Genomic DNA, 89708 nt, shown 5'->3' with positions numbered 1-89708 from the left:
CGCGCCCGGCGCCCCCCCCCGCGCCGCGCCCCGCGGGCCCTCCCCCCCCCGCGCCCCCCCCCCGCCACGGTTGTCACCCCAGATCTGGGGAACGAAGCGTGGAGCTCGGCCGCGAAGGTCGCTCAGGAGCCGAGGGCCGCAGGCAGGGTCGCCTGCCAGGCGGCCTTCGCCTCCGCGACGGGCAGGTCGAAGACGTCCTCGACCACGAGGGTGTCGCCGCCGGTCCGCCCGAGGGGCGTGACCGGTACGCCGTGCTGCTGGGCGAGCGCGACCAGCGCGTCGGCCCGCTCGTCGGTCGCCGTCACCAGCACCCGGGCGGTCGACTCCGAGAAGAGCGCCACGAACGGATCGCCCGGCAGCGCGACCGAGGCACCGATGCCGCGCGGGAAGGTCGCCTCGATCAGGGCCTGCGCCAGTCCGCCCTCGGACAGGTCGTGGGCCGAGGTCACCACACCGTCGCGCGAGGCGTCCTGCAGCAGCGCTGCCAGCGCCTGCTCGGCGGCGAGGTCCAGGTGCGGCGGCAGGCCGCCGAGGTGGCCGTGGACGACGTGGGCCCACTCGGAGCCGGAGAGCTCGTCGCGGGTCTCACCGAGCAGGAAGACCCGCTCGCCGGCGGCCTGGAACCCGGTCGGCGTACGACGCGTGACGTCCTCGATCACGCCCAGCACCGCGACGACCGGGGTCGGCAGGATCGCGGTCTCGCCGGTCTGGTTGTAGAGGCTCACGTTGCCGCCGGTGACCGGGACGCCGAGCTCGAGGCAGGCGTCCTTGAGGCCGCGGCAGGCCTCGGCGAACTGCCACATCACGGCCGGGTCCTCCGGCGAGCCGAAGTTGAGGCAGTCGGAGACCGCGAGCGGGCGCGCGCCTCCGGTGGCGACGTTGCGGAAGGACTCGGCCAGCGCGAGCTGGGCACCGGTGTAGGGGTCGAGCTTGGCGAACCGGCCGTTGCAGTCGGTCGAGACCGAGACGCCGAGGTTGGTGTCGGCGTCGACGCGCACCATGCCGGAGTCGGCCGGCTGGGCGAGGACGGTGTTGCCCTGCACGTAGCGGTCGTACTGGTCGGTGATCCACGACTTGTCGCAGAGGTTGGGCGAGGCGACGAGGCGCAGCACCGTCGCGCGCAGCTCGGCGCCGGTCGACGGCCGCGCGAGCGAGTCCGCCGAGTCGGCCTGCAGGTCGTCCTGCCAGTCGGGCCGGGCGAAGGGACGCTGGTAGGTCGGGCCGTCGTGAGCCACCGACCTCGGGGGAACGTCGACCACGCGCTCGCCGTGCCAGTCGATGTGCAGCCGTCCGGTGTCGGTCACCTCGCCGACCACGACGGCCTCGACGTCCCACTTCCGGCAGATCGCCATGAAGGCGTCGACGTCGCCGGGCTCGACGACCGCCATCATCCGCTCCTGCGACTCGCTCATGAGGATCTCCTCGGGAGCGAGCGTGGAGTCGCGCAGCGGCACGCGGTCGAGCTCGACGTGCATGCCGCCGTCGCCGGCGGAGGCAAGCTCGGAGGTGGCGCACGAGAGGCCGGCGCCGCCGAGGTCCTGGATGCCCGCGATCACGCCGGCGGCGAAGAGCTCGAGCGTGCACTCGATGAGCAGCTTCTCCATGAAGGGGTCGCCGACCTGGACGCTCGGTCGCTTGGCCGGGCCGCCCTCGTCGAAGGTCTCGCTCGCCAGCACCGACACCCCGCCGATGCCGTCGCCGCCCGTGCGGGCGCCGTACAGCACCACCTGGTTGCCCGCGCCGGACGCCTTGGCGAGGTGGAGGTCCTCGTGGCGCAGCACGCCGACGCAGAGCGCATTGACGAGCGGGTTGCCGGCGTAGGTGTCGTCGAAGACTGCCTCGCCGCCGATGTTGGGCAGGCCGAGGCAGTTGCCGTAGCCGCCCACGCCGGCCACGATCCCGGGCAGCACCCGCGCGGTGTCGGGGGCGTCCAGCGGCCCGAATCGCAGCGGGTCCATCACGGCGACCGGTCGCGCGCCCATCGCGAGGATGTCGCGCACGATGCCACCGACACCGGTCGCGGCGCCCTGGTAGGGCTCGACGAACGACGGGTGGTTGTGGCTCTCGACCTTGAACGTCACGGCGTAGCCCTGGCCGATGTCGAGCACGCCCGCGTTCTCGCCGATGCCGGCGAGCATCTTGCCCACCGGCGTCTCCTGCGGGATCTCGCCGAACTGCTTGAGGTGCACCTTGGTCGACTTGTAGGAGCAGTGCTCGCTCCACATGACCGAGTACATCGCCAGCTCCGAGCTGGTCGGGCGCCGGCCGAGGATCTCGCGGATCCGGGCGTACTCGTCGGCCTTGAGCCCCAGCTCGGCCCACGGCTGCTCACGCTCGGCGTCGGCCGAGGCGATGGCGACCGTGTCGAGGGTGCCGGAGGCCCCTGAGGTGGTCGGCTGTGCGGTGGACGTGGACCGGGGGGCGCTCGTGTCGGGCACGGCAGCAATCTACCGGCGCGGGGGCCGACCTACTTCATCAGTCCGTCGGCGACGACCTCGAGCATCGGGCGCACCGCGGCGGGCTCGAGGCCGGACTGGTCGGCGACGGCCGCGATGCCACCGACGAGGCGCGCCACCTCGAGCGGCGTCACGTCGTCGCGTACGGCGTCCTCCTCACGCAGCCGGTCGAGGACCCGGCCGCCGGCCGACTGCAGCACCTGGCACTTCGAGCGGATCGGCGAGGCCTCGTCACCCATCGCGCCGGTGATCTTGGCGGGACCGCCCTTGTGCACGCTGATCAGCCGGACGTACTCCTCGAACCAGTTGAGGAGCACCTCGCGTGGGCCGCCCTCGTGCGTGAGCGCCTTGTCGGTCGTCTCCTCGACGTGGTCGACCCACGCCTTCATCACGGCGTCGATCAGGTCGTCGCGCGTCGGGAAGTGGCGGTAGAGCGTGCCGGGACCGACCCCGGCGTCCTTGGCGATCTGGTCGAGCGAGGTGTCGTAGCCGCGCTCACGGAACGCCATCCGTGCGACCTCGACGATGCGGTCGTAGTTGCGCTTGGCATCGGCACGCACGGGAAATCTCACCTCGGGGCTTGCTAAACGGAGATAGTCTCCGTATTGTCGCGGAGGAAGCGGAGTCATCCTCCGGATCTACTGTACCTCGGCCCACGAGGCCAGAACAGGACTCATCGCACATGTCATCCCTCACCACCTCGCGGGAGCTCCCGACCGAGCTCCCCGCCAACGCCGGACGCGCCGCGGCCGGTATTGCGATCGTGCTGGTCGCCCAGCTGATGATCGTGCTCGACGCGACCGTCGTGAACGTCGCGCTGCCCCGCATCGACGCCGACCTGTCCTTCGGACCGGCGGCCCTCTCGTGGGTGCTCAACGCATACACCCTCGCCTTCGGCGGCCTGCTGCTCCTCGGCGGACGCCTCGGTGACGTCTTCGGCCGCCTGCGTGCCTTCCAGGTCGGGCTCGCGATCTTCACGGTCGCGTCCGCCCTCGGTGGGCTCGCGCAGACGCCCGGCCAGCTCGTCGCCACCCGCGCCCTCCAGGGCGTCGGCGCCGCGCTCGCCGCACCGAGCGTCCTCGCCCTCCTCACCACGAGCGCGCCCGACGAGGCCGCCCGCAACCGGGCCTTCGCGCTCTTCGGTGCCGTCTCGTCCGGTGGCGCCTCGATCGGCCTGATCCTCGGCGGCCTGCTCACCGACGTCGGGTCGTGGCGCTGGACGCTCTTCATCAACGTCCCGCTCGGACTGGTCGTGCTGCTCCTCGTCGGACGCTTCGTCGACGAGACCCCGCGCCGCACCGGCCGGTTCGACCTCGTCGGCGCCGCGAGTGCGACCGTCGGCGCCGTCTCCATCGTGTGGGCGCTCATCGGCGCACCGGAGCACGGCTGGGGCTCGGTCCGCACGATCGGCGGCTTCGTCCTCGGCGCCGCGCTGCTCCTGCTGCTCGCCCGCACCGAGACGCGGCACCCGCACCCGATGGTGCAGCCGCACTTGGTGCGCAACCGCCGCCGGGTCGGCGCGCTGGCCACGATGGCGCTCCTCATCGGCGCGAACCTGTCGATGTTCTTCCTCGTCGTGCAGTACATGCAGGTCGTGCTCGGCTTCGGCCCGCTGGCGACCGGCTTCGCGTTCCTGCCCTTCAGCCTCGGCATCTTCGGCATGTCGCGGATCACGCCCCGGCTGATCACGCGGGTCGGACCGCGGGCGATGCTGCTGACCGCCACGACGGCCCTCGCGGTGGGCTACACCTGGCTCAGCACGGCGGGCATCGACGGCACCTACCTCGGCACGGTCTTCGGTCCGATGCTCATCGCCGGACTGGCGACGGGACTGGCCTTCATGCCGCTCACGGTCACGGTCCTCGCCGGCGTCGAGCCGGAGCACGCAGGGTCCGCGTCCGGCCTGCTGCAGACCACGCAGCAGCTCGGCAGCGCCGTCGGCGTCGCGGTGATCGTGTCGGTGTACGCCGCCGGCGCGGTGCCGGGCCAGTTCGTGCCTGGCCTCCAGGCGGCGCTCCTCACCTCGGCCGGCTTCGCCACCCTGGCGCTGCTCGTCACAGCCACCGTGCTCCGCACCCCGCGGGCGCAGGTCGAGGAGCTCGTCACCGAGCCGGACCCGGAGCTGGTCGCCGACGCGGCCTGACACCCACGCCACACCGGCCGGTCACGACCGGCGTACGTCCTCCACGCCCCCGGCGTCGGCCCCGTCCGGGCCGGCGGCGGGGGCGCCGTCCGTCGCGGGCTCCTCGCCGGGCTCGTAGGTGACGACGGTGATGGCCGCCGGGCGACCGCCGGAGTCGCCCGAGTCGCTGGAGTCGTCGGCGTCGTGGGACTCCTCCGTCTCGCGCGGCGCCCTCTCGTCGTCCTCGTCCTTCTTGCCCTTCGCGTCCTTCTTGCCCGTGCCCGGCGCGGTGTCGCTCCTGCCGTTGCGCTCCGCCTCCCGCTCGGCCTTGCGGGCGGCGCGGGCAGCGCGCTTCTCCTCGAGGGCCGCGCGCTTCGCGTCCTTCTCACCCTGCCTAGCCTGGGCGGCTGCGTCTGCGTCGTCCTCGCCCTCGAGCCGGGGCGCCGCGAGCCGGCGCGCCCCGGCGCGGCCACCGGCAGCGCCGCCGGACATGGTCCCGGCACGCGCGCCCATCGCCCCCATGCCCATCCCGCCGGCGGCGGGCGTCGTGGCGCCGGCCGCTCGTCGGGCACCGGCGCGGCCTGCCGCTCCTGCCGCCGCGGAGGCGACGAACGGCGCGAGCGCGGCGGCGGACAGCCCCGTCAGGTGGGGCATGTCGACGGAGATCGGAGCCACGGGCGGAAGCCCCGCAGCAGAGAGGCCCGACTGCGCGGCCCCGGGGACGGAGGTCACCGAGGTCGACGGGAGGACCGTGCCGACCCCGGACTCCTCCCCACCGGGCCCGAAGCCGGGACCGACGCCGGGACCGATGCGCCGGCCGAAGACGCCGCCGGTCAGGGTGCTGAGCTCGGTGCGGACCGTCACGAGCTCCGCGCACGCCGTACGCAGCCGCGCGCTCTCCTCGTCGAGTGAGAGCCTCAGCCGACCGCGGATCTCGTCGGTCTCGGCCTGGCTGCTGGTGACCTTGCCGCGACCGTCGTCGTCGTCGGGCTTGAAGACGAGGTGGCGGGACTCGCCCACGACCTCGTGCGGGACGAGCGCGACCTTCTCCCAGGACCGGTCGAGCTCTTCCTGCGACGTCGTGAGGACGGAGCTGATCGCCCGCAGCGAGGCCGAGACCTGCAGGGCGAGGGCCGTGAACCGGTCGAGGTTGACCAGCACCTGCCGGCGGTGCTGCTCGTAGCTCTCGGCGGCCTCCGCGTCCCAGCCCTCGGTGGCACGACGAGCGGCCTCCACGAGCTCGTCGCCACGGCGCGCCATCAGCTCGCCGATCTCGGCCCAGCGGGCCGCGGCGGCGTCCAGCGGGCGCACGTCGGCCCGCAGCTCGAACGGGTTGGCCGGCACGGTCAGCGACCTCCCCGACCGGGCATCGTGCCGAAGCCCTCGTCAGCGACCTGGTGCGCGGTGCGCTGCAGCTCGGCGGCGACGGTGTCGTCGGCCCGGGCGGCGTCCTGCGCTGCGTCGACGAGCCCGGTGACCCCGAGCCCGAGCGCCTGCGTCAGGGACGAGACCACCTCGTCGGCGTCGGCCAGCGCGTCGGCGTAGGACGCCGCGACGTTGAGGGTGCCGGTGGCGTCGCCGAGGGCGGCGCACGCCTCACCCAGCTCCCCGACGACCGCCCGCCAGTCCTGCGCCATCTCGGCCAGGATGACCTCGCACGACGCGGCGAGGTCGACCAGGCGGGCGGGGTCGACCTGCATCAGCGCTCGCTTGCCACCTTCGCTCACCCCAGCGGCATACCCGCGCATGCGAGGCCCAAACACGGCGCGTCTCCACGTGTGGACAACTGCCCGGTTTGGCCTCGGTCCGTTCGGGGAAGGTCGGTGGGCACCACCGGAACTTCTCAGGAGCCGCGATGAACGCCGTGATGACCGTCGACCTGTCCGAGCTCGATGCCTGGTCCGCCCAGGTGCAGCGCGCCAGCGACGACCTCAGCGGCATCGCGCGCAACGGCGGCAACGCCCTCGTGCAGACCGACTTCGGGCCGATCCTCGAGACGATGATGGGCGCCTACAACGCGCTGCTGCCGTCGATCCACCAGTCGCTCGAGGACAACGGCACCGGCATGCACGACCACGCTGAGGCGCTGAAGGCGACGGCCCGCGACTTCACGCTCACGGAGGACGGCGTCGTACGTCGCCACAACGCGCAGGGCGTCGACGGGCGCGACGGGTCGAGCCAGTTCTTCGACGTCGCGGACACGACGATCCGCCGCGCGGGGCCGACCGAGACGAGCCTGCCGCAGATCAGCTTCGGCTTCCCCTACGACACCGTGTGCGACCTCGTGCGGATGCTGACCGGCTTCGACATCCGCGCCGAGCTCGCCGAGAAGATCGGAGGCGACGTGGTGAGCGCGTCCTCGCAGGGGTCGTCGTTCGGTGCGCTCGGCCAGTCGATGGCAGGAGTCGCGAGCAACCTGCAGAGCGGCAGCCAGACCATCTCCCAGACGTGGCAGGGCGGCGCGTCGGACGCGGCGATCGCGCAGATCGGCACGTGGGTCGGCTCGCTGAGCACCCAGGCCGGCCAGCTCGTGCAGATGGGGCAGAACGTCGTCCAGATCTGCAAGGACGCCTGGCAGACCGCGCTCGCCGTGGTGCAGTGCGTGAAGTCGGCCGTGCAGACCGTGTCGTCCGCGCTCGCCACGATGAGCATCCCCGGCGTCGGCTGGGCCCGCGTCGTGCAGGCCGTGTGGCAGGCCTTCCAGGCCGTGATGAAGGCCTACAAGGCGATCATGAAGCTGATCAGCATCCTCAAGCAGGTGTCGTCCTTCATCGAGACCGTGAAGAGCTTCTTCGACGATGACTTGGCGCCGGTCTCGACGCCGACCGCGCCGACCTCGACCGGTACGCCGAGCAGCATCACGCGCGACCCGGGCTCGATCACCACGCCGACCATCGGCCAGAAGCCGGCCCAGGCCACCGTCGTCCCCGCGTAGCCTTCGCGCATGGACACCCGCCGCAGCCAGGAGGAGATCCTGGCCGCCATCAGCGAGGCCCGCGAGGAGCTGTCGACCAGCCTCGCCGACCTGAAGGAGACGGTCGAGGCGATGAACGCGCGGCCGCTCCTGACGGACGAGGAGCGCGAGGCGCTCGAGGAGCAGGCGGCCTCGGGCGAGCTCGGCGACGACATGAAGTCGCTGGTCGAGAAGATCCGTGGGGGCGAGGACACCTGGGAGCGGGTGTTCTCCGGGGAGTCGCCGAACGCCCCCCTCCTCCAGGGCCACCTGACGCGCCTGGTCGAGGAGCACCAGGACGACATCGCGCTGGCGTTCGAGGAGCTCGTGGAGGCCGAGGAGGCCAAGGGCAACTTCCTGCTCGACGAGGTGCCGCCGAGCGACTCCTGAACTACAGCCCTGTAGTTCCCTCGAAGGCCTGTGACAGGTGTGACTGGTGTGGTCAACTGCTCCCGCACCTTCCCCTGCCACGTCGTGGAGTCATCGCATGCGCCCGCTCGCCCCGGCCTCGCGCCGCCTCGTCGCCGCGCTGGCGCTCGTCGTCGCCGTACCCCTCGCCGGGATCGCGCCGGCGACCGCTGACGGGACGTCCCGGCCGACCGCGGCGCCGGCTCCGAAGCTGGCCTCCCAGCGGCAGATCGCGCTCGCGACCCCGGGTGACTTCACCGGTCACGGGTTCGACCAGTGCCTCGCGCCGACGCAGGCGGCGATGGACGCCTGGTGGAAGAAGTCGCCCTTCTCCGCGGTGGGGATCTACATCTCCGGCGACTCGCGCGCCTGCCGCTCGCAGCCCAACCTCAGCCCCACCTGGGTGGCCGCACAGGTCGCTCGCGGCTGGCGGCTGCTGCCGATCGCGCTCGGCCCGCAGGCGTCCTGCCAGCCGCGCTTCCCGCGCTACGAGGACGACTTCACGATCTCTCCCAAGCCGGCGGGTGGCTACGCCGCCGCGGCCGCGCAGGGCACCGCGGAGGCCGACAAGAACGCCGCCGACGCGATGGCGTACGGCATCGGGCCGGGCAGCACGCTCTGGTACGACCTCGAGGGCTTCGACCTCACCAACACGGCCTGCCGCGAGTCCGCGCTCGCCTTCACCTCGGCGTGGGTGACCCGCACCAAGGCCCTCGGCTACGTCGCCGGCTTCTACTCCAGCGCCAGCTCGGGCATCAAGATGCTCGACGACGCACGCACCCAGCGGCCCGGCCAGTTCGCGCTGCCGGACCGGATCTGGATCGCCCGGTGGGACGGCAGGGCCGACACCTCCACGACGTACATCCCCGAGGACGGGTGGCGTCCCGGCGGCCGGATGAAGCAGTACCGCGGCGGCCACAACGAGACCTGGGGCGGCGTCACGATCAACATCGACACCAACTTCATCGACCTCGGCGCCGGCTCGGTGCCCGTGCCCGAGGGCCGCTGCCCCGGCACGCGCCTGGGCTACTGGAAGTACCCCACCCTCTCGCCCACCTCGGCGCAGCCGACGCGCGTGAAGGTGCTGCAGTGCCTGCTGACCGAGCAGGGCACCTACAGCGGCCCGGTCAACGGGTCGTACGACGCCGCGACGATCGCGGCCGCCAGGGCGTGGCAGGCCGCGCGGAAGTTCACGCCGAGCGACACCTTCGAGAAGCGGCACTGGACGGCGCTGCTCTCGGCGGGGGCGCGCACCATCGTCAAGCGCGGCTCTGTCGACGAGTCGGTCCACCGCCTGCAGCGCGCGCTCAACGCCGCCGGAGCCGGCCGGTTCCGCGCGACCGGCGTGCTCGACGCCAAGACCGAGGCGGCGCTCCGGGTCTACCAGTCGCGGCTCAAGATCCCGGTCTCCGGCGTCGCGACCGTCCAGACCTGGAACAAGCTCCAGCGCGGCCTCTGATCCCCGCCCGTCAGACGGGCGGGCCGACGACGAGGGCGACCCCGGTCAGGCCCGCGACGGCGAGGAGGCCGACGAACAGGCCCTGGGCGGGACGGCGGAGGAGCCAGGCGGTCAGCCGCTCGACCAGGCCGCGGGGGTCCTCGGAGCGCAGCCGCCAGGTGTCGCCGAGCAGCCCGGCGCGCTCGGCGTACGACTCGAAGGGCACCGTCGCGAACGGCGGGACCGCGGCGCCGAGGCCGAGGACGACGCGGCCCAGCGGCCAGCGCTGGTCGACGCCGAGCAGGACCGTGGCGAGGCAGTAGGCGATGAAGACGACGCCGTGCACCATCCCAAAGACCTGCACGCCGAGCTCGGTGGTCTCGGTGACGTACTTGAGGAACATCCCGGTCAGCAGGAGCGCCCAGGTCACGGCCTCGGCGCGGGCGACGAGGCGGTAGAGGCGGGTCGGTGACAGACGGCTCATGCGAAGACGGAGGACGCGAGCGAGGTGAAGAAGCCGAGCCCGTCGGTGCCGGGACCGGTGAGGTCCTCGACCGCGTGCTCGGGGTGCGGCATCAGCCCGACGACGTTGCCGCGCTCGTTGGAGATGCCGGCGATGTCGCGCAGGGAGCCGTTGGGGTTGTCGTCGAGGTAGCGCGCGACCACGCGGCCCTCGCCCTCGAGCCGGTCGAGGGTGGGCTCGTCGGCGACGAAGCCGCCCTCGCCGTTCTTCAGCACGATCGTGACCTCGGCACCGGCGGCGTACGACGACGTCCACGGCGTGTCGACGCGCTCGATGCGCAGGCGCTGGTCGCGGCACACGAACTTGCGGTGGTCGTTGCGGATCAGCGCGCCGGGCAGGAGGTGGGACTCGCAGAGGATCTGGAAGCCGTTGCAGATGCCGAGGACCGGCATGCCCTTGCCGGCGGCCTCGACGACCGAGGTCATGACGGGCGCGAACCGGGAGATCGCGCCGCAGCGCAGGTAGTCGCCGTAGGAGAAGCCGCCCGGCAGCACGACCGCGTCGACGCCACGGAGGTCGTCGTCGCCGTGCCACAGCGCGACGGCCTCGTTGCCGCCGATCGTCACCGCGCGGCGGGCGTCGCCGTCGTCGAGCGAGCCGGGGAAGGTGACGACACCGACCTTCATGCGAACGTGCCCTCGGGCTCGCCCTGGAGGTGCACCTCGAAGTCCTCGATCACCGGGTTGGAGAGCAGCTTCTCGGCCATCGCGCGGACCTCGTCGAGCAGGGCGTCGCTCGGCTCGCCGTCGAGCTCGATCTCGAACCGCTTGCCCTGGCGTACGTCGCTCACGCCGGCGAAGCCGAGGCGCGGCAGCGAGCCGAGCACCGCCTTGCCCTGGGGGTCGAGGATCTCGGGCTTGGGCATGACATCGACGACGTAACGCGCCACGGGGTGCTCCCTGTCGGGCCGGTCTGGACGGTGCGCCCCCATCCTAGGGAGGTCCGCTCACCCCACCGGGGTCGGGTCCGAGCACAGGACGTGCTGGGCCGCCACCGCGGGGCTGCCGTGGTCGAGCACGACCACGTCACCCTCGGCCCCCGGCCCCCACGACGGCTGTGGGTCACCCGCGAGGACGCCCAGGCAGAACTGGACGGAGGTCACCGGGTCCGGCAGCTCGATCGGGCCGTCGCCGAGGTCGTTGCCCCACGGCGAGAGCCGCTCCAGGGGGAGCGGCACGGCGAGGTCGCGCTGCAGGGTCTCGCCCGGCCCGAGCTCGGTCGCGCCGGCCGTCGGCGGCTGGGCGAACGACATCGTCGTCTCCGGCTCGTCGTAGAGCCGCTGGGTGAGCTGGACGAGCCGGCCCTCGCCGCCCACGACGTAGGTCGCCTGCGGGTCCTGGACGAGCCCGGCGCCGGACGCCCGGGGCACGCGGTCGACGACCAGCATCCGCGCCTGGCTCGTGTTGGTCAGCGTCCACGAGACCGCGATCGCCTCGGCGCCCGGAGTGACCTCGGCGACGAAGTCGACGTCGGGACGCGGCGCGTCCTGCGACGGCGTCCCCGGGCCGCCCTCGGTCGACGTCTCCACCGGTTCACCCTCGTCGCCGCAGCCGGCCATCAGCACCACGCCCGCGACCAGGAGGACCAGGAAGGCCGCTGGCCGCACCCACCGGCGTACGGCGTCAGCGGTAGTGGTCACGGTTGGGCAGGCCCATCTCGTCGCGCAGCCCGTTCTCGGTCAGTCCGAAGTCGTGGTCGGGGTCGACGACCTCGGGCGTCGAGGGGTCGTCGTCGTGGTCGATGGGCAGCCCCGTCGCCTGCCGCTCGCCGGTCTTGATCCCGTGGTCGGTGGTGTCGTCCCCGTCGTAGGGGTCGGCCTCGAAGGTGTCGTTCATGTAGTCGTAGACGTGCGCGAACTCGTGGTAGAGCACCACGACGGGCGGCGCCCCGCGGAAGTCGTCGAGGCGGGTGTTGTAGTTGATCTCCGAGTTGGTGCCGTCGCTCGACGCGGTGCTGTTGTTCGGATCGGCCGGGTTGTAGTACTCCCTGATCGTCAGGGTGTCCGGTCCGTCGGCGATGTGCTGCTGGAGGTTCGCGATCATCCGCTGGCCCTCCGGCGAGCTCGCGAGCATCTGCAGGTCGGCCTGGACGCGCTCGACGAACTCGGGGCTCCCCTCGATCCTGATGCCGGCGAGACCGTCGGGGATCTCGATGGTGACGGTGGACTCGACGCCCTCGACGGTGTCGCCGGCCTCGCTGTTGGCGGTGTCGGAACCGGTGCCGCCCTGGGTGGTGTCGTTGCCGCGGCCGGCGTAGGACACGTCGTCCCCGCTGCCGCCCCGGATGGTGTCGTCGCCGTCGCCGCCGGAGAGCACGTCGTTGCCGTCGCCTCCCGACAGGGTGTCGTCGCCGGTGCCGCCCTCGAGGTGGTCCTGCTCGGCGCCGCCCACGAGGAGGTCGTCGCCGCTGAGGCCGTAGAGGGTGTCGCGACCCTCGCCGCCGAGGACGCGGTCGTTGCCGGCCTGGCCGTTGAGGTAGTCCTGGCCCGCGCCGCCCGTCACACGGTCGTCGCCCGCGCCGGCATCGATGTTGTCGTCCCCGTCGAGGCCGAGCAGCGTGTCGTTGCCGTCGCCACCGGTGACGTCGTCGTCGCCGCCGCTGCCGATCAACGTGAAGCTGATGCCACCACCCCGCGGGACGGTGATCGTGTCGTTGCCCTCGCCGCCGCGGATCACGACCTCCTGCCCCTTCGGGACCTCGTAGGAGACGCCGTTGACCGTCACGGTCTGGACGCCGGTCGCCGGGTCGACCGACACGGTGATCTCGTCGTCACCGTCGGTGCCGTTCACGATCACCTGGTTGCCGACGACGATGAAGCCCACGTCGTTGCTGCCGGGCGGGACGGTGAACCCGTCGGCGGTGCCGTCGGCGACCGAGGCCCACTCACCGGCGGCGGCGTTCCATGCCTGCGTGGCCTGCGTCAGGGCGGTGGCGTCCTCGGCCAGCTCGGCGTCGAGCCGGGAGCGGACCTCGTTGGCGCGGTCGATCGCCGCTTGCACCCGGGACGTCTCGGCGGCGTCGCGCGGCTGGAAGGTGAGCGAGCCCCCGCCGCCGGTCGACGGGATGTCGGAGACGCCCGCCCACGAGGCGTCGAGGTCGGCCTGCGCCTTGCGGAGGGAGCCGGCCGCTCGCTGCAGCGCGGTCGACACGCGAGCCGCGGAGTTGGTCGCCTCGTCGATCGACGTGACCAGCGTGCGGCGGTGGGCGTCGTACGACGTCGCGCTCTCGCCCTCCCACGTGCCCAGCACGCCGCTGGCCTTGTTGTTGACCGAGGTCGCGGCCTCGTCGACCTTCTCCCCCATGCCGAGCCACGCGTGGGCAGCGGCGTCGAGGGCGTCGGGGTGGGCCGCGAGGTCCCAGAGCCCGGCGCTCATCGCGCGGTCCTCCCGCCGCCGATGCCGGCCTCGCCCCTGCGGTAGGCGGCGGCCGTCGACTCGTCGGTCGTCGTCATGTCGAAGGCGACGGCGTAGAGGTCGTCCATGTCCTGCTCGAGCACCCCGACGAAGCGGCCCATCACCAGGTCGGCCGCCTCGCCAGCAGCGGCGTGGGCCGCCAGGAAGCTGCTCGCACCGGCGGTGTTGCCGGCGACCCCGCCGCTGATCGCGGCCAGTGGTCCGGCCGCACCGGTCCACGCGTCGAGGACGTCCTGCGACGCGGTCAGGCAGGTGCCGGCGAGCTCGGAGAGCTGTTCGGGAACGGTGTACATCGGACCCCCTCGTCGTGGTGAGGGAGGGATACCCGCCGTCGCCAGCGCCGAAACGCGGGCGTTGAGGGCGTGTGGATCGGGTACGGCGAGGACATGATCCGCGTCGGCATCTCGGGGTGGCGGTACGCCCGCTGGCGCGGCGTCTTCTACCCGCCCGGCCTCCCGCAGCGGCGCGAGCTCGAGCACGCCGCGTCCCGCCTGACGTCGGTGGAGGTCAACGGCTCGTTCTACTCGCTGCAGCGACCGTCGAGCTGGCACGCCTGGGCGGCACAGGTGCCCGACGACTTCCTCTTCGCGGTCAAGGGGCCGCGCTACCTCACCCACATGAAGAAGCTCGTCGACGTGGAGGCGCCGCTGGCGACGTTCCTCGCGACCGGCGTGCTGTCCCTCGGTGACAGGCTCGGGCCGGTGCTCTGGCAGCTGCCGCCGAACCTCGGCTTCCACCCGGACCGGCTGGCGGCGTTCTTCGACCTGCTCCCCCGCCGTACGACGGACGCGTCGGCGTACGCCGCCGCCCACCACGACCCGACCAAGCTCCGCGAGCCGGCCGACACCGACACCCCTGGGGACCGGCCGCTTCGGCACGTGCTGGAGGTCCGGCACGAGTCGTTCCGCACGCCGGAGTTCTGCGAGCTGCTGCGCGCCCACGACATCGGGATGGTGGTGGCCGACTCGGCCGGGACGTGGCCGATGTTCGACGAGGTGACCAGCGACCTCGCCTACGTTCGGCTCCACGGCGACGAGGAGCTCTACGCCAGCGGCTACAGCGACGAGGCCCTCGACCGCTGGGCCGACAAGGTGCGCGCCTGGGACGCCGACGGGCTCGACGTGCTCGTCTACTTCGACAACGACGCCCGCGTCCACGCACCCTTCGACGCGATCGCCCTCCAGGAGCGGCTCGGCATCGCGCCGTCGCCCGCGTGACCGTCCACCATGGGAGCAGCGCCTACTCCCGGCGCCGTACGGCGACCAGGACGAGGCCGACGCCGAGACCGGCGAGGATGGGGCCGAGGATCGCCCAGATGGTCTGGTCGGTCATCGGGCTGCCCTTCAGGTAGCCGAGGCCCTGGAGGGTCCAGATCGCGCCGACCACCACCATGATCGCGCCGAGCGCGATCGGGAGGGCGCGCATCAGCTGAGCTCGCGCTTGAGGATCTTGCCGGTCGCGGTCATGGGCAGGGCGTCGACGAACTCGACGATGCGCGGGTACTTGTAGCCCGCCATCTGCTCCTTGCCCCACGCGACGAGCTCGTCCTCGGTGACGGTCGCCCCCTCCTTGCGGATCACGACGGCCTTGATCTCCTCGCCGTGGCTCTCGTGCGGGACGCCGATCACGGCCGCGAGGGAGACGTCGGGGTGCGTGAGGAGGACTTCCTCGATCTCGCGCGGGTACACGTTGTAGCCGCCTCGGATGATCATGTCCTTGGACCGGTCGACGATGTAGTACCAGCCGTCCTCGTCCTGGCGGCCGAGGTCGCCCGAGCGGAACCAGCCGTCGACGATCGCCTCGGCGGTCGCGTCCGGGCGGCCGTAGTAGCCCTTCATGATGTTGGGGCCCTTGATCGCGATCTCACCGACCTCCGCGTCGTCCGCGAGGTCCTTGCGGACACCCGGCTCGGGGTCGATCAGCTTCATCTCGACGCCGGGGATCGGCTTGCCGATCGAGCCGACGCGGGCCGGCTCCCCCCACACCGAGAAGCTCGCGACGGGTGAGGTCTCGGACAGCCCGTAGCCCTCGAGGATGGTCACGCCGAAGCGGCGCTCGAACTCCTTGTGCACCTCGACGGGAAGCGCGGACCCGCCCGCGGCCGCGACGCGCAGGGTGTCGGCGAGCTTCTTGACGTCGACGCCCGAGTCGTCGAGCGCGCCGAGCAGCCCCCAGTACATCGTCGGGACACCGGCGAAGAAGGTGACGTCCTCGGAGTCCATCAGCGCCAGGGCGGGACTGGCCTCGAAGCGCGGCAGCAGCACGACCGTGCCGCCGTAGGCGAAGCCGGCGTTCATGATCACGGTCTGGCCGAAGGAGTGGAACAGCGGCAGCACGCACAGCAGCGTGTCCGGGTTGTCGGCGTCGGCGCCGAACAGCGCCTCGCTCGCGAGGGCGTTGCTGATCATGTTGCGGTGCATCAGCTCGGCGCCCTTGGGCTGACCGGTGGTGCCCGAGGTGTAGAGGATGACGGCCGTGTCGTCGTCATCCACCTCGACCGAGCTGAACTCCGGCGACTGTCCCTGCAGCGCCTGGCCGAGGGTCTGCGCCCCGTCGATCGGCGACGCCGCGGCCGGGTCGGCGGTGATCACGAAGAAGTGCTCGCACGAGTCCGTCTGCTCGAACCCGGTGTGACCCTCGGTGCCGATCGGCAGCTCGGCGGTGCCCTCGAAGCAGAAGTAGGCCTTCGCGTCCGAGTCGTCGAGGTGGTAGGCCACCTCGCGCCCCTTGAGCAGCACGTTGAGCGGCACGACCGTCGCCCCGGCCTTGAGGATCCCGTAGTAGACGATCGGGAAGTAGGGCAGGTTCGGGCAGCTCAGCGCCACCTTGTCGCCGGGCGCGATACCGCGCGAGACCAGCAGGTTCGCGACCTGGTTGGAGGCCGCGTCGACCTGGGCGTACGTCAGGCGCGTCCCGCCCAGCACGACCGCCGTCCGGTCCGGGTAGGCCTGTGCGGAGCGCTCGAGCAGCGAGGAGAGGTTCGACATGCCGACAACCTACTCAGGGGGAGGTGACCGGCGTCACCCTTCCCGCGAGGCGAGGATCCGGCCAGCCTTGCGGAGGTCGGCGGCGATGGCCTTCGAGGCCAGGAGCCCGGCTGCGCCTGCTGGCACCGCCCACGCGCCCTGCCCGCTGACCTCGCCGGTCGCGCGCACCCGGCAGCCGCCGGCGACGTCGGTGAACTGCAGGGCGAGGGTGGCGCTCACCCCACGCCAGTGGCCGGTCTCGGCCCACGCGCGGAACGGCTCGAACACCGTGGTCTCGAGGTGGGGACGTACGCCGACGGCGGTCGTCTCGCTCCACGTCTGCCCGAGGTGCGGCTCCTCGTCGGCGGGGACCGCCACCGAGAGCAGCGACGACTGCCACTCGGGCCGGTTGCGGGGGTCGGAGAGGTAGCGGAAGGCGGCCTCGGCGCTGACCGGCAGCTCGACGGTCGCCTCGATCGCCCGGGAGGTCAGAACGTCTCCCCGGTCAGGCGCTCGTAGGCCTCGACGTACCTCGCGCGCGTGCGCTCGACGACCTCAGGCGGCAGCGACGGCGGCGCCTCGCCCGAGTGGCGGTCCCAGCCGGACTCACCGGTCAGCCAGTCGCGGAGGAACTGCTTGTCGTACGCCGTCTGGGCGCGGCCGGGCTGCCACTCGTCGAGCGGCCAGAAGCGGCTCGAGTCCGGAGTGAGGACCTCGTCGGCCAGGATCGTCGTGCCGGTGCCGTCAGGACCGGGGCGGCGGCCGAACTCGAGCTTCGTGTCGGCCAGGATGATGCCCCGCTCGCGAGCCAGGGCGTGCGCCTTGCCGTAGACCTCCATCGTCAGCATCCGCAGCTCGGCGGCGGCGTCGTCGCCGACGGCCTCGCAGACGGCCTCGTAGTCGACGTTCTCGTCGTGCTCGCCGATCTCGGCCTTCGTGGCGGGCGTGAAGATCGGCTCCGGCAGCCGGCTGCCGTCCTGCAGGCCGGCCGGCAGCGCCACCCCGCATACCTCGCCGTCGCGGTGGTAGTCGACCAGCCCCGAGCCGGTGAGGTAGCCGCGTGCGACGCACTCGACCGGGAACATGTCGAGCCGCTCACAGATGACGGCGCGACCGGCCACCGAGGCCGGGACGTCGGAGGACACGACGTGGTTGCCGACGAGCCCGGACAGCTGGTCGAACCACCACAGCGACATCCGCGTGAGGATCTCGCCCTTGTCGGGGATGGTCGTGTCGAGGACGAAGTCGTAGGCAGAGATGCGGTCGCTCGCGACCATCAGCAACCGGCCCTCGTGCTCGCCCCCGTCGATCCGGTAGAGGTCACGGACCTTGCCGGAGTGGAGGTGCGTGGTGCCCTCGATGTCGGGCGCGGTGGGGATCATCGTCTCGGCCACGCGGCCAGCCTAGCCGCGGCGCGGGCCTGATCAGCGGTGCAGCCACCAGGACATGCGGCGGGTGACCCACGGCAGGAAGACGTAGGTCATCAGCGGGGTCATCACGGTCGTGACCAGGACGACCCGCGGGACCAGCGGCCAGTCGGCGATCGTGCGCGAGGCGATGAAGTTGGCGGTCAGGCTCAGCGGCAGGAAGACCATGAAGATGGTGACCATCTGCTTCCACCGCGGCGGCGGCGTCGGCGCGGCGCTGAGCGACTCGACGGAGGCGGGCTCGTCGAACCAGCCCTCGATGCCCGTACGACGTTCGCGACGCTTCTCCTCGACGCTGCCCTGCGCGGCCTCGAGCCACCAGGCGCGCTGCGGCGAGGCCTCCCAGGCGGCGAGGGCCTCGGCGTCGGCGAAGCGGTAGAGCATGTGCCAGTCGGGCGACTCCTCGCTCGGTCGCACCCACCCGGACCCCAGGAAGCCGTCGAACTTCTCCGCGAGCGACGTGCCGGCCTGCACCCACGCGAGCATCTCGCTCGTGCGCGAGGGGTCGACGTGACGCGTGACGGACACGGTGACGGGGGCGGACATGTGCACCAGTGTCGAGCGCGCGGGCTCGCCGGGTGAAGCCGGCGACGACGAGATCCGTGCCACGTCGGCCCTTCTCGGCCCCGCCGCGGCGCGGTATTGTCGAGCGGGTCACTAGACAATTGTCCTGGGAGGGACGCATGACCCGAGCCCCGCGCCCCGACTTCCTCGTCATCGGCGCACCGAAGGCCGGCACGACGGCGCTGCACGCCGCGCTGGCGCAGCATCCCGACGTCTTCGTCTCCGACCCGAAGGAGCCGAAGTACTGGCTCTGCGACGGCGCCCCTCCCCCGGCGTGGTCGGGTCCGGGCGACAAGCACTCGCAGCAGGAGTGGATCTGGCGGGCCGATCGCTACTTCCCGCTCTTCGAACCGGCGGCCGAGCACCAGGTCCGCGGCGAGAGCACGCCGTTCTACCTCTGGAGCAGGGGCGCCCACCGGCGGATCGCCGAGGCCCTGCCGGAAGTACGGCTGGTGGCGGTCGTGCGCGACCCGGTCGACCGGGCCTACAGCAACTGGATGCACCTGTGGTCCGACGGGCTCGAGCCCGAGTCGGACTTCGTCACCGCGTTCGAGCGTGAGGACGAGCGGGTGCGCGACGGCTGGGCACCGTTCTGGCGCTACCGCGAGCTCGGCCGATACGGCGAGCAGCTCGAGCACCTGCACTCCTACGTCGACCCGGAGCGGATCCTGGTGGTGCGCTACCGCGACCTCATCGACCAGCCGGGGCCGACCGTCGACCGGGTCAGCCGTTTCCTCGGGATCCGCGAGGGCCTCGTCGCCTCGATCCCCCGCGACAATTCGCGGGGCTTCGTCACGCCGGGCCTGCGGGCCAGCGTGTTCGGCCCCGTCGTGAGGGCCGGGGCGCGGCTCGGGCAGTTCGCGCCCCCCGAGGTCTGGCGCAGCATCCACCCGCTGTCGATCGCCCTCCTCGGCGACAGCAGGAAGGCGCACAGGCCGCGCCTCGACACGCTGAAGCGCCAGCGCCTGCTCGCGTCGTACGTCGAGGACATCGCGCTGCTCGGCCGGCTCACCGGCCAGGACTTCTCCGACTGGCTCTCGCCTGCCGACCGCGGGTCGTTCGCCCAGCGCTCGGGCGACGCCACCGTCACGGAGCTCAGCGCGCGGCGGTGACGGAGCCCAGCGCGCGGGCGAGGCTCAGCGCACGCAGGTGACCAGGTCGTGCGCGCCGTCGGGGCGCGCGGCCTCGACGTAGTAGCGGACGCGACCGTCGGGCAGCGGCACGGCGGAGGCGTAGCGGAACGCGCCGTCGGAGTGCGGCGAGCTGATCGGCGGCTGGTCGAGGCGGGTCAGCGCGGTGCCGTCCCACGTCGCCACCCCGGTCGTCTCGAACCAGTTGGACGCGGCGTCCGGGCGCCCGTCGTAGAGCACCGCGCCGTCGGGCAGCACCGCGGTGACGCGGGCCCCGCGGGCGTCCCACTGGCCCTCGCGCCCGGCCAGCACCTCGCCGTGGTCGGCCCACTCGAGCCCGTCGGGACTCGTGAGCCGACGCGTCGTCATCCGGTCCTCGTGGCCGGGCACGTCGAGCGGGTGACAGCACAGCCACATCTCGTAGCCGTCGTCGCCGACGGTGATCACCGGGTCCTTCACCCCGGTCGCCGAGTCGCCCTCGTGCACGCGTCGTCGTACGCCGTCGGGCAGGGTCTCGGGCGTGTCGGCGGTCAGGCTGTCGACCCACCAGTGCTTCGAGCCCGGGGTCGCGCAGGAGAGGTAGAGCCGCCAGCCGCCCTCGCGCAGCGGCACCAGCACCGGCCGCTCGAACGACTCGGCGCCGAACGACTCGCGCGACACCTCGGCCACCTGCTCGAAGGTGACGCCGTCGGCGGACCTCGCCACGACCACCGACACCCCGCGGCCATCCGTCAGCGGGCGTCGTACGCGCCAGGTGAGCCAGAACGTGCCGTCGACGAGCGCGGCGCTCGCGGCGCCCGCCCAGTTGCCCGCGCCTGGTCCGGGGGCGGGCACCACGACCTGCACGTCGTCGTAGGTCGGAGGGGCTGCGGTCGCCGTCGTCATGCCCCCACGATAGTCGACAAGATCACTGGAGAATCAGAAGCGCGTCTCGAACGACGTCGCGCCGCCCGCCGCGTCGTCGCGCACCGCCACGTCGCTCACCTGCGCCGCAGGGGGTCCGGTGCGGCACCAGTCGACGAGCGCATCCACAGCGTCGTCCTCGCCCTCGGCGTGGAGCAGCACCGAGCCGTCGGGCTCGTTGCGCACCCAGCCGGTGACTCCCAGCTCGCGTGCGCGCTGCTCGGTCCACCACCGGAACGAGACGCCCTGGACCCTGCCCGTCACGCGCGCCTGGACCGCCTTCATGACCCCGATGATGCACCGGGTGCAAGGCTGTCGGCGATGACGCAGAGCGAGGAGACCGAGCAAGCCCGCGGCGAGGAGTCGGCGTACGGGCCGGACCCGCGGCGCTGGCGCGTGCTCGCGGTGTCGCTGGTGGTCGGCTTCATGTCGCTGCTCGACGTCACGATCGTCAACGTCGCCGTCCCCTCGATCCGGGAGGGGCTCGACACCAGCGCGGCGACCATCCAGTGGGTCGTGTCCGGCTACGCGCTCGCCTTCGGCATGACGCTCGTCGCCGGTGGCCGGCTCGGTGACGCCCACGGCCGCCGCCGGCTGATGACGATCGGTCTGACCGGCTTCGTGGTCTCGAGCCTGGCCGTCGGGCTGGCGCCCAACGCGGCCGCGATCATCGTCGCCCGACTGGTGCAGGGGGCGAGCGCCGGCCTGCTGACGCCGCAGAACTCCGGCCTGATCCAGCAGCTGTTCCGCGGCGAGGAGCGCGGGCGCGCCTTCGGGATGTTCGGCTTCACCGTCGCGGTCGCCTCGGCAGCCGGCCCGCTGATCGGCGGGCTCCTCATCGGCCTGCTCGGCGAGGACAACGGCTGGCGCTCGCTCTTCCTCATCAACGTGCCGATCGGGCTCGTCGCGCTCGTGCTGATCCGGCGCATGGTGCCCGACAACGACACGGGCTCCGAGGCGGAGAAGGACCCGCGCGTCGACCTCGTCGGTGCGCTGCTGCTCGGACTGACCGTGCTCGCGGTGCTCTACCCGATGATCAGCATCGAGGGCGGCGCCGGGCTGCCGCTCGTCCTGCTGGTCCTCTTCCCGCCGCTGGCGTGGGCGTTCGTCCGCTGGGAGGTGCGGACCGTGGCCCGAGGCCGTCCGCCGCTGCTCGACGTGTCGCTGCTGCGCGGGCTCCCGGGCTACGCCAACGGCCTGCTCGTCGGCACCCTCTACTTCACCGGCTTCACCGGGATCTTCCTCGTCCTGTCGGTGCACCTGCAGGACGGGGAGGGCTTCTCCCCGCTGCGGGCGGCGCTGCTGATGACGCCGTTCGCGGTCGGGGCGGCGACGACCTCGCCGCTCGCCGGCCGCCTCGTGGGGCGGCTCGGCCGCAAGATCACCCTCGTCGCGCTGAGCGTGATGATGACCGGCACGGCGCTCGCGGCGCTGCTCGTGACCCAGCCGAGCGACCGGCTGTGGTGGACCCTCGCGCCGGCCATGTTCCTCGCCGGGGTCGGCGGCGGCGGGGTCATCTCGCCCAACTTCACGCTCTCCCTGGCCGAGGTGCCCCCGCAGATGGGCGGCGCGGCGGGCGGCGCCCTCCAGACCGGGCAGCGCATCGGGTCGGCGTTCGGCGCCGCGCTGCTGATGACCGTCTACCAGTCGGTCGACGCCGTGGCGTCCGCGCCCGTGGCGGCGCGCTCGGCCCTCCTCGCGGCGCTCGTCGTGCTCTCGGTCGCGCTCGCGGCCGCCGTACGGTCCTGGCGGCTCGGCGACTGACACCACGCAGGCAGTTCGTCTCCCTCAGCCCGTTCGCTGAGCGTGCCAGCCCGATCAGCCTCTGCGAACTGCCTTCACGGTGGTCGCCCGCGCCAGCGGTCAGAGGATCGCGCCGGGGACGTACGACGCCGCGTCGGGGTGGCGGGCCGCGAGGGCCTCGACCCGGGCGACGACGGCACGGGTCTGGGCGACCGCGGCGCCGGTGAACTCGATCGGGTCGGCGACGAGCGCCTCGATCTGCTCGCGGGTCAGGCCGAGGCGGGCGTCGGCGGCGAGCTTGGCGAAGACGTCGTTGTCGGCCTGGCCGGCGCGCATCGCGAGCGCGGTGCCGACGGCCGCCTCCTTGATCGCCTCGTGCGCGGCCTCGCGACCGACCCCGTTGCGGACCGCGGCCATCAGCACCTTGGTCGTGGTGAGGAACGGCAGGTAGCGGTCGAGCTCGCGCTGGATGACCGCCGGGAACGCACCGAACTCGTCGAGCACCGTGAGGAAGGTCTGGAACAGCCCGTCGGTCGCGAAGAAGGCGTCCGGTAGGGCGACCCGGCGCACGACCGAGCACGAGACGTCGCCCTCGTTCCACTGGTCGCCGGCGAGCTCGCTGACCATCGAGAGGTGGCCGCGCACGATGACGGCCAAGCCGTTGACGCGCTCGCAGGAGCGGGTGTTCATCTTGTGCGGCATGGCCGACGAGCCGACCTGCCCCTCCTTGAACCCCTCGGTCACCAGCTCGTGGCCGGCCATCAGTCGGACCGTGGTGGCGAGGTTGGACGGGCCGCTGACCAGCTGCACGAGCGCCGAGACCACGTCGAAGTCGAGGGAGCGCGGGTAGACCTGGCCGACGCTGGTGAGGGTCTGCTCGAAGCCGAGGTGCGCGGCGACGCGCTGCTCGAGGTCGTCGAGCTTCGCGGCGTCGCCGTCGAGGAGGTCGAGCATGTCCTGCGAGGTGCCCATCGGGCCCTTGATCCCGCGCAGCGGGTAGCGGGCGAGCAGCTCCTCGACCCGCTGGACGCCGATCAGCATCTCGTCGGCGATCGTGGCGAAGCGCTTGCCCAGCGTGGTCGCCTGGGCGGCGACGTTGTGCGAGCGGCCGGCCATCACGGTGGCCTCGTGCTCGGCCGCCAGTCGGCCGAGGCGGACCAGCGCGGCGACGGCGCGGTCGCGGACGACCTCGAGCGAGCGACGTACCTGCAGCTGCTCGACGTTCTCCGTCAGGTCGCGCGAGGTCATCCCCTTGTGGATGTGCTCGTGGCCCGCCAACGCCGAGAACTCCTCGATGCGGGCCTTCACGTCGTGGCGCGTGACGCGCTCGCGGGCGGCGATCGAGTCGAGGTCCACCGTGTCGATGACCGACTCGTAGGCCTCGACGACACCGTCGGGCACGTCGATGCCGAGGTCGCGCTGGGCCTTCAGCACCGCCACCCAGAGCTGGCGCTCGAGCACGATCTTGTGCTCGGGGGACCAGATCTCGGCGAGGTCGGCGCCGGCGTAGCGGGTGGCCAGGACGTTGGGGACGCTCACGACCCGATCCTCCCATCCACCGGGGTCCAGTCGTCCCACGGCGCCCACCAGCGGACGTCGTCGTCGAGCAGCGCGGCGACGTCGGCCGCGGCAGCGAGGACGGCGAGCAGCTCGTCCTGGGTGATCCGGCCGGACGCCAGCGACGGCGCGAGGTGCTCCACGTCCTTCCAGCGCCACGCCTCCCCCGCCGGTACGACGATGTCGAGCTGGAGGTCGTTGACGTCGATGCCGTCGGCCTGCCGGACGTAGGGCGTCTCGAAGTTGACGTACCAGGAGAGGTGGGCGCCGTCGGCGTCGAAGAACTTCCACACGGCGTACCAGTCACCGCTCCGCCGCAGCTTGAGCACCGAGGTGCCCTGCCAGGCGTCGAGGTGTCCCCACGGGTGCGGCGTCGCGTGCGGCGGGAACGACAGCGGCGTGCCGCTGGCCTGGAACGTCGCCAGCACGCCGTCGGGCCCGTCGTCCGCGACGACCCGCTCCGGCCAGTGGGCCCACAGCGCACCGTGCAGCACCTCGCGCATCACCAGGTCGCTGCCCCGCGAGAAGGGTGCGTCAGCCACGCGACGCAGCACCCTCCACGACCCCGAGCGGCTCGGCCGCGATGTCGGAGCGGCGCTGCAGCCCGTCGAAGGTGATCAGGTCGGCGGCGGCGTACGCCCGGCGGCGCGCGTCGTCGACGTCGTAGCCGACCGCCCGGACCGCGAGCACGCGACCGCCAGCGGTGACGAGGTGCCGGTGGTCGGGGTCGCCCTCCTCCGGGGCGTCGACGATCGCCGTGCCTGCATGGATGACGTCGACGTCGTGGACGCCGTTGGCCCGCCCCACGCCCCGGATGACGTCGCCCTTCGACGAGGTCTCCGGGTAGCCCGCACTGGCCAGCACCACCGAGACGGCCGCACCGTCCACGAACGTGGGCTCGGGCGCCTCGGCGAGGTTGCCGACGGCGGCCGCCGCGAGGAGCGCGCCGAGCGGCGAGTCGAGCAGCGCGAGCACCGGCTGGATGTCGGGGTCGCCGAAGCGGACGTTGAACTCGATGACCTTCGGACCCGCCGCGGTCAGGGCGAGGCCGACGTAGAGGCAGCCGACGAACGGCGTGCCGAGGCGGCGCATCTCCGCGAGCGTCGGGTCGACGACCTGCGCCATGACGGTCTCGACGGTGCCCGCGGACAGCCAGGTCAGCGGGGCGTAGGACCCCATGCCGCCGGTGTTCGGGCCGCGGCCGCCGTCGAAGACCCGCTTGAAGTCCTGGGCCGGCAGGAGCGGCCGGCCGACGGTGCCGTCGCAGACCACGAAGAGGGAGAACTCCGGTCCGTCGAGGAACTCCTCGACGACCACGCGCTCGCACCCGGCCGCGTGGGCCAGCGCCTCGTCGCGGTCGTTGGTCACGACCACGCCCTTGCCTGCGGCGAGCGCGTCGTCCTTCACGACGTGAGGGGCGCCGAAGGCGTCCAGCGCCGCGGCGACCTCGTCGGCCGTCGTGCAGGTGCGCGACCCGGCGGTCGGCACGCCGGCCGTGGCCATCACCTCCTTGGCGAACGCCTTCGACCCCTCGAGCCGGGCCGCGGCGAGCGACGGCCCGAAGCACGCGATCCCCGCATCCCGTACGGCGTCGGCGACGCCCGCGACGAGCGGGGCCTCCGGCCCGACGACGACGAGGTCGGCGCCGATCGACGTCGCGAGCGCAGCGACCGCCGCACCGTCCATCGGGTCGACGTCGTGGAGGGTGGCGACCTCGCCGATCCCGGGGTTGCCCGGTGCGGCGTGCACCTCGGTCACCCCGGGGTCCTGGGCCAGCGCGAGGGCCAGCGCGTGCTCACGTCCGCCGGTGCCGACGACGAGCGCCTTCACCCGTGGACCACCACGGTCTGCTCGCGGCCCGGGCCGACGCCGACGCCCCAGATCTTCGCGCCCGACATCTCTTCGAGCGCTCGCACGTAGACCTGCGCGTTGGCCGGCAGGTCGTCGAAGGACCGGCAGCCGGAGATGTCGCTCATCCAGCCGTCGAAGTACTCGTAGACGGGCTTGGCGTGGTGGAACTCGGTCTGCGTCATCGGCATCTCGTCGACGCGCTCGCCGTCGATCTCGTAGGCCACGCAGACGGGGATCCGCTCCCACGCGCCGAGGATGTCGAGCTTGGTGAGGAAGAGCTCGGTGAGCCCGTTGACCCGGCTGGCGTAGCGCGCCACGACGGCGTCGTACCAGCCGCAGCGGCGCGTGCGACCCGTCGAGACGCCGATCTCGCCGCCGAGCTGCTGCAGCTGGACGCCGTCGTCGTCGAACAGCTCGGTCGGGAAGGGGCCCGAGCCGACGCGGGTCGTGTAGGCCTTGATCACGCCGATCACCCGGTCGATGCGGGTCGGGCCGATGCCCGCCCCGACGCACACGCCGCCCGCGACCGGGTTGGAGGAGGTGACGAACGGGTACGTGCCGTGGTCGACGTCGAGCATGGTGGCCTGGGCGCCCTCGAAGAGCACCGTCTGCCCGGCGTCGAGCGCCTGGTTGAGGAGCAGCGAGGTGTCGCACACCATCGGCTGCAGCCGGTCGGCGTAGGACAGCAGCTCCTCGACGACGGCGTCGACCTCGATCGCGCGGCGGTTGTAGACCTTGGTGAGCAGGTGGTTGCGCACGTCGAGGGCGGCGTCGACCTTCTCGCGCAGGATCTTCTCGTCGAAGAGGTCTGCGACGCGTACGCCGACGCGGTTGATCTTGTCGGCGTAGGCCGGGCCGATGCCGCGACCCGTGGTGCCGATCTGGTTCTTGCCGAGGAAGCGCTCGGTGACCTTGTCGATGGTGGCGTGGTAGCTCGCGATCACGTGCGCGTTGGCGCTGACCTTGAGGTCGGCCACCTCGACGCCGCGGGCGACGAGCCCGTCGAGCTCACGGAAGAGCGCCTCGGGCGAGACGACGACCCCGTTGGCGATCACGGAGGTGGCGCCGGGGGTCAGGATGCCGCTCGGCAGCAGGTGGGTCGCGTACTTCTCGCCGTTGACCACGATGGTGTGGCCGGCGTTGTGGCCGCCGCTCGTGCGGACCACGTAGTCGATGGGGTCCGTGGTGGCCAGCAGGTCGGTGGCCTTGCCCTTGCCCTCGTCGCCCCACTGGGCGCCGAGCACGACGATCGCGGGCATCTCAGCCCTCCTCGCATCAGTCGGCAGAAAACGAAACAGCTCCGGCGCAAGGCACCGGAGCTCTTGCGACGCGACGATACCGCACCCGGACCCTGCCCCTCCCAGGGAGGAATCGGCGCGGACACCGGTCCGCTAGTCTCCCGACGTGCGCTCGCTGCTGGTGATCACCAACGCCGACGCCGGCACGGCCGACGAGGAACGTCTCGCCGAGGCGCTGGCGGTCCTCCGCGAGGAGGCGTCCGTCGAGGTCGCCAAGACCTCCAACCCCGGCGAGCTCGACGGCGTGCTCCACCGCGCCGGCGGCCGTACGGTCGTGGTGGCCGGCGGCGACGGGAGCATGCACGCGGTCGTCACCGCGCTCTACAAGCGCCACGAGCTCGCGGAGTCGACCCTCGCCCTGCTGCCGATGGGCACCGGCAACGACTTCGCGCGCAGCAACGACATCCCCCTCGAGATCGAAGACGCGGCGCGCCTGGTGCTGACCGGCGAGGCGCGCAAGGTCGACCTCATCGTCGACGAGACCGGCAGCGTCGTGGTCAACAACGTCCACGTCGGCACCGGAGCGCAGGCGAGCCGCAAGGGTGCGAAGTGGAAGACCCGCCTCGGCGCGATCGGGGTCGGCAAGGTCAACCTCGGCAAGCTCGGCTACCCGATCGGCGCCGCGCTGTCGGCGTTCAACCCGCCCAACTGGCGCCTGCGCGTCGAGATCGACGGCGAGGTCGTCCAGGACGTCGACCGCCCCGTCCTGATGGTCGCGATCGGCAACGGCGGCAACGTCGGCGGTGGCACCGAGCTCAACCCCGAGGCCGACACCGAGGACGGCCGGCTCGACGTGATGATCAGCCGCGCGGTCAAGCCGCTGGCCAAGCTGGGCTACGTCGCCAAGCTGCGCAAGGCCGAGCACGAGGAGCGCGACGACGTGGTGTCGATGCGCGGGAGGACCGTCAAGGTGAGCGGGGGGGAGTTCTACCTCTCGGCCGACGGCGAGATCGAGGGCCCCGAGCGCAGCCGCAGCTGGCGCCTCGAGCCGGCGGCGTACTCCATGATCCTGCCCTGACCCGCGCACTGCGCGGTGGTCCCCATCACGTGGGCTGTCCCAGACCGTGCTCCACGACCCGGTAGATGGGGACCATCCGGTTGTAGGAGTCAGAGCCAGCCGCGGCGGACCGCCTCGACGCCGGCCTGGAAGCGCGTGTCGACCCCGAGCTCGATCATCAACGACGCCACCCGCCGGCGCACGGTGCGCAGGCCGATGCCGAGCTTGCGGGCGATCACCTCGTCGGTCGCCCCCGCCATCATCTGGTCGAGCAGGAACCGCCGGCCGTCGAGGTCGATGTCACCGTCCTCCAGCTCGGGCACCGGCGCGGCTCGCTCCCACATCGACTCGAACCACATGGTGAGAGCGGCGACGATCGAGCGCTGGCGGACGTGCACGCGGGGTTCGTCGGCGAAGCCGAGCGGCTCGGGGAGGACGGCATGGGCGTCGCCGAAGACGAACATGCGGGTGCGGACCTCCGACATCACCCGCACCTCCTCGCCCAGGCGCGCCCGCGCCCGCAGGGCATCGGGCGCCTCGGTGAGCGCGCGCACCGGGTAGATGGCCCGGGACCGGCGTCCGCTGGCGATGGCCTCCGCGAGGAGCTCCGTCACCGCGGACTCGCGCGGCATCGCCCAGGCGTCCGGCCGGAGCCACAGCATGTCGCCCCGGCTGGTGCGGAGCATCAGCTGCAACAGCTCCAGCGGGTTGCCGCCCGAGCTGAGCTCTCCGTCGAGCGGGTGGACCTCGCTGAGGTGCTGCCGGTCCGGACGGGTCGCTGACGCGACCAGGTGCGGCACCGCGCTGGACAGCTCGGCCAGCCGCGTGGCCGACGCGGCGGCCCGACGTGCCTCCTCCAGGACCAGGGCCGAGAGGGCGTCCGCCAGCGGCGGGACGACCACCCGGTCCTCCACCAGCGCCACCAGCCCGCGGTCGACGAGCGGCGCGAGCTCGCGCAGGAGCCGGTCGGGCGCCGTCTGGACGAGCTGGGCGACGCCGGTGAGCGTGTGACCGGACACGGGGACCAGCCGGAAGTACAGGTGCTCGGTGGACCGGTCGAGGCCGAGGGCCGCCATCACCGACGAGGGGTCTCCTGCCATGGTGGCAGTTTAGTGCCAACGGCACTCGCGACCCGCGTGGCAGGCTCCGGCCACTCCATACTCTCCTCGGTCGGTCGCGTGCGGGGGTGTGCGGCCGACCTGCTCCTCCGGGGGCACTGCGTCGGAGCCGCCGCGGGGGACGGCTCCGACGCCCACCACCGCCCTCCCGCCCGTCGCGGACCGGCCCTCTCCACGAGCAGCGCCACCGATAGCCTTGCGGCATGGCACGAGGCGGACAGAAGAGCAAGGGCGACCCCGTCGACTGGGTCACGCGCGCGGCGGACGACGCCGTACGCCACGCGGGCGAGGGCAACCTGGTGACCGTCGCCTCGGGTGCCTCGCCGAGCGGGCCGATCCACCTCGGCAACCTGCGCGAGTTCATCACCCCGCACTTCGTCGCCGAGGAGCTCCGCCGCCGGGGCGTCCCCGTGCGCCACCTGCACTCGTGGGACGACTTCGACCGCTTCCGCAAGGTTCCGGCGGGTGTGCCCGCGGAGTGGGCCGAGCACATCGGCCGCCCGCTCACGGCCGTGCCCGACCCGTGGGAGTGCCACACCAGCTGGGCCGAGCACTTCAAGGCCCCGCTGCAGGAGTCGCTCCGCGAGCTCGGCGTCGAGATGGAGGAGGTCTCCCAGACCGAGATGTACACCTCGGGCGCCTACCGCGACCAGGTGCTCCTCGCCGTCTCGCGCCGCGACGAGATCGAGGCCGTCCTGGCCAAGCACCGCACCAAGAAGGTCGCCCCCGCCGAGGACGCCTCGGCGCAGGAGGCGGCCGACCTCGCCGACTCCGTCGCCAACGAGGACGACGACACCCCCACCGGTGGCGACGCGATCTCCCGCTTCCCCTACCGCCCCTACTGCCGCCAGTGCGGACGCGACACGGTCACCACGACGGCGTACGACGACGCGACGACGACGCTGAGCTACACCTGCTCGTCGTGCGGCTTCGAGGGCACGACCGACCTGTCCACCGACACCGACGGCAAGCTCGTCTGGAAGGTCGACTGGCCGATGCGGTGGGCCTACGAGTCGGTGAACTTCGAGCCGGCCGGGCGCGACCACATGACGCCCGGGTCGTCCTACACCGTCGGCACCGAGATCGCGCCGTCGATCTTCGACTGGCGTGCCCCCGCCCGCGTCATCTACGCCTTCGTCGGCTTCGCCGGCGTGCAGAAGATGTCGTCGTCCGCCGGTGGCGTCCCCACCGCGACCGACGCGCTGCGCATCCTCGAGCCACCGATGCTGCGCTGGCTCTACGTCCGTCGTGCCCCCACCCAGGCCTTCGACATCGACTTCGGCCCGACCGTGGTGCGGCTCTACGACGAGTGGGACGCCCTGGGCCGCAAGGCCGCCGACCCGGAGAAGTCCGACGTGGCGACCCTGGCCTGGCACCGCGCCGCCGAGACCGCGACCGCCGGGCGCCTCCCCTCGCCGGCCGTGCCCGTCCCCTTCCGGCTGCTGTCCTCGGTCGCCGACGTCACGAGCGGAGCCGCTGCGCAGATCTCCCGGATCGTGGAGTCCTCGGGCTACCCCCACGAGTCGGTCGAGGACCTGGAGCCGCGGCTGACCAAGGCGATGCAGTGGACCGCCGAGCACGTGCCGCTGGAGGAGCGCACGACCGTCCGGGAGTCGCCCGACACCGACCGGCTCGCGTCGCTGAGCGAGGACGAGGAGCTCTGGCTGCGGATCTTCCTCGACCGCCTGCCGGCCGAGCCGGACCTCGACGAGGTCACCGCGGTCGTCTACGGCGTGCCCAAGGTGGCTCGCGGCCTCGGCTTCGAGGACGCCCCGACCGACCAGGTGAAGGCCGACCAGAAGGACTTCTTCCGGCTCCTCTACAACCTGCTCGTCTCCGCGGACCGCGGCCCGCGCCTGCCCACGCTCGTCCTCGCGCTCGGGCCGGAAAGGGTACGACGGCTGCTGGGTGCCTGAGCCGTATCGGTCGTAGCCAGAACCGGGGATGGTGGCCGTCCATCCCGGATTGGTGTGCTTCGGGCTCGACCGACCAACGGAGGAAACCCATGCTTCGCACCACGCTGTCCACCGCGCGCCGCGGCCTTCCCACCATCGCCATCGCCGGCGCGCTCGTGTTCGCCTCGGCGACCAGCGGGGCCACCGCCGCCCTGGTGATCACCGGAAAGCAGATCAAGGACAACTCGATCACGACGAAGGACATCAAGAACGGCTCCCTCACCACCAAGGACCTCAAGTCGTCCACCGTGAGTGCCCTTCAGGGCGCCACCGGCCCGGCCGGTGCCCCGGGAGCCGTCGGCGCACCCGGCGCACCGGGCGTCTCCGGCTACCAGATCGTGACGGCGACCGCTGGAGTCGCGCCGGACAGCGGCGGCGAGGTCACCGGGTCCTGCCCCGCCGGCAAGAAGGTGCTGAGCGCTGCTGCGGAGCTGGCCAACTCCTACGACGGCACGGCGGTGGACATCGACCTGAGCGCCACGAAGGCGACGGCCTACGCCTACAACTACGACAACACTGCGGACACCCTCGTCATCGACGTGATCTGCGCCGTCGTCTCCTGACGGCCACCGGCGGGCCGGTCAGCGGCGGAAGCTGACCGGCTCGCCGAGGTAGCGGCCGAGATCCGCGCGGACGGAGTCGCTGATCGTCCACGCGGACTGGGCGTGGTGGTCCCAGAGCACGTTGACGCACTCCCACACCGCGGCCGGGCCGCCGCCGGCCTCGACCCGCAGCTCGGCAGAGACGGTGAAGGACGACCGGCCGATCCGGGAGACCCAGAGCGCGGCGACGAACGGCTGGTAGGGCACGAACCGCATCTCGGCGTGGTACTCGATGTTCTGCGAGGCCACCAGCTCGGACACTCCCGCATCGACGCCGTGCAACAGGCCGGTCGCGCCGTCGGGCAGGCCGGGCAGGTGCGCGAACCGCAGGAACTCGTAGCGCGCCTCGTCGAGCACGCGCACCGCCTCGACGTTGTCGACGTGGCCGGCGAGGTTGATGTCGCGGTAGCGGGCCTGGATCTCGGTCGTGAACGTCTCGCCCATGGCCGCAGTCTGTCGGACGGTCGCCGCCTCCTAGGCTGGGGGGCATGACCCAGTTCGGCGACCTGATGGCCGGCCCTCCCCCCACCCACCTGCCCGCGGACCCGGCCGACGCCGAGCTCGCCGGAGGCGACGCACCGGCAGCCGTCGTACGACGTCACCCGGCGTCGCCGGCCGCCTGGGCGGCGCTGGCGCAGCAGGCCCGGGACGCTGGCGCGGACGACGTCACGGTCTACGCCTATGCCCGCGTCGGCTACCACCGCTCGCTCGACATGCTGCGCCGCAACGGGTGGAAGGGCCACGGCCCCGTGCCGTGGGAGCACGAGCCCAACCGCGGCTTCCTGCGCTCGCTCGCCCTCCTCGCGCTCGCCGCCCGTGCGATCGGCGAGACCGACGAGTGGGAGCGCTGCTCGACCTTCCTTCGCGACTCGAGCCCCGCCGCGGCCGACGCGCTGCTCTGAGCCTGCTCAGGCCCCGTCCGACCGTTCGTCGCGCCGAACTGACCGTCCGTCGCCCCCGCCCGTGGGGAGGGTGACGGTGCTCACGTCGCGAGTAAGGTGCCGGAGGTGAATTCCGGGAACCCACCTCAGCAGACGCGCCCCGACCAGGGGCCGCCACCCACCGACAAGACCAAGATGGCCATCGCCGCCGTCCTGCTCATGATCCCAATCGTCGCGCTCCTGTGGGTGCCGAGCTATGCCAAGGCGGACCCGGAGCTCTTCGGCTTCCCGTTCTTCTTCTGGTACCAGTTCCTCTGGGTCTTCATCTGCTCCGCACTCACGTGGACGGCCTACCGCCTGACGCTCTCGGCGCGCGGCAAGGGGTCGCGTCCGGCGGGTGAGGACCGATGACCCCGCACCTGAGCGTGATGGCCGCCGACGGCGGCATCAACGGAGTCGCCCTGGGCGTGCTGATCGCCCTCTTCCTCCTCGTCTCGGTGGCCGGCTTCATGGCCTCGCGCTTCCAGCGCGGGGAGTCGCTCGAGTCGCTCGACGAGTGGGGCCTCGGCGGTCGCAGGTTCGGCACGTGGATCACGTGGTTCCTGCTGGGCGGCGACCTCTACACGGCCTACACCTTCGTCGCCGTACCGGCGGCCATGTTCGCCACCGGCGCCGTCGCCGGCTTCTTCGCCGTGCCCTACACGATCGTGCTCTACCCGATCATCTTCATCTTCATGGCTCGCCTGTGGTCGGTCAGCCACCGTCATGGCTACGTCACGACCGCGGACTTCGTCCGGGGGCGGTACGACAGCCGCGGGCTCTCGCTCGCGGTCGCGGTGACGGGCTTCGTGGCCACGATGCCCTACATCGCCCTGCAGCTGGTCGGCATCCAGGCCGTGCTCGAGGTGGCCGGCGTCGGCGGTGGCGACAACATCATCGCCAAGGACGCACCGCTGTTCATCGCCTTCGCCGTCCTCGCGGCCTTCACCTACTCCAGCGGGCTGCGGGCCCCGGCGGTGATCGCCTTCGTGAAGGACATCCTGATCTACCTCGTCATCATCGTCGCGGTGATCTACCTGCCCGGTCAGGTCGGCGGCTGGGACAACATCTTCGGCTCCGCGCAGGAGAAGATGACGACGGTCAACGAGGCCACCGGCAAGCCGACGGGTGCGTTCCTGCCCGGCGTGGGAGCCGGCTGGGCGTACGCCACCCTCGCCCTCGGCTCGGCGATGGCGCTGTTCATGTACCCCCACTCGGTCACCGCGTCGCTCTCGTCGAGCAGCCGCAACACGATCCGCCGCAACGCCGCGATCCTGCCGGCGTACTCCTTCGTCCTCGGGCTGCTCGCCCTGCTCGGCTGGGTCGCGATCGCCGCGGGCACGCAGCCGATCGGCCTGGACGGCCAGCCCAATGCGCAGCTGGTCATCCCGCAGCTGTTCGAGGACATGTTCCCGGCGTGGTTCGCCGGCGTCGCCTTCGCCGCCATCGCGATTGGCGCGCTCGTGCCGGCCGCGATCATGTCGATCGCCGCGGCCAACACCTTCAGCCGCAACATCTACAAGGAGTGGCTCAAGCCCGACGCGACGCCGAAGCAGGAGGCCAAGGTCTCCAAGCTCATGTCGCTGCTCGTGAAGGCCTTCGCGCTGGTCTTCGTGCTCACCCTGGACAAGCAGAACGCCATCAACTTCCAGCTGCTGGGCGGGATCTGGATCCTCCAGACCTTCCCGGCCGTGGTGTTCAGCCTCTTCACCCGGTGGTTCCACCGGTGGGCCCTGCTCGCGGGCTGGGCGGTCAGCATGGTCTACGGCACCGTCGAGGCCTACCAGGTCATCAACCCGGTGACCGGCAAGCACTTCGGCGGCTCGCTCGCGCTGGTCCCCGGGCTCGACCAGATGGGCTACATCGCGATGACCGCCTTCGTCATCAACCTCGTGATCGCGGTCGTGCTGAGCGCGATCCTCAACGCCGTCAAGGTCTCCAACGGCAGCGACGAGACCGTCCCGTTCGACTACTTCGCCGACGCGGACGACCCGCGCGTGCAGAAGGACCTCGCGCAGCACGGGGCGCACGACGAGCCCTACGGCGACCCGGACGACGTCCCGGGCAACGCGCCGGCGCGCTGAGCCACCGCTGGGGGGGGGGGGGGGGGGGGGGGGCTGCGGCCCCCCGCCCCCCTCGACCATCGAGCGCGTAGGAGCGCTCCGGCGGAATCGATGTCGGACGGCGGGTGTTCACTGGGTTCGTGACCGCAATCCAGAGCCCCGCCCCGACCACCGGCTCGGAGGTCCGCCCCTGGGCGGCCCTCGGCGCCCTGTGCGTCGGCTTCTTCATGATCCTGGTCGACATGACCATCGTGTCGGTGGCGACGCCGGCGATCCTCGAGACCTACGCCCCTCACGGCGCGACGGTCAACGACGTGATCTGGGTGACCAGTGCCTACCTCCTGGCCTACGCCGTGCCCATCCTCATCACCGGACGGCTGGGCGACCGGATCGGCCCGAAGCGGATGTACCTCGGCGGGCTCGTCGTGTTCACCGTCGCCTCCCTGTGGTGCGGCCTGTCCTTCGCCCTGTCGACGAGCATCTGGATGCTGGTCGCGGCCCGCGTGCTGCAGGGCTTCGGGGCCGCGGCGGTCGCCCCGCAGACGATGGCAGTCATCACCCGGATCTTCCCGCGGGAGAGCCGCGGCTCGGCGATGAGCCTGTGGGGAGCCACCGCGGGCGTCGCCACGCTGGTCGGCCCGCTCCTCGGCGGCGTCCTCGTCGACGCGGCCGGCTGGGAGTGGATCTTCTTCATCAACATCCCCATCGGCGTCGTCGGGCTGTGGCTGGCGTGGCGCCTCGTGCCGGACCTCGGGGTCCACGAGCACTCCTTCGACTGGCTCGGCGTCGCGCTGAGCGGGGTCGCGCTCCTGCTGCTGGTCTTCGGCATTCAGGAGGGCCACGCGCTCGACTGGAACGGCACGATCATCGCGATGATCCTGGGCGGTCTCGTCGTCGGCGCCGTCTTCGTCTGGTGGCAGGCGAAGAACACGCGCGAGCCGCTGATGCCCCTCCCGCTGTTCCGGGACCGCAACTTCTCGCTCGCCAACGTCGCCATCGCGAGCGTCGGGTTCGTGTTCGCGTCGATGGGGTTCCCGTTGATGCTCTGGGCGCAGCTCGTGCGGGGTGACTCCCCGACCCAGGCCGGACTGCTGTTCGCGCCGATGGCGGTGATGTCGATCGTGCTGGCACCCCTCGCCGGCAAGCTCACCGACCGGGTGCACCCCCGCATCCTGGCCGGGGCGGGGCTGGCCGGGGTCGCGGTGTCGCTGGTGCTGCTCGCCTCGGCCATCGGTCCCGACACGCCGCTGTGGCAGGTCCTCGGCGCGATGGCGCTGCTCGGCATCGGCAGCTCGTTCGTCTGGGCTCCGCTGACCACGACGGCCAACCGCAACCTCCCGCTGCACCAGGCGGGCGCGGGCTCCGGCATCTACAACGCCAACCGCCAGGTCGGCTCCGTCGTCGGCGCCGCGGCGATCGCCGTTCTCATCGACAGCCGGCTCGCCGCCAACGGCCTCGGCGGTGGTGGCGGAACGAGCGAGGCCTCGCTGGGCGGCACGCTCCCCGACGCCGTCCACGGCGCCTTCAGCACCGCGATGTCGCAGGCGATGTTCCTGCTGCCGGCGGTGCTGCTGGTCGGTCTGGTGGCGGTCGTCTTCTTCGAGCGCCCCGGCCACTTCGGCGCCGCACCCGCCGAACCGGCGCCGCCGGCCGCACACTGAGGCGCGGGCGGTGCGTGAGGGGATTCCGAGTCGCCGGAACCCCCCCTCACGCACCGCTCACACGGCGATCAGCTCGAGAGGGTGGTCCCGGCCGAGCGGAGGTTCTGGCAGGCCTCGACGATGCGGGCGGCCATGCCGGCCTCGGCGGCCTTGCCCCAGGCGCGGGGGTCGTACTGCTTCTTGTTGCCGACCTCGCCGTCGACCTTCAGCACGCCGTCGTAGTTGGCGAACATGTGGGCCGCGACCGGGCGGGTGAAGGCGTACTGGGTGTCGGTGTCGACGTTCATCTTCACGACGCCGAAGTCGACGGCGTCGCTGATCTCCTGCGCGGTCGAGCCCGATCCGCCGTGGAAGACCAGGTCGAACGGACGCGCGTCGGCGCCGAGGCCGAGCTCGGAGGCGGCGGCCTCCTGCGCGAACTTGAGGATCTCCGGGCGGAGCTTGACGTTGCCCGGCTTGTAGACGCCGTGGACGTTGCCGAAGGTCAGCGCCGTCATGTAGCGACCGCGCTCGCCGGAGCCGAGCGCCTTGATGGTGGCGATGGCGTCCTCGGGCGTCGTGTAGAGCTGGTCGTTGATCTCGTTGGCGACGCCGTCCTCCTCGCCGCCGACCACGCCGACCTCGATCTCGAGGATGATGTGGGCCGCCGCGCACTTCGCGAGCAGCTCCTCGGCGATCTGGAGGTTCTCGTCCATCGGCACGGCCGAGCCGTCCCACATGTGCGACTGGAAGAGGGGCGCCTCGCCGCGCGCGACGCGCTCGGCGGAGATCTCCAGCAGCGGGCGGACGAAGCCGTCGAGCTTGTCCTTCGGGCAGTGGTCGGTGTGCAGCGCGATGTTGACCGGGTAGTTCTTCGCCACCTCGGCGGCGTACGCGGCGAAGGCGACCGAGCCGGTCACCATGTCCTTGACCGTGGGGCCGGAGAGGTACTCCGCGCCACCGGTCGAGACCTGGATGATCCCGTCGGATCCGGCGTCGGCGAACCCCTGCAGCGCGGCGTTGAGGGTCTGGGACGACGAGACGTTGATGGCCGGGTAGGCGAAGGACTTCTCCTTCGCGGCGTCCAGCATCTGCGCGTAGACCTCGGGGGTGGCGATGGGCATCGGGGTTCTCCTCGGGAACGTTCCAATTGGCGCCTCAAACCCTAGTGGCTACCCGCCAGTCGCTTCAGCCGCCGGATTCCGTCTCACCACGTGACAACCGACGAGCGTCCGGCTCCGTTCCACCGGGTGCGGAGATCCGGGCGCGGAGCTCCGTGTGAAGGGGGCGTGGGCGGGGGAGGCCAACTGCACCCCCACGGATGAAGAACCTCCAGGACCCGCGACCTAGGTTTGCGAGGGCCGGCAGCACGCCTGCTGAGCCTGCGCAGCGGTCCGGGACCGTGTGGGGACGCCCCGGGCCGTTGCGCAACCGGGTCCTCGCGGTCATCCCCGCCAGGCGTCGTCACCCGCGAGGTCGGCGTGCTCCCGCACCCAGCCGTGCATCGCGATCGCGGCCGCCGAGCTGGCGTTGATCGAGCGGGTCGAGCCGAACTGCGCGATCGAGAAGGTGCCGTCGCAGACCTCGCGGGCCTGCTCCGACAGACCGGGACCTTCCTGGCCGAAGAGGAAGCACACGTCGCGCGGGAGCCGCATCGTCTCGAGGTGCAGCGAGCCCGGGAGGTTGTCGATCCCGAGCAGCCGGACCGGAGTCGCCAGTCCGTGCAGGTACGACGCCAGGCTCGCGGCGTCCGCGTGGTGCCGGACGTGCTGGTAGCGGTCGGTCACCATCGCGCCGCGACGGTTCCAGCGCCGGTTGCCGACGATGTGGACCTCGGCGGCCAGGAACGCGTTGGCGGTCCGCACGATCGTGCCGATGTTGAAGTCGTGCTGCCAGTTCTCGATCGCCACGTGGAAGCCGTGGCGGCGGGTGTCGAGGTCCGCCACGATCGCCTCGAGCGTCCAGTAGCGGTAGCGGTCGACGACGTTGCGGCGGTCACCGTCCCGGAGCAGGTCCGGGTCCCACCGGTCGCCCTCGGGCCACGGCCCCTCCCACGGTCCGACGCCGACCTCGGCGCGCCCGTGCGGCATGGGGTCGTACGGCGCCCGCGACTCCTCGTGCGGCTCGTCGTGGGGCTCCTCGCGCATGCCAGAACATTAAGGACTGCTGGTTAGGGTGACGCGCGTGAGCCTCCCCGCCGTCTCCAGCCTGCCCGACCTCGCAGTCACGCCGCTGCTGCTGGGCATCGACTGGATGGATCCGAACTACCTGCTCGACCGGTTCGGCACCGAGCTGTTCTGGATCAGCCTGCTCATCGTCTTCGTCGAGTGCGGCCTGTTCTTCCCGATCCTCCCCGGCGACACGCTCCTCTTCGCGCTCGGCCTCTTCATCGTCACCGGGCAGCTGGACCTGTTCCCCGGACCACCCTTCGTGGAGCTGCTCATCGCGATGGTCGCGCTGATCGCGGGCGCCTTCCTCGGCAACGTCGTGGGCTACGAGATCGGCCGCAAGATCGGGCAGCCGCTCTACGAGCGCGACGGCCGGATCATCAAGCGCAAGTACTTCGACCAGACGACCGCGTTCTTCGACCGCCACGGCAACAAGGCGCTCGTGATCGGGCGCTTCGTGCCGTTCGTGCGGACCTACATCACCGTGGTCGCCGGCGTCACGCGGATGGAGCGGGCGCGCTTCTTCGTGTGGAGCCTCGTCGGCGCCGTGCTGTGGGTCATGTCGATCATGCTGCTCGGCTACTTCCTCGGCGACGCGTTCCCGACGCTCGGTGAGAGCATCGACAAGCTCGTCATCGTCATCGTCGCCTTCTCCCTCATCCCGATCGCCATCGAGTGGTGGCGCCACCGCCGCACCGACGCGGCGGGCGCGGAGGTCGGCGACCACGACGGTGGGCCCGACCGGGACATCACCGGTCGCGACCTGGACTGAACGGCGTACGTCGCTCAGCCGGCGGACGCGGCGTCCAGCTCGGCGCGGGTGAGGACCGAGCGGACCTCCAGCCCGACGTCGGCGAGCGGGTTCTCGTCGGCGGGCGACCGGTCGATGGCGCAGACCACCACCTCGACGATGGCGCCGAGCTCGCGCAGCGCGTTGGTGGCGTCCCGCACGGCCCCGCCGGTGGTGATGACGTCCTCGATGATCGTGACCCGGCGACCGGACACGTCCGGGCCCTCGGCGAGCTTGGCGGTGCCGTACTCCTTGGCCTTCTTGCGCACGAAGAGCGCCGGCAGGCCCGTGCGGGAGCTGACCATCGTCGCGATCGGGATGCCGCCGAGCTCGAGCCCGCCGAGCAGCTCGGTGCCCTCCGGCAGGAGGTCGACCATCTGCGCCGCCACGCGGTCGAGCAGCGCCGGTCGGGCCTCGAAGAGGTACTTGTCGAAGTAGGTGTCGGCGACCTGGCCCGAGCGGAGCGTGAACTCGCCGGTCAGGCGGCAGGTGGCGTCGATGTCGGCGGCGAGAGCGGCGTCAGGAGTGGTCACGCAGCCGACCCTAGCCACGTCGGTCGCTAGCGTGGGCGCGTGCCCACGCCGCTGTCCCGCCGACTCGCCCACATCCCGCCGACGATCTTCAGCGAGATGTCGGCGCTGGCCGTGCAGACCGGCGCGCTCAACCTGGGCCAGGGCTTCCCGGACGCGGACGGGCCCCGATCGGTGGTCGCGGCCGCGGAGGCGGCGCTGGAGCGTGGCGCGAACCAGTACGCCCCGGGCATCGGGATCCCGGCGCTGCGGGCCGCGATCGCCCGGCACCAGCAGCGTTACTACGGCCTCGAGGTGGACCCCGACCGGGAGGTCGTCGTCACCACCGGCTGCACCGAGGCCATCGCCGGCGCGCTCCTCGGCCTGGTCGACCCCGGCGACGAGGTCGTCGTGCTCGAGCCCTACTACGACTCGTACACGGCCATGCTCGACATGTGCGGCGCGAAGCGGCGCGCGGTCACGCTCCGCGCACCCGAGTTCCGCCCCGATCCCGACGAGCTCAGGGCCGCCATCACCGACCGCACCAAGCTGGTCCTGCTCAACACGCCCCACAACCCGACGGGCACCGTCCTGACGCGCGAGGAGCTCCAGCTGGTCGCCGACCTCGCCATCGAGCACGACGTCCTCGTGGTGACCGACGAGGTCTACGAGCACCTCGTCTTCGACGGCCGCGAGCACGTCCCGATGGCCATGCTCCCCGGCATGTGGGAGCGGACCCTGACCCTGTCGAGCGTCGGCAAGTCGTACTCGTTCACCGGCTGGAAGGTCGGCTGGGCCACCGGTCCGGCACCGCTGGTGCAGGCCGTGCTCGCCGCGAAGCAGTGGCTGACCTTCACCTCCGGCGCACCGCTTCAGCCGGCCGTCGCGCACGCCCTCGACCACGAGCCTGACTGGCCCGCAGAGCTCGCCCGTGACCTGCAGACCCGGCGGGACCTGCTGTGCGACGGGCTCGCAGCGGCCGGGCTCGAGCCGCGGGTGCCGGAGGGCACCTACTTCGCGACGACCGACGTGTCGCACCTCGGCTGGACCGACGGCCGCGAGCTCTGCCTCGCCCTGCCGGAGCGAGCGGGGGTCGTGGCCATCCCGACGCAAGGGTTCTACGACGACGCCGAGGCCGGGCGGCAGCTGGTGCGCTGGGCCTTCTGCAAGCAGCCCGACGTCATCGCGGAGGGCGTACGCCGCCTCGCCGCGGCGGACCTCCGCCGGTAGGACCCGGGCCTAGCGCCCGGGGTAGTCCTTCGGCGGGTGCTCCGACCCGCCCTGGCCGTCCGCGGGCGGCTGGCCGTAGGGGTTCTCGCTCGGCGGCGGCTGCTGGCCGTAGGGGTCCGTCTGGCCGTAGGGATTCTGGCTCGGCGGGGGCTGCTGCTGGCCGTAGGGGTCCGACTGGCCGTAAGTGTTGTCGCCGGACGGGCTGGTGGACGAGGTCGGGTACTGCGGGCCCGACGGCGCCTGCCCGTAGGGGGCGCCGTACGGATTCGGGGCGCCGTACTGGCCCGGGCTCGGGTACTGCTGCGCGTAGCTGCCGCCCGTGCCGTTGAACCACGCGCCGGCGCCGCCGGCGAAGAGCATCACGATCGTCGCGATGGCGGCGATGAGGGTCACGATCGTGACGCCCCCGGTGATCCCGAGCAGCGACAGCAGGGCGGTCACGCTGGCCGAGATGACCAGGAGGATGCGCGCGACGTTGGAGCGCTTCATCACGAAGACCGCGAGCACGATCGCGATCACCGACCACACCACGAGGCCTAGCATCACCGCGACCAGCACCCCGACCGCGGCGTCCGCGTCGATGTTCGCGTCCTGGAACTCCGGCACGCGCTCCATCTCGGTGATCACCTGGTCGCGGGCCACGACCAGCGCGAGCGTGGTGAAGCCGAAGATCGCAGCGACGATCGCGGAGAAGACGATGGTGATCCAGGCCGCCGCGGTCACGGTGCCGGGACGGCGGTCGACGGCCGGCTGGCCGTACTGGCCGTACTGGCCGTACTGGCCGTACTGCTGCTGGCCGTAGGGGTACGGCTCGCCCGAGGGCGGTTGGCCGTAGGGGTCCGGCTGCCCGGACGGCTGGCCGTAGGGCGTGTGCGTCGGACCCGGGTCCTCGTTGCTCATGGGCGTATTCCACCATGTCGGGCAACCCCGGACCGGTGAGCAGGCTCAGCGCGACCCGAGCTCGAACCAGCGGCGGACCTCGACCCGTCGCAGGCAGACGACCGTCGCCACCGCGGCCATCGCGGGGAGGACGACGAGCACGGTGTCGAGGACGAAGAACAGGCACCCGACGGCGCTCAGCGCGGCGATCGCCGTCAGGCCGCGCCGCGCCCAGTCGCGGCGCGCCATCGCGAAGCCGGCGAGGACGAGGGCGGCGAGGCACCAGACGATGAACCCGCTGGCGAAGGCGAGCACGGTGTCGCGCACCTGCTCGAAGCCGACGCCCTCGTCGAAGAGCTCGGGCTGCTGCGCCATCACGCTGCGCAGGAACTCCGGCGAGAGTCCGGCGATCGCCACCCAGAGCAGCGACATCGTGAGGAGCCCGCCGGCCATCACGACGGTGATGACGAACGCCGCCACCATCGCGGCAGGCCTGGAGTGGGGCCCTGCCCGGTGGAGGTCGTGCCGTTGGGGCTGCCACCCCGGCGCGTGCGGCGCGTGGGTCGGGTGGTGCGGGTGCGGCGGCAGCTGGGTGGCCGGTCGCTGCTGCGGCGGCGCCGAGGGGAACGGCGTACGACGCGGGGCGACGTCGCGGGTCGAGGACTCGGACCGCGGGTCCGGGGGCGTCCACCTCCCGGTGGCGAACCATTCCCGACCGGGCGAGAGCCACAGCATGGCGGCGCCGGCGGCGACGAACGAGCCGGCCAGGCCGCCGACCGTGAGGCCGCCGACGAACACCGGCACCGCGAAGATCGACAGGCCGAGGCGCGCGGACCGGTCCGGCTTGCGGACGTACCACCCGAGGATGGCGGTCGCGCACGCTGCCACCGCGACCGCGGCCATGACCCACCGGAGCAGGTCCGACGCCGACTGCACGTCGAGGCCGAAGCCCGAGAACGGGGGCTGCGCCAACGCGTCCCTGATCGCCTCCTGGGTGTCGAGCGAGCGCAGGGTCGAGAGCCGGTCCCAGACGGTGAGCAGCACCACGACCGACGAGAACACGACGATCCCCGACGCCAGGGTGACCTGAGGCGGACGCTGCTCGGTGGGCTTGCTCACGGGACCATTCTCCCCGGACCGCCCCAAGCCGGCCCGCACCGGTGCGCACCCGCCGTCGTACGGCCGGCCCCGGGGTCTTCTCAGGGTCGGTCTCGGGGGACGACTCGGCACCTTCCCCGATGTGCGCGGGTGCCCGCCCCCGCGAGGCTCGACGCATGATCAGCGTCGAGTCCCTCACCAAGCAGTACGGCTCCTTCACGGCCGTCGACCACGTGTCGTTCACGGCCGCGACGGGCCGGGTCACCGGCTTCCTCGGCCCCAACGGCGCCGGCAAGTCCACCACCATGCGCGTCATGGTCGGCCTCACCCGCGCCACCTCCGGCCGGGTCACCGTCACCGGCCGCGACTACCGCGAGCTCGTCAACCCCGGCCTCGAGGTCGGCGTCCTGCTGGACGCCTCGGCCCAGCACGCCGGCCGCACCGGCCGCGAGATCCTCACCATCGCCCAGCAGACGATGGGCCTGTCCCGCACGCGCGTCGCCGAGACCCTCGCCCGCGTCGGCCTCACCGAGGACGAGGCCGGCCGCCGGGTGCGCGACTACTCCCTCGGCATGCGCCAGCGCCTCGGGATCGCGACCGCCCTCATCGGCGACCCGGAGGTCCTCATCCTCGACGAGCCGGCCAACGGCCTCGACCCCGCCGGCATCCGGTGGATGCGCGACCTGCTGCGCGGGTTCGCCGACCAGGGCGGCACCGTGCTGCTCTCCTCGCACCTGCTCCACGAGATCGAGGTCATCGCCGACGACATCGTCGTCATCGGCCAGGGCCGCATCGTGGCCCAGGGCAGCAAGGCCGAGCTGCTCGCGTCGGCCGGCACCCTCGTGCGCACGTCCGATCCCTCCCACCTCGACCGCCTCGCCCGTGCGCTGCACGAGGCATCGGTCGTCACCACCCCGATCGACGGCGGCCTGCGCGTCGACGCCGACCCCGAGCTCGTGGGCGAGGCGGCACACCGTGCCGGCGTCGTCCTGCGCGAGCTGCGCGCCGCCGACGGCGCCGGCCTCGAGGAGATGTTCCTCCAGCTCACCGCCGAGACCGCCCGCGAAGGAGCAGCAGCATGAGCACCGCCACCCAGACCCCGACCCCCTCCGTCGTACCCCAGGTGCCCACCGCGCCCGCGGCCCGCCATGAGGTCCGGCCGATCCCGATGAGCCGCCTCGCGAAGGTCGAGCTGCGCAAGATGTTCGACACCCGCGCCGGGTTCTGGCTGATGGCCAGCGTCGCCATCGTCGCGGTGCTCGCCTCCGCGGCCGTGATCGCGTGGGCACCCGACGAGGTGATCAACCAGGAGTTCTTCTCCACCGCGATCGGCATGCCGCTCTCGGTGGTGCTGCCGATCATCGCGATCCTCTCGATCACGAGCGAGTACAGCCAGCGCACCGGCCTGACGACGTACACCCTCGTGCCGTGGCGCGGGCGGGTGATCACGGCCAAGGTGCTCGTGACGCTCGCCATCGGCGTGGTGTCGATGGTGGTCGCGCTCGCCGTCGGCGCGGTGGGCAACGTGGTCGGCGCGGCGATCGCCGGTCTCGACCCGGTGTGGAACATCGGCGTGCAGTCCTTCGGCTACATCGTGCTGGCCAACATCCTGGGCATGCTGATGGGCTTCATGCTCGGCGTGGTCTTCCGCAGCTCCCCCGCCGCGGTCGTCGCCTACTTCGTCTACTCCCTCGTGCTGCCCGGCGCGTTCGCGGCGCTGGCCGCCTTCCAGGGATGGTTCCGCGACCTGCAGCCCTGGGTGGACGTGAACTTCGCGATCACCCGGCTCTTCGACAACAGCATGACCGCCGAGAACTGGCAGCAGCTCGGCGTCACCACGCTGGTCTGGCTCTGGATCCCGCTGGCCCTCGGGCTGCGCGCCGTCCTGCGTGCCGAGGTGAAGTAGCCACCTTCCCTCGTGCTCGTCAGCGGCTGCCGGTCGGGGGACCGGTGGCCGCTGACGCCTGTGGGCGCTCATCTGGAGTCACCGGATGTCCGGTGACCGCAACGGTTGTCAGCCGAGATCTTGGCTCTGAACCGTAGGACTCGGCCACGAAGTACGTCGTCCCGGCGGGCGAGGACGACCCGGCCGAGGTTCTGACAGGCTGGCGCCATGCATCCCGACGCCTGGCTCGTCGTCATCGACCCGCAGCGGATCTTCGCCTCGCCCGACAGCCAGTGGGGCTCGCCGATGTTCCCCGACATCGTGGAGCCCGTACGACGTCTCGCTGCCGCAGCCGGCGAGCGCACCGTCGTCACCCGCTGGGTGCCCGCGCCCGACCCGCGGGGCAGCTGGGCGGCCTACATGCAGGCCTGGCCCTTCGCCGACGTGCCGGACGGTGACCCGCTGCTGTCGATCGTCCCGGAGATGGAGGGCGTCGGGTCCGAGGTCGTCTCGGTGCCGACCTTCGGCAAGTGGGGTCCGGCGCTCGAGGCGGTCACCGGACCGGTGCCGCACCTCGTGCTTGCCGGCGTCTCGACCGACTGCTGCGTCGTCTCGACCGCACTTGCGGCCGCCGACGCGGGCGCAACCCTGACGGTCGTCATCGACGCCTGCGCCGGCTCGACCCCCGAGAACCACCGCTCAGCCCTCGACGTGATGGCCCTCTACCCGCCCCAGATCACGCTGGCCACCACTGCCGAGGTGCTCGCGAGGTGAGCCGCGTCATCCACACCGGCCAGGCGCTGGTCGACGTCGTCGTCGAGGTGCCCGACCTGCCGGCCCGCGGGCAGAACGTCATGGCGACCTCGGCCACCGACTACGCCGGCGGTGCGGTGACGGTCCTCGTCGCGGCGGCGCGGTTCGGCGCGGAGTGCGTCCAGGCCGGGGCGATCGGCACGGGTCCCCACGGTGACCTGATCCGCGCGGCCCTCGCCCGGGAGGGCATCGCCGCGTCCGCAGACCCCGTGCCCGACCTCGACACCGGCATCTGCGTGGTGATGGTCGAGCCGAGCGCCGAGCGCACCTTCGTCACGACGCTCGGCGCGGAGCGCCGGATCTCCGTCGAGTCGCTCGCCACGTCCGCGCCGCGGGCCGGCGACCTGGTCTGTGTGACCGGCTTCTCCCTCGCCCTCGCCGCCACTGGCGAGCCGCTCCTCGCGTGGTTGCCGACGCTCGACGCCGGCGTGGTCGTCGTACTGGACCCGGGGGCGGCGTTCGCCGGCCTCAGCGAGCACGTGCGCGCGGCCATGCTTGAGCTCACTGATGTCTGGTCGAGCAACGCCGAGGAGGCCGAGGCGATCCTGCGGGCCGTCGGGCAGGAGCCGCCGACCGACCTCGCCGAGCTGACGACCGCGATCGCTCCCCTGCTGCGCGGCGACGCGGTCGCCATCGTGCGCGACGGGCCGGAGGGTTGCGCCGTGCACGTGGGTGGCGAGACGACGTACGTCGCCGGGTTCCCGCAGACGCCGGTCGACACCAACGGCGCGGGCGACACCCACACCGGCGCGCTGCTGGCCGAGGTCGCGGCCGGTACGCCGTGGGTCGACGGCTGCCGGCGCGCCAACGCGGCCGCCGCGATCAAGGTGACCCGACGCGGCCCGGAGTCGGCCCCGACTTTCGCGGAGGTGGAGGAGTTCCTGGGCCGCGTGGTGGTCGGGTAGCCGGGCGAGGAACGCCCCCAAGTCGGACACAAGAGAGCCGCAAGCGGGCCCGGGCATCTTTCTCGTGGCGGCCACCGGGGTCGTCCCGCACAGAGAGAGAAGCAGATGCACTCCGTCCAGCTCCACCGACTGCTCGCCCACCACCTGCCGCCGCGCCGACGACACCGGCTCCACCACGACATCCAGCTGGAGATCGCGATCCGCCGCATGGACGTCCATCGCTGAGGTGGGTCCTCAGTCCCGCACCATCCGCCCCAGGGCCGCGCCGAGCACCGGCGCGGCCCTGCTGACATCACTGTCCTTCCGCCTCGGCCGTACCGTCATCGCGTGACCCCTGACGTCCTCCTCGTCGGCGCCGGCGACCTCGGCTCGGCGGTCGGCCTGCGCCTCGCCGACCTCGGCCACTCCGTGCTCGCGCTGCGCCGCGACGCCGCTCGCGTGCCCGCCCCGCTCGTCGGTCGCTCCGTCGACCTGACCGCTGGCGCGCCGGTCCTGTCGGACGTGAGCCCGCGCCTCGTCGTCGTGGCGCTGACCGCCCGACCGCGGACGGAGGAGGCCTACCGGGCGACGTACGTCGACGGGATGGCGCGGGCGCTCGATGCACTGCCGGTGCCACCGGAGCGGGCGGTGCTGGTCTCGTCAACCGCGGTGATGCCGAGCCACGACGGGCCCCCGCCGCTCGACGACGAGGACAGACCCACCGCGCCCGGCGACGGTCCCGGACGCCAGCTGGTCGCCGCGGAGGAGGCCTTCCACGCGCGGATCCCGCACGGCACGGTGCTCCGCCTCTCGGGTCTGTACGGCGGCTCGAGCACGCGGCTGCTCGACCAGGTCCGCGACGGGCGGATCGACGACCCCCACCGCTGGACCAACCGCATCCACCGCGAGGACGCCGCCGCGGCGGTCGTCCACCTGCTCACGATGGAGTCCACCCCCGAGGCCGTCTACCTCGGCACCGACGACGAGCCCGCCCAGCTCGGCGACGTGGCGTCGTACCTCGCCGAGGGGCTCGGTGCGCCTCCCCCGCCGCCTGCGGACCCGGCGCACGGGCACGGCAAGCGGCTGTCCAATGCCCGCCTCCGGGCCACGGGCTGGGCGCCGACCAGGCCGTCGTACCGCGAGGGCTACGCGCGGGCCTCCACGCCGCTGTAACGCCGGGTTAGGTGCTGTTCCACCCCTCATGCATGCCAGTCGGTACAGCACGTAACCCGGCGTTACAGCGCCGGTCGGAGACCACGGGAGGTCACATGGTGACCGGGCCACCGCCGGTCACGGCGATCACCTCACCGGTGACGTAGCTCGACTCGGGCGAGGCGAGGAAGACGAAGGCCGTCGCGACCTCGGCGGGCTGCCCGGCGCGCCCGAGCGGGGTCTGCTTGCCGAAGTCCTCGACCTTCTCCGGCGGCATCGTCGCGGGGATGAGCGGCGTCCAGATCGGGCCGGGCGCGACCGAGTTCACCCGGATGCCCTTCTCGGCGAGCGACAGCGCCAGTCCGCGGGTGAAGTTCACGATCCCCGCCTTGGTGGTCGCGTAGTCGAGCAGCTCCGGTGACGGCGAGCTCGACTGCACCGACGAGGTGTTGATGATCGACGATCCCGGCCGCAGGTGCGGCAGGGCGTACTTGCAGAGCCAGAACATCGCGTAGATGTTCGTCCGCATCACCCGGTCGAGCTGCTCGGTGGTGATGTCGGGCAGGCCGCCGGGCTGCGCCATCTGGTAGGCCGCGTTGTTGACCAGGATGTCGATCCGACCGAACTCCTCGACGGCCTTGTCCACGAGCGCGCGGCAGGCGTCCTCCTCGACGAGGTCGGTCGGCACGAGCAGGGCGCGCCTGCCCGCGTCCTCGACGATGCGGGCCGTCTCGTGCGCGTCGTCGTCCTCGCCGTCGAGGTAGGCGATGACCACGTCGGCGCCCTCGCGGGAGAAGGCCAGCGCGACCGCGCGACCGATGCCGGAGTCGCCGCCGGTGATCACCGCGACCTGGTCACGCAGCCGGTCGTGACCGACGTACGTCTCCTCACCGTGGTCGGGCTTCTCGCCCATCTCCCCCGTCACGGAGTCGTCGTCGCCGGGCTTCGGCAGCTGCTCGCCCTCGGTGTCGGGCTGGTCGTGCAGCTCGGTCGGGTCCTGCCGGGTCTGGTCGGCGTCACTCATGGCTCTACCTCCGTGGGTCGGTGTCCCCACGCCGTACCCGGCATGGGTCAGGCGATGCGGGGGCACTGCGGGACATGCGCCCCACGGACGCGGCTGTCGCCGCCACGGACCGGTGGACCGACCCCGACGGCTTCCGCGCGCCGGCCGGCCTGGTCCACGCCTGGCTCCGCGGCGCCAACCAGACCGTGTGCGGCGTACCGCTCAGCAGGGCACGTCTCCACCGCTTCCCGCACGTCCAGTGGGTCGATGCGCAACCCGCGACGGGGCGCGACGCCGACCGCGTCAGCCAGGTGTGCCCCCGCTGCGCCGCCGCGATGGGCCAGAAGCGCGACAGCAGGCCGTGGACGCGGACCAACCCGCGACCGTGACCGGCGCGGGTCAGCCCTGCGCCGCCAGCGCGGCGAGGGCCGTGATCCCCGGCGCGGTGGCGGCGGCCAGCCGCTCGCGCGCGAGGTCCAGGGCTTGCGATCCGGGGTGGTCCGGCGGGATCCGTGCCGGGTTCACCGCGACCGTGTTGGCCCACTCGGCGATGTCGGGCTCGGCACCGAACGCCATCGAGGCGCGGGCACCGCGGACGTTCATGTCGGCCCACTGGGCGAGCGAGTTGCCGTAGCGCGACGGCGGGCAGAGCCGGTTCTTCTCCGCGTCGTCGTGACGCGTCGCCTCGACGTAGCCCGTGATCGCCGCGCCGAAGCACGGGAAGCCGGCGCGCACCGGCTGCAGGGTGATGTCGTCATCGCGCCAGATCGGCACTAGTGGCGGGTTCTTCAGCCCGTCGGCCGCGCAGTGCACGACGACGGCGTCGTCGGCGACCTGCACCGACGAGCCGTCGCGGAACTCGAGCCGGCCGCGGGAGACCGCGGCCAGGTGCCCATGCCGTACGACGTCCTCGATCGACCGCAGCAGCTCGAGCTCCCAGTGCCCGAGGGTCGGCGCCTTGGCCATCGTCGGGGTGAGCGACCGGTCGATCCGCAGCATCACGCCCGACTCCTCCAGCCGGAGGAAGACCTCGTCCAGCGTGGACGAGGCGGCGGCCGCCTCGAACATCGCCGCGGGCACGTTGAGGTAGACCGCCGGGTCGGGCTGGATCAGCGCGCGGTTGAGCATCCACGGCTCGCGCGGGCGCACCCAGCAGATGGCGCCCGGGTCGACGCCCTGCCCGAGCAGCCACACGCACGCGTCGGTCGCGGTCTTGCCCGAGCCGACCACGACGTACTGGCTCGGCGCCTCCTCGAGCCGCACGACGTCGTTGACCGTCACGACGCGGGCGTCGTCGGCGACCGCGAAGGGCGCGGAGGTCTCCGCCGGGATGCTGGGCGCGAGGTAGTGGGCGTTCACGATCCGGCATCGGTCGGGGACGACCCACTCCCGGCCGGCGATCCGCGAGACGATCGTGCGGTCACCGCGGTAGTCACAGCCCGTCATCACCTCGACGCGGCCGGTCGCGCGCATCCGCTCGACCTGCTGCGCGTAGTAGTGCACGATCTCCGGCTGCGACGCGCGGACCTGCAGCCCCGCCTCCGGGCCGCTGTCCTGCCTGCGGCCACCGGCGAGGACCGAGGAGGCGACGCCGTAGAAGCTGGACGCCTGGTGGAGCCGGACGAACGGGTAGTCCTCGAGCCAGTGACCGCCCGCGCCGTGGCGCCGGTCCACGATCGCCACCCGCGCGGTCGGGTCGTGGTCGACCAGCGTGTCCGCGAACCCCATCCCCATCGCGCCGGCCCCCACCACGAGGTAGTCCACGTCGAGCGTCCGCGTCATGCGCACACCGTGGCACCCGCAGGACGGCGCGTCTACGCCCGCACCCTCCCCAGGTGCGGCACACCCTGTGAGGTCAGTCGAGGACGGCGTCGACCGTCTTCTTGAGTGCGCTCGGCTGCGAGGGGCGCTTCGGCGCCTTCTCCTTCGCCTCCAGCATCTCCGCGCCGATCTCCTGCAGCTGCTTGCGCCCGAGGCCCTCGCGCACCTTCGGGAACCAGTCCTGCTCCTCCTCCTCGATGTGGTGGGTCACGTTCTCGATGAGGACGGTGGTCTTAGCGTCGAACCGCTCGTCGGTCGGCTTCATCCCCGACAGCTCCATCACCAGCACGTCGGCGACGTGGTGCTCCTCGTAGGACTCGAGCACGTCGTCCTCGAGGTCGGGCAGCAGCTCGCGGACCCGCGGGTACATGACCTCGTTCTCGATGTAGGTGTGCTGGGTCAGCAGCTCGATCATCGTGTCCACGAGCCGGCCCTTGCGCTCGGTGGCGTCCTCGCCGGCTCCCTGGAAGTCGCGGAACACCTTGCGGATCCGCTTGTGGTCGTCCTTCAGCAGGACGATGGCGTCTGTGGACATGCGGGTTCCTCCCGACTGGTGGGGACGTGTCGCCGGAGGTGTACCCACACGCCGCCCGATCAGTACGTGGACCAGACAGGTGGGACACGAGACGTCTCCGTCCCACCCGTCGACGAGGATGGCTCGGTGGCCGTGACGATCTCCCGAGCCGACTTCACCGACCCCGCGCTGGCGGAGTTCCTGCAGGCGCACCTCGACGACATGGAGCCGACGGCGCCGCCCGAGAGCCGGCACGCCCTCGACCTCGCGGCGCTCCGGGGTGACGGCGTACGCCTCTGGGTGGCGCACGCAGACGGGAGGTTCGTCGGCACGGCGGCCCTGGCACCGCTCGACGGGAGTCACGAGGAGCTCAAGAGCATGCGCACCGACCCGGCGCTGCGGGGCACCGGCATCGCGAGGCGGATGCTCGCGCACGTCCTCGACGACGCCCGGTCGCGCGGGGTGGGGCGGGTCTCGCTCGAGACCGGCAGCATGGACTTCTTCGTGCCGGCGCGCAGGCTCTACGCGTCGGCCGGGTTCGCGCCGTGCGAGCCGTTCGGTTCGTACGTCAGCGACCCGAACAGCACGTTCATGACGCTGGCGCTATGACCGCTTCGACCCTGACACTTCGCTGACGTCCGTCTCGAGGGAGGGGTCGAGGGAGGGGTCGAGGGAGGGCAGCGTGACCGAGACCGTCGTACCCTCCCCGAGCTCGGAGACGACGTCGACGTGACCCGAGTGGCGGCGCACGATCCGATCGACGATCGCCAGTCCCATGCCGGTCCCCGGGACGGAGAGCGCCTGCGGGTTCGTGGAGCGGAAGAACTCGCGGAACAGGTGGTCGCGGTCGCGCTCGGAGATGCCGATGCCCGGGTCGGTGATCGACACCCGCACCAGCCCGTCGACGCGGGCGAGGCGGACGTCGATCCCGGCGCCCCGCGGCGAGTACTTGATCGCGTTGCTCGCGAGGTTGGCGAGCATCCGGTGCAGCTCCTGGGGGTTGCCGGCCACGTGGACGGGCTCGTCGGGAGTGTCGATGCGGCACTCCTGCGACTTGGCGGCGGCCGCGTGGTGGCACTCCTCGGTGACGTCGAGCAGCACCTGGCGCAGATCGACCTGCTCGGGCACGAACTCGCGCTGGGGATCCGCGATCCGGGCCATGGTGAGGAGGTCCTCGATGACGACCCGCATCCGCTCGGCCCCTCGGCTCGCGGCGGCGACCGAGCGCTGGTCCTCGGGCTCGAGGCTGTCGACGTCGAGCAGCTCGAGGTTGGCGGTCATCGAGAAGAGCGGCGTACGCAGCTCGTGCGCAAGGGTGTTGACCATCTCGATCCGGTAGCCGTCGATCTGGCGCAGGTGGTCCGCGACGGCGCGCTCACGCGCGAGCTGGCGGGTGTTGGCGACGGCACGGCCCAGGTCCCGGCCGATCTCGAGCGCAGCGTCGCGCTCGACGGCCGTCCACTCCGGGGTGCCGCTGACCCGGGTCAGCACCAGGAACCCCAGGCACTCGGGTCCCGCACCGAGCGGCACGAAGAGGACCGACGCGATCCCGATGCGCTCCAGGAACGCCAGCAGTCGCTCCGCGTCGGGCTCCGGGAGGCCGGGCTGGCTGGGGTGCGCCGGCGAGAAGTGGGCGACGTACTGGTCGTCCCAGTAGCGGTGCGCGAGCCCGATCACCACGTCGTCGATCTCCTCGAAGGGAGGCCTCGTGTCGCTGCCGACGGCGTACGACGTCGTGGCGTGCACGCCGTCCTCGTGGAAGGCCGTCAGCCACATGCCCGCGGCCTGGAAGCAGTCGACGACCGCGGAACGGCAGGCCTCCAGCACCAGCTCGAGCGACGGTTCGCCGAGCGCCTGGCGCACGATCGCGCGGGCCTCGTCGGTGATCCGGACGCGCTCGGCCAGGCTCTCGCGCTCCAGGGCGAGCAGCACCAGGGTGCGCGCCACCCCGGCGTACTGGGTGAGCACCTTCATCTGCTCGGGGCCGGGCTTGCGACCGTTGCGCGGGCTGTCGACCGACAGCATCCCGCGGAGCACCCCGTCGTCGTCGTGGAGCGGCGCGAAGAGCATGTCGAGCGGGTGCCACGCGTCCTCGACGTCGAGCGGCACGACGTCGGGGATGTGGCTGTAGGGCAGCACCTCGTCACTGACGCGCTCGTGCGGGACGAAGCGCCACACGCCCCAGTCGTCGGCGCGCGACATCTCCTCCTCCATCGCCTCGACCGGGACGCGGGTCCCGGCGAAGCCGTCCGCCACGCCCGCGGCGACGAGGATCAGGAAGTCGTGGCTGCGGCGCAGCGTGATCGCGGACTGCTCGAACCCGGCGAGGGTCGCGACGCTCTCGACCAGCACTTGGAGGTGCTGCCGTGTCTGCTCATCGGCGAACGAGACCGCGCCCTGCGGCTCGTCATCCAGTGTTCTCGCCATCCTCGCCCCCTTCGGGCACTCCCCAACTCAAACAGATGCAGGGGCCCCGGCGCGACGAAACGCGTGAGCGAGTTCCGGACCGGGCGTCAGGACGGTGCTACCGGGGTCACGAGCTCCCCGCGCTCGAGGAACGCGTCGACGTTGTCCAGCACGACGCGGCCCATCGCCTCGCGGGTCTGCGTCGTGGCGCTCCCGACGTGCGGCAGCAGCACGACGTCGTCACGCCCGAGGAGGGCCTCCGGCACGTGGGGCTCGTCGGAGAAGACGTCGAGGCCGGCGCCGGCGATGCGATCCGACTCCAGCGCGTCGACCAGTGCTTCCTCGTCGACCACCGAGCCCCGGGCCACGTTGACGAGGTAGCCGTCCGGCCCGAGGGCGTCGAGGACCGCCGTGTCGACGAGGCGCTCGGTCCCCTCGCCACCGGGTGTGAGCACGACCAGCACGTCGCTCGCCGCGGCCAGGGCGGCGGGGCTGTCGTGGTAGGTCCACGCGACGTCCTTCGGACTGCGCGAGTGGTAGTGGACCTCGGCCCCGAACGCCTCCGCCCGCTCGGCGGTCGCCGTGCCGATGCGTCCGAGTCCGAGCACGCCGACCACGGCGCCGCGCACGTCGCGCGTCAGCGGGAACCGTTCGCCCCGACCCCACGCGCCGCTGCGGACGAAGCGGTCGGCGGCCGTGAGGCCGCGGAGCAGGTCGACGGCCAGGAAGATCGCCACGTCGGCCACGGCGTCGGTCAGCACGTCGGGGGTGTTGGAGACGACGATGCCGCGACGAGCGGCCTCGGTGACGTCGACGTTGTCGTAGCCGACCCCGAAGTTCACGATCGCCCTCAGCCCGGGCAGCGCGTCCATCTCGGCCGCACCCGCCGGCGCGCCACCGCCGACCACCGCCACCTCGATCTCGGCCGGCTCGTCGAGGTCCGCCAGCTGCGGGGCGTCGTACCGCTCCACGAGCCACTCGCGGAGGAAGGGCATCAGGCCGCCGAGCTGGACGACACGGGCCGGGGGGTTGGCGTCGGTGCTCATCGCCACATCCTCGCCGACCCCACCACGTCCCCGTGATGGACTGGCACCTCCACCCCCCGGAGGAGAGACGTTGACCGACCTGCTCGACCAGCTGCGCACGGCCGTCGGCGACGGCCACATCCTCACCGACGAGGCGGACATGGCGGCGTACGTCGTCGACTGGACCGGCGTGCACGCCGGGCGGGCTCGCGCCGTGGTGCGGCCGGGCTCGACGGACGAGGTGGCCGCCGTCCTCGCCGCGTGCCATGCGGCGGGCGTCCCGGTCGTGCCGCAGGGCGGCAACACCGGACTGGTCGGCGGCGGCGTCCCCGACTCGTCGGGCTCCTCCGTGGTGCTCTCTCTCGGGCGGATGCGGACGATCCGCGACGTCGACCCGGTCGCGGGGACGATCACCGTGGACGCGGGCGTGGTGCTCGCCGACGTCCAGGTCGCGGCCGAGGAGGCCGACCGGCTGTTCCCGATGTCGCTGGGCTCGGAGGGCAGCTGCACGATCGGCGGCAACCTCGCCACGAACGCCGGCGGCACCGCGGTCCTGCGCTACGGGATGACCCGCGAGCTGGTGCTGGGACTCGAGGTCGTGCTGCCCGACGGCCGGGTCTGGGACGGGATGCGGGCGCTCCGCAAGGACAACACGGGCTACTCGCTCAAGGACCTCTTCGTCGGGTCCGAGGGCACGCTCGGCGTCATCACCGGCGCGGTCCTGCGGCTGTTCCCCGCCACCCCGCGGCACGCCACGGCCTGGGTCGCCGTGCCCTCGGTCGAGGCCGCGGTGTCGCTGCTCGGGACCGCCCAGCAGCACGCGGGGGCACACCTCGCGACCTTCGAGATCGCCAACCGCCAGGCGCTCGACCTGGTCCTCGCCCACCTCCCCGGGGCGAGCGACCCGCTCGCGGAGCCGAGCGACTGGTACGTCCTGGTCGAGCTCGCCGGCGCCGCGTCCGACGACGGCCTCGACGACGCCCTGGAGGCGATCCTCACCTCCGCCGTCGACGACGGTCTCGCCACCGACGCGGCCGTCGCGGGCAGCCCGGCCCAGCGGTCGTCGCTCTGGGCGCTGCGCGAGGGGATCTCCGAGGCGCAGAAGGTCGAGGGCGCGACGCTCAAGCACGACGTCACGCTGCCGATCGCGTCGCTCGCGTCGTGGGCGTCGTCGATGGGGCCGATCCTCGAGGAGGTCCTGCCCGGCGTCCGGCCGGTCACCTACGGCCACGTCGGCGACGGCAACCTGCACTACAACCTGAGCGCTCCGGTGGGCGGGGACGACGACCTCCGCGCCGCGGCGCACGACCTCTCCACGGCGATCTACGACTCCGTCGCCGCCGGCCACGGCTCCATCAGCGCCGAGCACGGGCTCGGTCGGACGAAGGCCGCCGCGGGGGCGTCGTACAAGTCCGCGGTGGAGGTGGACCTGATGCGAGCCGTGAAGGCCGCCCTCGACCCCCGGGGCCTGATGAACCCGGGCGTGCTGCTGCCGCGCCTAGGCTGAGCCCCATGAAGGCCCAGACGATCGGACGTGTCCTGCTCGGCTCGGCGATGGTGGGCGCGGGCGTGCTGCACCTGACCACGCAGCGCCAGGAGTTCCAGGCGCAGGTGCCCGACTGGTTCCCGATCGACGAGGACCTCACGGTCGTCGGCTCAGGAGTCGTCGAGATCGCGCTGGGCGGCGCGTTCGTCGCCCTGCCGAAGCACCGCCGCACGATCGGCGCGCTGCTCGCGGCCTTCTTCGTCGCGATCTTCCCGGGCAACATCGCGCAGTACGTCGAGGGCACGGACGCCTTCGGCCTCGACACCGACCGGGCACGGTTCGTCCGCCTCTTCTTCCAGCCGGTGCTCGTCCTGTGGGCGCTCTGGGCCGGCGGACTGCTCGGCCGCCGCGCCGGCAAGCGCGAGGAGCAGCGGCGCGACGCGCTGGCGACCGAGGAGGTCGACGTCCACGAGTAGCCCGGGACGTCATCCGTCCGGGACGAGCGGTTGCCCCCTCCGCATGACGTCCCGCTACAGGGTGGGCAGCCAGTCGACCCGGCCCGCCAGGGCGGCGTACCCGACGAAGGCCCCGACGTCGAGCAGGGTGTGGGCGACCACGAACGGCATCACCCGGCCCCAGCGGCGGAACAGGTAGCCGAAGAGCAGGCCCATCACGAGGTTCCCGACGAAGCCGCCGAGGCCCTGGTAGAGGTGGTAGCTGCCGCGCAGCAGCGCGGCCAGGCCGATCGCGGCGGAGTCGCCGAACCCGATCTGGCGCAGCCGCACCTGCACGAAGCCGAGCACGACGAACTCCTCGAGCACGGCGTTCTCCGCGGCGGCGAGCACCAGCACCGGCACCTGCCACCAGACCCCCGGCAGCGACTGGGCGACGACGGTGAGGTTGGTGCCGAGCGCGTAGGTCGCGAGGTAGAACACGACGCCGACGGACCCGACGCCCGCGGCGAGGAGCGCGCCGCGGCCGAGGTCGCCCACCGACGCCCAGCCACCCCCGCGTGCCCAGACGTCCTTGACCCGCGAGCCCGAGCGGACGAGGAGGTACGCCGCCAGCGCGACGGGCACGACCGCGAAGCCGATCCGCAGGAGCTGGTAGGTGAGGTCCAGCCAGGGCCGGTCGGGAGGAGCGAGCGAGTTGTTGAGGTTCGCCCCCTGCGCCGACAGCGGCCCGGGGGCGGTGAGCGCGGCGACGAGGTTGACGACCGAGTAGACCGCCGACCGGCCGAGGGAGACGAGCAGGACCAGCGCGAGCTCGAACCACAGCAGGGCCTTCGCGAGCTCCGGGACGCCGCCGGGCACCGGCGACTCGGGCAGCTGCCACCACGCGCGCCGGGTCGCGGTCGTCGTACTCACACCGGACAGCATCGCGCAGCCTGCTGAGAACAACCTGACGGCAGGGCGAGAAACCGCTGGTCGAGGAAGGCGCCCTGGCGCCTGTCACGAGACCCAGTCAGTGGAGCCGGGTCTTGTGACGGTCGCTACGCGACCTCCTCGACCAGCGGGGAGATCGATCAGTAGGTGTCGGCCAGCGTCGTGGCCATCGACTCCCACTGGGCGTACGCCGTCGGGCAGCAGGAGCGCTGCACCTTGTCGGCGGCGTACGTCTTGCCCATCGTCTCCCAGCCGGAGATGTCGAAGAGGCCGGGGTTGGAGGTGTAGGCCGAGACGCCGAGGAAGCCCTGGGTGGCGTAGGTCGGGTTCACGCAGGCTGTGCCGCCGGAGCACCAGCCCTGGCTCGGCCGCTGCTGGAACAGGCCGAGCGAGTCGCGGTCGCCGAACTGGATGTTGCAGAATCGCGACTCCTGCATGGCCGTCATGAGCGCGATGACCTGCGCGTTGCGGTTGCCGCCGGCGTTGCGGGTCGCGGCGAGGATCCGCTGCACGTTGTCGACCTGCGCGGGGATCAGTGACGACGCAGTCGAGCCGCCGGTGACGTAGCAGAGCGTCTGGTCGTAGGTCTGGCTCCAGCCGAGCAGCTCCTGCCAGGTCGCGAGGTCGACGGTGCCGGTCTGCGACAGGCCGCGGTTGGCCTGGAACTGCACGACGGACGCGCGGGTGCCCGAGCCGAAGACGCCGTCGACGACGAGGTTCGCGCCGTACTTGTTGAGCTGGGTCTGCGCCGCCTTCACCGCGTTGGTGTTCGTCGAGCCCTGCGCCACCTGGACCACGAGCCGCGGCCAGGTGCCGCTGCCGGCGATCCCGTCGACCGGTGAGATGCCCTGCGCCGCCTGGAAGGACTGCAGGTTGGCCGTCGTGCCGCTGCCGAAGATCCCGTCGGCCGTCGTCGGGTAGCCCCGGGCGGTGAGCAGGTACTGCAGCGCCATGGCGTTGTTGTTGCGCGGCTGCCCGGCCTTGGTGATCGGCCACGCGCTGGCCGCCTGGGCGGGCGCGGCGGCGGTGATCGCGAGGACCGCGACGAGGAGGGCGACGAGCGTCGCAGCGACGGTACGGCGCCCGGCGCGGGCGCGCGCGGACATGGTCGATCGATGCATCTGGTGCTCCCGAGAGAAGTGCCCGGGGTTCCGAGAGACCCGGGCGCGTGGCCACGACCCTGCAACGAGGCCGTCGGGATCGTCAAGGTCGCCCCCTTCCCTGTCGCCGTTCGTCGTACGACGATCGGGCGGTGACCACGATCTACGAGGCGGCCGGCGGCATGGAGGTCTTCGAGCGCCTGGCCGAGGCGACCCACCAGCGCTGCCTGGCCGACGAGCTGCTCAACCACCCCTTCTCCCACGCCGACAACCAGCCCGACCACACCGAGCGGCTGGCCGCCTACTGGGCCGAGGCTCTCGGCGGGCCGGCGACGTACACCGGGGCGCGGGGCGGCAGCGAGTCGCACGTGCAGCGGCTCCACGCCGGCGAGGGCGCGTACATGGAGGAGGCGTCGCCGCGCTTCGTGCAGTGCGTGGTCGACAGCTTCGACGAGGCCGGCGTGCCCGACGACGACCGACTGCGGCAGGCGCTCACCGACTACGTCACCTGGTCGGCCCTCGGGCCGTTCCTGGCCTGGGGCCGGTCGGCCGACGACGTCCCCGACGACCTCCCGATGCCCCGCTGGGACTGGGACGGCCCGGCCGCCGTCAATGGTCCGCGAGGCGCTGTAACGCCGGGTTAGGAACTGTACCGACTGGCATGCATGCCAGTCGGTACACGAGCTAACCCGGCGTTACAGGGGTCGGGGGTCAGCGGAGGACGAGGCCGTCCTCGCCGACGTCGACGGTCACCGAGCCGCCGTCGGTCACCTCACCCGCGATCAGCTTTCGGGCCAGCGGGTCGCCGATGGCCGACTGGATCAGCCGGCGCAGCGGGCGGGCGCCGTACGCCGGGTCGTAGCCGGTCTCCGCGAGCCAGGCCCGCGCCGCGTCGGTCACCGAGATGGTGATCCGTCGGACCGCCAGCCGCTGCTCGAGCAGCGTGAGCTGCAGGTCGACGATGTGGGCCAGGTCGTCCTTCGACAGCGCCTCGAACATCACCACCTCGTCGAGCCGGTTGAGGAACTCCGGCTTGAAGTGCGCCCGCACGACGCCCATCACCGACTCCCGCTTCACCTCGGGCTCCATCAGCGGGTCGACCAGGAAGTTCGAGCCGAGGTTGGAGGTGAGGATCAGCAGCGTGTTGCGGAAGTCGACCGTGCGGCCCTGGCCGTCGGTGAGCCGGCCGTCGTCGAGCACCTGGAGCAGGATGTCGAAGACCTCGGGGTGCGCCTTCTCCACCTCGTCCAGCAGGACGACGCTGTAGGGGCGGCGCCGCACCGCCTCGGTGAGCTGGCCGCCCTCGTCGTAGCCGACGTAGCCGGGAGGGGCACCGACGAGCCGCGACACGGAGTGCTTCTCGCTGTACTCGCTCATGTCGATGCGGACGATCGCGCGCTCGTCGTCGAAGAGGAAGTCGGCGAGCGACTTGGCCAGCTCGGTCTTGCCGGTGCCGGTCGGACCCAGGAAGAGGAAGGACCCGGTGGGCCGGTTGGGGTCGGCGATGCCGGCCCGCGAACGACGTACGGCGTCGCTCACCGCGGTCACGGCAGCGCGCTGGCCGATGAGCCGCTCGCCGATGACGGACTCCATCTCGAGGAGCTTGGCCGTCTCGCCCTGCAGCATCTTGCCGGTAGGGATGCCGGTCCACGCCTCGACGACGTCGGCGATCTGCTCGGCGCCGACCTCCTCGCCGACCAGCGGCTCGAGGTCCACCTCCTCGGCCTTCTCGACCTCGGCGATCTGCTTCTCGAGCTCGGGGATCTGGCCGTACTGGATCTCCGAGGCGCCGGCGAGGTCGCCCTCGCGCAGTCGCTTCTCGGCCTCGATCTTCAGCTGGTCGAGCTGACGACGCAGCTCGCCCTCGCCCTGGAGCTGGTCCTTCTCGCGCTCCCAGCGGGCCTCGAGCCCGCGCAGCTCCTCCTCGTGGTCGGCGAGGTCCTTGCGCAGCGCCTCGAGCCGCTCGACCGACGCGGCGTCGGTCTCCTTCTCGAGGGCGAACTGCTCCATCTTGAGCCGGTCGACCTGGCGACGCAGGACGTCGATCTCCTCCGGCGAGGACTCGTGCTCCATCCTCAGCCGCGACGCGGCCTCGTCGATGAGGTCGATCGCCTTGTCGGGCAGCTGGCGCCCGGTGATGTAGCGGTCGGACAGCGTGGCGGCGGCGACGAGCGCGGCGTCGGTGATGCGGACGCCGTGGTGCGCCTCGTACTTCTCCTGGATGCCGCGCAGGATCTGGATCGTGTCCTCGACCGACGGCTCGCCGACGAAGACCTGCTGGAAGCGCCGCTCGAGGGCGGGGTCCTTCTCGATCCGCTCGCGGTACTCGTCGAGCGTGGTTGCGCCGATCATGTGCAGCTCGCCGCGCGCCAGCATCGGCTTGAGCATGTTGCCGGCGTCCATCGCGGAGTCGCCGCCCGCACCGGCGCCGACGACCGTGTGCAGCTCGTCGATGAAGGTGATGACCTGCCCGCCGGCGTCCTTGATCTCCTCCAGGACGGCCTTGAGCCGCTCCTCGAACTCGCCGCGGTACTTCGCACCGGCCACCATCGCGGCCAGGTCGAGCGACAGCACCCGGCGGCCCTTGAGCGAGTCGGGGACGTCACCGGCGACCACGCGCTGGGCGAGCCCCTCGACGACGGCGGTCTTGCCGACGCCGGGCTCGCCGATCAGGACCGGGTTGTTCTTGGTGCGGCGCGAGAGGACCTGCACGACGCGGCGGATCTCGGCGTCGCGCCCGATGACCGGGTCGAGGCGCCCGTCCTCGGCGGCCTTGGTCAGGTCGACGGAGAACTTCTCCAGGGACTCGTACGACGCCTCGGCGGCCTCGCTGGTCACCCGGCGGTTGCCGCGGACGGCCGTGATGGCCTCCCGCAGCCCGGCCGCGGTGAGCCCGGCGTCGGTGAGCACCTTCTGCGCCGGCGACTCGACGGTGGCGAGCGCGACGAGCAGGTGGTCGGTGGCGACGTAGTCGTCCTTCATCGACCCGGCGAGGTCGAGCGCCGAGGCCAGCACGCGGGTGAGGGCGGCCGACGCGCTGGGCTGCTGCACGGTCGACCCGGTCGCGCTGGGCAGCGCACGCTGTGCGGCGACGGCCTTGGCGAGCAGGTCACCGGGGTCGACCCCGGCCTTCATCACCATGCTGCGGGTGGTGCCGTCCTCCTGCTGGAGGAGGGCGACGAGCAGGTGGACGGCCTCGGTGTGGGTGTTGCCACCGGTGGTGGCAGCGAGCTGTGCTGCCTCGATCACCTCGCGGCTGCGCGTGGTGAACTTCTCGGCACCGAACTGACTCAACTCATCTCCTCCGGGTGTGGCTGGTCGAGGAGGTCGCGTGGGCGACCGTCACGGGACCACTGTGGTCCCACCGGTTGCAACGCGCCAGAAGTTGAGTCGATTCCCCTCAACTCTCAGAAGTTTGCCGAGGTCAGCGGTCAGGCGAACGGGTTGGGCAGCGCGCCGGGCAGCCCGGCGAGGAGCTCGCGCGCCCGGGCTGCGTGCTTGTTCTCCACCAGCACCTCGTAGCGGGTGGCCACCACCTGGGTGACGGAGGAGAAGTCGCGCTGGCCGCGGGTGGCGGCATAGCCGATCAGCGCCCACACCAGGCCGAACGTCGCGCCCATGAAGGCGGTGCTCAGCAGCACCTGCCACAGGTTCTCCTCGGTGAACAGCGCGAAGATCAGCCCGATGAAGAGGCCGAGCCAGAGCCCCGAAAGGATGCCGCCGACGGCGACCTTCGACCACGTGAGCCGGCCGGTGACCCGCTCGATGCGCTTGAGGTCCGTGCCGACGATCATCAGCTGGTCGACCGGGAACTTGGCGTCGGAGAGGAAGTCGACGCTCTTCTGGGCCGAGGCGTAGTCGTCGTAGACGGCCAGCGACTGGGGGAACTGCAGCTTGAGCGGTGAGCCGGGCTGCGAGCCCGGGACCAGGCCTGAGGTGGACATGCCTCCACCCTACGGAGGGGCCGGTGGCGCCCCGGGGTGAAGTATTTGCCTGCTGGCCCGAGACTTTACTTTTCAATTGTTTGATTCCTGAGACGGCGGGGCAGTCTTGGGATATGGGCCTGTTCACGATGCCGAAGTACCTCAACGACAACCGCATCATCGCGACGCTCTTCGTCGCGCTGACGTTCGTCAACGCGACTGCGATCCAGAACAACTGGTACTGAGCCCGTCGCGGCATGACACGATCCCCCGGTGGCACCCCCGCCGGAGCTGAGGTCTGACTGCGCACGCTGCTTCGGCCTGTGCTGCGTGCTGCTGCCCTTCTCGGCCGCATCGGGGTTCGGCGTCGACAAGCCCGGAGGCCCGCCCTGCCTCAACCTGCTCGACGACGACCGCTGCCGCATCCATGCCACGCTGCGCGAGGACGGCTGGCCCGGGTGCACGGTCTTCGAGTGCTTCGGTGCGGGCCAGCAGGTGTCCCAGGTGACGTACGCCCGGGTGTCCTGGCGCGAGAACGACAACCTCGCGGAGATGGGCGCCGTGCTGTCGGTGATGCGCCAGCTGCACGAGATGCTCGTGCACCTCGACGAGGTCGAGCGGCGTGCACCGGACCCGGACGCGGCGTCGGTCCGCACCCGGGTCGAGCAGCTGACCGGAGCCGACCCCGAGACCCTGCTGACCACTGATGTCGACGAGCTCCACGAGCAGGTCGGCGGCCTGCTCGGCGCGGCCAGCGCGCGCGTACGACGCCGGTGGCCCGAGGCGCGCGACCTGTCGCGCCGGGACCTGGCCGGGCAGCGGGTGGCCGGCGACCTGCGCGGCTGCACCCTGCGGGGCGCGCTCCTCATCGGCGCGGACCTCCGCGGCGCCGACCTCACTGACGCCGACCTGCTCGGCGCCGACCTCCGCGGCGCGGACCTCACCGGAGCCGCCCTCTCGACGACGCTCTTCCTCGCGCAGCCCCAGGTCAATGCCGCGGCCGGCGACGCGACGACGCAGCTGCCGGACGGGCTGGCCCGGCCGGGCCACTGGACCTGAACCCGGATACTCACGCGCGACACCCGCGCGGTGACCCACACTCGGGCACATGTCACCCGTCTCGTCGCGCCTCGAACCCACCTGGCAGCGCCCCGGGCTCCGCGCCGCCCTCCTGTACGCCGTCGCCGCGAGCCTGCTCGGGGTCGTCGCGTCGGCCGTCAGCCGACTCGAGCTCACCCGACGCGCGGTCCCGGACGGCGAGCTGCCGGACGGGCCGGTCATCGTCGTGGCCAACCACACGAGCGTCGCCGACGGCATCCTGCTCGCCCTCGTGGGGCGGAGGCTCGGCCGGTCGCTGCGCCTGATGGCGACCGGCGGCGTCTTCCGCTCCGCTCTCGTGGGTCCGCTCGCCCGCCGGCTGGGTTTCATCCCCGTCCTCCGCGGCACGGCATCGGCCGCCGGGTCGCTCGACGCCGCTGCGGCCGCGCTCGCGGCGGGAGAGGCGGTCGGGCTGTTCCCCGAGGGCCGGATCACCCGCGACCGGCAGCACTGGCCCGAACGCTCGAAGACCGGCGCGGTCCGCCTCGCGCTCCGCACCGGCGCGCCGGTCGTGCCGGTGGCACTCGTGGGCGCGCAGCAGGTGGTCGGGACGTCCGGGATCCTCCCCCGCCTGCTCCGCAACACCGTCCTGCGCCCCCGCGTCTCGGTCGCGGTCGGCGAGCCCATCGACGTACGACGTCTCGCCGGTGCCCGTGACGGCGTGGACGTCGACGACGCGACCGTGCGCCGGGTGGCCGACGAGGTGATGGCCGCGCTGGTGACGCAGGTGGCCGAGCTGCGCCGGGAGCCGGCGCCCCACCCGGCCGGCGTGCCCGAGGACGCGCTCGGCGCCTGACCGGGCAGCGGCTCAGGAGTAGCGGTGGCTCTTGGCCGCGTGGCCCTTCTCGCGCGTGCAGGTGCGACCGCCCATGTTGCGGTGACCGCACAGGTCCTCGTCGGTCGCCACCGCGGAGGTGGCTGCAGGGGCCGACTTCTTCGGGGCCGGCGGCGCGACGGGCGCCTTCGCCCTGGCCGGAGCGGCGGCCGCCCGCTTCTGCGACTCGGCGTACTTCGCCTCGCGCATCGCGCGCAGGTTGTCCATCTTGCTCATTCGCTCACCGGCCTGATCACCCCCTGACCCTATGCGGCGGCACGGACAGTCACCGACTCCAGTCGATGGCGTCGTGGACCTCCTGCAGCCGCGCACCCCGGGCCGGGTCGTGCTGCGCGACCCAGGCGATCCGGCCGCGCAGGTGGGCCTCCCAGGCCTGTAGGTCGTCACGGTTCTGGCTGCTCGGGCCGTGGCGCCGGCAGTTGTGCAGGATCGCGCGGAGCAGGTCGACCTCGGACCTTGCGACGCGCGGACGGTCGTTGACGACGAGCCCGGCGAGGCGCTGGCGCCCGGCGCGCGGCATCACGCCGGTCTTGCGGGCGTTGAGGCGGAACCCCTCGTCGCGGACGACGGTCTCGATGGCATCGATCAGCCGCGACGTGCCGCGGCCCCACCCCCGGTCTCCCGAGAACGCCAGGTCGTCGGCGTACCTCGTGTAGCGCCCGCCCCAGGACGCGGCGAGCGCCGTGAGGCGTACGTCGAGGCCGAACGCCGCGAGGTTGGCCACCGCCGGTGACGTCGGCGCACCCTGCGGCAGGTGGGGCAGGGCCAGCCGGCGCCCGAGTCGCCAGTGCGCGTCGAGCAGGTGGTCGGCGGACGGCGTCGGCACGGCCCGCCACGCCGACGCCGGCAGGACCGTGGTCACCAGGCCCGCGAGCGCGTGCGCCACGGGCTCGGGGTAGCCCGCCGATCGCCAGGTGCCGTAGACCCGGGACACGGTGACGCTCGCGAAGAAGGCCTCGAGGTCGAGCCTCAGCACGACGGGGCGGCCCGCGTGGGGAGCGGCGTAGGAGGCGACCGAGCCACCGGGCCGGAAGCCTCGAGCGGCCTCGTGGGGTGGTATCCGTCCGGCGAGCTCGTCGAGCAGGCGACGCTGGATCCGCTTGAGCCTCGGCTTCGGGGCCTCGAGGACCCGGATCGCGCCGCTGGGCGCGGGCCGGTGGCTGACCCGGTAGTGCTGCAGCGGCGCCTCGGTGGCGCCGCGCGCGAGGTGCCTGGGGTCGGCGAACCACGCGAGCGCCGCCTGGTCGAGGTCGAGGAGCGTGGCCAGGTCGTCGAGGTCGTGGAGGACCGGCAGCCGCCACCGGTTGGTCATCATCCGGGTCACCGCCACGGGATGGACCATCGGTCCGGAGGCGAGCGCCCTGGTCGCCGCCGGGCACCTCGCGAGGTTGGTGGCGAGCTCGCGCGGCCGGTCGAGCGGCGCGCGGGGATAGAGCTCGAGCACCTGGCGCGCGAGCGGACCCAGCCAGCGGGCGCGCCGGCCCACCACGACGGCGCCGCTCTCCACCATGCCCGCGCGGGTCCACTCGCCGGCGAGGAACGCCGAGGAGAGGGCTCGCGCCAGGTCGGGCCTCACCCGTCGGCCCGGACCGTGGAGGAGTGCGGCAGCGCTGCTCGACCTGTCCCGTCGTGCGCGCGATCTCCTGCAGCGGAGCGCAGCGCTTCGCGCGCGGTGCCGTGCCCGAACGTTCCGGTGGCCCCCGGGGTATCCCCGGAGAGGTGGGCCGGTGACGCGCACCGGTCCGCCGTCTCGAGATGGCGCTGCCGCACGACGGGGACCCTAGCCGGGATCACCGACGGGGAGGCGAGATCAGGTGCCGCGGCGCCAGACGACGACGGACTGACCGACCGCCTGGTGCAGGACCGGCAGCTTGTTGGTCGCGGGCGCCGCCGACTGGGCCGATTGGGCCGCGGCGGCGCGGGTGGCGAGACCGTGGCGGAGGGCCTCCAGCTCGGCCTGCAGCTCCTCGTTGCGGGCGCGCAGCGCGTCGACCTGGAGCTCCAGCGCCATGATCCGGCGCACACCCTCGATCCCGATGCCGGCGCCGGTCAGGTCGGCGATCTGGCGCAGCCGCTCGATGTCGCGGTGGGAGTAACGTCGCCCGCCGCCACCGGTGCGGCCGGGCTGGATGAGACCCATCCGCTCGTAGGCGCGCAGGGTCTGCGGGTGCAGGCCGGTGAGCTCCGCCGCCACGCTGATGACGTAGACCGCGGCGTCGGGCGGCGGGACGAACGGCGAGCTCACGCGAAGAGTCCTTCGCGCAGCGGCTTGCCGCCAGTGGCCGCACGGTAGGCCTCGAGGGCCTCGCGCGCCGTCTGGTCGAGCGTCGCGGGGACCTGCACCTGCACGGTGGCCAGCAGGTCTCCCTTGGAGCCGTCCTTCTTGGTCGCGCCCTTGCCCCGCACCCGGAACGTCCGTCCGTTGGGCGTGCCCGGCGGCACCTTGAGCGTCACCGGGGCACCGCCGAGCGTCGGGATCTTCACCTCGGCGCCCAGCGCCGCCTCGTCGAAGGACACCGGGACGTCGAGGGTGAGGTTGTCACCGGTTCGGCCGAAGACGCGGTGCGGCGAGACCTTCACGGTGACGAAGAGGTCGCCGGCGGGGCCGCCGTTCTCACCCGGCGCACCCTTGCCCTTGAGCCGGATCCTCGCGCCGTCCTTCACGCCGGCGGGGATCCGCGCCTGGATGGTGCGCGCGGACGTACCGCGGCCGCTGCCGTGGCAGGTGGGGCACGCCTCGTCGTACACGAGCTGGCGACCACCGCACCGCGGGCAGGTCTCGTTGATGGAGAACGCGCCGCCGGTGCCGGACACGACGAAACCGGCTCCCTCGCACTCGGGACAGACGTGCGGCCGGGTGCCGGGCTTGCCGCCCGTCCCCTGGCAGGTGGGGCATGCCGAGTCGGACGTCAGCCGGAGCGAGACGGTGACTCCGTCGAGCGCGTCGGTGAAGCCGATCGTCGCGCTGCTCTCCACGTCGGACCCGCGCCGCGGGCGGGGCTGCGACGAACGCGTGCGCTGCCCGCCGCCGAAGAGGTCGCCGAACATGTCGCCGAGACCGCCGCCGCCCCGCTCGCGGAGCAGGTCGTCGAGGTTGAACCCGCCGCCGCCCGCGTAGCCACCGCCGCCGCCCATGCCCGGGCCGAAGCCCCCGCGCGACTGCAGCGAGCGGAACTCGTCGTACTTCTTGCGCTTCGCCTCGTCACCGACGACGTCGTAGGCCTCGGCGACCGCCTTGAACTTCTCGTGCTTGGCGGCGTCACCGGGGTTGGAGTCGGGGTGGTTCTCCCGGGCGAGCTTGCGGTAGGCCTTCTTGACGTCGGCCGCGCTCGCGTCCGAGGCGATCCCGAGGACCTGGTAGAAGTCCTTCGTCGCCCAGTCGTTGCGGAAACCGTCGTTGGTGTCAGCCACGGGAGAACCCCCTCTCGGTCGTCGGCGTGGTCGTGATGGTGGTGGTGAGGTCCAGCGGTCAGTCGACGGGGTCGACGACGAGGACCTGGGCGGCACGCACGACGCGGTCGCCCATCAGGTAGCCGCCCTTGGCGACGTGCTTGACGGTCGTCACCTCGACGTCCGCGTCGGTGCCGAGGTGGCTCAGCGCCTCGTGCCGCGTGGGGTCGAAGGCGTCGCCGGGCTCGCCGAAGCGGACCAGTCCGGACGCCGCGACGACCCGCTCGAGCTGGTCGGCGACGGCCTTGAAGCCGCCCTCGAGCTCGGCGTGCTCCCTGGCGCGGTCGATCGTGTCGAGCACCTCGATCACCGGGGTGAGCGCCTTGAAGGCGGCCGTGTCGGCGGTCAGCTGGCGGTCGCGGTCGACGCGCTTGCGGTAGTTGGCGTACTCGGCCTGCAGCCGCTGGAGGTCCTCGGTGAGGCCGGCGACCTGGCCGCGCAGGGCGAAGACCTCGTCCTGCCCGGCGCCCTGCTCCTCGGCGGTGCCCGGGGCATCGCCAGCCTGACTGCCGGCGACGACGTCGCCCTCGACCTGGGCCTCGACCTCGGTGGCGTCGGTCATCTCGCCGGCCGCGTCGCCGAACCCCTCGGCACCCTGCGTGGGTGCGCCCTCCGGAGAGGGAGCCGCGGTCGGCTCCCCCTCCGGCAGGTCGGTCGCCTCAGGGCCCGTGGTGGGCACGTCGGGGCGATCGGTCACTTGGACTCACCCTCGGTGCCGGTCGCGCCGTCGGTGGCGTCGCCCTCGACCGTCTCGTCGACGATCTCGGCGTCGACGACGTCGTCGTCGGACTCACCGGTCGCCCCGGTGGCACCGCCCGCGGCCGACTGCTCGGCCTCGGCGGCGGCGTACATCGCGGCACCCATCTTCTGGCTGGACTCGCCGAGCTTGGTGACGGCTGCGGTGATCTCCTCGGACGAGGCGTCCTCCTTGGCGAGGACCTCCTTGAGGGAGTCGACGTCCGCCTGGACCTCGGTCTTCACGTCGTCGGGGAGCTTGTCACCGTTGTCGGCGAGGAACTTCTCGGTCGTGTAGACCAGCTGGTCGCCCTGGTTGCGGGCCTCGACGGCCTCGCGACGCTTGGCGTCCTCCTCGGCGTACTGCTCCGCCTCCTTGACCATGCGGTCGATCTCGTCCTTCGACAGGGCCGAGCCGCCTGAGATCGTCATCTTCTGCTCGCGGCCGGACGCCTGGTCCTTGGCGGAGACGTTGACGATGCCGTTGGCGTCGATGTCGAAGGTGACCTCGATCTTCGGCACGCCGCGGGGAGCCGGCGGCAGGCCCGTCAGCTCGAAGTTGCCGAGCGGCTGGTTCTGCGACCACATCTGGCGCTCACCCTGGGCCACCTTGATCTCGACCGACGGCTGGTTGTCGTCGGCGGTCGTGAAGATCTCCGAGCGCTTGGTCGGGATCGTGGTGTTGCGCTCGATCAGCGTGGTCATCACGCCGCCCTTGGTCTCGATGCCGAGGGACAGCGGGGTGACGTCGAGGAGCAGCACGTCCTTGACCTCGCCCTTGAGGACACCGGCCTGCAGCGCGGCGCCGATGGCCACGACCTCGTCCGGGTTGACGCCCTTGTTGGGCTCCTTGCCGCCGAGCAGCTCCTTGACGAGCTCGGTCACGGCCGGCATGCGGGTCGAGCCGCCGACGAGCACCACGTGGTCGATGGCGGAGACCGCGACGCCGCCGTCCTTGAGCACCGACTGGAACGGCGCCTTGGTGCGGTCGAGCAGGTCGGCCGTCAGCTTCTGGAACTCGCTGCGGGTGAGCTTCTCCTCGAAGTGGAGCGGGCCGCCCTCGCCGTGGGTGATGTAGGGCAGGTGGATCGTGGTCTCAGAGCTCGAGGAAAGCTCGATCTTCGCCTTCTCCGCAGCCTCCTGGAGCCGCTGCTTGGCGATCTTGTCGGCGCCGAGGTCGACACCGTTGTTGTCCTTGAACTTCTTGACCATCCACTCGACGACGCGGTTGTCCCAGTCGTCACCACCGAGGTGGTTGTCGCCGGAGGTCGCCTTGACCTCGACGACGCCCTCGCCGATCTCGAGCAGGGACACGTCGAACGTGCCGCCACCGAGGTCGAAGACCAGGATCGTCTGGTCCTCGCCCTTGTCGAGGCCGTAGGCCAGGGCCGCGGCCGTGGGCTCGTTGACGATGCGGCTCACGTTGAGGCCCGCGATCTCGCCGGCCTCCTTGGTGGCCTGGCGCTGGGCGTCGGAGAAGTACGCCGGGACGGTGATGACCGCGTCGGTCACCGTCTCACCGAGGTAGGCCTCCGCGTCACGCTTGAGCTTCTGCAGCACGAACGCGCTGATCTGCTGCGGGGTGAAGTGCTTGTCGTCGATGTCGACCTTCCAGTCCTCGCCCATGTGGCGCTTGACGGACCGGATGGTGCGGTCGACGTTGGTCACCGCCTGCCGCTTGGCGACCTCGCCGACGAGGACCTCGCCGGACTTGGTGAAGGCGACGACGGACGGGGTGGTCCGGGCGCCCTCGGCGTTGGCGATGACGGTGGGTTCGCCACCTTCGAGGACCGCGACGACGGAGTTCGTCGTACCGAGGTCGATGCCGACTGCTCGAGCCATGGTTGTTGCCTCCTGCATGAGATGCGTCTGGGTGGTGCGACTGGTGTGGTGCCTGGGAGCCATCCTGCCGCGATGCCGGCGAGGAGGCAAAACAGTTGAGCCGGTCTGACTCAAGTCTGCTCATGGGATTCAACGCATGGCGGCGCCAGGTGTTCCCGGATCCGGACACCAATTTCCGACGATCTCGACCGTCCTAGCCTTGGCGCATGATCCGGCACACCGTCGCCTTCCGCCTCCAGCACGCCAGCAGCTCGCCCGAGGAGCAGGACTTCCTCGCCGCCGCGCGTGGGCTCGCAGCGATCCCCGGCGTGGAGGCGTTCGAGGTGATGCGGCAGGTCGGGGCGAAGAACGACTGCACGTTCGGCCTCTCGATGGAGTTCGCCGACGAGGCGTCGTACGCCGGGTACGACGCGCACCCGGCCCACCGCGCCTTCGTGGCCGAACGCTGGCTGCCGGAGGTCGCCGACTTCCTGGAGATCGACTACACGCCGCTCTGAACCAGGTCAGCGGGTCCAGACGTACGGCGTCGTCGTGGTGACGGCCTGCAGGCCGGAGCGCTCGAGGATCGGGCGCGACATGTCGGTGCAGTCGGAGTGGATGTAGCGGATGCCGCGCTCCACCGCCGATGAGGCGCGGGCGGCGACGAGGGCGCGGTAGATGCCCCGGCCGCGGAAGTCGGGCAGGGTCGAGCCGCCCCAGATGCCCGCGAAGTCGGTGCCCTCGACCGGGGTGAGCCGGCCGCCGGACACGACGCGGCCACCGACCTCGGCGACCCAGAACTCCGAGGCGCCCGACTCGAGCTCGGCCATCGACGAGGCCACCGACGGCCCGCGCCCGGTGCCGAAGACCGACTCCTGGGCCTCCAGCATCCGCGTGAGGTCGTCCTCCGCGCCGGGGCCGGGCTCGATGCGTCGTACGACGACCGGGCCCTCCGGCGTCTCGTCGAGGGCCACGTCGACGGCGAGCAGCGACGCCTCGCCGATCATCACGGTCTCGACCGGCTCGGCCTCGAAGCCGTGGGCGAGCAGTCGCTCGCCGAGGTCGGCGGGCAGGTCGTGGCCGCGCGACTTCCACTCGAAGGAGTCGACGTCGGTCTCGTCGCGGAAGTGCGCGACCACCTGCTCGACCAGCTCGTCGAGCGCCTCGCCCCCGGTTCCGCCGAGGTCACGGTAGGACACGAAGCCACCGTGGTCGAAGACCGCGCAGAGCAGCGGCCCGATGCGGGTCACCCCCCGGGCGCGGGCCATCTCGGCGTCGGTGCGGAGCTGGTCGTCGTACGCGGCGCGGAGCTCGTCGGGGGTCACGGCGCACACCCTAGGCGTCCGGCGTCAAGGACCGACGCGAAGCGGGATCCCCGCGACTAGACCGGCCTGTCCAACTCGACGAGTGCGCGGTACACATCGTCGGGGGCCCGCGACGGACTGCGGTGGTTCATCGCTTGCACCTCGGACGCGCCGTCGCCGGCAAGGTGCGACGACCTCATGGGAAGCGATGACAACCAGATGACCACTTCTCGGCTCTCGCGAGCCTCCCTGCTGGCACTCGCCAGCAGTGGCGTGTTCGCCTCGACTGCGCTGGGGCTTCCTGCCCACGGCGTCGTGCAGCTGTCGGCTGCCGCCTCCGTGCCCGTGGCCTGCGACGCGACGGCCCTCGTCAACGCGATCGCCGCGGCGAACGTCAACCCCGGACCCGACGACCTCCAGCTGACGGCCGGGTGCACCTACCTGCTCACGGCGAGCAACAACACCTACTACGGCCCCACTGGCCTGCCGACGATCTCCTCCGAGATGACCATCGACGGCAACGGCGCCACGATCAGCCGCTCGGCCGCAGCCGCGCCCTTCCGTCTCGTCACGGTCTCCGGCGGCGGCAACCTCACGCTCCACGAGGTCACCCTCACCGGCGGGCTGGCGCGCGGAGGCGACGGCGGCGACGACCGCGGCGAGGGCGACAACGGCGGTGGCGGCGGCGGGGGCGCCGGGCTCGGCGGCGCCGTCTACAACCTCGGCACCCTCATGGTCGACGGCACCATCACCGGCAACTCCGCTCGCGGCGGCGACGGCGGCGACAGCGCCCTCAACTCGGCCAGCGAGGACGACGGCGGCGGCGCCGGCGGCGGCGGCATGGGCGGCAACGGCGGCGACAGCGGCACCGACGGTGGCGACGGCGGCTCCGGCGGCGGCGGCTGGGGCGGCGCCGGCGGTGCCGTCACCCTCGAGTCCCTCGACGGCAGCGGCGGCGGCGGTACGACGTCCGCCGGCGGCGCCTCGACGAACCTGGCTCCCGGAGCCGGGGGCGTCGAGAACGGAGGCGCGGGTGGAGACGACGCCACCACGGCGCCCGGCGGCGGCGGCGCGCTCGGCGGCGGCGCCGGCGGTGGGGCCGACGAGGGCAACGGCGGGAACGGCGGCATCGGCGGCGGCGGTGGCGGCGCCGGCGAGAACGACTCCGGCGTGACGGAGCGCGGCGGCGACGGCGGCTTCGGCGGCGGTGGCGGCGGCGGGGGCGAGGACGGCTCCGGCGGCAACGGCGGCTTCGGTGGCGGCGGCGGTGGCGCCGACGCCAACGGCAACGCCGCCGACGACGGTGAGGTCGCCGGCATCGGCGGCACCGGCGGCGGCAACGGCGGCGGCGCGATCACCGGCACCGACACCTTCGGCGGCGGCGGTGGCGGCGGCGCCGGCATCGGTGGCGGCGTCTTCAACGACGGCGGGACCGTGCGCGTGGTCGACGGCTCCAGCGTGTCGTCCAACAGCGTGGCCGGCGGCGCCGGGGGGCTCGGCGACACCGCGCAGGTCAACGGCCAGGCCGGACAGGGCATCGAGCCGGGTGTCTACAACCGCGGTGGAACCGTCGTGACGGTGCCCAAGCCCGCCCCGCCGGTGGTCCTGAAGTGCCGCGGCGTGGCCGTGACCATCGCCGGGACCACGGGCGACGACGTCATCCGTGGCACGTCCGGTCGCGACGTCATCTCCGGCCTCGGTGGCAACGACGTCATCAAGGGCCTCGGCGGCAAGGACCTCGTCTGCGGCGGCCCTGGCAACGACACCATGCGCGGCGGCGCCGGCAACGACAGCCTCTTCGGCCAGGGCGGCAACGACAAGCTCATCGGCCAGGGCGGCAAGGACAAGCTGCGCGGCAACGGCGGCAAGGACGCCCTCAAGGGCGGCGGCGGCAACGACAACGTCAAGGGCAACGGCGGCGCCGACAAGCTCAGCGGCGGTGGCGGCAGCAAGGACGTCTGCGACGGCGGGTCGGGCACCGACTCGGGCGGTGGCGGCTGCGAGACGGTCAAGCGGATCCCCTGACCCGCTGATCCTGCGAGGGCCCGGTCGTCCCCCGACGACCGGGCCCTCTGCGTCGCGGCATCGGGTGGGCGTCGGGGCACCGTCGGCCAGCAAACCCTGACTTTCCCCCTACTTTCGGCGAATCGGCTACGCGATCCGGCGGACGGACCGCACACTTCCCTCGTGCTCCATCGGGGGAACCTGCGTCGGCTGACCGGCGCCACAGTCGTCGTGCTGCTGCTGGCTGCCCTCATCGCCTTCTACGCCGCCGACCGCGCAGGGGCCGGACCGACGCGTTGCCAGCAGCACCGTATCGACTCCCGCGAGCGCGCGGACAGTGTCACGGGCGAGGGCCAGCGCGTCCTGGTGATCGGCGACTCGTGGTCGGTCGGTCTCGGCCAGGACGACCTCGCCGACTCGTGGCCCTCGCGGCTGCCGGGCGAGGTGCACGTCGCCGGGTTCTCCGGGTCGGGCTTCAGCGTCCACGCGAGCAGCTGCGGTCCGGTGTCCTTCCACGACCGCGCCCCGACCGCGTTGTCCGTGCGGCCGGCGCTGGTGGTCGTCGAGGGCGGCCTCAACGACTACGACCAGCCCTCGGCCGCGATCGAGACCGGCTTTCGCGACCTGATGGCCGACCTCGCGGGCCAGGAGGTGGTGGTCGTGGGACCGGCCGACGCTCCCTCGCGCTCGCGCGCGGTCCCGCGCGTCGACGCCCTGCTGACCCGCCTCGCCCGGGAGTACGGCGTGCCCTACGTCCGCACCAGCGACCTCGACCTGCCCTACCTCGACGACCGGCTCCACCTCACGACCGCGGGCCACCGCGAGCTCGGCGACGTCGTCGCCGACCGGGTCGCCGCGCTGACTCCCGCGCGACCGGCCGTCCCCACCCGCTGATCCGCTCGTCCACGGTCCGCCGGACGACCGGAATCCGTCGCGTCCGATGACCGAACAGTTGTGCCGATCGTCGTCCGAACGGTGCAGGTTCTCGCGCTGCACGAACCTGCAGTTCAGGCGCCATTGACGTCGATCCGCGCCATTGCGAACTTGTGCACTGGTCTGCAACACCCAATCCATCCTCGGGTCACCCCGGCCCGAACTCATGATTGGAAAACTCCCAGTGAAGACACCTCGCCTGGCCGCACTGGCCGGTATCGCAGCGACAGCAGTCGCCGCGTCGTTCCTCGCGCCGGCCGTCACCTCGGCCGACGCCGCACCCGCCGCGGGCAACCCCCGCGCGGAGGCCCAGGCGGCAGCCGCCGCCTGGGTGAAGGGCCACGGGAACGCCCTCGAGCGCGCCACCTCGGACGCCTTCGTCCGTACCGGCACCTTCGAGGGTGACAACTCGATCTACTCGATGGCCTACGAGCGCACCCACGAGGGCCTGCGCGTGGTCGGTGGCGACTTCGTCGTCCTCGCCAACGCCGACGGCCAGGTCGTCGGCTCGTCGGTCGCGCAGGACGCGCCCGTCGAGATCGGCAGCACCACGGCGAAGATCCCCGCCTCGCGCGCCACCCAGGCCGCCAAGGGCCTGGCGGACAAGGGCGCCGAGACCACCACGCCCGAGCTGGTGATCTGGCACCGCGACGCCGGCACCAGGCTGGCGTACGAGGTCGAGGTGCGCGGCACCCACGACGGCGAGGTCTCCTGGCAGCGCGCCTGGATCGACGCGAACACCGGCGAGGTGCTGGAGTCGCGTGAGCAGATCGCGCACGGGCAGGGCACGGGCAACTGGGAGGGCAACGTCACCATCCCGACCTCCGGATCCGGGTCGTCGTACTCGATGACCAACCCCAACGCCACCACGATGAAGTGCCAGGACGCCGCCACCAACACGACGTTCTCCGGGACCGACGACCTGTGGGGCAACGGGGTCGGCACCAACAAGGAGACCGGCTGCGTCGACGCGCTCTACAGCGCCGAGCAGGAGCGGCTCATGCTCTCCAGCTGGCTCGGCCGCAACGGCATGAACGGCTCGGGCGGCTGGGTGCCGATCCGGGTCGGCCTCAACGACGTGAACGCCTACTACGACGGCACGCAGGTCCAGATCGGCCACCGCCAGGGCACCAACGAGTGGATCGGCGCGATGGACGTCGTCGCTCACGAGTTCGGCCACGGCATCGACGACAAGACCCCGGGCGGCATCTCGAGCAACGGCACCCAGGAGTTCGTCGCCGACACCTTCGGCACGGCGACCGAGTTCTTCGCCAACAACCCGGCGGACCCGGCCGACTACACCATCGGCGAGGAGGTCAACCTCGTCGGCGCGGGCCCGATCCGCGACATGTCCAACCCGGGCAACGTCGGTGACCCGTCCTGCTACTCCAGCTCGATCCCGACCGCCGAGGTGCACGCCGCGGCCGGCCCGGGCGACCACTGGTGGTACCTGCTCGCCAACGGCGGCACGTCGAGGTGCAACGGCCAGGCCGTGAGCGGCGTCGGCGTCCAGAACGCCATGAAGATCATGTACAACGCGATGCTCATGAAGACGAGCTCGGCGTCCTACCTCAAGTACCGCACCTGGACGCTCACCGCGGCGAAGAACCTCGACTCCACCTGCGGCCTCTTCAACTCCACCAAGGCCGCGTGGAACGCCGTCAACGTCCCGGCGCAGACCGGCGACCCGACCTGCGGTGGCACCACCACCACGCCGCCCACCACCACCCCGCCGCCCACCGGCGGCAACATCCTCGGCAACCCGGGCTTCGAGTCCGGCGCGACCGTGTGGACCGGCACCGCCGGACCGATCACCAACAACACGGGTCGTCCGGCCCGCAGCGGCTCGTGGAAGCTCTGGCTCGGCGGCAACGGGACCGCGGGCACCGAGACGATCAACCAGTCGGTGACCATCCCCTCCACCGCGACCGCCGCCACGCTGTCGTACTGGATCCGGACCGACACCGCCGAGAGCGGCTCGACGGCGTACGACACCATGCGCGTGCAGGTCGTGGACGGCTCGACCGCCACCACGCTGCGCACGTTCACCAACGTCGGCACCAACGCGACCTACACCCAGTACTCGCACTCGCTGACGGCCTACAAGGGCAAGACGGTGACGATCCGCTTCACCATGACCGAGGACTCGTCGCTCCAGACGAGCTTCGTGGTCGACGACACCGCGCTGAACGTCTCCTGACGGTCATCCGCACCCCCTGACGGGGCGGGGCAGCGCTGCTGCCCCGCCCCGTTCCTCGTTCCCCACCTCTCGGGAGTCCCCATGCGCACGCCTCGCTCGTTCCGTACGTCCGCCCTGTCCCTCGTGGCGGCCGGCGCCCTCACCGCCTCGGTGCTGGTCGGAGGCGGTGGCTCGCCTGCCGTCGCGGCCGCCTCGCCCGACCTCAGCGTCACCAACGTCACCGCCCACCTCCAGCAGCTGCAGAGCATCGCGACCGCCACCGGCGGCAACCGCGCCACCGGCCGGCCGGGCTACAAGGCCTCGCTCGACTGGGTGAAGGCGAAGCTCGACGCGGCCGGCTACACCACGACGGTCCAGTCGTTCTCGACCTCGTCCGGGACGTCGTACAACCTCGTCGCCGACTGGCCCGGCGGCGACCCGGAGCACGTCGTGATGACCGGCGCGCACCTCGACAGCGTGGCGGCCGGCCCCGGCATCAACGACAACGGCACCGGGTCGGCGGCCGTCCTCGAGGCCGCGCTGGCGTGGGCCGCGAGCGGCAACAGCGCGCGCAACCACCTCCGGTTCGCCTGGTGGGGTGCGGAGGAGCAGGGCCTGCTCGGGTCGAACACGTACATGTCGCTGCTGCCGACCGCCGACAAGGACCGCATCGACCTCTACCTGAACTTCGACATGGTCGGCTCGCCCAACCCCGGCTACTTCGTCTACGACGACAACGCGGTGGGCAACTTCGCGCGCGACGCGATGACGTCGTACTACACGTCGAAGGGCATCCCCTGGGAGTACATCGACGTGCAGGGCCGCTCGGACCACGCGTCGTTCCGCAGCTACGGCATCGCCACGACCGGCATGTACTCCGGCGGCGAGACCACCAAGACGTCGGCGCAGGCCCAGAAGTGGGGCGGCACGGCCGGGCAGCAGTTCGACCCCTGCTACCACCGCTCCTGCGACACGATCTCCAACATCGACACCACCGCGCTGGACCGCAACCTCGACATGATCGGCCACATGGTCTGGCGCTACGCCGACCACGACTTCGGGGGTACGACACCGCCGACGACGCCGCCCGCCGGTGGCAACCTGCTCACCAACCCGGGCTTCGAGTCCGGCGCGACGGGCTGGGCCGGGACGGCGGGTCCCATCACGAACAACACCGGCCGCCCCGCCCGGACCGGGTCGTGGAAGGCCTGGCTCGGCGGCAACGGCAGCACGTCGACCGAGACCATCTCGCAGCAGGTGACGATCCCCTCGACCGCGACCGCGGCCTCGCTCGCCTACTGGATCCGCACCGACACCGCCGAGTCCGGCTCGACGGCCTACGACACCCTGAAGGTGCAGGTCGTCAGCGGTACGACGACCACGACGCTGCGGACCTTCAGCAACGTCGGCGCGAACGCGACCTACACCCAGGCCAGCCACAGCCTGCTGGCGTATAAGGGCAAGACGGTCACCGTGAAGTTCCTGATGACCGAGGACTCCTCGCTGCAGACGAGCTTCGTGCTCGACGACACCTCGGTGACGACCTCCTGACCGGCGGCCGGCCCTACTCCGCGAGCCAGGCGGCCCAGCTGTCGAAGGAGTAGGGCCGGCCGAGGAAGTCGGCGACGAGGTCGGCGGCGTCCTTGCGACCGCCCATCCCGAGCACCCGGTCGCGGTAGGCGTGGGCGACCTCGGGGGCGAACATGTCGTCGGCGTCGAAGGCCGAGAACAGGTCCTTCGCGATCACGAGCGACCACATGTAGGTGTAGTAGCCCGACGAGTAGCCGTCGAGGTGGCCGAACGCGCAGTGCATGTGCGCTCCCTCCAGCGGCGGGAACACCGAGTAGCGGCGCTTCAGCTCGTCGCCGTACGCCGTCAGGTCGTCGTGCTGGCCGGCGTGGAAGAAGTAGGACCGGGCGGCGTAGGACATCTGGTGCACGGCGTAGATGCCCTTGCCGAACTGGTCGGCGCGGCGCATCGCCGCGACCAGGTCGACCGGGATGGTCTCGCCGGTGGCGTTGCGGGCGAAGGTCGCCAGCACGTCGGCGTCCCAGGCCCACTCCTCGAGCATCTGGCTGGGCGCCTCGACGAAGTCCCACTCGGTGGCGACGCCGGAGAAGCGCACCCAGTCACCCTGCCCGCCGAGGACGTGGTGGACGAGGTGGCCGAACTCGTGGAACAGCGTGACGACCTCGTCGTGCTCCATCAGCCCGCGGGCGAAGTTGCAGACCAGCACGCCCTCGGGGAGCTGCTCGCCCGCGACGCCCTTGACCATGTCGAACTGGGCGGCGTGCTTGAACTTGCCCTCGCGCGGGTGGAGGTCGAGGTGGATGCGACCGATCCGCACGCCGTCGAGGCCGACGTCGTAGCTCGCGACCTCCTCGTGCCACGTGCCGGCCTCCTCGCGGGAGACCGGGGTCCACTCCAGGCCGAACAGCCGGCCGGTGACGCCGAGGAGCCCCTGGCGGACCTGCTCGAAACCGAAGTAGGTGCGCACGACCTGTCCGTCGACGTCGTACTGCTCCCGGCGGACCAGCTCGGAGTAGTAGCGCGAGTCGTACGTCGTCACCGTGTCGGCGTCCGGGTGGTCCGCGCGCTTGCGCTCGAGCAGGACGGCGACCTCCTCGCGGGCCCGCTCGACGGCGGCGGCGCTGATCCGCTCGATGAAGTCCGCGATCGCCTGGCCGCTGCCGATCATCTTGACCTCGGAGTCGTAGTCGGGCCACGACGCGTAGCCGAGCAGCGCGGCGGTCTCCCGGCGTACGGCGAGCAGGTCCTGGAGCACCTCGTCGTTGGCCGGCCAGGCGACGTTGCTCTGCGCCAGCGCCAGCTCGCGGCGGGCGGCGCCGTCGGAGCCGAACGTCATGAAGGGGACCAGGTCGGGATAGTCGGTGGTGATGGTGACGAGGCCGTCGGCGTCGGCGGGGTGCGCCTCGCGGTAGTCCTCGGGCAGGCCGGCAAGGCGCTCGGGCGCCAGTCGCACCGACCGGACGTCGTCGCGGATGTTGCGGCCGAAGTCCTGGGAGAGCCGCACGCCGGTCTCGCTCAGCTCGCGGAGCCGGTCGCGGGTGGCGTCGTCGCGGTCGACGCCCGCCCGGCGGAAGTCGCGCAGGGTCAGCTCGAGGAGGCGTCGGGCGTCGGCGTCCAGCCCGTCGGCCGAGAGCCCGTCGAGGACGGCGAACAGCTCGCGGTCCTGCCCGAGCTCGGTGACGTACTTCTGCACCTCCTGGCTCAGCTCGTCGGCACGCTCGCGCACGGCCTCGTCGGGGTGCACCTCGGCCCAGAGGGCGACGGCCTCGGCGTTGGCGATCGCGGTCTCGGCGCGGTTCCACGCGGCCAGCACGGCCTCGGGGCTGTCGTCGGTGCCGTTCTTGACCTCCCCGACGTGTCGCCGCGCCTCGGCGAGCTGGCCCTCGGTGCGCTCGGCCACCCAGCCGAGCCAGTCGCCCGGGCCGGGCAGGTGGAGGGGGGCGAGATCGGTGTCGTGGGTCACGTCGCGAGCCTATGACCCGACTGCGACGCGCCGTCCAGCGGAATACCCGCGGAGGTGGACGAGTAGAGACCTGTATGACTGTTCCGACCATCCCCCTCCACGACGGCACGTCCATCCCCCAGCTCGGCTTCGGCGTCTACCAGGTGCCCCCGCCGGAGACCGCTGCCACGGTCGCGCAGGCGCTCGAGGTGGGCTACCGCCACATCGACACCGCGCAGATGTACGGCAACGAGGCCGGCGTCGGCGAGGCGATCCGCCAGTCCGGCCTCGACCGCGACGACCTCTACGTGACGACCAAGCTCAACAACACCTTCCACCTCCCCGACGACGCGCGCCGCGAGATCGACGCATCGCTCGACCGGCTCGGCCTGGAGCAGGTCGACCTGTTCCTCATCCACTGGCCGCTCCCCACCCGGTACGACGGCGACTTCGTGCAGACCTGGCGCGCGCTGATCGAGGCGCAGGAGGCGGGCAAGACCCGCAGCATCGGCGTCTCGAACTTCCAGCCGGCCCACCTCGACCGCATCGTCGAGGAGACCGGCGTCGTACCGGTCGTCAACCAGGTCGAGGTGCACCCGTTCTTCGCCAACGAGGACGTGCGGGCCGCCAACAAGAAGCACGGCGTGCTGACCGAGGCCTGGTCGCCGATCGCGCAGGGCAAGGTGGTCGACGACGACACCATCGGCGAGATCGCCTCGCTGGTGGGTCGCACGCCCGCCCAGGTCACCCTCCGCTGGCACGTCCAGCGCGGCGACATCGTCTTTCCCAAGTCGATGAGCGCCGAGCGGATGCGGCAGAACTTCGAGATCTTCGACTTCGAGCTCGAGCCCGCCCACATGTCCGCCATCGACGAGCTCGACAACGGCGAGTCGGGCCGGATGGGCCCGAACCCGGACACCTTCGACTGGATCCCCTGATCCTTCTCCGAGCGGTGGTCCAGCCACATTCCCGAACCGCGAAATGTGGCTGCGCCACCGCTCCCGACGAGACACCCGCCCGAGCGGTGGTCCAGCCACATTCCCGAGCCGCAAAATGTGGGTTGGCCACCGCTCGACGGGCGGCTGGGAGGATGGCCAGGTGAGCTCGGGCACGCAGGACTTCCGTTTCCGCGACATCTGGCTGGTCACCTACGGCCCGTCGATCGTGTCCGCGGTCGGGCACGGCGCGATGATGCCGGTGCTCGCGCTGCGGGCGCGCGAGCTCGGCGCGGACGTCAGCACCGCTGCCGCGATCGTTGCGCTCACGAGCGTCGGGATGCTGCTCACGAGCCTGCCCGCGGGTGCGCTGGTGGCGCGGATCGGCGAACGGCGCGCGCTCATGGCGGCAGGGCTCGCGGACGCCGGGGCGATGACCACCGCAGCCCTCACCGACTCAGTGGCCGGACTGGCGGTCGCGGTCGTGCTGAGCGGGGCGTGCTGGACGATGTTCCTCATCGCTCGACAGGGCTTCTTGATCGACGTCGTCCCGGCCACGCACCGGGCCCGCGCGATGTCGTTCCTCGGCGGCTCCTACCGCGTGGGCGTCCTCGTCGGGCCGCTCATCGGCGCCGGGCTCATCGAGCTCGGTGGGCTGCGCAGCGTCTTCTGGCTGGGCGCCGCGATGTCGGTCTGCGCGGGCCTGCTCGCGGGCCTGATGCCCGACCTCGGCGAGGAGAAGCGGGCCGCGGCGAAGGAGACGGGGCACGTCAGCGTCTGGAGCGTCATCGCCGCCCACCGACGGGTCCTGTCCACGCTGGGCAGCGCCGTGGTGATCCTCGGCATGAGCCGGTCGCTCCGGCTGAGCCTGCTGCCGCTGTGGGCGGACCACATCGGCCTGTCGGCGTCCACGACGTCCTTGATCTTCGCCTTCGCCGCCGCCCTCGACGTCGCGCTGATGTGGCCGGGCGGCTTCCTGATGGACACCCGGGGCCGTCGGGTCGTGGCGGTCCCGGTGGTCCTCTCGATGGCCGTCGCGTGCCTGCTCCTCCCGCTCGCGCAGTCGGCGTGGTCCGTCGCGCTCGTGATGGCGCTCATCGCCGCGGGCAACGGGCTCGGCGCCGGGATCGTGATGACGCTCGGCGCGGACGCGTCGCCGACCGACGGCCGCTCGCAGTTCCTCGGCGCGTGGCGGCTCTGCGGCGACATCGGCAACTCCGGCGGTCCGCTGCTGGTCAGCGCGGTCGCGGCCGTCGCGCCGCTCGCCGTCGCCTGCCTCACGCTCGGCGCGCTCGGGCTGGCCGGCGCCGGGTGGGTCGGCTACTGGACCGGCCGCGTGGACCGCGACCGTCGTACGGCACCAGCGACGGTCAGCCGACGGTGACCGTGACCTCGTTGGAGACGGCGTCGGAGTCGGAGTCGACCACGCGGAACCGGTTGGGGCCGATGTTGCCGGTCTGCACGTAGGTGCCGAACGTGCCGCCCGACACCGAGGCGGTGACCGGGAAGTCGGTCCACGCGCCGTTCTCGAAGCGCTGCACCTGGAGGACCGCGCCCTCGCCGCTCTGGTAGGTGCCGGTGAGGTCGATCTGCTGCATCGGGCTGACCGACTGCTGCGCCACGCTGAGCGAGATCGGCTCCGCCGGTGCGGAGCTCTCCTCACTGGGGCTCGGATCGACGGGGTCGTCACTGGGCGTCGGCACGGAGCTGCCGGTGTCGGTGGGCTTGGGCAGGTTGAACGTCGACGGGCTCGCGCTGCCGTCGCTGGCGCTCGACGATCCGCCGATCCCCGCCGCCTTCACGCCCACCATGACCGCGAGCCCGCCGAGCAGCCCGATCACCACGGCCACCCCCACGAGGGCGAGCAGCCCCGCGAGCACGGGGCGGTCCTTCTCGGGTCCACGGGAGGCCATGGCGCCATTGTCCAAGATGGCCGGTGGCGAGGCCAACCGGCGGCCCGCGGTGGAGCAGCACGGCAGGATGGGGGCATGCAGTCACCGTTGCGACACGGCAAGGCAGCCCTCGGTACGACGATCGCGACCGGGGCGCTCGCCGCGATCTCCCAGGCGCCCGAGCGCGCGTCCCGCCTGCTGCGGCACCGCTACCCGACCGTCGCGGTCACCGGGATGACCGGCGTCGGCAAGACGCGGTTGGCCGACCGGCTGTCGCGGCGCGCGAGCGCCTCCTCCGCGGACCAGGGCGGCCAGGACGTCGGCTCGGCGGTCATGGAGCGTCGTACGCGCCGGGACCCGCGGATGCGCGGCTACCGGTTCCGGGTGGTGCCCGGCGAGAACGCGGCGACCCGCCTCGGTGCGCTCGACGAGGTGTTCCACGACGAGCCGGTCGACGGGGTGCTGCACGTCGTCGCCTGGGGGCACGCCACCCCGCGTCGTACGGGCGGCACGAGCGGTACGGCGACGGCGACCCGTGAGGAGCAGCTCGCCGCCGAGCTGGAGGACTGGTCGATCACGGCCCACCGGGTCGCCAGCATGGCCGTGCGGCGCGACCGCCCGACGTGGCTGGTGATCGCGGTGACCAAGGCCGACCTCTTCGCCGACGACGTGGACGAAGCGGTGCGGTACTACTCCCCCGGCAGCGGCTCGCCCTTCGGCGACAAGCTCGACGAGCTGCGGGCGCTCGCGGGTGGCGCCAGGCTCTCGATCGACGTGCTACCGGTCTGCGCCGAGGGCGACGGCCGCAAGGCCGCCATGCCCGACCTCCTCGGTCGCCTCGAGCTCCGGCTGGCCCAGCTGAGCGGGCACGTCTGAGCGGGCACTCTGAGGGCATCCACGACGGCTGGTCCAGACCTCCGGCGGACGTGGTTCACAACTTGACGACTTCGGGTTTCACGCCCGCCCAACGGGGCACAAGAGCCGCATGACCCGGCCGATCGCCATCAACCAGCGGGCGCTGCGTGGCGCCAAGGCGGAGCTGGACTCCGCGCGCGAGGACCTGAAGGCGGCGCTCGGCGACGTCGACCACCCCGCCGACGACTTCCCGTGGCGGGACCTCGTGGTCGAGGGCGTCCGCAGCCTCGTCGAGGACGCCGACCAGGTCGTGACCCGCTGCCGCAACATCGCCCAGGCGATCGACGACTCGATCATCGACTTCGACGAGCTCGACTCCCTGGTCGAGCAGTCCGCGCTGATGGCCATCCGGCTCGACGAGGTGAAGCCGTCGTGACCAAGGTGCTCGTCGACCGGATCGAGACCCAGCAGGACCAGCTGACCTTCGGTGACCCGATCGGTTGCCACTACCACTGGACCGAGCCGGGCGAGGTCGACGCCTACGGCGACTCCGTCCGCCACCTCGCCGCCAAGGTCGAGCTCGCGGTCGACGCGTTCGAGCGCACCTCCGGGCTGTCCGAGGACGTCTTCGCCGGCGAGGCGGCCGACACGCTCCGCGAGCGGGCGGCCCGGCGCCACGAGGAGTCGGCCCTCGTCCGCGACAACCTGCGCGGCCTCGGTCGCGCGATCAACGCCTACTCCGACGTGCTCCGCCGCCACCGCGACGGCCTCGCGGACCTGCGGGCGTTCGCCGTCTCGCGCGGGCTCGAGGTGCGTGACAACCGCATCTGGCCCCCGGTCGAGACGATCGCCGGCGACGCCTCCGAGAAGGAGATGGACGCCTGGGAGCGCGACTGGAAGACCTACCAGCGGTGCTTCGAGACCAAGATCGCGCTGCGCGACGCCCGCCGGCAGAGCACCCGCGAGCTGGTGAAGGCGCTGGCCGACTACGCCGACGTGCACCCGGACAAGGACAAGAAGAAGTTCGTCGCCGCTGGCGCCCACCAGGTGTCGTTCGGCGAGCTGCGGCGCGAGGCCGCCGAGGAGGCGATGGAGGCCGTCCAGGCCAACGACGCCGCGGACGCCGCGCGCCGTACGGTCGAGGGGTTGAAGCGGCGCGAGCAGTCCGCGCTCGACGACCTCGAGAAGATGCTGACCTCCGGCAAGGCCACACCGGAGGAGATCACGGCCCAGACCGACAAGGTGCAGGCGCTGCACCGCGAGCTGGTCGAGGCACGCACCGAGTCGCTCGACGCCGAGCGGATCGCCGACCGGGAGCAGGCCCAGGCCAATCGCGCCGCCCGCGACCTCCAGGCGGCCGAGCAGGGCAAGCCGCGCCTCGTCGCCGAGCAGATGGACTGGCAGCCGGTGACCAACCTCGAGGACCGTCTCGGCTGACGGGCCTCGTCAGCCGGGCGAGCCCTCGGCCGCGGCCGCCTGTGCCGCCCGCCGGTCGCGCTCTGCGACGGCGTACGGGTCGGTGCGGGCGTCGTAGCCCCAGAAGTCCCGCAGGGCGGCAGCCGTCAGCAGCACGCCACCGACGCACGCCGCGCCACCGCTCACGATCGACCCGCGCACCGACCACGCGTCGGCGACGAAGCCGGCGCGCGTCTCCCCGACCATCGGGCCGAGCGAGTACGACAGCATCTCGATGCCGGCGAGCCGCCCGCGCATCGTGTCCGGGATGGTCTGGTTCCACACCGTCGAGCGGAAGACGCCCGAGACCATGTCGGCCGCGCCCGACAGCGCGAGGAACACGCAGCACAGCCAGAACGACGGCATCAGCCCGGCGAGGGCGATGCACGCCCCGTAGGCGCTCGCCGCGATCACGATCGCGCGACCGTGGTGGTGGACCCGACCCACCCAGCCGCTCAGCGCGGTGGCCACCATCGCGCCGACGGTCTCCGCGGAGTAGAGCAGGCCGAGCAGCTCGGGACGCTCGAACACCTCGTGCGCGAGGGCCGGGAACAGCACGACCGGGATCGCCAGCATCATCGCCGCGATGTCGACGACGTAGGTCCCGAGCAGGTCGCGCCTGCGCAGGGCGTAGGTGAGCCCTTCCTGGATCCCCCGGAGGCTGGGGGGCGTCGTCTCGCCGTCGTGCGGGTATGGCCGCATGAGCGCGTAGAGGAGTGTGGCGACGACGTAGCCGGCCATGCCGACGAGGAAGCACCAGCCGACGCCGACGTAGGCGACCAGCAGACCGCCGGTCATCGGGCCGAGCAGGACGCCGAGCTGCATCGCGAAGCTGCTCAGGGCGTTGGCCGCGGCGATCTGGTCGTGCCGGACGGTCCGCGGCTCGAGGGCCTCCCGCGAGGGCCGCTGCATCGAGCTGACCGCCGCGTAGAGCGCGGCGAGCACGAAGATCACCCACACGCGCGGACTCGCCGAGAACGCGTTCCAGGCGAACAGCGCCATCAGCACCACCTGGGCCGCACCCGTCGACACGAGGAGCCGCCGGCGGTCGACGTGGTCGGCCAGCGCCCCGCCGTACAACCCGAAGACGACCAGCGGCACGAGCTCGACCAGCCCGACCAGGCCCACCATGAAGTTCGAGCCCGTCAGGTCGTAGATCGCGAACGGGACCGCGACGTAGGCCACCATGCTGCCGAGGTAGAACACGCTCCCGGCGGCGAAGAGCAGCCGGTAGTCGCGGGACTCGCGCAACGGCGTGACGTCCATCCGCATCGCCCGCAGTCGGGTTCTCCAGTCCACGAGCCCGGAGTGTCGCACCGAAACCGACCACCCCGCAGCCGGATTTCGTTGCGGCGGTCAGGTCGTCCTACGACCTCGGCCGGGCATCACCGGTCAGCCCGTCGAGAGCAGCCGTCAGGACGACGTGCCGCCTGTGCCGTCCTCGTGGGTCGAGTCACCGTCGGTGAGGTCCTTGGCGTCGGCGTCCTCGATGGGGTTGGGACCGGCTGCAACACCCGTGGGGTCGACGCCCTCGGTGCCCGCCTCGTCGTCGCTGGAGGGGCTGGTGCCGTCATCGGTCGTCATGGTTCCTCCTCGAGGGCCCGCGACGGACGGTCCGTCCCGGTCCGTCGAGTGTTGCGCTGCCGGCCCGGCAGGCGCACACCCCAGCGGGCGGTCGGGTCAGCGACGGATCCCCTTGCGCCACGCGCTGTAGGACGTGAGGCGCTGGCCGGCGGGCCGCTCCAGCCAGGGCCAGGGGTGCACCTGCGCGAGGTGGACCGACCGTGCGTGCCGGGCGAAGCCCGGGACGGGCGCGAAGGTCACGGCGACGGAGGTGCCGGCGAGCTCGTCCGGCACCCGGCCGAGGCGGACGTCGACGTCACGCCGCGCCGCGAGGTCGGCGAGGCACTCGGCGAGGAACACCAACCGCTTGCCCGAGAGGCGCAGGCGGCGCAGGAGCGGCTCGTCGAGGACGAAGACGACCGGGAGGTCCGGGTTCGCTGCCAGCGCCGGGTCCGCCTCGCCGAGCGACTCCGCGGTGAGCCACACGGCCGCCGGGGCGGCGTCGGTGACCACCTCGCCGGGCCCAGGGCCCGGCACGGCGATCACGCCCTCCCCCGCGCCCTCCCCTTCGCCCGCCGCGCCGTCGTACGACGTCACGCGCGGGCCGGGTGTCGCCTCCGGCCAGCCCTGGATCGGACACCGCTCCCTCAGCGCGCAGGAGCGGCACAGCAGGGGTGCGCGCTTCTCCACCTGCCACCGGCTGAAGCCGTAGGGCTTGCCGGTCGCGGTGCCGACGGTCCACTGCCAGCCGAGGCGGTTGGCCGCGCGGGAGCCGTCGAGGAGGTGCCGGAAGAAGTCGTCCTCCCCCTCGCGCCAGTCGCGACCGTGGCGCACCGTCCAGTGCGAGGACCACCACATGCGGGTCTGGTTGACCAGCCAGCCCTCGCCCTCGAGCTCGCGCCGCAGCCACGACGTGCACGCCATCTCGTCGTCGTCGTCCCAGTCCACCGCCACCTGCGGCCGGGGCTGATGACGACGCAGGGGCTCGGCCAGGTCGGCACCCAGCCCGGCGTAGAGGTGCCGGGCGAACTCCTGCCACAGCAGCTCGTCGCGGTAGCGACGCCGATCGCCCGACGGCGCGTCGGCGACCGCGTCCCACATCTCCGGCAGGCTCAGCAGCCCGTGGCGGATGTAGGGCGACATCCGGCTCGCTCCTCGTCGCGACTCCGGCAGCACCACCGAGCGCGACCGCGCGTAGCCGGTGATGTCGAGCGACGCCAGGGCGAGGTCGGCCGCCGCCTGCCCGCCACGAAGACCGCCCGGCCGGACGCCGTCGGGTCCCTCGAGCGTCAGGTGTCCGAGGTGGGTGGCGACCCACGCCACGACGGCGTCGGTGTCGTCGACCCGCGGCAGGGGGGCGAGCGCTGGCACTTCCTCACCCTGCCAGAGGCCTCCAGCGGAGCAGGTCAGCGGTCCGTGCCCGCGACCGCTCCGTCGGCGCCGACCTCGATGTCCTGCGGCCGACCGTGGAGGCCGAGCCCGGAGACGCGGGTCTCGCCGAACGCCCACGGCTGGACCGGGTCGACGACGAGCCCGTCCGCGTCGGGACGGAGCCCGAGCACCGAGGAGACGAGCGAGACCGCGGACGCCGCCGACCAGGCCTGGGGCCGGCACGCCGCCGGGTAGGGCAGCGGCGCGGGCTGGGCCGAGCGGGCGTCGCCGGCGAACAGCTCGGGCGGTCGACCGTCGAAGGCGGCCAGGGCGGCGAGCAGCGCGTCGGCGACGGGGCCGGCCTCGGGCCGCCCCTCGGCGGCGAGGCCGGACAGGCAGATCGCCGTGTCGTGCGGCCAGACCGAGCCGACGTGGTAGCCCGTCGGCGAGTAGCCGGCCGCCTGGGTGGACAGCGTCCGGATGCCGAAGCCGGACAGCATGTCGGGGCCGACGAGCCGGCGGGCCACGACGTCCACCCCGTCCGGGTCGAGGATGCCGGTGCCGAGCAGGTGACCGATGTTGCTGGTCAGCGAGACGACCGGCCGCTTGTCGCGGTCGAGCGCGATCGCCGGGAAGGCGCCGAGCGCGTCCTCGACCCAGAACCGCTGCGCGAACTCGCCCCGCAGCCGCTCGGCCCACTCCCGCCACTGGTCGGTGCCCGACCGGCCGAACGCCTCGAGCAGGTCGGCGCCCCGCACCGCGGCGGCGTACGCGTAGCCCTGCACCTCCGACAGCGCGAGCGGCGCCCTGGCCCGGGACCCGTCGCTGCGACGTACGGCGTCCCCGGAGTCCTTCCAGCCCTGGTTGGACAGGCCGTGGCCGGACCGGTCGACGTACTCGAGCAGGCCGTCGCCGTCGGCGTCCCCGTGCTCGACCGCCCAGGCCAAGGCGCGCTCGAGCGCCGGCAGCAGCCGCTCGACCTGGTCGTCGGGCGCGCCCCACCGCCAGGCGTCGTGCAGGGTCAGCGCCCAGAGCGGGGTGGCGTCGATGGTGCCGTAGTAGACCGGCGGGAGGTGGCGGTCGCCACCGTCCTCGTCGGCCTCGTTGAGGCTGAAGCCGGCCGAGCGGACCTCGTGCAGGATCTTGCCGGGCTCCTCGGCGGTGACGTCGTCGGTGCGGGTGCCCTGCCGGTGCGCCAGCAGCCGCAGGGTGGACATCGCCAGGTCGGTCGAGACGGGCAGCAGCATTCGCGCGGTCCAGAGGCTGTCACGCCCGAAGAGGGTGAGGAACCACGGCGCTCCCGCTCCGACGAACTCCTCCTCGACACCGTCCGCCCCCGGCGCCGCGAGCCGCAGCAGCCGCAGGTCGTCGAGGCAGCGCTCCACGACCGGGCCGAGCCGACGGTCGGAGCTCTGGACCTCGACGTGGTTCCACCCCGGCTCCCGACTCGGTGCCGTCACCGCGGCGCGGGTGTCGTCGAGGGTGAGGAGCAGCTCGTGGGTGACCGACTCGCCGGGGGGCACGACGACCTCCCAGGTGGCGCGGGCGTGGTCGCCGTCGTGCGTGGTGTGCGCCCCGGGCAGCCGGAGCACCGCGCGCAGCGCGTCCTGCTGCCAGCTCAGCACGTGACCGCCCACACCCTCCGGCGCCACCGGCGCGCGACCCGTCCCGGCCTTCACCCCGTCCAG

Annotated in this window: 88 protein-coding genes (1 of these 88 running past the window's edge); 38 read left to right on the top strand and 50 right to left on the bottom strand. The window is 72.3% G+C overall.

The window, feature by feature from the left end:
• Positions 1-122: 122 nt before the first annotated feature.
• Together purL and L2K70_RS00970 are read right to left on the bottom strand one after the other, a co-directional pair.
• A complete protein-coding gene (gene purL, locus L2K70_RS00975; protein WP_236397678.1) occupies positions 123-2354 on the bottom strand; it encodes a phosphoribosylformylglycinamidine synthase subunit PurL in 2232 nt (743 codons plus the stop codon).
• A gap of 113 nt (positions 2355-2467) precedes the next feature.
• The gene (locus L2K70_RS00970; protein WP_236397655.1) at positions 2468-3016 is read right to left on the bottom strand and encodes a TetR/AcrR family transcriptional regulator; all 549 of its coding nucleotides are present in this window, start codon (positions 3014-3016) and stop codon (positions 2468-2470) included.
• A gap of 122 nt (positions 3017-3138) precedes the next feature.
• On the opposite strand from L2K70_RS00970, the gene L2K70_RS00965 reads away from it, so the two are divergent.
• The gene (locus tag L2K70_RS00965; protein ID WP_236397652.1) at positions 3139-4599 is read left to right on the top strand and encodes an MFS transporter; all 1461 of its coding nucleotides are present in this window, start codon (positions 3139-3141) and stop codon (positions 4597-4599) included.
• Between the two features lie 21 nt (positions 4600-4620).
• Here L2K70_RS00965 and L2K70_RS00960 read toward each other — a convergent pair whose 3' ends face one another.
• Both L2K70_RS00960 and L2K70_RS00955 read right to left on the bottom strand, forming a co-directional pair.
• A complete protein-coding gene (locus L2K70_RS00960) occupies positions 4621-5922 on the bottom strand; it encodes a hypothetical protein (RefSeq protein ID WP_236397648.1) in 1302 nt (433 codons plus the stop codon).
• A 2-nt stretch (positions 5923-5924) separates the two neighbouring features.
• Entirely contained in the window at positions 5925-6305 is a 381-nt protein-coding gene (locus tag L2K70_RS00955; protein WP_236397645.1) for a hypothetical protein, read from the bottom strand.
• A 128-nt stretch (positions 6306-6433) separates the two neighbouring features.
• On the opposite strand from L2K70_RS00955, the gene L2K70_RS00950 reads away from it, so the two are divergent.
• The 3 genes from L2K70_RS00950 to L2K70_RS00940 all read left to right on the top strand — a co-directional run bounded on the left by L2K70_RS00950 (position 6434) and on the right by L2K70_RS00940 (position 9398).
• A complete protein-coding gene (locus tag L2K70_RS00950) occupies positions 6434-7513 on the top strand; it encodes a hypothetical protein (RefSeq protein WP_236397642.1) in 1080 nt (359 codons plus the stop codon).
• Between the two features lie 9 nt (positions 7514-7522).
• Positions 7523-7921 (top strand): hypothetical protein, encoded by a 399-nt coding sequence (locus tag L2K70_RS00945; protein WP_236397639.1) that lies wholly within the window; start codon positions 7523-7525, stop codon positions 7919-7921.
• Between the two features lie 97 nt (positions 7922-8018).
• A complete protein-coding gene (locus L2K70_RS00940; protein WP_236397636.1) occupies positions 8019-9398 on the top strand; it encodes a glycoside hydrolase domain-containing protein in 1380 nt (459 codons plus the stop codon).
• Positions 9399-9408: 10 nt separating this feature from the next.
• Here the strand turns inward: L2K70_RS00940 and L2K70_RS00935 are convergent, their stop codons facing one another.
• Genes L2K70_RS00935 through L2K70_RS00910 form a run of 6 tightly spaced genes read right to left on the bottom strand, consistent with a single transcriptional unit; the run spans position 9409 to position 13606 of the window.
• A complete protein-coding gene (locus tag L2K70_RS00935) occupies positions 9409-9861 on the bottom strand; it encodes a DUF3817 domain-containing protein (RefSeq protein ID WP_236397634.1) in 453 nt (150 codons plus the stop codon).
• Positions 9858-10526, bottom strand: coding sequence for a phosphoribosylformylglycinamidine synthase subunit PurQ (gene purQ / locus L2K70_RS00930; protein WP_236397631.1), 669 nt, complete (start codon positions 10524-10526; stop codon positions 9858-9860). Before purQ ends, L2K70_RS00935 begins: the two co-directional genes overlap by 4 nt.
• Complete coding sequence (purS, locus tag L2K70_RS00925; RefSeq protein WP_236397628.1) at positions 10523-10789, bottom strand: phosphoribosylformylglycinamidine synthase subunit PurS; 267 nt, start codon at positions 10787-10789, stop codon at positions 10523-10525. Before purS ends, purQ begins: the two co-directional genes overlap by 4 nt.
• A gap of 57 nt (positions 10790-10846) precedes the next feature.
• Positions 10847-11539, bottom strand: coding sequence for a hypothetical protein (locus L2K70_RS00920; protein WP_236397625.1), 693 nt, complete (start codon positions 11537-11539; stop codon positions 10847-10849).
• Positions 11523-13274: a M91 family zinc metallopeptidase gene (locus L2K70_RS00915; protein WP_236397622.1), complete on the bottom strand. Its 1752-nt coding sequence runs from the start codon at positions 13272-13274 to the stop codon at positions 11523-11525. Before L2K70_RS00915 ends, L2K70_RS00920 begins: the two co-directional genes overlap by 17 nt.
• The gene (locus L2K70_RS00910; protein WP_236397619.1) at positions 13271-13606 is read right to left on the bottom strand and encodes a hypothetical protein; all 336 of its coding nucleotides are present in this window, start codon (positions 13604-13606) and stop codon (positions 13271-13273) included. The genes L2K70_RS00915 and L2K70_RS00910 overlap by 4 nt, the downstream gene beginning before the upstream one ends.
• Positions 13607-13699: 93 nt before the next feature.
• Here L2K70_RS00910 and L2K70_RS00905 point away from each other — a divergent pair, with 93 nt between their 5' ends.
• Entirely contained in the window at positions 13700-14530 is an 831-nt protein-coding gene (locus L2K70_RS00905) for a DUF72 domain-containing protein (RefSeq protein WP_236397616.1), read from the top strand.
• Positions 14531-14552: 22 nt separating this feature from the next.
• Here L2K70_RS00905 and L2K70_RS00900 read toward each other — a convergent pair whose 3' ends face one another.
• From L2K70_RS00900 to L2K70_RS00880, 5 genes are read right to left on the bottom strand one after another with little or no spacing between them, the layout of a single operon-like run.
• Positions 14553-14738: a hypothetical protein gene (locus L2K70_RS00900; RefSeq protein ID WP_236397613.1), complete on the bottom strand. Its 186-nt coding sequence runs from the start codon at positions 14736-14738 to the stop codon at positions 14553-14555.
• The gene (locus L2K70_RS00895) at positions 14738-16300 is read right to left on the bottom strand and encodes a long-chain-fatty-acid--CoA ligase (protein WP_236397611.1); all 1563 of its coding nucleotides are present in this window, start codon (positions 16298-16300) and stop codon (positions 14738-14740) included. Before L2K70_RS00895 ends, L2K70_RS00900 begins: the two co-directional genes overlap by 1 nt.
• A gap of 33 nt (positions 16301-16333) precedes the next feature.
• Positions 16334-16756 carry an SRPBCC family protein gene (locus L2K70_RS00890; protein ID WP_308195699.1) on the bottom strand — a complete coding sequence of 141 codons (423 nt, stop codon included), beginning with the start codon at positions 16754-16756 and terminating at the stop codon, positions 16334-16336.
• Positions 16757-16767: 11 nt separating this feature from the next.
• Positions 16768-17661, bottom strand: coding sequence for a phosphoribosylaminoimidazolesuccinocarboxamide synthase (locus L2K70_RS00885; protein WP_236397671.1), 894 nt, complete (start codon positions 17659-17661; stop codon positions 16768-16770).
• A 42-nt stretch (positions 17662-17703) separates the two neighbouring features.
• Positions 17704-18252, bottom strand: coding sequence for an antibiotic biosynthesis monooxygenase (locus L2K70_RS00880; protein WP_236397608.1), 549 nt, complete (start codon positions 18250-18252; stop codon positions 17704-17706).
• 137 nt (positions 18253-18389) lie between these two features.
• On the opposite strand from L2K70_RS00880, the gene L2K70_RS00875 reads away from it, so the two are divergent.
• The gene (locus L2K70_RS00875) at positions 18390-19382 is read left to right on the top strand and encodes a sulfotransferase family protein (protein WP_236397605.1); all 993 of its coding nucleotides are present in this window, start codon (positions 18390-18392) and stop codon (positions 19380-19382) included.
• Between the two features lie 24 nt (positions 19383-19406).
• Here L2K70_RS00875 and L2K70_RS00870 read toward each other — a convergent pair whose 3' ends face one another.
• Positions 19407-20285 carry a hypothetical protein gene (locus L2K70_RS00870; protein ID WP_236397602.1) on the bottom strand — a complete coding sequence of 293 codons (879 nt, stop codon included), beginning with the start codon at positions 20283-20285 and terminating at the stop codon, positions 19407-19409.
• A 33-nt stretch (positions 20286-20318) separates the two neighbouring features.
• Positions 20319-20588, bottom strand: coding sequence for an acylphosphatase (locus L2K70_RS00865; protein ID WP_236397599.1), 270 nt, complete (start codon positions 20586-20588; stop codon positions 20319-20321).
• A gap of 36 nt (positions 20589-20624) precedes the next feature.
• Between L2K70_RS00865 and L2K70_RS00860 the strand changes: the two genes are divergently transcribed.
• Positions 20625-22067, top strand: a complete 1443-nt coding sequence (locus L2K70_RS00860) for an MFS transporter (RefSeq protein ID WP_236397597.1) — start codon at positions 20625-20627, stop codon at positions 22065-22067.
• 99 nt (positions 22068-22166) lie between these two features.
• Here the strand turns inward: L2K70_RS00860 and purB are convergent, their stop codons facing one another.
• From purB to L2K70_RS00840, 4 genes are read right to left on the bottom strand one after another with little or no spacing between them, the layout of a single operon-like run.
• The gene (gene purB / locus L2K70_RS00855; protein ID WP_236397594.1) at positions 22167-23585 is read right to left on the bottom strand and encodes an adenylosuccinate lyase; all 1419 of its coding nucleotides are present in this window, start codon (positions 23583-23585) and stop codon (positions 22167-22169) included.
• Complete coding sequence (locus L2K70_RS00850) at positions 23582-24145, bottom strand: ribonuclease FAU-1 family protein (RefSeq protein ID WP_236397591.1); 564 nt, start codon at positions 24143-24145, stop codon at positions 23582-23584. The genes purB and L2K70_RS00850 overlap by 4 nt, the downstream gene beginning before the upstream one ends.
• Positions 24138-25433, bottom strand: coding sequence for a phosphoribosylamine--glycine ligase (gene purD / locus L2K70_RS00845; RefSeq protein ID WP_236397588.1), 1296 nt, complete (start codon positions 25431-25433; stop codon positions 24138-24140). Before purD ends, L2K70_RS00850 begins: the two co-directional genes overlap by 8 nt.
• Positions 25430-26713, bottom strand: coding sequence for an adenylosuccinate synthase (locus tag L2K70_RS00840; protein ID WP_236397585.1), 1284 nt, complete (start codon positions 26711-26713; stop codon positions 25430-25432). The genes purD and L2K70_RS00840 overlap by 4 nt, the downstream gene beginning before the upstream one ends.
• A gap of 145 nt (positions 26714-26858) precedes the next feature.
• On the opposite strand from L2K70_RS00840, the gene L2K70_RS00835 reads away from it, so the two are divergent.
• Positions 26859-27770 (top strand): diacylglycerol/lipid kinase family protein, encoded by a 912-nt coding sequence (locus L2K70_RS00835; protein ID WP_236397582.1) that lies wholly within the window; start codon positions 26859-26861, stop codon positions 27768-27770.
• Between the two features lie 89 nt (positions 27771-27859).
• Here the strand turns inward: L2K70_RS00835 and L2K70_RS00830 are convergent, their stop codons facing one another.
• On the bottom strand, positions 27860-28849 hold the full coding sequence (locus L2K70_RS00830; protein ID WP_236397579.1) for a helix-turn-helix transcriptional regulator: 990 nt from the start codon (positions 28847-28849) through the stop codon (positions 27860-27862).
• A gap of 221 nt (positions 28850-29070) precedes the next feature.
• Here L2K70_RS00830 and lysS point away from each other — a divergent pair, with 221 nt between their 5' ends.
• A complete protein-coding gene (gene lysS / locus L2K70_RS00825) occupies positions 29071-30783 on the top strand; it encodes a lysine--tRNA ligase (protein ID WP_236397575.1) in 1713 nt (570 codons plus the stop codon).
• Positions 30784-30872: 89 nt separating this feature from the next.
• On the top strand, positions 30873-31385 hold the full coding sequence (locus L2K70_RS00820) for a collagen-like triple helix repeat-containing protein (RefSeq protein WP_236397573.1): 513 nt from the start codon (positions 30873-30875) through the stop codon (positions 31383-31385).
• Between the two features lie 18 nt (positions 31386-31403).
• On the opposite strand, the gene L2K70_RS00815 is transcribed toward L2K70_RS00820, so the two are convergent.
• Positions 31404-31868, bottom strand: coding sequence for an acyl-CoA thioesterase (locus L2K70_RS00815; protein ID WP_236397570.1), 465 nt, complete (start codon positions 31866-31868; stop codon positions 31404-31406).
• 44 nt (positions 31869-31912) lie between these two features.
• Between L2K70_RS00815 and L2K70_RS00810 the strand changes: the two genes are divergently transcribed.
• From L2K70_RS00810 to L2K70_RS00795, 4 genes are all read left to right on the top strand, one after another.
• On the top strand, positions 31913-32326 hold the full coding sequence (locus tag L2K70_RS00810) for a DUF3151 domain-containing protein (RefSeq protein ID WP_236397567.1): 414 nt from the start codon (positions 31913-31915) through the stop codon (positions 32324-32326).
• A 105-nt stretch (positions 32327-32431) separates the two neighbouring features.
• Complete coding sequence (locus L2K70_RS00805; protein WP_236397564.1) at positions 32432-32716, top strand: DUF3311 domain-containing protein; 285 nt, start codon at positions 32432-32434, stop codon at positions 32714-32716.
• Positions 32713-34428 (top strand): monocarboxylate uptake permease MctP, encoded by a 1716-nt coding sequence (gene mctP, locus L2K70_RS00800; RefSeq protein ID WP_303645843.1) that lies wholly within the window; start codon positions 32713-32715, stop codon positions 34426-34428. Before L2K70_RS00805 ends, mctP begins: the two co-directional genes overlap by 4 nt.
• A gap of 119 nt (positions 34429-34547) precedes the next feature.
• Positions 34548-36068: a DHA2 family efflux MFS transporter permease subunit gene (locus L2K70_RS00795; protein WP_308195696.1), complete on the top strand. Its 1521-nt coding sequence runs from the start codon at positions 34548-34550 to the stop codon at positions 36066-36068.
• Between the two features lie 68 nt (positions 36069-36136).
• Here L2K70_RS00795 and fbaA read toward each other — a convergent pair whose 3' ends face one another.
• Together fbaA and L2K70_RS00785 are read right to left on the bottom strand one after the other, a co-directional pair.
• On the bottom strand, positions 36137-37171 hold the full coding sequence (fbaA, locus tag L2K70_RS00790; RefSeq protein WP_236397560.1) for a class II fructose-bisphosphate aldolase: 1035 nt from the start codon (positions 37169-37171) through the stop codon (positions 36137-36139).
• A 321-nt stretch (positions 37172-37492) separates the two neighbouring features.
• Complete coding sequence (locus L2K70_RS00785; protein WP_443689200.1) at positions 37493-38194, bottom strand: TrmH family RNA methyltransferase; 702 nt, start codon at positions 38192-38194, stop codon at positions 37493-37495.
• Positions 38195-38231: 37 nt separating this feature from the next.
• Here L2K70_RS00785 and L2K70_RS00780 point away from each other — a divergent pair, with 37 nt between their 5' ends.
• The gene (locus L2K70_RS00780; RefSeq protein ID WP_236397557.1) at positions 38232-38987 is read left to right on the top strand and encodes a DedA family protein; all 756 of its coding nucleotides are present in this window, start codon (positions 38232-38234) and stop codon (positions 38985-38987) included.
• A 14-nt stretch (positions 38988-39001) separates the two neighbouring features.
• Here L2K70_RS00780 and pyrE read toward each other — a convergent pair whose 3' ends face one another.
• On the bottom strand, positions 39002-39538 hold the full coding sequence (gene pyrE, locus L2K70_RS00775) for an orotate phosphoribosyltransferase (RefSeq protein ID WP_236397554.1): 537 nt from the start codon (positions 39536-39538) through the stop codon (positions 39002-39004).
• 39 nt (positions 39539-39577) lie between these two features.
• On the opposite strand from pyrE, the gene L2K70_RS00770 reads away from it, so the two are divergent.
• A complete protein-coding gene (locus L2K70_RS00770; protein ID WP_308195693.1) occupies positions 39578-40744 on the top strand; it encodes a pyridoxal phosphate-dependent aminotransferase in 1167 nt (388 codons plus the stop codon).
• A gap of 9 nt (positions 40745-40753) precedes the next feature.
• On the opposite strand, the gene L2K70_RS00765 is transcribed toward L2K70_RS00770, so the two are convergent.
• Positions 40754-41644 carry a DUF4064 domain-containing protein gene (locus L2K70_RS00765; RefSeq protein ID WP_236397551.1) on the bottom strand — a complete coding sequence of 297 codons (891 nt, stop codon included), beginning with the start codon at positions 41642-41644 and terminating at the stop codon, positions 40754-40756.
• Positions 41645-41689: 45 nt separating this feature from the next.
• Positions 41690-42742 (bottom strand): hypothetical protein, encoded by a 1053-nt coding sequence (locus L2K70_RS00760; protein WP_236397548.1) that lies wholly within the window; start codon positions 42740-42742, stop codon positions 41690-41692.
• A gap of 155 nt (positions 42743-42897) precedes the next feature.
• Here L2K70_RS00760 and L2K70_RS00755 point away from each other — a divergent pair, with 155 nt between their 5' ends.
• From L2K70_RS00755 to L2K70_RS00735, 5 genes are all read left to right on the top strand, one after another.
• The gene (locus L2K70_RS00755; protein ID WP_236397545.1) at positions 42898-43803 is read left to right on the top strand and encodes an ABC transporter ATP-binding protein; all 906 of its coding nucleotides are present in this window, start codon (positions 42898-42900) and stop codon (positions 43801-43803) included.
• The gene (locus tag L2K70_RS00750) at positions 43800-44627 is read left to right on the top strand and encodes an ABC transporter permease (RefSeq protein WP_236397542.1); all 828 of its coding nucleotides are present in this window, start codon (positions 43800-43802) and stop codon (positions 44625-44627) included. Before L2K70_RS00755 ends, L2K70_RS00750 begins: the two co-directional genes overlap by 4 nt.
• Before the next feature lie 207 nt (positions 44628-44834).
• Complete coding sequence (locus L2K70_RS00745) at positions 44835-45380, top strand: cysteine hydrolase family protein (protein ID WP_236397539.1); 546 nt, start codon at positions 44835-44837, stop codon at positions 45378-45380.
• Complete coding sequence (locus tag L2K70_RS00740; RefSeq protein ID WP_236397536.1) at positions 45377-46324, top strand: PfkB family carbohydrate kinase; 948 nt, start codon at positions 45377-45379, stop codon at positions 46322-46324. The genes L2K70_RS00745 and L2K70_RS00740 overlap by 4 nt, the downstream gene beginning before the upstream one ends.
• A gap of 327 nt (positions 46325-46651) precedes the next feature.
• Positions 46652-47476 (top strand): NAD-dependent epimerase/dehydratase family protein, encoded by an 825-nt coding sequence (locus L2K70_RS00735; RefSeq protein ID WP_236397533.1) that lies wholly within the window; start codon positions 46652-46654, stop codon positions 47474-47476.
• Between the two features lie 91 nt (positions 47477-47567).
• On the opposite strand, the gene L2K70_RS00730 is transcribed toward L2K70_RS00735, so the two are convergent.
• A complete protein-coding gene (locus L2K70_RS00730) occupies positions 47568-48479 on the bottom strand; it encodes a glucose 1-dehydrogenase (RefSeq protein WP_236397530.1) in 912 nt (303 codons plus the stop codon).
• 74 nt (positions 48480-48553) lie between these two features.
• Here L2K70_RS00730 and L2K70_RS00725 point away from each other — a divergent pair, with 74 nt between their 5' ends.
• Positions 48554-48847, top strand: a complete 294-nt coding sequence (locus L2K70_RS00725) for a hypothetical protein (RefSeq protein WP_236397527.1) — start codon at positions 48554-48556, stop codon at positions 48845-48847.
• Positions 48848-48857: 10 nt separating this feature from the next.
• Here L2K70_RS00725 and L2K70_RS00720 read toward each other — a convergent pair whose 3' ends face one another.
• Positions 48858-50240 (bottom strand): NAD(P)/FAD-dependent oxidoreductase, encoded by a 1383-nt coding sequence (locus L2K70_RS00720; RefSeq protein ID WP_236397524.1) that lies wholly within the window; start codon positions 50238-50240, stop codon positions 48858-48860.
• A 73-nt stretch (positions 50241-50313) separates the two neighbouring features.
• Positions 50314-50814 carry a hemerythrin domain-containing protein gene (locus L2K70_RS00715; protein ID WP_236397523.1) on the bottom strand — a complete coding sequence of 167 codons (501 nt, stop codon included), beginning with the start codon at positions 50812-50814 and terminating at the stop codon, positions 50314-50316.
• On the opposite strand from L2K70_RS00715, the gene L2K70_RS00710 reads away from it, so the two are divergent.
• Positions 50776-51402, top strand: a complete 627-nt coding sequence (locus tag L2K70_RS00710) for a GNAT family N-acetyltransferase (protein ID WP_308195692.1) — start codon at positions 50776-50778, stop codon at positions 51400-51402. The two genes, L2K70_RS00715 and L2K70_RS00710, sit on opposite strands and share 39 nt — an antisense overlap.
• Here L2K70_RS00710 and L2K70_RS00705 read toward each other — a convergent pair.
• Both L2K70_RS00705 and L2K70_RS00700 read right to left on the bottom strand, forming a co-directional pair.
• On the bottom strand, positions 51397-53220 hold the full coding sequence (locus L2K70_RS00705) for a sensor histidine kinase (RefSeq protein WP_236397517.1): 1824 nt from the start codon (positions 53218-53220) through the stop codon (positions 51397-51399). The genes L2K70_RS00710 and L2K70_RS00705 overlap by 6 nt on opposite strands.
• 86 nt (positions 53221-53306) lie before the next feature.
• Positions 53307-54245, bottom strand: coding sequence for a 2-hydroxyacid dehydrogenase (locus tag L2K70_RS00700; protein ID WP_236397514.1), 939 nt, complete (start codon positions 54243-54245; stop codon positions 53307-53309).
• A 70-nt stretch (positions 54246-54315) separates the two neighbouring features.
• Here L2K70_RS00700 and L2K70_RS00695 point away from each other — a divergent pair, with 70 nt between their 5' ends.
• Complete coding sequence (locus L2K70_RS00695; RefSeq protein ID WP_236397511.1) at positions 54316-55731, top strand: FAD-binding oxidoreductase; 1416 nt, start codon at positions 54316-54318, stop codon at positions 55729-55731.
• 5 nt (positions 55732-55736) lie between these two features.
• Positions 55737-56186: a DoxX family protein gene (locus L2K70_RS00690; protein WP_236397510.1), complete on the top strand. Its 450-nt coding sequence runs from the start codon at positions 55737-55739 to the stop codon at positions 56184-56186.
• Positions 56187-56240: 54 nt separating this feature from the next.
• Here L2K70_RS00690 and L2K70_RS00685 read toward each other — a convergent pair whose 3' ends face one another.
• Both L2K70_RS00685 and L2K70_RS00680 read right to left on the bottom strand, forming a co-directional pair.
• A complete protein-coding gene (locus L2K70_RS00685) occupies positions 56241-57077 on the bottom strand; it encodes a CPBP family intramembrane glutamic endopeptidase (protein ID WP_236397506.1) in 837 nt (278 codons plus the stop codon).
• A gap of 158 nt (positions 57078-57235) precedes the next feature.
• Positions 57236-58216 (bottom strand): peptidoglycan-binding domain-containing protein, encoded by a 981-nt coding sequence (locus L2K70_RS00680; protein ID WP_236397503.1) that lies wholly within the window; start codon positions 58214-58216, stop codon positions 57236-57238.
• A gap of 131 nt (positions 58217-58347) precedes the next feature.
• On the opposite strand from L2K70_RS00680, the gene L2K70_RS00675 reads away from it, so the two are divergent.
• A complete protein-coding gene (locus tag L2K70_RS00675) occupies positions 58348-58839 on the top strand; it encodes a globin domain-containing protein (protein WP_236397500.1) in 492 nt (163 codons plus the stop codon).
• Positions 58840-58906: 67 nt separating this feature from the next.
• Here the strand turns inward: L2K70_RS00675 and clpB are convergent, their stop codons facing one another.
• Both clpB and L2K70_RS00665 read right to left on the bottom strand, forming a co-directional pair.
• Complete coding sequence (gene clpB / locus L2K70_RS00670; RefSeq protein ID WP_236397497.1) at positions 58907-61489, bottom strand: ATP-dependent chaperone ClpB; 2583 nt, start codon at positions 61487-61489, stop codon at positions 58907-58909.
• 137 nt (positions 61490-61626) lie between these two features.
• Entirely contained in the window at positions 61627-62139 is a 513-nt protein-coding gene (locus tag L2K70_RS00665; protein WP_236397494.1) for a YflT domain-containing protein, read from the bottom strand.
• 252 nt (positions 62140-62391) lie between these two features.
• Between L2K70_RS00665 and L2K70_RS00660 the strand changes: the two genes are divergently transcribed.
• Both L2K70_RS00660 and L2K70_RS00655 read left to right on the top strand, forming a co-directional pair.
• The gene (locus L2K70_RS00660) at positions 62392-63177 is read left to right on the top strand and encodes a pentapeptide repeat-containing protein (RefSeq protein WP_236397491.1); all 786 of its coding nucleotides are present in this window, start codon (positions 62392-62394) and stop codon (positions 63175-63177) included.
• Between the two features lie 49 nt (positions 63178-63226).
• Positions 63227-64012 (top strand): lysophospholipid acyltransferase family protein, encoded by a 786-nt coding sequence (locus L2K70_RS00655; protein WP_236397488.1) that lies wholly within the window; start codon positions 63227-63229, stop codon positions 64010-64012.
• Positions 64013-64024: 12 nt separating this feature from the next.
• On the opposite strand, the gene L2K70_RS00650 is transcribed toward L2K70_RS00655, so the two are convergent.
• The 6 genes from L2K70_RS00650 to dnaK form a co-directional block, all read right to left on the bottom strand.
• Positions 64025-64267, bottom strand: a complete 243-nt coding sequence (locus L2K70_RS00650) for a hypothetical protein (RefSeq protein ID WP_236397485.1) — start codon at positions 64265-64267, stop codon at positions 64025-64027.
• Between the two features lie 49 nt (positions 64268-64316).
• Positions 64317-65627 carry a reverse transcriptase family protein gene (locus tag L2K70_RS00645; RefSeq protein ID WP_236397482.1) on the bottom strand — a complete coding sequence of 437 codons (1311 nt, stop codon included), beginning with the start codon at positions 65625-65627 and terminating at the stop codon, positions 64317-64319.
• 234 nt (positions 65628-65861) lie between these two features.
• Entirely contained in the window at positions 65862-66296 is a 435-nt protein-coding gene (locus L2K70_RS00640) for a heat shock protein transcriptional repressor HspR (protein WP_236397479.1), read from the bottom strand.
• A complete protein-coding gene (gene dnaJ / locus L2K70_RS00635) occupies positions 66293-67462 on the bottom strand; it encodes a molecular chaperone DnaJ (protein ID WP_236397475.1) in 1170 nt (389 codons plus the stop codon). The genes L2K70_RS00640 and dnaJ overlap by 4 nt, the downstream gene beginning before the upstream one ends.
• Positions 67463-67520: 58 nt before the next feature.
• Positions 67521-68198 (bottom strand): nucleotide exchange factor GrpE, encoded by a 678-nt coding sequence (locus L2K70_RS00630; protein ID WP_236397472.1) that lies wholly within the window; start codon positions 68196-68198, stop codon positions 67521-67523.
• Positions 68195-70078, bottom strand: coding sequence for a molecular chaperone DnaK (dnaK, locus tag L2K70_RS00625; protein ID WP_236397469.1), 1884 nt, complete (start codon positions 70076-70078; stop codon positions 68195-68197). Before dnaK ends, L2K70_RS00630 begins: the two co-directional genes overlap by 4 nt.
• 206 nt (positions 70079-70284) lie before the next feature.
• On the opposite strand from dnaK, the gene L2K70_RS00620 reads away from it, so the two are divergent.
• Complete coding sequence (locus L2K70_RS00620; RefSeq protein WP_236397466.1) at positions 70285-70575, top strand: Dabb family protein; 291 nt, start codon at positions 70285-70287, stop codon at positions 70573-70575.
• A gap of 6 nt (positions 70576-70581) precedes the next feature.
• Here L2K70_RS00620 and L2K70_RS00615 read toward each other — a convergent pair whose 3' ends face one another.
• Entirely contained in the window at positions 70582-71382 is an 801-nt protein-coding gene (locus L2K70_RS00615) for a GNAT family N-acetyltransferase (RefSeq protein WP_236397464.1), read from the bottom strand.
• Positions 71383-71580: 198 nt separating this feature from the next.
• Here L2K70_RS00615 and L2K70_RS20845 point away from each other — a divergent pair, with 198 nt between their 5' ends.
• The 4 genes from L2K70_RS20845 (at position 71581) to L2K70_RS00595 (ending at position 78028) form a co-directional block, all read left to right on the top strand.
• The gene (locus L2K70_RS20845) at positions 71581-73386 is read left to right on the top strand and encodes a calcium-binding protein (RefSeq protein ID WP_268929937.1); all 1806 of its coding nucleotides are present in this window, start codon (positions 71581-71583) and stop codon (positions 73384-73386) included.
• 162 nt (positions 73387-73548) lie between these two features.
• Positions 73549-74259, top strand: a complete 711-nt coding sequence (locus tag L2K70_RS00605; RefSeq protein ID WP_236397460.1) for an SGNH/GDSL hydrolase family protein — start codon at positions 73549-73551, stop codon at positions 74257-74259.
• A gap of 223 nt (positions 74260-74482) precedes the next feature.
• Positions 74483-76498, top strand: a complete 2016-nt coding sequence (locus L2K70_RS00600) for a M4 family metallopeptidase (protein WP_236397457.1) — start codon at positions 74483-74485, stop codon at positions 76496-76498.
• A gap of 81 nt (positions 76499-76579) precedes the next feature.
• Positions 76580-78028: a M28 family metallopeptidase gene (locus tag L2K70_RS00595; protein WP_236397453.1), complete on the top strand. Its 1449-nt coding sequence runs from the start codon at positions 76580-76582 to the stop codon at positions 78026-78028.
• 13 nt (positions 78029-78041) lie between these two features.
• Here the strand turns inward: L2K70_RS00595 and L2K70_RS00590 are convergent, their stop codons facing one another.
• Positions 78042-79970, bottom strand: coding sequence for a M3 family metallopeptidase (locus tag L2K70_RS00590; RefSeq protein WP_236397450.1), 1929 nt, complete (start codon positions 79968-79970; stop codon positions 78042-78044).
• Between the two features lie 74 nt (positions 79971-80044).
• Between L2K70_RS00590 and L2K70_RS00585 the strand changes: the two genes are divergently transcribed.
• Positions 80045-80887: an aldo/keto reductase gene (locus L2K70_RS00585; protein ID WP_236397447.1), complete on the top strand. Its 843-nt coding sequence runs from the start codon at positions 80045-80047 to the stop codon at positions 80885-80887.
• Between the two features lie 160 nt (positions 80888-81047).
• Positions 81048-82268, top strand: a complete 1221-nt coding sequence (locus tag L2K70_RS00580) for an MFS transporter (RefSeq protein ID WP_236397445.1) — start codon at positions 81048-81050, stop codon at positions 82266-82268.
• Here L2K70_RS00580 and L2K70_RS00575 read toward each other — a convergent pair.
• Positions 82255-82797: a hypothetical protein gene (locus L2K70_RS00575; protein ID WP_236397443.1), complete on the bottom strand. Its 543-nt coding sequence runs from the start codon at positions 82795-82797 to the stop codon at positions 82255-82257. The genes L2K70_RS00580 and L2K70_RS00575 overlap by 14 nt on opposite strands.
• A gap of 75 nt (positions 82798-82872) precedes the next feature.
• Between L2K70_RS00575 and L2K70_RS00570 the strand changes: the two genes are divergently transcribed.
• The 3 genes from L2K70_RS00570 to L2K70_RS00560 all read left to right on the top strand — a co-directional run bounded on the left by L2K70_RS00570 (position 82873) and on the right by L2K70_RS00560 (position 85068).
• A complete protein-coding gene (locus tag L2K70_RS00570; protein ID WP_236397441.1) occupies positions 82873-83652 on the top strand; it encodes a hypothetical protein in 780 nt (259 codons plus the stop codon).
• 109 nt (positions 83653-83761) lie between these two features.
• A complete protein-coding gene (locus L2K70_RS00565; RefSeq protein WP_236397439.1) occupies positions 83762-84067 on the top strand; it encodes a hypothetical protein in 306 nt (101 codons plus the stop codon).
• A complete protein-coding gene (locus L2K70_RS00560) occupies positions 84064-85068 on the top strand; it encodes a hypothetical protein (RefSeq protein ID WP_236397436.1) in 1005 nt (334 codons plus the stop codon). The genes L2K70_RS00565 and L2K70_RS00560 overlap by 4 nt, the downstream gene beginning before the upstream one ends.
• 9 nt (positions 85069-85077) lie before the next feature.
• On the opposite strand, the gene L2K70_RS00555 is transcribed toward L2K70_RS00560, so the two are convergent.
• The 4 genes from L2K70_RS00555 to L2K70_RS00540 form a co-directional block, all read right to left on the bottom strand.
• The gene (locus tag L2K70_RS00555; RefSeq protein ID WP_236397433.1) at positions 85078-86385 is read right to left on the bottom strand and encodes an MFS transporter; all 1308 of its coding nucleotides are present in this window, start codon (positions 86383-86385) and stop codon (positions 85078-85080) included.
• A gap of 114 nt (positions 86386-86499) precedes the next feature.
• A complete protein-coding gene (locus tag L2K70_RS00550; protein ID WP_236397431.1) occupies positions 86500-86670 on the bottom strand; it encodes a hypothetical protein in 171 nt (56 codons plus the stop codon).
• A gap of 96 nt (positions 86671-86766) precedes the next feature.
• A complete protein-coding gene (locus L2K70_RS00545; protein WP_236397428.1) occupies positions 86767-88020 on the bottom strand; it encodes an FAD-binding domain-containing protein in 1254 nt (417 codons plus the stop codon).
• A 35-nt stretch (positions 88021-88055) separates the two neighbouring features.
• A protein-coding gene (locus tag L2K70_RS00540; protein ID WP_236397425.1) for a glycogen debranching N-terminal domain-containing protein crosses the window boundary here: on the bottom strand, positions 88056-89708 show its 3' portion. 411 nt of this gene lie beyond the right edge of the window; 1653 of the gene's 2064 nt are visible here — the last part of the coding sequence; the start codon falls outside the window, past its right edge; it ends in the stop codon at positions 88056-88058.

The sequence above is a fragment of the Nocardioides potassii genome, assembly GCF_021648885.1.
GTDB classification, from domain to species: Bacteria; Actinomycetota; Actinomycetes; order Propionibacteriales; family Nocardioidaceae; genus Nocardioides; species Nocardioides potassii.
The sequence above is the reverse complement of the archived record's forward strand: the minus strand, read 5'-3'. Positions and strand labels throughout refer to the sequence as shown.

What these genes read in the sequence shown, in the direction of transcription:
- L2K70_RS00965 (WP_236397652.1), top strand. Translation starts at nt 3,139, where the DNA reads ATGTCATCCCTCACCACCTCGCGGGAGCTCCCGACCGAGCTCCCCGCC.
- L2K70_RS00950 (WP_236397642.1), top strand. Translation starts at nt 6,434, where the DNA reads ATGAACGCCGTGATGACCGTCGACCTGTCCGAGCTCGATGCCTGGTCC.
- L2K70_RS00945 (WP_236397639.1), top strand. Translation starts at nt 7,523, where the DNA reads ATGGACACCCGCCGCAGCCAGGAGGAGATCCTGGCCGCCATCAGCGAG.
- L2K70_RS00940 (WP_236397636.1), top strand. Translation starts at nt 8,019, where the DNA reads ATGCGCCCGCTCGCCCCGGCCTCGCGCCGCCTCGTCGCCGCGCTGGCG.
- L2K70_RS00935 (WP_236397634.1), bottom strand. Translation starts at nt 9,861, where the DNA reads ATGAGCCGTCTGTCACCGACCCGCCTCTACCGCCTCGTCGCCCGCGCC.
- purQ (WP_236397631.1), bottom strand. Translation starts at nt 10,526, where the DNA reads ATGAAGGTCGGTGTCGTCACCTTCCCCGGCTCGCTCGACGACGGCGAC.
- L2K70_RS00915 (WP_236397622.1), bottom strand. Translation starts at nt 13,274, where the DNA reads ATGAGCGCCGGGCTCTGGGACCTCGCGGCCCACCCCGACGCCCTCGAC.
- L2K70_RS00910 (WP_236397619.1), bottom strand. Translation starts at nt 13,606, where the DNA reads ATGTACACCGTTCCCGAACAGCTCTCCGAGCTCGCCGGCACCTGCCTG.
- L2K70_RS00905 (WP_236397616.1), top strand. Translation starts at nt 13,700, where the DNA reads ATGATCCGCGTCGGCATCTCGGGGTGGCGGTACGCCCGCTGGCGCGGC.
- L2K70_RS00900 (WP_236397613.1), bottom strand. Translation starts at nt 14,738, where the DNA reads ATGCGCGCCCTCCCGATCGCGCTCGGCGCGATCATGGTGGTGGTCGGC.
- L2K70_RS00895 (WP_236397611.1), bottom strand. Translation starts at nt 16,300, where the DNA reads ATGTCGAACCTCTCCTCGCTGCTCGAGCGCTCCGCACAGGCCTACCCG.
- L2K70_RS00885 (WP_236397671.1), bottom strand. Translation starts at nt 17,661, where the DNA reads ATGATCCCCACCGCGCCCGACATCGAGGGCACCACGCACCTCCACTCC.
- L2K70_RS00880 (WP_236397608.1), bottom strand. Translation starts at nt 18,252, where the DNA reads ATGTCCGCCCCCGTCACCGTGTCCGTCACGCGTCACGTCGACCCCTCG.
- L2K70_RS00875 (WP_236397605.1), top strand. Translation starts at nt 18,390, where the DNA reads ATGACCCGAGCCCCGCGCCCCGACTTCCTCGTCATCGGCGCACCGAAG.
- L2K70_RS00870 (WP_236397602.1), bottom strand. Translation starts at nt 20,285, where the DNA reads ATGACGACGGCGACCGCAGCCCCTCCGACCTACGACGACGTGCAGGTC.
- L2K70_RS00865 (WP_236397599.1), bottom strand. Translation starts at nt 20,588, where the DNA reads ATGAAGGCGGTCCAGGCGCGCGTGACGGGCAGGGTCCAGGGCGTCTCG.
- L2K70_RS00860 (WP_236397597.1), top strand. Translation starts at nt 20,625, where the DNA reads ATGACGCAGAGCGAGGAGACCGAGCAAGCCCGCGGCGAGGAGTCGGCG.
- L2K70_RS00840 (WP_236397585.1), bottom strand. Translation starts at nt 26,713, where the DNA reads ATGCCCGCGATCGTCGTGCTCGGCGCCCAGTGGGGCGACGAGGGCAAG.
- L2K70_RS00830 (WP_236397579.1), bottom strand. Translation starts at nt 28,849, where the DNA reads ATGGCAGGAGACCCCTCGTCGGTGATGGCGGCCCTCGGCCTCGACCGG.
- lysS (WP_236397575.1), top strand. Translation starts at nt 29,071, where the DNA reads ATGGCACGAGGCGGACAGAAGAGCAAGGGCGACCCCGTCGACTGGGTC.
- L2K70_RS00820 (WP_236397573.1), top strand. Translation starts at nt 30,873, where the DNA reads ATGCTTCGCACCACGCTGTCCACCGCGCGCCGCGGCCTTCCCACCATC.
- L2K70_RS00815 (WP_236397570.1), bottom strand. Translation starts at nt 31,868, where the DNA reads ATGGGCGAGACGTTCACGACCGAGATCCAGGCCCGCTACCGCGACATC.
- L2K70_RS00810 (WP_236397567.1), top strand. Translation starts at nt 31,913, where the DNA reads ATGACCCAGTTCGGCGACCTGATGGCCGGCCCTCCCCCCACCCACCTG.
- mctP (WP_303645843.1), top strand. Translation starts at nt 32,713, where the DNA reads ATGACCCCGCACCTGAGCGTGATGGCCGCCGACGGCGGCATCAACGGA.
- fbaA (WP_236397560.1), bottom strand. Translation starts at nt 37,171, where the DNA reads ATGCCCATCGCCACCCCCGAGGTCTACGCGCAGATGCTGGACGCCGCG.
- L2K70_RS00785 (WP_443689200.1), bottom strand. Translation starts at nt 38,194, where the DNA reads ATGCGCGAGGAGCCCCACGACGAGCCGCACGAGGAGTCGCGGGCGCCG.
- L2K70_RS00765 (WP_236397551.1), bottom strand. Translation starts at nt 41,644, where the DNA reads ATGAGCAACGAGGACCCGGGTCCGACGCACACGCCCTACGGCCAGCCG.
- L2K70_RS00755 (WP_236397545.1), top strand. Translation starts at nt 42,898, where the DNA reads ATGATCAGCGTCGAGTCCCTCACCAAGCAGTACGGCTCCTTCACGGCC.
- L2K70_RS00750 (WP_236397542.1), top strand. Translation starts at nt 43,800, where the DNA reads ATGAGCACCGCCACCCAGACCCCGACCCCCTCCGTCGTACCCCAGGTG.
- L2K70_RS00745 (WP_236397539.1), top strand. Translation starts at nt 44,835, where the DNA reads ATGCATCCCGACGCCTGGCTCGTCGTCATCGACCCGCAGCGGATCTTC.
- L2K70_RS00730 (WP_236397530.1), bottom strand. Translation starts at nt 48,479, where the DNA reads ATGAGTGACGCCGACCAGACCCGGCAGGACCCGACCGAGCTGCACGAC.
- L2K70_RS00725 (WP_236397527.1), top strand. Translation starts at nt 48,554, where the DNA reads ATGCGCCCCACGGACGCGGCTGTCGCCGCCACGGACCGGTGGACCGAC.
- L2K70_RS00720 (WP_236397524.1), bottom strand. Translation starts at nt 50,240, where the DNA reads ATGACGCGGACGCTCGACGTGGACTACCTCGTGGTGGGGGCCGGCGCG.
- L2K70_RS00715 (WP_236397523.1), bottom strand. Translation starts at nt 50,814, where the DNA reads ATGTCCACAGACGCCATCGTCCTGCTGAAGGACGACCACAAGCGGATC.
- L2K70_RS00705 (WP_236397517.1), bottom strand. Translation starts at nt 53,220, where the DNA reads ATGGCGAGAACACTGGATGACGAGCCGCAGGGCGCGGTCTCGTTCGCC.
- L2K70_RS00700 (WP_236397514.1), bottom strand. Translation starts at nt 54,245, where the DNA reads ATGAGCACCGACGCCAACCCCCCGGCCCGTGTCGTCCAGCTCGGCGGC.
- L2K70_RS00690 (WP_236397510.1), top strand. Translation starts at nt 55,737, where the DNA reads ATGAAGGCCCAGACGATCGGACGTGTCCTGCTCGGCTCGGCGATGGTG.
- L2K70_RS00680 (WP_236397503.1), bottom strand. Translation starts at nt 58,216, where the DNA reads ATGCATCGATCGACCATGTCCGCGCGCGCCCGCGCCGGGCGCCGTACC.
- L2K70_RS00665 (WP_236397494.1), bottom strand. Translation starts at nt 62,139, where the DNA reads ATGTCCACCTCAGGCCTGGTCCCGGGCTCGCAGCCCGGCTCACCGCTC.
- L2K70_RS00655 (WP_236397488.1), top strand. Translation starts at nt 63,227, where the DNA reads ATGTCACCCGTCTCGTCGCGCCTCGAACCCACCTGGCAGCGCCCCGGG.
- L2K70_RS00650 (WP_236397485.1), bottom strand. Translation starts at nt 64,267, where the DNA reads ATGAGCAAGATGGACAACCTGCGCGCGATGCGCGAGGCGAAGTACGCC.
- dnaK (WP_236397469.1), bottom strand. Translation starts at nt 70,078, where the DNA reads ATGGCTCGAGCAGTCGGCATCGACCTCGGTACGACGAACTCCGTCGTC.
- L2K70_RS00620 (WP_236397466.1), top strand. Translation starts at nt 70,285, where the DNA reads ATGATCCGGCACACCGTCGCCTTCCGCCTCCAGCACGCCAGCAGCTCG.
- L2K70_RS20845 (WP_268929937.1), top strand. Translation starts at nt 71,581, where the DNA reads ATGACCACTTCTCGGCTCTCGCGAGCCTCCCTGCTGGCACTCGCCAGC.
- L2K70_RS00595 (WP_236397453.1), top strand. Translation starts at nt 76,580, where the DNA reads ATGCGCACGCCTCGCTCGTTCCGTACGTCCGCCCTGTCCCTCGTGGCG.
- L2K70_RS00585 (WP_236397447.1), top strand. Translation starts at nt 80,045, where the DNA reads ATGACTGTTCCGACCATCCCCCTCCACGACGGCACGTCCATCCCCCAG.
- L2K70_RS00575 (WP_236397443.1), bottom strand. Translation starts at nt 82,797, where the DNA reads ATGGCCTCCCGTGGACCCGAGAAGGACCGCCCCGTGCTCGCGGGGCTG.
- L2K70_RS00570 (WP_236397441.1), top strand. Translation starts at nt 82,873, where the DNA reads ATGCAGTCACCGTTGCGACACGGCAAGGCAGCCCTCGGTACGACGATC.
- L2K70_RS00565 (WP_236397439.1), top strand. Translation starts at nt 83,762, where the DNA reads ATGACCCGGCCGATCGCCATCAACCAGCGGGCGCTGCGTGGCGCCAAG.
- L2K70_RS00550 (WP_236397431.1), bottom strand. Translation starts at nt 86,670, where the DNA reads ATGACGACCGATGACGGCACCAGCCCCTCCAGCGACGACGAGGCGGGC.